The organism is Vibrio xiamenensis (assembly GCF_900100015.1).
Taxonomy (GTDB): domain Bacteria; phylum Pseudomonadota; class Gammaproteobacteria; order Enterobacterales; family Vibrionaceae; genus Vibrio; species Vibrio xiamenensis.
Map to the genome: position 1 here is coordinate 1 of NZ_FNDD01000025.1, position 86,618 is coordinate 86,618.

At 46.8% G+C, this 86,618-nt stretch carries 81 protein-coding genes; 23 read left to right on the plus strand and 58 right to left on the minus strand.

Annotated features, from left to right (window positions below; all coding sequences use genetic code 11):
* Together tnpA and BLS03_RS25715 are read right to left on the minus strand one after the other, a co-directional pair.
* Positions 1-207, minus strand: a 207-nt coding sequence (gene tnpA / locus BLS03_RS17690) for an IS200/IS605 family transposase (protein WP_143015648.1), incomplete at its 3' end; no start/stop codon positions are given.
* A gap of 239 nt (positions 208-446) precedes the next feature.
* A complete protein-coding gene (locus tag BLS03_RS25715; RefSeq protein WP_176765628.1) occupies positions 447-596 on the minus strand; it encodes a hypothetical protein in 150 nt (49 codons plus the stop codon).
* A gap of 2 nt (positions 597-598) precedes the next feature.
* Here BLS03_RS25715 and BLS03_RS17695 point away from each other — a divergent pair, with 2 nt between their 5' ends.
* Complete coding sequence (locus BLS03_RS17695; protein WP_093277008.1) at positions 599-2,158, plus strand: SulP family inorganic anion transporter; 1,560 nt, start codon at positions 599-601, stop codon at positions 2,156-2,158.
* A 73-nt stretch (positions 2,159-2,231) separates the two neighbouring features.
* On the opposite strand, the gene rnd is transcribed toward BLS03_RS17695, so the two are convergent.
* The 7 genes from rnd to yoaA all read right to left on the minus strand — a co-directional run bounded on the left by rnd (position 2,232) and on the right by yoaA (position 9,703).
* Positions 2,232-3,350: a ribonuclease D gene (gene rnd / locus BLS03_RS17700; RefSeq protein WP_093277011.1), complete on the minus strand. Its 1,119-nt coding sequence runs from the start codon at positions 3,348-3,350 to the stop codon at positions 2,232-2,234.
* A gap of 92 nt (positions 3,351-3,442) precedes the next feature.
* On the minus strand, positions 3,443-5,131 hold the full coding sequence (fadD, locus tag BLS03_RS17705; RefSeq protein WP_093277015.1) for a long-chain-fatty-acid--CoA ligase FadD: 1,689 nt from the start codon (positions 5,129-5,131) through the stop codon (positions 3,443-3,445).
* A 117-nt stretch (positions 5,132-5,248) separates the two neighbouring features.
* Positions 5,249-6,106: an alpha/beta fold hydrolase gene (locus BLS03_RS17710; protein ID WP_093277017.1), complete on the minus strand. Its 858-nt coding sequence runs from the start codon at positions 6,104-6,106 to the stop codon at positions 5,249-5,251.
* Entirely contained in the window at positions 6,107-6,667 is a 561-nt protein-coding gene (locus BLS03_RS17715; RefSeq protein ID WP_093277021.1) for a Slp family lipoprotein, read from the minus strand. It lies immediately after the preceding gene.
* A 20-nt stretch (positions 6,668-6,687) separates the two neighbouring features.
* A complete protein-coding gene (locus BLS03_RS17720; RefSeq protein ID WP_093277024.1) occupies positions 6,688-6,984 on the minus strand; it encodes a chromosome partitioning protein ParA in 297 nt (98 codons plus the stop codon).
* Between the two features lie 45 nt (positions 6,985-7,029).
* On the minus strand, positions 7,030-7,731 hold the full coding sequence (gene tsaB, locus BLS03_RS17725) for a tRNA (adenosine(37)-N6)-threonylcarbamoyltransferase complex dimerization subunit type 1 TsaB (RefSeq protein ID WP_093277028.1): 702 nt from the start codon (positions 7,729-7,731) through the stop codon (positions 7,030-7,032).
* 7 nt (positions 7,732-7,738) lie between these two features.
* Positions 7,739-9,703, minus strand: coding sequence for a DNA repair helicase YoaA (yoaA, locus tag BLS03_RS17730; protein WP_093277222.1), 1,965 nt, complete (start codon positions 9,701-9,703; stop codon positions 7,739-7,741).
* A 290-nt stretch (positions 9,704-9,993) separates the two neighbouring features.
* On the opposite strand from yoaA, the gene purU reads away from it, so the two are divergent.
* A complete protein-coding gene (gene purU, locus BLS03_RS17735; protein ID WP_093277031.1) occupies positions 9,994-10,827 on the plus strand; it encodes a formyltetrahydrofolate deformylase in 834 nt (277 codons plus the stop codon).
* Between the two features lie 61 nt (positions 10,828-10,888).
* Here the strand turns inward: purU and BLS03_RS17740 are convergent, their stop codons facing one another.
* Positions 10,889-12,892 carry an NADPH-dependent 2,4-dienoyl-CoA reductase gene (locus BLS03_RS17740; protein WP_093277035.1) on the minus strand — a complete coding sequence of 668 codons (2,004 nt, stop codon included), beginning with the start codon at positions 12,890-12,892 and terminating at the stop codon, positions 10,889-10,891.
* A gap of 208 nt (positions 12,893-13,100) precedes the next feature.
* Between BLS03_RS17740 and sppA the strand changes: the two genes are divergently transcribed.
* Both sppA and ansA read left to right on the plus strand, forming a co-directional pair.
* On the plus strand, positions 13,101-14,954 hold the full coding sequence (gene sppA / locus BLS03_RS17745; protein WP_093277038.1) for a signal peptide peptidase SppA: 1,854 nt from the start codon (positions 13,101-13,103) through the stop codon (positions 14,952-14,954).
* A 146-nt stretch (positions 14,955-15,100) separates the two neighbouring features.
* Positions 15,101-16,114 carry an asparaginase gene (ansA, locus tag BLS03_RS17750; protein ID WP_093277041.1) on the plus strand — a complete coding sequence of 338 codons (1,014 nt, stop codon included), beginning with the start codon at positions 15,101-15,103 and terminating at the stop codon, positions 16,112-16,114.
* 168 nt (positions 16,115-16,282) lie between these two features.
* Here the strand turns inward: ansA and BLS03_RS17755 are convergent, their stop codons facing one another.
* A complete protein-coding gene (locus tag BLS03_RS17755; protein WP_093277045.1) occupies positions 16,283-16,567 on the minus strand; it encodes a YeaC family protein in 285 nt (94 codons plus the stop codon).
* A gap of 101 nt (positions 16,568-16,668) precedes the next feature.
* On the opposite strand from BLS03_RS17755, the gene BLS03_RS17760 reads away from it, so the two are divergent.
* Positions 16,669-17,481 carry a DUF2989 domain-containing protein gene (locus BLS03_RS17760; RefSeq protein ID WP_093277048.1) on the plus strand — a complete coding sequence of 271 codons (813 nt, stop codon included), beginning with the start codon at positions 16,669-16,671 and terminating at the stop codon, positions 17,479-17,481.
* A gap of 41 nt (positions 17,482-17,522) precedes the next feature.
* On the opposite strand, the gene msrB is transcribed toward BLS03_RS17760, so the two are convergent.
* On the minus strand, positions 17,523-17,960 hold the full coding sequence (gene msrB / locus BLS03_RS17765; RefSeq protein WP_245696730.1) for a peptide-methionine (R)-S-oxide reductase MsrB: 438 nt from the start codon (positions 17,958-17,960) through the stop codon (positions 17,523-17,525).
* A gap of 318 nt (positions 17,961-18,278) precedes the next feature.
* On the opposite strand from msrB, the gene gap reads away from it, so the two are divergent.
* From gap to BLS03_RS17795, 6 genes are all read left to right on the plus strand, one after another.
* On the plus strand, positions 18,279-19,274 hold the full coding sequence (gap, locus tag BLS03_RS17770) for a type I glyceraldehyde-3-phosphate dehydrogenase (protein ID WP_093277053.1): 996 nt from the start codon (positions 18,279-18,281) through the stop codon (positions 19,272-19,274).
* 175 nt (positions 19,275-19,449) lie between these two features.
* A complete protein-coding gene (locus BLS03_RS17775; protein WP_093277056.1) occupies positions 19,450-20,334 on the plus strand; it encodes a D-hexose-6-phosphate mutarotase in 885 nt (294 codons plus the stop codon).
* Between the two features lie 174 nt (positions 20,335-20,508).
* Positions 20,509-22,545, plus strand: a complete 2,037-nt coding sequence (locus tag BLS03_RS17780; protein WP_093277059.1) for a methyl-accepting chemotaxis protein — start codon at positions 20,509-20,511, stop codon at positions 22,543-22,545.
* An 82-nt stretch (positions 22,546-22,627) separates the two neighbouring features.
* A complete protein-coding gene (rlmA, locus tag BLS03_RS17785; RefSeq protein WP_093277061.1) occupies positions 22,628-23,452 on the plus strand; it encodes a 23S rRNA (guanine(745)-N(1))-methyltransferase in 825 nt (274 codons plus the stop codon).
* A gap of 296 nt (positions 23,453-23,748) precedes the next feature.
* On the plus strand, positions 23,749-24,111 hold the full coding sequence (locus BLS03_RS17790) for a hypothetical protein (protein WP_093277064.1): 363 nt from the start codon (positions 23,749-23,751) through the stop codon (positions 24,109-24,111).
* 208 nt (positions 24,112-24,319) lie between these two features.
* Positions 24,320-24,823: a hypothetical protein gene (locus BLS03_RS17795; RefSeq protein ID WP_143015650.1), complete on the plus strand. Its 504-nt coding sequence runs from the start codon at positions 24,320-24,322 to the stop codon at positions 24,821-24,823.
* A 56-nt stretch (positions 24,824-24,879) separates the two neighbouring features.
* Here BLS03_RS17795 and BLS03_RS17800 read toward each other — a convergent pair whose 3' ends face one another.
* On the minus strand, positions 24,880-25,314 hold the full coding sequence (locus BLS03_RS17800; RefSeq protein ID WP_093277070.1) for a YcgN family cysteine cluster protein: 435 nt from the start codon (positions 25,312-25,314) through the stop codon (positions 24,880-24,882).
* Between the two features lie 138 nt (positions 25,315-25,452).
* Here BLS03_RS17800 and BLS03_RS17805 point away from each other — a divergent pair, with 138 nt between their 5' ends.
* Both BLS03_RS17805 and aqpZ read left to right on the plus strand, forming a co-directional pair.
* Positions 25,453-25,701 (plus strand): YkgJ family cysteine cluster protein, encoded by a 249-nt coding sequence (locus BLS03_RS17805; protein ID WP_093277225.1) that lies wholly within the window; start codon positions 25,453-25,455, stop codon positions 25,699-25,701.
* A 148-nt stretch (positions 25,702-25,849) separates the two neighbouring features.
* Positions 25,850-26,569: an aquaporin Z gene (aqpZ, locus tag BLS03_RS17810; protein WP_093277073.1), complete on the plus strand. Its 720-nt coding sequence runs from the start codon at positions 25,850-25,852 to the stop codon at positions 26,567-26,569.
* Positions 26,570-26,660: 91 nt separating this feature from the next.
* On the opposite strand, the gene recR is transcribed toward aqpZ, so the two are convergent.
* The 6 genes from recR to BLS03_RS17845 all read right to left on the minus strand — a co-directional run bounded on the left by recR (position 26,661) and on the right by BLS03_RS17845 (position 32,330).
* Positions 26,661-27,260, minus strand: a complete 600-nt coding sequence (gene recR / locus BLS03_RS17815) for a recombination mediator RecR (RefSeq protein WP_093277076.1) — start codon at positions 27,258-27,260, stop codon at positions 26,661-26,663.
* Between the two features lie 18 nt (positions 27,261-27,278).
* Positions 27,279-27,608, minus strand: a complete 330-nt coding sequence (locus tag BLS03_RS17820; protein WP_021703916.1) for a YbaB/EbfC family nucleoid-associated protein — start codon at positions 27,606-27,608, stop codon at positions 27,279-27,281.
* A gap of 74 nt (positions 27,609-27,682) precedes the next feature.
* Positions 27,683-29,806, minus strand: a complete 2,124-nt coding sequence (dnaX, locus tag BLS03_RS17825) for a DNA polymerase III subunit gamma/tau (RefSeq protein ID WP_093277079.1) — start codon at positions 29,804-29,806, stop codon at positions 27,683-27,685.
* Positions 29,807-29,818: 12 nt separating this feature from the next.
* Positions 29,819-30,364 carry an adenine phosphoribosyltransferase gene (gene apt / locus BLS03_RS17830; protein ID WP_093277082.1) on the minus strand — a complete coding sequence of 182 codons (546 nt, stop codon included), beginning with the start codon at positions 30,362-30,364 and terminating at the stop codon, positions 29,819-29,821.
* Between the two features lie 168 nt (positions 30,365-30,532).
* Positions 30,533-30,925 carry a YbaN family protein gene (locus tag BLS03_RS17835; protein ID WP_093277085.1) on the minus strand — a complete coding sequence of 131 codons (393 nt, stop codon included), beginning with the start codon at positions 30,923-30,925 and terminating at the stop codon, positions 30,533-30,535.
* A 304-nt stretch (positions 30,926-31,229) separates the two neighbouring features.
* Positions 31,230-32,330, minus strand: a complete 1,101-nt coding sequence (locus BLS03_RS17845) for a response regulator (protein WP_093277090.1) — start codon at positions 32,328-32,330, stop codon at positions 31,230-31,232.
* 240 nt (positions 32,331-32,570) lie between these two features.
* Here BLS03_RS17845 and BLS03_RS17850 point away from each other — a divergent pair, with 240 nt between their 5' ends.
* Complete coding sequence (locus BLS03_RS17850; protein ID WP_093277094.1) at positions 32,571-33,446, plus strand: LysR family transcriptional regulator; 876 nt, start codon at positions 32,571-32,573, stop codon at positions 33,444-33,446.
* 86 nt (positions 33,447-33,532) lie between these two features.
* On the opposite strand, the gene BLS03_RS17855 is transcribed toward BLS03_RS17850, so the two are convergent.
* The 3 genes from BLS03_RS17855 to fadI form a co-directional block, all read right to left on the minus strand.
* Positions 33,533-34,081, minus strand: coding sequence for an NAD(P)H nitroreductase (locus tag BLS03_RS17855; RefSeq protein WP_093277096.1), 549 nt, complete (start codon positions 34,079-34,081; stop codon positions 33,533-33,535).
* A gap of 135 nt (positions 34,082-34,216) precedes the next feature.
* Positions 34,217-36,334 (minus strand): fatty acid oxidation complex subunit alpha FadJ, encoded by a 2,118-nt coding sequence (gene fadJ, locus BLS03_RS17860; RefSeq protein ID WP_093277099.1) that lies wholly within the window; start codon positions 36,332-36,334, stop codon positions 34,217-34,219.
* Entirely contained in the window at positions 36,334-37,641 is a 1,308-nt protein-coding gene (gene fadI / locus BLS03_RS17865) for an acetyl-CoA C-acyltransferase FadI (protein WP_093277102.1), read from the minus strand. Before fadI ends, fadJ begins: the two co-directional genes overlap by 1 nt.
* 510 nt (positions 37,642-38,151) lie before the next feature.
* Between fadI and BLS03_RS17870 the strand changes: the two genes are divergently transcribed.
* From BLS03_RS17870 to BLS03_RS17885, 4 genes are all read left to right on the plus strand, one after another.
* On the plus strand, positions 38,152-38,715 hold the full coding sequence (locus BLS03_RS17870; protein ID WP_093277105.1) for a sigma-70 family RNA polymerase sigma factor: 564 nt from the start codon (positions 38,152-38,154) through the stop codon (positions 38,713-38,715).
* A complete protein-coding gene (locus tag BLS03_RS17875) occupies positions 38,708-39,430 on the plus strand; it encodes a DUF3379 family protein (RefSeq protein ID WP_093277108.1) in 723 nt (240 codons plus the stop codon). The genes BLS03_RS17870 and BLS03_RS17875 overlap by 8 nt, the downstream gene beginning before the upstream one ends.
* Before the next feature lie 244 nt (positions 39,431-39,674).
* Positions 39,675-40,943: an outer membrane protein transport protein gene (locus tag BLS03_RS17880; protein WP_093277111.1), complete on the plus strand. Its 1,269-nt coding sequence runs from the start codon at positions 39,675-39,677 to the stop codon at positions 40,941-40,943.
* Positions 40,944-41,227: 284 nt separating this feature from the next.
* Positions 41,228-42,505 carry an outer membrane protein transport protein gene (locus tag BLS03_RS17885; protein WP_093277113.1) on the plus strand — a complete coding sequence of 426 codons (1,278 nt, stop codon included), beginning with the start codon at positions 41,228-41,230 and terminating at the stop codon, positions 42,503-42,505.
* 135 nt (positions 42,506-42,640) lie between these two features.
* Here the strand turns inward: BLS03_RS17885 and BLS03_RS17890 are convergent, their stop codons facing one another.
* The 23 genes from BLS03_RS17890 to sixA all read right to left on the minus strand — a co-directional run bounded on the left by BLS03_RS17890 (position 42,641) and on the right by sixA (position 63,925).
* On the minus strand, positions 42,641-43,402 hold the full coding sequence (locus tag BLS03_RS17890) for an MlaA family lipoprotein (RefSeq protein ID WP_143015651.1): 762 nt from the start codon (positions 43,400-43,402) through the stop codon (positions 42,641-42,643).
* Between the two features lie 50 nt (positions 43,403-43,452).
* Positions 43,453-44,673: a c-type cytochrome biogenesis protein CcmI gene (gene ccmI / locus BLS03_RS17895; RefSeq protein WP_093277118.1), complete on the minus strand. Its 1,221-nt coding sequence runs from the start codon at positions 44,671-44,673 to the stop codon at positions 43,453-43,455.
* A complete protein-coding gene (locus BLS03_RS17900) occupies positions 44,670-45,155 on the minus strand; it encodes a cytochrome c-type biogenesis protein (RefSeq protein ID WP_093277121.1) in 486 nt (161 codons plus the stop codon). Before BLS03_RS17900 ends, ccmI begins: the two co-directional genes overlap by 4 nt.
* Positions 45,152-45,706, minus strand: coding sequence for a DsbE family thiol:disulfide interchange protein (locus BLS03_RS17905; RefSeq protein WP_093277123.1), 555 nt, complete (start codon positions 45,704-45,706; stop codon positions 45,152-45,154). Before BLS03_RS17905 ends, BLS03_RS17900 begins: the two co-directional genes overlap by 4 nt.
* Positions 45,703-47,658 (minus strand): heme lyase CcmF/NrfE family subunit, encoded by a 1,956-nt coding sequence (locus BLS03_RS17910; RefSeq protein ID WP_093277126.1) that lies wholly within the window; start codon positions 47,656-47,658, stop codon positions 45,703-45,705. The genes BLS03_RS17905 and BLS03_RS17910 overlap by 4 nt, the downstream gene beginning before the upstream one ends.
* On the minus strand, positions 47,655-48,140 hold the full coding sequence (ccmE, locus tag BLS03_RS17915; RefSeq protein WP_093277129.1) for a cytochrome c maturation protein CcmE: 486 nt from the start codon (positions 48,138-48,140) through the stop codon (positions 47,655-47,657). The genes BLS03_RS17910 and ccmE overlap by 4 nt, the downstream gene beginning before the upstream one ends.
* Positions 48,137-48,343, minus strand: coding sequence for a heme exporter protein CcmD (gene ccmD / locus BLS03_RS17920; protein ID WP_093277132.1), 207 nt, complete (start codon positions 48,341-48,343; stop codon positions 48,137-48,139). Before ccmD ends, ccmE begins: the two co-directional genes overlap by 4 nt.
* On the minus strand, positions 48,343-49,101 hold the full coding sequence (locus tag BLS03_RS17925) for a heme ABC transporter permease (RefSeq protein ID WP_093277135.1): 759 nt from the start codon (positions 49,099-49,101) through the stop codon (positions 48,343-48,345). Before BLS03_RS17925 ends, ccmD begins: the two co-directional genes overlap by 1 nt.
* A gap of 96 nt (positions 49,102-49,197) precedes the next feature.
* Positions 49,198-49,863 (minus strand): heme exporter protein CcmB, encoded by a 666-nt coding sequence (ccmB, locus tag BLS03_RS17930; RefSeq protein ID WP_093277138.1) that lies wholly within the window; start codon positions 49,861-49,863, stop codon positions 49,198-49,200.
* A gap of 2 nt (positions 49,864-49,865) precedes the next feature.
* Positions 49,866-50,486: a cytochrome c biogenesis heme-transporting ATPase CcmA gene (gene ccmA, locus BLS03_RS17935; RefSeq protein ID WP_093277141.1), complete on the minus strand. Its 621-nt coding sequence runs from the start codon at positions 50,484-50,486 to the stop codon at positions 49,866-49,868.
* A 195-nt stretch (positions 50,487-50,681) separates the two neighbouring features.
* Positions 50,682-51,167, minus strand: a complete 486-nt coding sequence (locus BLS03_RS17940) for a DUF2802 domain-containing protein (protein ID WP_093277143.1) — start codon at positions 51,165-51,167, stop codon at positions 50,682-50,684.
* A complete protein-coding gene (locus tag BLS03_RS17945) occupies positions 51,167-51,661 on the minus strand; it encodes a chemotaxis protein CheW (RefSeq protein WP_093277146.1) in 495 nt (164 codons plus the stop codon). Before BLS03_RS17945 ends, BLS03_RS17940 begins: the two co-directional genes overlap by 1 nt.
* A gap of 37 nt (positions 51,662-51,698) precedes the next feature.
* Positions 51,699-52,778 (minus strand): chemotaxis protein CheW, encoded by a 1,080-nt coding sequence (locus tag BLS03_RS17950; protein WP_425445118.1) that lies wholly within the window; start codon positions 52,776-52,778, stop codon positions 51,699-51,701.
* Positions 52,768-53,547 carry a ParA family protein gene (locus tag BLS03_RS17955; RefSeq protein ID WP_093277152.1) on the minus strand — a complete coding sequence of 260 codons (780 nt, stop codon included), beginning with the start codon at positions 53,545-53,547 and terminating at the stop codon, positions 52,768-52,770. Before BLS03_RS17955 ends, BLS03_RS17950 begins: the two co-directional genes overlap by 11 nt.
* 10 nt (positions 53,548-53,557) lie before the next feature.
* Complete coding sequence (locus tag BLS03_RS17960) at positions 53,558-54,679, minus strand: protein-glutamate methylesterase/protein-glutamine glutaminase (RefSeq protein WP_093277154.1); 1,122 nt, start codon at positions 54,677-54,679, stop codon at positions 53,558-53,560.
* A 27-nt stretch (positions 54,680-54,706) separates the two neighbouring features.
* Positions 54,707-56,932 carry a chemotaxis protein CheA gene (locus BLS03_RS17965; RefSeq protein ID WP_093277157.1) on the minus strand — a complete coding sequence of 742 codons (2,226 nt, stop codon included), beginning with the start codon at positions 56,930-56,932 and terminating at the stop codon, positions 54,707-54,709.
* 9 nt (positions 56,933-56,941) lie between these two features.
* Positions 56,942-57,655, minus strand: coding sequence for a protein phosphatase CheZ (locus BLS03_RS17970; RefSeq protein WP_093277160.1), 714 nt, complete (start codon positions 57,653-57,655; stop codon positions 56,942-56,944).
* A gap of 48 nt (positions 57,656-57,703) precedes the next feature.
* A complete protein-coding gene (gene cheY / locus BLS03_RS17975; protein WP_093277163.1) occupies positions 57,704-58,072 on the minus strand; it encodes a chemotaxis response regulator CheY in 369 nt (122 codons plus the stop codon).
* Between the two features lie 45 nt (positions 58,073-58,117).
* Complete coding sequence (locus tag BLS03_RS17980) at positions 58,118-58,852, minus strand: RNA polymerase sigma factor FliA (protein WP_093277166.1); 735 nt, start codon at positions 58,850-58,852, stop codon at positions 58,118-58,120.
* Positions 58,845-59,732 carry a MinD/ParA family protein gene (locus BLS03_RS17985; RefSeq protein ID WP_093277169.1) on the minus strand — a complete coding sequence of 296 codons (888 nt, stop codon included), beginning with the start codon at positions 59,730-59,732 and terminating at the stop codon, positions 58,845-58,847. Before BLS03_RS17985 ends, BLS03_RS17980 begins: the two co-directional genes overlap by 8 nt.
* 13 nt (positions 59,733-59,745) lie before the next feature.
* Positions 59,746-61,218, minus strand: coding sequence for a flagellar biosynthesis GTPase FlhF (gene flhF, locus BLS03_RS17990; RefSeq protein WP_093277172.1), 1,473 nt, complete (start codon positions 61,216-61,218; stop codon positions 59,746-59,748).
* A gap of 31 nt (positions 61,219-61,249) precedes the next feature.
* Entirely contained in the window at positions 61,250-63,343 is a 2,094-nt protein-coding gene (flhA, locus tag BLS03_RS17995) for a flagellar biosynthesis protein FlhA (protein WP_093277175.1), read from the minus strand.
* Positions 63,344-63,460: 117 nt separating this feature from the next.
* Positions 63,461-63,925 carry a phosphohistidine phosphatase SixA gene (gene sixA / locus BLS03_RS18000; protein WP_093277178.1) on the minus strand — a complete coding sequence of 155 codons (465 nt, stop codon included), beginning with the start codon at positions 63,923-63,925 and terminating at the stop codon, positions 63,461-63,463.
* A gap of 253 nt (positions 63,926-64,178) precedes the next feature.
* Between sixA and BLS03_RS18005 the strand changes: the two genes are divergently transcribed.
* Positions 64,179-66,956, plus strand: a complete 2,778-nt coding sequence (locus tag BLS03_RS18005) for an insulinase family protein (protein ID WP_093277181.1) — start codon at positions 64,179-64,181, stop codon at positions 66,954-66,956.
* Here the strand turns inward: BLS03_RS18005 and BLS03_RS18010 are convergent.
* On the minus strand, positions 66,953-67,549 hold the full coding sequence (locus BLS03_RS18010; protein ID WP_093277227.1) for a VOC family protein: 597 nt from the start codon (positions 67,547-67,549) through the stop codon (positions 66,953-66,955). The genes BLS03_RS18005 and BLS03_RS18010 overlap by 4 nt on opposite strands.
* 238 nt (positions 67,550-67,787) lie before the next feature.
* On the opposite strand from BLS03_RS18010, the gene argS reads away from it, so the two are divergent.
* Positions 67,788-69,521: an arginine--tRNA ligase gene (gene argS / locus BLS03_RS18015; protein WP_093277184.1), complete on the plus strand. Its 1,734-nt coding sequence runs from the start codon at positions 67,788-67,790 to the stop codon at positions 69,519-69,521.
* A 78-nt stretch (positions 69,522-69,599) separates the two neighbouring features.
* Positions 69,600-70,028, plus strand: a complete 429-nt coding sequence (locus BLS03_RS18020) for an HIT family protein (protein WP_093277187.1) — start codon at positions 69,600-69,602, stop codon at positions 70,026-70,028.
* 74 nt (positions 70,029-70,102) lie between these two features.
* Here the strand turns inward: BLS03_RS18020 and BLS03_RS18025 are convergent, their stop codons facing one another.
* The 5 genes from BLS03_RS18025 to znuA form a co-directional block, all read right to left on the minus strand.
* The gene (locus BLS03_RS18025; RefSeq protein WP_093277190.1) at positions 70,103-70,333 is read right to left on the minus strand and encodes a FeoC-like transcriptional regulator; all 231 of its coding nucleotides are present in this window, start codon (positions 70,331-70,333) and stop codon (positions 70,103-70,105) included.
* Positions 70,330-72,606, minus strand: a complete 2,277-nt coding sequence (gene feoB, locus BLS03_RS18030; protein WP_093277193.1) for a Fe(2+) transporter permease subunit FeoB — start codon at positions 72,604-72,606, stop codon at positions 70,330-70,332. The genes BLS03_RS18025 and feoB overlap by 4 nt, the downstream gene beginning before the upstream one ends.
* Entirely contained in the window at positions 72,606-72,833 is a 228-nt protein-coding gene (locus BLS03_RS18035; RefSeq protein ID WP_093277196.1) for a FeoA family protein, read from the minus strand. The genes feoB and BLS03_RS18035 overlap by 1 nt, the downstream gene beginning before the upstream one ends.
* A 657-nt stretch (positions 72,834-73,490) precedes the next feature.
* On the minus strand, positions 73,491-76,820 hold the full coding sequence (locus tag BLS03_RS18040) for an AraC family transcriptional regulator (RefSeq protein ID WP_093277198.1): 3,330 nt from the start codon (positions 76,818-76,820) through the stop codon (positions 73,491-73,493).
* A 174-nt stretch (positions 76,821-76,994) separates the two neighbouring features.
* Complete coding sequence (gene znuA / locus BLS03_RS18045) at positions 76,995-77,891, minus strand: zinc ABC transporter substrate-binding protein ZnuA (protein WP_093277201.1); 897 nt, start codon at positions 77,889-77,891, stop codon at positions 76,995-76,997.
* An 84-nt stretch (positions 77,892-77,975) separates the two neighbouring features.
* Between znuA and znuC the strand changes: the two genes are divergently transcribed.
* Together znuC and znuB are read left to right on the plus strand one after the other, a co-directional pair.
* Complete coding sequence (znuC, locus tag BLS03_RS18050; protein WP_093277204.1) at positions 77,976-78,764, plus strand: zinc ABC transporter ATP-binding protein ZnuC; 789 nt, start codon at positions 77,976-77,978, stop codon at positions 78,762-78,764.
* A complete protein-coding gene (gene znuB / locus BLS03_RS18055) occupies positions 78,757-79,542 on the plus strand; it encodes a zinc ABC transporter permease subunit ZnuB (protein WP_093277230.1) in 786 nt (261 codons plus the stop codon). The genes znuC and znuB overlap by 8 nt, the downstream gene beginning before the upstream one ends.
* A 68-nt stretch (positions 79,543-79,610) precedes the next feature.
* On the opposite strand, the gene purF is transcribed toward znuB, so the two are convergent.
* From purF to BLS03_RS18090, 7 genes are all read right to left on the minus strand, one after another.
* Complete coding sequence (gene purF, locus BLS03_RS18060; protein ID WP_093277207.1) at positions 79,611-81,125, minus strand: amidophosphoribosyltransferase; 1,515 nt, start codon at positions 81,123-81,125, stop codon at positions 79,611-79,613.
* Between the two features lie 37 nt (positions 81,126-81,162).
* Positions 81,163-81,654 (minus strand): CvpA family protein, encoded by a 492-nt coding sequence (locus tag BLS03_RS18065; RefSeq protein ID WP_093277210.1) that lies wholly within the window; start codon positions 81,652-81,654, stop codon positions 81,163-81,165.
* A gap of 63 nt (positions 81,655-81,717) precedes the next feature.
* Positions 81,718-82,305: an SPOR domain-containing protein gene (locus BLS03_RS18070; protein WP_093277212.1), complete on the minus strand. Its 588-nt coding sequence runs from the start codon at positions 82,303-82,305 to the stop codon at positions 81,718-81,720.
* Entirely contained in the window at positions 82,306-83,574 is a 1,269-nt protein-coding gene (gene folC, locus BLS03_RS18075) for a bifunctional tetrahydrofolate synthase/dihydrofolate synthase (RefSeq protein WP_093277215.1), read from the minus strand. It abuts the gene before it with no gap.
* A gap of 43 nt (positions 83,575-83,617) precedes the next feature.
* Positions 83,618-84,544, minus strand: a complete 927-nt coding sequence (gene accD / locus BLS03_RS18080) for an acetyl-CoA carboxylase, carboxyltransferase subunit beta (RefSeq protein WP_093277217.1) — start codon at positions 84,542-84,544, stop codon at positions 83,618-83,620.
* A gap of 168 nt (positions 84,545-84,712) precedes the next feature.
* Complete coding sequence (gene truA, locus BLS03_RS18085) at positions 84,713-85,507, minus strand: tRNA pseudouridine(38-40) synthase TruA (protein ID WP_093277220.1); 795 nt, start codon at positions 85,505-85,507, stop codon at positions 84,713-84,715.
* A gap of 87 nt (positions 85,508-85,594) precedes the next feature.
* The coding region (locus BLS03_RS18090) for a FimV/HubP family polar landmark protein (protein ID WP_281241242.1) at positions 85,595-86,618 on the minus strand (1,024 nt) is incomplete at its 5' end.

Consider the following 86,618-nt stretch of genomic DNA (forward strand, 5'->3'; position numbering starts at 1 on the left):
TGGGACTATCACAACCAAGTGAACGTGATCTGGCTGAATATTTAATTCCAAGACTTCACAATCTTTTATATTGCACAAAATGTAGATCGAGCGGTAAAGCTCCTTACCTACATTACCTTTCAAGATCTTAAATCTATACTTCGGCGTCCATACTATGTGGTATTTACAACGCCAATATACATGTGATGAACTTCTGTAGTCGCCCATGTTTTTAGTTTCCTCTTACTTGTGGTGAATAAGAGACTTACTTCTAACATGGGCATTCCTTCGGGCAATAGCCCCAAGGGACAATCACCACCGCCCTAGGCGGTGGTTTAGAGCTGACAATGAAAACAGCTCCTAAGGGAGCTGTTTTTTTATCTCTATGTAACGTTCTGCTCACAAATCTCTGACGTTTTAGAGTTCAACATTGAAGTCAATCACACTTTTCTGTAGCATTCTGCCACTCAATCTGAACACCTGTTTTGTGCTTCATCTTCTTTTTCGTCGTTAAACGGTAATAAAACCCTGTTTTGCTGATAACGGCCTACATTTTTAGCGATGATGAGCCAAACTTTATTCAGTTCTCTAACACTCACTTGGTTGATATTAGACACACATGTTTGAATTTCCTCAGTTCTCTAAGCACTCCGTCAAGAATGACGTTCTGTCCGGGTTAACCGTTGCCCTTGCGCTCGTCCCCGAAGCCGTGGCGTTTGCCTTTGTCGCGGGTGTCGATCCCATGGTGGGTTTGTACGCCGCGTTTATTGTTGGCCTAGTTACCGCGATTTTTGGTGGTCGTCCAGGCATGATTTCCGGTGCAACCGGTGCGATGGCAGTAGTGATGGTCACGCTCGTGGCGCAATATGGCATCCAATACCTATTTGCCACCATACTACTTGCTGGTATTTTGCAAATCACCGCAGGCATCTTTAAGCTAGGAAAGTTCATTCGTATGGTGCCACACCCGGTTATGATCGGATTTGTAAACGGCTTAGCCATCGTGATTTTTCTTGCCCAGCTTGGCCAATTCAAAATGCCTAATGTCGACGGCATTCTTACTTGGCTACCGCAAGACAAAATGGTGCTAATGTTAGGTTTGGTATTGCTGACCATGGCGATCATTCATTTTCTGCCTAAGTTCACCACCGCAGTACCATCGTCATTGGTGGCAATTGTTTCTGTTACCGCACTCGTACAGCTGCTTGACCTTGATACTCGCACCGTGGTGGATTTTCTGCGTACTATGTCTGGCAACGATGATGCGACATTGGCTGGCACCTTGCCGACCTTCGCGATGCCCGATGTTCCACTGAATTGGGATACATTAAAAATCGTTCTGCCATACGCAGTTATCCTTGCAGCGATCGGCTTAATCGAGTCTCTGCTTACCCTTACCGTTCTTGATGAAATGACTAATACTCGCGGCCAATCTAACCGAGAATGTGTCGGCCAAGGTCTGGCAAACATTACTTGTTCGATGTTTGGCGCTATGGGCGGCTGTGCAATGATTGGTCAGTCGATGATCAACGTTAACTCAGGTGGTCGTGGTCGCTTATCCGGCATTGTCGCCGCGGTCATGCTGCTGGTATTCATCCTGTTCGCCGCCAAGTGGATTGAAATGATTCCACTGGCTGCGCTAGTTGGTGTGATGTTTATGGTCGTGATCGGTACGTTTGAGTGGGCAACCTTTAAACTGGCGCGCCGCGTACCGAAACAAGATTTCTTTGTGATTGTATTGGTCACCGTCGTTACGGTAATGACCGATTTGGCGATCGCGGTCGGTGTTGGTGTGATTGCGTCAGCGCTAATGTTTGCCTGGGATCACGCCAAACACATCTACGCCAGCAGTGCTATCGATGAAGATGGAGCGAAAGTCTACAAAATCAATGGCCCGATTTTCTTTGGCTCGGCAGCAAATTTCCTAGAGCTATTTGACGCACAAAACGATCCTCAAGATGTCATTGTGGATTTCGCAAGCTCGCGCGTTGCTGATCACTCGGCGATTGATGCAATTGAAACCTTGGCAGAGCGCTACTCTGCCGTTGGCAAAACGCTGCACCTGCGCCATCTCAGCCAAGATTGCCGCGCATTGCTGCACAAAGCTGGCAGCCTAGTGGAAATCAACCTGAAAGAAGATCCAAGCTATAAAGTCGCCACCGACGTGCTGGCTGGCTAACGCTTTAGCAAATCAACGTAAAAAAGGCTTCCCAGTGGGAAGCCTTTTTAGTGCACTCGTATTCGTGAAAGAATTAATCAATACAAGCCAACAATTTGTCAGCCAGTAAAGAGGCGCGCCAGCCTTGCATCACATCCGGCAGAGCATTGGCGTCGCGATTCAATTTCCACGCCCAGTGGATAAACTGATTGAGCTGCTTTTTCGACGCCAGAAATTCGTTCGCCAATCCAGTTTGCTCCGACACTTTAACCACTTCATCTTTAAGCACCTTAACCAGCTGCTTATAGCCAGGTAAATCCATCAAACGCTCGATTTTGGCTGGGTATTGGTCACTTGGCGTCTGTTTCGCTTCTTTGACTAGGCTAATAATTTTCGCGCTGTGACGATTCACGCCACGAGCATCCATACCCTCTTGATCCATCGCTGGCTTAGTTTGAATCCCTTTGCGCGCAATGGTCAGCAAATCATTCTCTTTGAACACGAAGTTAAGCGCTAAATCGCGGCGTACCGCTTCTGTATAGCGCCATTTGGCTAACGGCTTCAAGATAGCCAGTTGCTGCGGTTTCAGCTGCCAAGCGCCTTTGATGTCCAAATACGCCAATTCAGGATCGGTCGCGTTATCGCGTTTTTCGATCATGCGCTGGCTTTCTTGGCTAGACGCTTCAAGCCAACCGGCATCGCGAACTTGCTTGAACAAGAAACCAAAAATTGGCAGCAAATAATAAACGTCAGCCGCCGCGTATTCGAGCTGCTTCACTGTCAAAGGACGCGCAAGCCAATCGGTACGTGATTCACTTTTATCTAACTCAATATCTAAGTAGCTATGCACTAAGCTGGCAAAGCCCGTTGAGAGCCCTTGGCCGAGAAAAGCCGCCATCAATTGAGTGTCTAACATCGGCTGTGGCATACAACCAAAGCTGTGCTTAAACACTTCTAAATCTTCACCACAGGCATGCAGTACTTTGATAACGCTGTCATCGATAAGTAAATCTGCAAACGCCGTCATGTCATCGATTTCGAGTGGGTCTATCAAAGAAACCGTTTCACCGTCGTAGAGCTGAATAAGCCCAAGCTGCGGATAAAACGTGCGAGTGCGGACAAATTCAGTATCAAGCGCAATGGCATTTTTGCTGCGTGCAGCTTGGCACACCGTTTCTAACTCAGATTTCTGAGTAATAATTTGGTAGTTCACTAATTTCTCTCTGTTTCTGAGTCAGCAAAAACAAAGATGCCGACGGGATATGTCGGCATCTTAACATTATTCAATCAAGCTTTCTCACCTGTTCAGCTTGCCTTTTTTAACTCTGCGTCATTTTCTTCACGCAGTACCCGTCTAAGGATTTTACCGACGTTGGTTTTCGGCAAATCTTCACGAAACTCAATCAGCTTAGGCACTTTGTAACCGGTTAAGTGCTGACGGCAATGCGTGATAAGCTCATCTTTGGTTAAGCTTGGGTCACGCTTGACCACATAAATCTTCACCACTTCACCAGACACATCATGCGGCTGACCAATGGCAGCAACTTCAAGCACCTTACCATGTAGCGCCACCACATCTTCTATTTCATTAGGATAAACGTTAAAACCTGAAACCAAAATCATGTCTTTCTTACGGTCGACAATATGCAGCAAACCTTGCTCGTCAAACTTGACGATGTCTCCCGTCGACAACCATCCTTCATGATCGAGGACTTCACGAGTCGCTTCTGGGCGCTGCCAATAGCCTTGCATCACCTGAGGGCCGCGCACTTGTAATTCACCCACTTCCGTATTGGCAAGCACTTTCCCTTCGTCATCGACAATACGCACGTCGGTTGATGGTACAGGCAGACCAATCGCCCCGGTGTAATCGGTAAGATCATACGGATTGCCGGTAACCAGCGGCGCGCATTCTGTCAAGCCATAGCCTTCAAGCAGATGAATACCGGTGGTCTTTTTCCAAGCATCCGCGACAGCGCGCTGCACCGCCATACCGCCACCGACCGATAATTTTAGCTTACTGAAATCAAGCTCATGAAAATCTTCATTATTGACCAGTGCGTTGAACAGCGTGTTTACCCCGGTAATCGCGGTAAAATCGTTGTTTTGCAGCTCTTTAACAAAACCAGGAATATCGCGCGGGTTGGTAATCAGCAAGTTACGCGCACCCATTTCGATAAACAGTAAACAGTTCACCGTCAGCGCAAACACGTGATAAAGCGGCAGCGCCGTAACCACAGTTTCACGCCCTTCCGCTAACACCGGTCCATACGCCCCTTTGGCCTGCAGGACGTTGGCAATCATATTACGGTGAGTCAGGATGGCGCCTTTTGCAACGCCAGTGGTACCGCCGGTATATTGCAAAAACGCAATGTCTTCACCAGACATAAATGGCTTCACATATTGCAATTTGCGGCCTTTACGAATCGCTTTACGCATCGAAATCGCGCCTGGCAAATCGTATTTCGGCACCATGCCTTTGATGTACTTGACTACGAAATCGACAATCGTGCCTTTTGCACGTGGTAGCATTTGCCCCAAACTGGTTAGCACGACGTGTTTAACCGTCGTGTTTTCAACAACTTGCTCAAGGGTGTTGGCAAAGTTAGAGACGATGACGATAGCTTTAGCACTGGCATCATTAAGTTGATGTTCGAGCTCGCGAGGCGTGTATAACGGGTTGACGTTCACCGCAATAAGACCGGCACGCAGCACACCAAAAAGCGCCACCGGGTATTGCAGTAAGTTTGGCATCATCAGAGCAACGCGATCGCCTTTCTCCAATTTCAACTCGTTTTGTAAATACGCAGCAAAGGCGCGACTGCGCTCTTCGAGCTTACGATAGGTCATGACCGTGCCCATGTTCGTAAAAGCGGGTTGATCAGCAAACTTATGCACGGATTGCTCAAACATCTCAACCAAAGAAGGATACTGATCTGGGTTGATCATTTCAGGTACGTCACTTGGATAACGCGATAACCAAGGTTTCTCCACAATAATACTCCTCGTCATGGGCAACCGGGTCGCCACATTGCACTTTGCGTGCTTATTATTAATCGGCTCATTACACCACAGCCCGAATGCTTGAGCACGAAACACTCAAACACTTGTTTAAATTTTGTTAACCCAGCCAAATATTAACTCACAAACTTCCTCTGGCTGCTGCAGATGGCAATGATGGCCACCCGCAATCGTCACCAGTTGGCAGTCAGTCGCAAGCGGTTGCGAAGCGCTGGTGCGTAGATACTCAAACCCCTTGTCACCCAAAATAGTGAGCATTGGACATTCGATGGCTTGATTAATTTGCATCGCCTGTTGCTCTGACATGCGATACAAAGAATCACTTTGCAGCGCAACATCATGACGCCAGCACCAGCCATTTTCACGCTGCATCGCGGCACGTTCGACAATTGGTAATATCTCAGCTGCAGTCAGACCATTGGTTTGTGCTCGGCGCGCGACCATCTCTTCAAGTGAGCTAAAATGTCGCTGTGGTTTGCGTCGAATACGCTGGCGGCTCATCACGCCTTTGCGTAATCTTGCCACTGTGTGAGAGGGGGATTCGGCAAGCGGTCCCACTCCTTCAATTTGCACTAAACCGGCAACCTGTTCTGGAAAGGCGGCACTATAGCAACTTGCAACTAAAGCACCAAGCGAATGCCCCACTAAAATCAATCTATTTGGCGATAAAACCGTCAAAAACTGGAAAACATCGTCAATATAGTCGTGAAATGGGTAATAACTGAAAGGTCGCTTATGCGAAGAGAGCCCATGACCAGGAAAATCAATCGCACAACCATGTAAGGTTGCACTCTGGTGGCTTAACACGTTCATTAGCGGTTGAAAGCTGGCTGCATTGTCTAACCAACCATGCAAAAAAACGACCGAGAGATCGGCCGTTTTCTGTTCACCAAATTCCAATGCGGCAATGTTAAGTGCGCCGACTTGATAGTTTGACTCTCGAAGCATCTATTTCACTTCTTGAATCACTTGCCCGCTACTGTTGCCCATTGGGTGGCGCCAGAGCCGACAATTTAAACCGTAACATGGGTAGAATGGGTCGATATCATTGATGATGACCCGCTCTTCAACGCGCCATAAGTGGTAACCCGTCGCTTGCATCACCGGGAACTGATACTGATATTGATCCACCTTACCCTGCTCAGTACCTTGGCTATCGCCAAGCACCGTCACCAAACGGCCTTCACTGAAGGTTACCGGATCGACGAAACCTTTTACGTACGCGACAAATCGCCCTTCGGGTTCATGGTTAAGGTCGGGCTTGCCCGCGCTGTTGATCGGTAAATTGACAATTTCTAGGCGAGTTTTGTCACTAAGATTGGTGATTTTGGCGATAACACCGCCTAGACGAACTTGCTGGTCTTGACCGGGAGCAGCTTGCCATTGATTGAAATCCGTTATCACGTTCGGATTGGTGGTTGTTAATGTTTCAGGTAAGGATGCGCATGCTGCAGTTAACATTAAAGAGCCAACTACCAGCATTACACGCAGTGTAGAACGAACTGTCATATCCCCTCTCAAGCCATGAGCTATATATAAATATCGACGCCAAGAAGCTGAGTAAGTTCCTCTCTCCGCGCTTGATTCATCACATCCATGTACTTTTCCATCGCTTTGCGACCGCTACCTTCAGGTAAGTCGTACTCAATTTGCGCACGATGAATATCGCTTTCTTGCACGTGGCGAATCGTATTCGCCACCGCATTGGCCACTTTGGTTGGCTCGCCGACAGACGAGCCATTTTGTGACTTACGCTTGCGGTCAGACTTCTTCGCTTTTGACGCATTGGATATCTGCGCCGGTGGCAAACCATTAATTGAGACCATGATGCTCCTAATTCAACTGTTGCCAAATCGCGAATGTTGTCGCCGCTATTCGCGCCCTGGCAATTTTTTCCAAGTCACATTATCACGTAGATATACCGGGCTGGACTCTTCAACAGGCACAGTATGACCTTGTTCCCATTCCAGTTTAGCTAACTGGACAATATCCTGCGCATCGGGAAATTCCACCTCGCCCGCTTGCTGTGGGTAAGGCAAGGCATCTAAATCTTGTTTATAAGCCGCCCAACCGGTGCCGGCTGTCGTCCAAGTGGCATCATCCGCTTGGCTATTTTCGACTAGCAGCTGCGGAGCAACCACACATTCCGCATCGACTTCACGCCATTCGCCGTTAGCTTCGCGAGAAAAACGTCCCCAATATACTTCGCTCATACGAGCATCAATCGCACTGGCAACCGACGTTGCGCCATGCAGGCGATGGCTCGCTTCGGCCATCGCTTTAAGGGTCGATATCCCAATCATCGGTAAATCCGCGCCGAATGCTAAACCTTGTGCAATACCGATGCCAATTCGAACTCCGGTAAAACTGCCCGGACCGCGACCAAATGCCAAGGCGTCGAGCTGTTTAAGTTCAACGCCGGCTTCTTTGAGCACTTCATCCACCATAGGTAACACTTTTTTGGTGTGATCGCGCGGCGCCACTTCACTGCGACTGTAGATGCGGTCATCAATTAGCAAGGCGACAGAACAGTTTTCTGTCGAAGTATCTAAGGCTAGGATCTTTACGCTCATGCCATTCTCATTGTTCTTGGGTTGTGGAAATTTCTTGAGTAGTCGAAATTTCTTGAGTGGTAGAAATTGTGTGCAGGAAATCTTTAATGCTTTCCAAGTCTCGAGTACGCGGTATTGGTGGCAAACTGGCAAGGAATACGCCGCCGTAATCGCGGGTCACCAAGCGATTGTCACAAATAATCAGTGCGCCAAAGTCCTTTTTATCTCGAATCAGGCGTCCTACGCCCTGCTTTAACGTAATCACTGCATCCGGCAATTGTACTTGAGCAAACGGATCGCCGCCGCGCAAGCGACAATCTTCAATACGCGCTTTGAGCAGCGGATCATCGGGTGCGGTAAATGGTAATTTGTCGATAATAACACAGCTCAGGGCGTCACCTCTAACGTCGATGCCTTCCCAAAACGCCCCGGTCGCCACCAGCAGCGCATTGCCAAGCTCCATAAATTCCGTCAAGGTGCGCTGTTTACTGGTTTCACCTTGCAACAGCACCGGAATATCCAGCACTTGGCGAAAACGCTCGCCAAGGTCACGCATCATGGCGTGGGAAGTGCAAAGGAAAAAACAGCGCCCTTGGTTTTGTTCGATAATCGGCGCCAACATACGCACCAATTTATCGGCTAAACCTTGGCTGTTTGGCTCTGGCAAGTAGCGTGGAACACACAAACGCGCCTGATTTTGGTAATCAAATGGACTTGGCAGCGACATTTGGCTGGCAGGCTTGATGCCAAGGCGCGAGGTAAAGTGGCCAAAATCGCCATTCACCGCCAAGGTTGCCGAAGTGAATATCCAGGCGCCCTGCTTAAGCTCCATCTGCTCGTTAAATTTATCCGACACCGACAGCGGCGTGATATGCAGACTAAAGTGGCGCGGCGTGGTGTCAAACCAATACGAGTAACCGGTAATCGATACATCGCATACACGGTCAATTCGCGATTTGAGCAGCGTTGCGCGCTCAAATGCCGCATCGAGCAATTGACTGCGCCCGAGCGCTAATTTGAGTACATCAATCGCAAACTCAAGGCTCTCTTGTAGCCGTTCGATTTCACGCGCAATCGCTGGCGATGCCATCGCATCTCGCCAGTTGCCGCGAAAACCGCTTTCGCCGAGCAAAATCCGCAAATCCATCGCCGATTGCACCAGTTTTTCCGCCACTTTTTGTAACTGGCGCATGTCTTTCGCTTCGGTGCGATAACTGATTTCAATGTCTTTAGACAGCTCTTGAATTTGGCGACTCGACACCGATTGACCAAAATATTGACTGGCGATATCTGGAAGCTGATGGGCTTCGTCAAAGATAAATACATCGGCTTCAGGAATCAGCTCGCCAAAGCCAGTTTCTTTGATCGCCAAATCGGCCAAAAACAGATGATGGTTGACCACCACCACATCGGCATCCAAGGCTTTTTTACGCGCTTTTAGTACGTAGCAATCGGTGTAACTGGGGCAGTCTTTGCCTAAACAGTTGTCATTGGTCGAGGTAATGGTTGGAATGATTGGGCTGTCTTCGGCGATGGCGTCGCAATCGCCTAAGTCGCCGGTTTTGGTCTCTGATGTCCAAGCGCGGACTTTAACCAATTGGCTCAGCAGCGTTGGATCAGCCTGTTGATTATGACTCTCGACCATTTGTCGTGACAACCGGTCCAGACACAGGTAGTTCGAACGCCCTTTTAGCAGTGAGACTTTGCCGTAAAAACCCAGTGCATCGGTCATCAAAGGCAAGTCACGATGATAAAGCTGCTCTTGCAGGTTTTTTGAACCAGTACTGATGATCACTTTCTGCCCGCTAAGCAAGGCCGGAACCAAATAGGCGAACGTTTTGCCGGTTCCCGTACCAGCTTCAACCACCACTTGGCCTTGGTTTTTTATCGCGTCGGCGACCGCTTTCGCCATATCGATTTGTGCCTGGCGTGGCTGAAAACCAGGAATAGCTTTTCCAAGTGCCCCTTGAGCAGAAAACGTTTTTTCGATCATGGTGTTCGTACTGGTAAAAATCAAAGCAGCGATTATGGCAGGTTTCTGCATAACTCGCGATGCCTTTAGTTGGATTCGACTCGCAAGCCTTTCTATGCGTCTATTCAACGTATCTGCGTGTATTTAACGTATCAAAGCGGTGAAACCTCATCGCGAAAACGATTAACTCAGATTAGCGGTTGCAAGATTTTCGATATTAGTTTAATTGTTAGGGTCATTTAAAAATAAAGCCCATTATCCTAACAAGCCGATTTATATAACAGCTATTGCCGCACGGAAGTTTCGTATCCATGGAAAAGAAAACACTACTCACCCACTGCACTGATGCACCTGGACTGATCGCAAAAATCACCAGCATCTGTTACCAGCACAAACTCAACATCATTCATAACAACGAATTCGTTGATAACCCGACCGGGCAATTTTTTATGCGTACGGAGCTGGAAGGGCAATTTGATGATCCAGCGTTTCTTGCTGATCTCGATGCCGCTCTGCCGCCTTGCACCACTCGCCGCCTAGTCGATTCAACACGTAAGAAAATCGTGATTCTGGTGACCAAAGAAGCGCACTGCCTTGGCGATATTTTGATGAAAACCTACGATGGTAGCTTGGATGTGGAAGTCGCCGCTGTGGTCGGTAACTATGACAATTTACGTCAGTTAACTGAACGTTTTGATATTCCTTATCACTTTGTTTCTCATGAAGGTCTAAACCGCCAAGAGCATGAGCAAAAAATGTTAGAGGTGATCAATCAATACCAAGCCGACTATCTGGTACTGGCCAAATACATGCGTGTGTTGACTGCCGATTTCGTTGGCCAATATCCGCATAAAATCATCAACATCCATCATAGCTTTTTACCTGCGTTTATCGGTGCACGCCCATACCAGCAAGCCTATGATCGCGGCGTAAAGATCATTGGTGCAACGGCGCACTTTGTAACCAATGACCTCGATGAAGGTCCAATCATCAAGCAGGATGTGATTCCGGTAGACCATAACTTTAGCGCTTCAGATATGGCGCAAGCAGGCCGTGACGTTGAGAAAAACGTCCTGAGCAAAGCGCTAAGTAAAGTGGTTGATGACCATGTGTTTGTGTCTGGAAACAAAACTGTGATTTTGTAATCCACCACTCAATCAGTGAATTGAAGAGGCCGTTAAGGTGTTGCTTTAACGGCCTTTTTTATTACAGCTTCAGCGCTAATTCCGTTCCTTGACGAATGGCGCGCACCGCATCCAGTTCGCCTGCGAAATCCGCGCCGCCGATAACATGTAACTTGTCGCCAAATTGTGCCCACTGCTGTTCAAATGGGCGCACCGACTCTTGACCCGCGCAGATGATCACTTTGTCCACATCCAGATGCGCATCTTGACCATCAAGTTTAAGATTCAGCCCTTGGTCATCAATGCTCTGATACTCAACACCACCGACTAAATGCACACCACGCTTTTCAAGGGTACGTTTGTGAATCCAGCCTGTGGTTTTGCCTGGCCCTTTACCCACGCGACCTTTACGTCGCTGCAGTAACCACACTTGTTTGTCGCTGATGGCATCGGGGTAAGGATACAAGCCGCCGGGATGGGACAAAGATTTATCAATCCCCCATTCATACAACCAATCATCCAGCTGCTGATGGCTCGGCTCAGTAAGCATGCTCGCGACATCGACGCCAATTCCACCCGCACCAATGATCGCCACTTTCTCGCCAACAGGGGTTTTATCTTTAATCAGGGTTTGGTAATCCACCACTTTATCTGGATTATCAATACCCTCAATCTTGATTTGACGTGGTTTCACCCCTGATGCCATCACCACCTCGTCATATTCGCTGAGCATTGACGCATCAACCGGCGTATCAAGATGCAGCCGTACACCCGTTTGCTCTATGCGATTGGCGAAGTAGCGAATGGTTTCGCGAAACTCTTCCTTGCCCGGAATCTGCATCGCCAAGCGAAACTGACCGCCAATTCGGTCGGACTTTTCAAACAGATCAACCTGATGACCACGCTCGGCAAGCGTAGTCGCGCAGGCAAGGCCAGCAGGCCCAGCGCCGACCACCGCAACGGTTTTTGTGGCCTGGACCGGCTCTATGGTCAGCTCAGTTTCATAACAAGCGTACGGATTGACCAAGCAGGTCGCGCGCTTACCTTTGAATACGTTATCAAGACAGGCTTGATTACAGCCAATACAAGTATTGATAAGTTTTGATTGCTGCTGCTCGGCTTTGAGCACAAACGCCGGATCGGCAAGCAGCGGACGCGCCATCGACACCATATCCGCTTGGCCGCTGGCCAAAATTCGCTCGGCTTCTTCGGGCGTATTAATGCGATTACAAGTCACAATAGGTACATTAACGTGCGGTTTGACTTGCTCACTCACCCAACTGAACGCGGCGCGCGGCACTTGAGTTGCAATCGTCGGAATGCGCGCCTCGTGCCAACCGATACCAGTATTGATGATGGTGACTCCCGCTGCCTCAAGCGCTTTAGCAAGTTCAATCACTTCCTCAAACGTACTGCCTTCTTCGACCAGATCCAGCATCGACAGACGGAAAATGATGATGAACTCTTCACCTACGGCGGCGCGAATCGCTTTGACAATTTCCAACGGAAAACGAATGCGGTTTTGGTACTCCCCACCCCACTCGTCATAACGCACGTTGGTGCGTTTACAGATAAATTGGTTGATCAGGTAGCCTTCCGATCCCATCACTTCCACGCCGTCATAACCGGCTAATTGCGCTAAAGCGGCGCTGTTGGCAAAGTCAGCGATGGTGCTTTTGATTTGACGAGGGCTCATTTCGCTCGGCGCAAAACGGGCGATCGGCGCTTTGATACTGGAAGCACTCTGCGAAAATGGATGCATGGCATAACGGCCCGCATGGAGCAATTGCAGCGCAATTTTGCCACCGTGGCGATGCACCGCATCGGTCACGACTTTATGGGCTTTGGCATGCTTGATTTTACTGAATTCGGCACTGAAAGGATGCAAACGCCCGCGCAGGTTCGGCGAAAAACCGCCGGTGACAATCAAACCAACGCCGCCTTTGACACGTTGCTCATAAAACGCCGCCAGTTTATGTAGGCCAGATTTGTCTTCTTCCAGCCCGGTATGCATCGAGCCCATCAAGACTCGATTTTTAAGCTGAGTAAACCCCAGGTCGAGAGGTTTCAGTAGGTTTGGATACATGGCAGATACCACTATTGTTATATTTATGGTCTGACCAGAATATTGTCGGGTTAAACAAAAATCAAACAAGTGTTTACATTTCTGTAACAGCGATCAACTCCCTATTGTTCGAATATACTTGTTTAAGTAGGATATCAGTTACTAACGAATTGAAGCGGTTAGCTTTATTGCTAAAATTCAATACCGTATTCGCCAACGCGGAGCTAGAATGAAAAAAATATTTAAGATTATCGGCCTGATATTTAAAGGCATTTGGAAGATCATTTCGTTTATACGAATCACCTTGGTCAACTTGATTTTCCTTGCCAGTATCGCGGCAATTTACTTCGTGTATAGCTCGGCAGACTCCCCTGCTCCTGAGGTCGCGAAAACCGCCTCAGCACTGGTACTCGACCTCTCCGGCCCGATTGTTGAACAATCCACTTACGTCAACCCGCTCGATTCGGTGACCGGTTCTCTGTTTGGTCGCGAACTGCCTAAAGAAAATGTCTTGTTTGATATTGTCGATGTGATTCGCCAAGCCAAAACCGATGACAACATCACAGGCTTAGTGCTCACGCTGCAAGACATGCCCGAAACCAGCTTAACCAAGCTGCGTTATATCGCCAAAGCAATCAATGAATTTAAAGCCTCTGGAAAGCCCGTGTTTGCTGCTGGCGATTTCTACAATCAAAGCCAGTATTACCTAGCCAGTTACGCCGATAAAATTTTCCTCTCCCCAGATGGCGCTGTACTGCTTAAAGGCTACAAAGCTTATTCGATGTACTACAAAACGCTGCTTGAGAAGCTGGATGTCAGCACCCACGTATTTCGTGTCGGCACCTATAAATCCGCTGTCGAGCCATTTTTGCGCGATGACATGTCCGATGCTGCGAAACAATCGGCTTCTCGCTGGGTTGGGCAGTTGTGGGGAGCATACAGTGACGATGTGGCGACCAACCGCCAAATTGATGTCAAAGTGCTCAACCCGAGCATGGAAGAGTTTCTTGCCGAGCTGAAATCAGTCAAAGGTGATGTGGGTGCGTTGTCTCTGAAGTTGGGTTTAGTCGATGAACTCGCGACGCGTCAACAAGTACGCCAAGCGTTAGTCAACGCATTTGGTAGTGATGGCGAAGATGGCTATAAGGGAGTGGATTACTATCAATACCTCTCCAAACTTAAACCTCAATTTAACGCCAATAACGATGATATTGCGGTAATCGTTGCCAGCGGCGCCATTATGGACGGCGAACAGCCACGCGGTCGTATTGGCGGTGACACACTTGCAAATTTACTGCGCCAAGCGCGCACAGACGACAAAGTGAAAGCCGTAGTGCTGCGTGTCGATAGCCCAGGCGGCAGCGCATTTGCTTCAGAAGTGATTCGTAACGAAATAGACGCATTGAAAGCGTCAGGCAAACCTGTGGTGGTTTCAATGTCGAGCCTCGCGGCATCCGGCGGCTACTGGATCTCAATGGGCGCCGACCGCATCATTGCTCAGCCAACCACCCTCACCGGTTCCATCGGTATCTTTAGCGTTATCACTACGTTTGAAAAAGGTCTCAACAAACTCGGCGTCAATACCGATGGCGTCGGCACGTCACCTTTTGCCAATGTTGGTATCACCCAAGGATTCACCGACGGCGCTTCGCAAGCGATGCAGATGGCGATTGAACATGGCTACTACCGATTCATTAGCCTTGTCGGTCAAAACCGCGGCATGGATGTGGACCAAGTCGATAAAGTCGCTCAAGGCCGCGTATGGACAGGTCAAGATGCACTTGAACACGGGCTAGTCGACCAAATCGGCGATTTTGATGACGCGATAGATACGGCAGCGCAGCTGTCTAATTTGGAAAACTACAATCTGTATTGGGTTGAAGAGCCACTTTCACCAGCCGAACAGTTCTTCAAAGACGTATTTACTGAGGCAAAAGTTCACTTAGGCTTAGACGTATCATCGATGCTACCTGACGCTTGGCAACCTGCGGCCAAACAATTAGTCAGTGATGCCAATCTGCTCAGTTCGTTTAACGATCCAAAAGGACAATATGCATTCTGCTTGCCGTGCCAAGTTGAGTAAATGTTCTATAATTCATTAGCTTAACTAGGCTCATTTGAATAACTGGTACGATATCGGGGCTTGCTATTGGCGAGCCCCTTTTTCTTAGCAAAGAATTAGTTATAATCGCCGCTTCTGTTCCCCCCTACTAATTATGGCTAGCAACAATGGCAAAAAAACACATCTACATCGCCTACACTGGCGGCACGATCGGCATGCAAAAGTCGAATCATGGCTATATCCCAGTCGCCGGCTTTATGGACAAACAATTGGCTGGCATGCCTGAATTCCACCGTCCAGAAATGCCAGACTACACCATCCATGAATACGACCCATTGATCGATTCCTCCGACATGACCCCTGCCGATTGGCAGCAGATTGCCGATGATATTCGTGATAACTACGATAAATACGATGGTTTTGTTATTTTGCACGGCACCGATACCATGGCATACACAGCCTCGGCGTTATCGTTTATGCTTGAGAACCTTGGCAAACCAGTTATCGTCACTGGCTCGCAAATCCCACTCGCAGAGCTACGCTCTGACGGCCAAGCCAATTTGCTTAACGCACTACACATTGCTGCCAACTATCCGATTAACGAAGTGACCCTGTTTTTCAACAATAAGCTGATGCGTGGGAATCGCAGTACCAAATCGCACGCTGATGGTTTTAATGCGTTCACCTCCCCCAACTTGCCACCTTTGCTTGAAGCTGGGATTCACATTCAAGTCAGTAAAGATATTGAAGTGGACAAAAAGCCGGATGGCGAATTTAAAGTTCATACCATTACACCGCAGCCAATCGGGGTGATCACCATGTACCCAGGCATCTCGCACGAAGTGATTCGCAACACACTGCGCCAGCCTGTCAACGCGATGATTCTCCTGACTTTCGGGGTGGGTAATGCGCCGCAAAATCCAGAACTGCTTGGTCATCTGCAAGAAGCGTCGGAGCGAGGCGTGATTGTGGTCAACCTGACCCAATGCCTAGCGGGTAAAGTCAATATGGGCGGTTACGCAACAGGCTGTGCACTGGCAGAAGCCGGCGTTATCAGCGGTTATGATATGACTCATGAAGCCGCGCTGGCCAAACTGCACTATCTGCTGAGCCAAAACTTAAGTTATGAAGAAATAAAAGTGCAGATGCAGCAAGTACTGCGCGGTGAAATGAGCTTATAAATCAATAATAAACTGATAAAGTAATAGTGAACTGATAAACAAATCATGCACTAATAAAGAAATAAACAGCTACACTGCAAAACTTAAAATCCTACAGATTTTCGCGGCGCACTAAGTTAAAAAACCCCAGCCAAGTCGCTGGGGTTTTGTTTATCTATCAAACTAAAGCTAATCCAAATTAGGATTCACTCGCATGATGTCGCCTTGATCTTGTTGGAACTGTTTTTTGAGTTCGGACTTGGACTTAAAGACCATTTCTCCGCCTTGACCAATTGTCATATGTTGAGCTTGTGAATTATGCTTAGATTGATACAACATCACAGCTTGCATACAGGAATCTCGCTGCTGCTGGGAAAGTGGAGTACCCTCAGGCCACTTACCTGTTTCAACAGCGTAAACTAGACGCTCATAAACTTCTGGTGTAATAGAGTTAATTAGCTGCTCGGCATCCATGATGTTTTCCTTGTTTTCTGCTTTGGCTCAAACATAACCAGCCACAGCATGGAGTCAAGGTAAGCAAAAAGAATAAGTGTAACTGATCACAAGCATTCAATATGAACTACATAAAAATCTTGTTACTTGCCACTTCGACACTCCTCGTCAGTGGCTGCTTTGAAAGCAGAAAAAATACCGAACAGCTTTGCCAAGACAACCCGGCACTGCGCTGTGAAAAGCTCAATATGGATGACGGTCAATGTCGCGTCCCACGGACGGATTTGATTTGGCACCGCTTTGATGTGATGAAAAACCCAAGCGAAGCCAATAAAGTGGTCGAATATAAGCTGCTGATGGAATATCGCAAATGTCTTGAGCTTGCCTCGCAGATTCAAACCATCGACCAAAGCGAATTGAGACAAAAACGCTTTAATGCCCTAGTCCATGCGGGTAATGAACAGGAGCGGATCGTTATGGAACTGAGAAGTTCTCAACAACCGCAAACGCTGTATTTCCTATGGAGTCAACTGGGTGACACTCATGCCCAGCGAGCGTTCTTGCAAATGGAAGGTTCGCCAAAACTCGATACACCCGAGATGCAATACGCGCTCGCAACCTTTTACACCAATCGAGATAAAGCCAAGACGATTAAGCTACTGATTCGCTCACTGGAGTTATCCGATGGCAAGCAGGTCAATGTCGAAGCGGTGAAATCGCTGGCCAGTATCTATTACAACGTCCAAAACAAAGAAGCGGCTTACATCTGGACACAAGTTGCGGCGGAGTATGGCGTGCAGTTGGCGCCCAAACAGCAGCTACAACTGCTGTATGGGTTTAACGACACCAAATACGAAGAGCTTGATGATATGGCAAGCCAAGTCGAAAGTGCCTTAAAATCCGGCACCTTTAAGGCGAGCTTAGTTCCCTACTAACTCATACCTACGGATGAAAGGAACTAACAACAGACGGCGAATTATTCGCCGTTTTTTGTTGGATTGTTGAAAGTTAACGACACAGAGTTAACACAGAAACGTTCGCCCGTAGTCGGCGGTCCGTCTGGAAAAACGTGGCCAAGATGGCTGTCGCAAACTGCGCACCGGATCTCAATTCTCACCATTCCGTGACTTTGGTCTTCTAAGTAACGAATCGCTTGCGCTGTGATCGGCTTATCAAAACTTGGCCACCCACAACCTGAGTCATATTTGTCTTGTGAAGAGAAAAGTGGCGTATGACAGCAAGTGCATGAGTACACGCCCGTTTCTTTATTGTGCAACAAAGTCCCACTATAGGGCGCTTCGGTTCCTTGTTGTCGACAGACTCGATATTGTTCCTCGGATAACTGCTCACGCCAGTCTTTATCTGACTTTACTACTTTATGCTCGTGACCTTCCACCGCGGGCATTCTCCTCATTCTCACTTTTTATATTCACTTTTTTAGGGAAAAACTTGCTAACATCACCCGATGTAGCACATACTTTCTCCCCATAACAGGGCGGGTAGATTCTACTCTATTTTTAGAGCTAACTCGCCCCTTATATTAGACTGGCGTACAGTTTATCTTGCATTGAGCTCAAAAGATAACCACTTACTTATGAATGTGAAGAAAAAGCGTCGCTTTTTTTTGACTTTAAACAAGTTAAGTCAGATTATCGGTTGCAGATTTTTGCTGGGTTCTGTAATTTTACTACCAGTTATCTTTAATCAGAAATTAAGTTGTGGAGCAACTATAATGACTATCAAAGTAGGTATTAACGGTTTTGGCCGTATCGGCCGTTTCGTATTCCGTGCAGCACAAGAACGTAACGACATCGAAGTTGTAGGTATTAACGATCTTATCGACGTAGACTACATGGCTTACATGCTTAAGTACGACTCAACTCACGGCCGTTTCAACGGTACTGTTGAAGTTGAAGGCGGTAACCTAATCGTTAACGGTAAAACTGTACGTGTTACTGCAGAGCGCAACCCTGAAGACCTTAAATGGGACGCAATCGGTGTTGACGTTGTTGCTGAAGCAACTGGTATCTTCCTAACTGACGAGACTGCACGTAAGCACATCACTGCTGGTGCGAAAAAAGTTGTTCTAACTGGTCCTTCTAAAGACGCAACTCCAATGTTCGTTAACGGCGTAAACTTCGACACTTACGCTGGTCAAGACATCGTTTCTAACGCTTCTTGTACTACTAACTGTCTAGCGCCTATCGCTAAAGTTCTTAACGACAACTTCGGTATCGAATCTGGTCTTATGACTACAGTTCACGCAACTACAGCAACTCAAAAAACTGTAGATGGTCCTTCTGCTAAAGACTGGCGCGGTGGTCGTGGTGCTTCTCAAAACATCATCCCATCATCAACTGGTGCTGCTAAAGCTGTAGGCGTTGTACTTCCAGAAGTAAACGGCAAACTAACTGGTATGGCTTTCCGCGTACCAACTGCTAACGTTTCTGTTGTTGACCTAACTGTTAACCTAGTAAACGGTGCTTCTTACGAAGCTATCTGTGCAGCGATGAAAGAAGCTTCTGAAGGTGCTCTAAAAGGCGTTCTAGGCTACACTGAAGACGCAGTTGTTTCTCAAGACTTCATCGGCGAAACTTGCACTTCAGTATTCGATGCTAAAGCTGGTATCGCACTAACTGACAAATTCGTTAAAGTTGTATCTTGGTACGACAACGAAATCGGTTACTCAAACAAAGTTCTAGACCTAATTGCTCACATCTCTAAATAATGTAAGCTTTTAGCGAAGATATTTGTCAAAAAGGCGGCTCTTGAGTCGCCTTTTTTGTATCTGTTTCCCTGTCATTTAAGTCGTTCGGCGGTCCTGACACATGTCATGCGCGGCACACGTCGCGAGCCCAATGTTGGTGATATATGTGCCTAGGTCCTGCCCCTAGGAGAACTCCATGGATCTTTACTCTCTTCCCGCTGTAACTGCACTATCCGATTGCGTGACTATCGTTGAGCATCAAGCCCTTAAAATAGTGCGTATCATTAGCCCTAAAGCTCGCGCGGCCATTGCCTTGCACGGCGCCCACCTACTCTCTTATCAACCACAGAAACAATCCGAAATGATTTGGATGAGCGAAGCGGCGATTTTTGATGGCAAAGCAGCACTGCGTGGTGGCGTGCCGATTTGTTGGCCTTGGTTTGGCGGTCTCGCAGCGCCATCACACGGATTTGCCCGTACCAGTGAATGGCAGCTGGTTGAACATCGGGAAAACGAAAACGGCGTAATTGTATGTTTAGGCCTGAAAGACAGCGAAGCCACTCGCGCTATTTGGCCACACGCGTTCGCGCTGCGCCTCTGGGTAGAAATTGGTGACGAGCTGAAAATGACTTTAGAGATGGAAAACACCGATACGACACCATGGCAGTTCTCCGCCGCGTTACATACTTACTTGAATATCGCCGACATTCACACCACCAGCGTCACTGGCATAGGCCCAAGCTACATTGACAAACTGCAAAGTAATCAAGTGTGTCAAGGTGGCGAGACTCTAACGCTCACGGCGGGAATTGATCGTATTTATACTCAACCAGAAGCCGTGATTCACGTTGAGGATCATAATCATCAGCGCACTTTGCAGATTAGCAATCAAGGCCATAACAGCGCGGTATTGTGGAATCCTTGGGCTAATGGCGCAGCCGCAATGAGTGACATGACAGACGATGGTTATCAAACCATGTTGTGCGTTGAATCGACCGTATTCAGCCCAAGTTTGCAAGAGGGTCAAACCCTAGCACCTGGCGAGAAACATCAACTGGTCACGTGTATTGCACATTCATAATTTGACGTTAACTTGAGTGGCCATACTCGCCACTCAAGTTAAAACTAAAGTTTATTTTATAAAATCAAATATTCATTAATAAGAATCAAATTTTAGTTTTATAAACCTTTGTAATATCTGGCATTCCAATCATAGATCCACTTGATAACCTCAAGTGTCTACTTAGGAATGAAAATGATAAAAAAATATAATAATCAAAGCATCGCCTTTCAGCTCAAACTCGTTATTACACTGTGTTTGCTGATCGCGTTCACTTGTATTGCCACATTCGTCTATCGCAGCGCCTCACAACAAATGCTGCAAGCCACATTTAGTGAGCACCAATCAAAAATCAATGCGCTAGCGAAAACCATTTCCGGCCAATTTGATGCCTATTTAAAAAATGCCCAAGAACTCGAGTCAACCTTCAGTCACAGTTATTTAGAAGGTATTGAACAAAGCGATTCCTCTCTTAGCTTTCAAGGTGTTTCTCTTCGCGATCTCACCCTGGCGGGCAAAAGCCTAATTGGTGACACCAGTGTTGTAGATAAATTTACTCATGATACCGGCGCTGTCGCTACCTTATTCGCAAAGCAGGGCAACCGCTATATTCGCGTTTCGACATCATTGAAAGATCCCAATGGTCAGCGAGTGGTCGGCACTTATTTAGGTCACGATCATCCCGGTTTTTCTAAACTCAGCAACGGACAAGCGTTTTACGCGCAAGTTAAACTGTTTGGTAAGCGCTACATCACTTATTATTCGCCAATTAAGAACGCTCAAGGCGAAGTCTTTGCTCTCGCTTTTATTGGCTTACCAGTGCAACAAGCCACCGAAGATCTGTTCGCATCACTGGCGAGCATTCATTGGGGCGAAACGGGTTACACCATTGTGGTGGATAACGCCACTGATAATTTAGGCCACTATCTACTGCATCCCACCAATAAAGAAACCGATCCTTCCATTCTGGAATTCACCGATGATCAAGGACGCAAACCATTTAACGCGGTATTTGAACAACATTCAGGCATGATCGAGTATTCGTTTGAATACCAAGGTCATCACGGCGAGAAATACCTGATTTTTGCCGACGTACCGGGCTGGAACTGGAAATTGCTCGGCGGCACCTTTATCTCTGAAGTCACCCAAAGCAGCCAACAGCTGCTCAAATTGATTACCCTGATCGCCGTCTCAATTGGCGTGGCGACCTTTGTAGTGCTAACGGTTTACCTGAGTAAAACGTTACAACCACTGACTCGACTGAACCACGACATGCAGCGTCTAAGTGAAGGAGAAGTGAGCCTAGAGCTTGTTTCTTATTCACAAAAAACCAATAACGAAATCATTAACTTGCAAAACGGCGTCGCCCACATGGCGAGTCGCTTAAATCAGTTGGTTTCAGAGATCCGCGCCACTAGCGATGAAGTCGACGTCGATTCAACCGCCATGGCTGAAGATGCGGAAACCAACCTACTCCAAGCCCAAAAACAGCAAGCGCAAGTGGAACAAGTTGTCACCGCGATTGAAGAGATGGCAACCTCCGCCCAGTCTGTTGCCCAGCAAGTTGAAACGATTGCTGATAACGTGCGCCAAACTAATGAGGAAACCCAAACCGGTTTGAGTGTGGTTGAAGATGTGTGCGTGGATATTGCCGAGCTTAATTCACAACTGGATCACTCAGCACTCGCCATCAACCAAGTCAGCATTGATAGCCAAAGTATTCAAACCGTCACAGAGATGATCAATGAAGTGGCTGAGCAAACCAATTTATTAGCCCTGAATGCGGCCATTGAAGCGGCGCGCGCAGGTGAGCAAGGGCGCGGTTTTGCCGTGGTTGCCGATGAAGTAAGAACTTTAGCGCATCGCACCCAGACCTCGGTTCAGGACGTGGTAAACATCATCAACAAGCTGAAAGCCTCAACCGGTAATGCGGTCGATATGATGGAGCAAAGCCAACAACGCGCTAACCATGTTCTCGATAAAGCCCATCAAGCAGGCGGTGTTTTAGAGTCGATAACCGACAACGTGCAGGCCATCGCTTTGCAAGCGGAAACCATTGCCGCAACCTGTGAGCAGCAAGCGCAAGTATCACAAGACATCGCAGCAAGCACGGCGGCAATTAGCGAGTTAAATAAAGAGAGCCGTGATATTAGCGCGCAAACCTCAGCCAGCGCGACCGGATTACAGCTTAAGGCCAAAGCGCTCAAAGCCCAGGTCGATTTCTTCCATTGATGCCCAGTTACTGTCACCAGTGACGTAGCATCCATAAGCCATTCTTGATAGACTCTCGACCTGATTTTGGGTCGAGGTCTATATCGTGTATCAATGTCCACTCTGTCACCAAGCGTTAGTGCGCCAGCAGCAAACTTACCGCTGTGAAAACAACCATCAATTTGATGTTGCTAAAGAAGGCTACGTCAATCTGATGCCAGTGCATCACAAGCGCTCTAAAGACCCTGGTGATAATAAAGAGATGATGCAAGCACGGCGTCGATTCCTTGAAGGTCAGCATTATCAGCCTATGCAACAACGCGTTGCAGAACTGGCCGCAGAAAAGCTCGCCGGTAGTGCACATCGTTTGCTCGATATTGGTTGTGGTGAAGGCTATTACACCGATCAAATTCAACGCAGTTTAGCGGCGCAAAATCCACACACTCAAGTGTATGGATTGGATATCTCAAAAGTCGCTATCCGCTATGCCGCTAAACGCTACTTAAATTGTGAGTTCTTTGTCGCATCCAGCCATCGAGTGCCCTTAAGTGACGCCAGTTTAGACGCCATTGTACGTATTTACGCGCCCTGTAAGGCGCCTGAGCTGCAGCGCTGTTTAGATGAGAATGGTGTAGTTATTACGGTGACGCCCGCCGGTCGCCACCTCTACCAGTTGCGTGAAGAGATATACGACACAGTACGTCTACACGATGAAACCCCTGAATCGCTAGATGGCTTTGTCCTAGAGCACCAAGAGCGCCTGCACTATCCAATGCAACTATCTGATGGCGCTGCATTTGATCTTCTGCAAATGACGCCATTTGCGTGGAAAGCCAGTGATGAGTTGCGTGAAAAACTGCAATCGGCGCAAAGCTATGCCTGCGAAGCCGATTTTATGCTGCGCGTTTACCGTAAAGTGGCGCAGTAGTTCGCCTGATTTCATCTCCTCGACGCAAAAACGCAAGTGGCAATCACTGCCGCTTGCTACCTTCGTATCAAATTTCTCCATTCAGCCAGTCAATCATTGATCTTCTATTCAAAAATACGCAAAACAAAACAAGCGCTTAAACTATAACCAGCTCACAAAAATACCTCTCATCTCAGGCCTCACCTGCTTTGGGCGCAGTTCTTGCTTACTCAATTTTTGAACAAACGTGTGATTTTTTATCCAAGTTTCGACCCAAACTGCCGATACAGAATTTGTGATGTTAAAAGGAGATGAGTATGAACCCTGTAGGTATGGATTCGACTTCCGTGCTTTCACCACAGAAGGTCAAAGCTCAAACGCCCGAAAAAGCCGAATTGCAATCATCAGCCGCTCCGCTAAAACTGGAGCAAAACAAGGTAACCCTGTCTGCTGAAGGCAAAGCGCTACTCGCCGCGCTACAAGAAATCGAAAAAGAGAGCCAAGCCGCTGAGCCCAAAAAAGAGCGCAGTGTCGGTGACAAAGTAGAGTCATTTGCTCATGGTGCGCTCGGTATGGAGCACCCAGACAAGTTTAAAGAAGAGGAAGACACCTCTTATTCAGCGGGGCAATTTGTGTCCGCAGCGGCAACCATAGGCGGCATTTTGCTGGCAATCGCCTAATATCGAACGTAAAGTCATCACCCGTCTCAGCGCGCCCTTTTGATTAATTTTTTTTATGCTGAGAACAACAGTTTTGATTTGAGTCGTGAATTTGCCGCGCACATAATGACCCACAGTTCAATACTGCTGGGTCTTGTACTTGAAATATCCAAATCTTTCGCGACTAAAAAATTCTGCGTCAAAACGAATCTTCATCACAGGTGTGATTTTGCTATTCGTGACGACTGCACCGCTACTGCGATTACACAATGTCATGCCGTGGCCGAAAATGCCGCAATTCGCCCCACTGCTCATTGCGGTTGTCACTTTGCTGATCATTTCCTGGCGGCTCAAACACCATCAGCCTAATCGCTCGACTTCCCCAGCTACCTATAACGACACCACTAAGCCAAATCTTAATGCGCCTTGTCATGACACGCTTCGTTTACAGCGACTGCAAGCACGCCAGCAACAAGCAGAAAACCATCTCCAAGACGCACGTCGCCAGGTGTTTCGCATTAGAGCGCAAATAAGTCAGGTCGAACAACACAAGACCAATAGCCAACCAGATCACAGTCAGCTGATTAATTTAAAACAATCGTTATCAGAGGCATTAGAGCAGCTTGAACTTGCCCACCAACAACAATTAAAAACCATGCAAAAAGTGCAAGATGCCAAACTGAAAAACCAAGCAACTAAACACTACAGCCACTGTTCAGTTCGGCGTAAATAGATGCGAAACACTCAACCCATTAAGCATTAAAAAAGCGCCTAATTAGGCGCTTTTTATCATTGTGGAAGATTGAGAATATGATCTTCCCAGTCAATCACGTCGATCTCGTACACGACTTTATTACGCACACTTTGCTGAGCTTCATGCATCGCATGTTTCGAGCCTGTGATCAACGGGTGCCATTCTGGCAGTGGTTCGCCTTCTGACAACAAGCGATAAGCGCAAGTATCCGGTAGCCAGTTGAACTCATCGATTTTGTCGCGCGTGAGTTTAAGGCACTCCTCGTCAGATTCGAAGCGATTCGCGTAATCTTTACACGAACAAGTTTGGTCGTCTAACAAGCTACACGCGACATTGGTGTAGTAGACTTCGTCACTATCTTCATCCATCAGCTTGTGTAAACAGCATTTCCCGCAGCCATCACATAGTGATTCCCACTCTTGCTCTGTCATCTGCTCTAATGTTTTACTTTGCCAAAATGGAATGCTCATGGTCCGGCGCCTTTGTTAAACTCTGGGCAGCGTTTATACCCTGCTCAAACTCAAAGTTCAAGGGCAAAATTTGAGCTGTATCACAGCTTAATTTTTGATACTATCGCCACCCTTTCGTTGAATGTAGAAGCTGTTGTTATGGATTGTCGCCTAGGCTGCGGAGCTTGCTGTATCGCCCCGAGCATTTCTTCCGCCATTCCTGGTATGCCAAATGGCAAGCCTGCTGGCGTGCGCTGCGTACAACTCGATGACAACAATCTATGCAAACTCTTTGGTCAAACTTCACGCCCTAAAGTGTGCCATCAATTCAAAGCATGCCCAGATATCTGCGGCTCAACCAACCAGCAAGCGTTGATTAACATCACCGAGTTAGAACAAGTAACGTAAGTTTTTTCCTATATTCACGCCACAAAAACAAGACGCTATTTCGTTTAATTTATCCATAGCTTAGTGTTGCATTTTTGAACCACGCAAAGCGACTCAATATCCTCTATTGTTCAGCCAATCGTGATTGATCAAAGTAGGTAATTGGGCGATGAATAAATATTTAGCAGAAGCTTTTGGCACGTTTTGGTTAGTGTTGGGTGGTTGTGGTAGCGCGGTGTTGGCCGCGGGTTTTCCTGAAGTAGGTATTGGTCTACTTGGTGTTTCTTTAGCTTTTGGCTTAACCGTGTTAACGATGGCCTTTGCGATTGGTCATGTCTCTGGCTGTCACTTAAACCCTGCCGTGACGATGGGCTTATGGGCTGGCGGTCGTTTCGAAAGTAAATATGTTCTGCCTTACATCGTAGCTCAGGTGATTGGCGGCATTATTGCTGGCGGCGTCCTTTATCTTATCGCATCGGGTCAGGTTGGATTTGATGTAATGGGTTCAGGATTTGCAGCCAACGGCTATGGCATGCACTCACCGGGTCAATACTCTTTATCCGCTGTCGTGATCACCGAAGTTGTCATGACCATGATGTTCTTGATTGTGATTATGGGCGCAACCGATGAACGCGCACCTCAAGGTTTCGCGCCTATCGCGATCGGTTTGTGCTTAACACTGATTCACCTGATTAGCATTCCAGTGAGTAATACGTCAGTGAATCCAGCGCGTAGCACCGCTGTCGCTGTCTACGTGGGTGACTGGGCAGTATCACAACTGTGGCTATTTTGGGTAGCGCCAATTGTTGGAGGTATTCTTGGTGGCATCATCTATCGCAGTTTATTAGGTAAACGCGCCACTGAGCACAAGTCTCTCAACTTAGCGTAATCCGATAACACTCGATCCATTGGGAACATTCGGTCCGCTGAGAGCACTAGATTTATAGAGAAAAGAAAACCGCGCATCGGCGCGGTTTTTTTTAGAACTTTTGTCGCCCAAGCAAGGAGTGAGACAACGTGGTGCCGTCCACCAATTCCAGCTCGCCGCCAACAGGAACACCGTGAGCAATACGGCTGGCGTCAACATGATGCTCGCGGCAAAGCTCACCGATGTAATGAGCAGTCGCCTCACCTTCAACGGTCGGGTTAGTCGCCAAAATCACTTCTTTAATATCGCCACGGCGCAAGCGGTAATCAAGCACATCAAGGCCGATATCACTGGGTCCAATACCATCAAGTGGAGAAAGGTGCCCCATCAGCACGAAATAACGCCCTGAGTATTGCCCTGTCGCTTCAACAGCGGCAATGTCTGCTGGGCTTTCAACCACACAGAGCTGACCATTCTCTTGGCGCTTAGGGTTGGAGCAAATATGACAAACATCTTGCTCAGTGAAAGTTCGACATTCTTGGCAGTGGCCGATTTCGGTCATTGCCTGACTGAGAGCTTCCGCAAGAAGCAATCCGCCTTTTCTGTCGCGCTGTAACAAATGAAAGGCCATACGCTGAGCCGACTTGGGACCAACCCCAGGTAGACAACGTAAGGCCTCCATCAAATGCTCCAGCATATGACTGGTACGCATTAAAAATTTTCCAGTGGTTTAGAATGGCATTTTCATGCCTGGTGGAAGTTGCATTCCGCCAGTGACACCAGCCATTTTTTCTTTTTGAGTTTCCTCAACACGACGCGCTGCATCGTTAAAAGCGGCTGCGATAAGATCTTCAAGCATCTCTTTATCGTCTTCCATCAAGCTTTCATCGATATCTACTCGACGTACGCTGTGGCTACCAGTGATGGTCACTTTTACTAGTCCAGCGCCTGACTCGCCTGTCACTTCCATATTCGCGATTTCTTCTTGAAGCTTTTGCATACGCTCTTGCATTTGCTGGGCTTGCTTCATCAAGTTGCCCATACCGCCTTTACCAAACATGTTTATCTCTCTGGTGTTGTTCGCTAATGAAAACTTAATGGGGCCGAATCAGCATAATTTCAACCCCGTTGTGGTTAGACAGGTCTAACGCTATTTCTATCCAATTCGGCGGCAAAACGCTGCTCAATGAATTGGACAATTCTATCTTGCTCTAAACTGTCAAACGCTTGTTCAAGCTTAGCTTGATAGAGCTTATCTCGCAGCTCTAACGGCGTTTCACCCTGCTCGCTTATCTCAACCGATAAGTGACACTCTTCACCCAGCTCAAGATTGAGGGCGCTCAGTAACTCACTTTGAGCGCGTTCGGTATTCAAATGCGCCTGATTGGCACGCAAATTCAGCACGATTGAAGAACCGTTTTTTGTATATGAAGAATTGAGAGCAAGTTGCTCAACCAGTTTAGGGATCGACAACTTATGAATCAGCGCCGCCCAGTCATTGAGCTCGATTGATTCATCGATCAACTTTTGCGTCATTTCCGGTGTTTTTTCATGCTCTAAAGCACTTTTCAACATCGTTGGCGTCAACTCTTTACGCTTCTCTACCGCAGCTTGAGGTTGTGACGGTTTCCATTGATACGGTTCGTTAGCATCGCTAAGGGTGGCTGTCGCCTGATCCATTGGTTGCGGCGACATCCGCTCCGCTCGGCCGTGCTTTTTGGCTACACGTTCGAGAACAGACTCGGGTTTGGCAGATGCCGCTTTAGGCTTTTTTGGATCGGCTCCAGGTTTGGTTTGCAAACCTTGGCGTTGCGAGCGCAGCTGATGACGCAATCCTGCAGCGCCAGTTCGTGGTGCTGGTGCTGGCTGAGCAGCACTTTGACGCGCTTGAGGCTCGTGCTCTTCGACCGCGCCTAGCATTGAATCTTGCTCTTCATAGGCATCCATCGGAATCGATTCATACGTCTGCATGTGCTGTTCTACCGGCTCCGAGACTGAAGATGTCTGAGTCATCGGTGCTTGAGTCGTAGGCGCTGCAGAAACTTGCGGCTGAGGCGCAACAGGTGCAGAAGCTACCGCAGATGGCTGCGCACTTGGTTGTGGCATAGAGCTTGGTTGTGGTGTCGCTGGCGCGACTGACGCTTGGGTGCTAATAGTGTTGGCAACGTTAGCCTGCACAGGAGCAAAGGCTAGCATTCTCAGCAGGCACATCTCAAGCCCAACACGCTCAGTCGGTGCGAACGGTAAATCTTCACGACCTTTGAGTGCAATTTGATAATAGAGCTGAACGTTTTGCGGTGATATCGCATTCGCCAGCAGCGCGATTCGTTCACTGTCGGGTTGAGATTTATCTAATGTGGCGGGCAGCGCTTGGCACATCGCAATACGATGGAGCTGCATCGCAAGTTGCTCAAGTAATCCATCCCACTCGACACCATTTTGCGCCAAACCTTCAATGCACTGAATCACCGAAGCTGGCTGCTTAGTGCTGATCGCTTCGAGAAGGTAAATCGCTTGATCCGTATCTAAGGTACCCAACATATGGGAGACGGTATCTTTAACCACCTGACCATTGCCAAGTGCAATCGCTTGGTCTGTTAAGCTCAACGCATCTCGCATACTGCCATCAGCTGCATGAGCCAGCATAGCCAGTGCTTTGCCGTCTGCGCTCACAGCCTCTTGCTCAAGAATATACTGCAGTTGCTGCTGAATGGCATCAACACCAATCGGTTTGAGGTGGAACTGCAAGCAACGCGAAAGAATGGTGACCGGCAGCTTCTGTGGATCGGTGGTAGCCAACAAGAATTTTACGTATTCCGGTGGCTCTTCCAATGTTTTAAGCAACGCGTTAAAACTGTGGCGCGACAACATGTGCACTTCGTCGATGAGATAGACTTTAAAACGACCACGCGCAGGTTTGTATTGTACGTTATCAAGCAGTTCACGAGTGTCTTCAACCTTAGTCCGTGAAGCCGCATCAATTTCTAACAGGTCAACAAAACGACCTTGGTCGATCTCACGGCAGGTATCACATACGCCACAAGGCGTGGATGTAATGCCCGTTTCACAGTTGAGGCCTTTGGCAAACAGCCGCCCAATCGTCGTCTTACCGACACCGCGCGTACCACTAAATAGATACGCGTGATGAAGACGATTCTGAGCGAGCGCATTTTCCAAAGCCGTTAAAACATGACTTTGACCCACCACTTCATTAAATTTGGTCGGTCGCCATTTTCGCGCTAAGGCTAAATAACTCATGAAGATATCCGATTAATGTCCTTCAAATTCACAGATACTGTAAACGTTAAGGCCTAAAGCTTCCAGACGTTTGTCGCCGCCAATTTCTGGCAAATTGATAACAAATGCTGCGTGTTCCACTTCTCCGCCCAATTGACGAATCAGTTTAGTGGTCGCTTCAATCGTACCGCCAGTCGCCAGCAAATCGTCAACCATCAAGACTTTATCGCCAGGTTGAATCGCATCAGTGTGGATCTCAAGCGTATCGGTACCGTACTCAAGGTCGTAGGTTTGCGCCACAGTTTCACGTGGCAATTTGCCCGGTTTACGAACGGGAACAAAACCTAAGCCAAGTTCTAAAGCCAGCGGCGCGCCAAATAGGAAACCACGAGCCTCGGTACCAACGACTTTGGTAAAGCCCATGTCTTTATATTTATCGACCAACAAATCGATGGTGGCTTTATAGGCTTGAGCGTCTTCCATTAAGCTGGTGACATCACGAAATAGAATGCCAGCTTTTGGATAGTCAGGAATACTTTTGATGCTTGATTTGATCAAAGAGATGGTTTCAGTCGTCATAGTTTTTACTTCAATTTTCTGTCTCTGGCGCTTTTTGGCAGAAAAGGCTCAGCGACAGATTTCATTCGGTCATGCGTTGGCCATGATCATCAAAAACAATCAATACGGCATTTTGGCATGATACAAAAACAAACGCCCACTCGAGAGTGGGCACACTTCCCTGCAATCTTAGTGATTTTCTTCTCGGTCAGCAAGGTGCTCAATCACAGGTAATCGATTAAACCAAAGTAGTAAAACGATTGCGAAAACCAACAGCGCAATTTTTAACCACTCCATTGGTACGCAGTAAATAGAAAACGCGAAGCTTACGATGATCATCACCATCGCCTTACGTTTCACTGAGCGACGTAATGCCCGTTTCTGCTGCCAATCCGTCAGTAAAGGTCCAAACGTTGGGTGGCGATGTATCCAATGATGAAACCGCTCGCTACCGCGCATAAAACATGCACTCGCGAGCAGAATAAATGGTGTGGTTGGCAATAAAGGGACAATGATGCCCACAATACCTAAGGCTAAACTGAGCCCACCAGCAATATTGAAAAAATAACGGCGAATATTGATGTAGAGCTCCGAAGGGGTAGTTAGAAGCTTGCGTAACCGTTAAACACTCGAATCCAAGTCAAAGTCGCTGGAAGTGTTGGTATCAGTAAAGCAAGGATGAATCCTAGAAAGTACATCACATTATAAGGTTCTTTAAATTCTTTGTCTGCCATGATTGTCTCTTCGCTCGGTCATCAAAAGGAATAAAAGTTAACAAAAGGTAATGCATATTGATTACTTTTGTTTAATGTTAACTATACGGTAAAACCAACTGAGCAAATACATACAATTAATAAGGTTAAGTAATTTTGCGAATCTACGCTCGCTAATGCACGTCTTTATATAGATCAAACGAAAAACTCGACGATCCTAAACGGCTCAATGACAATCGGCAGCCACTATCAATGGGTAAGTCTTTGGTGATGAAATTTTTCACGCAATTTTCGCCAAGTGGTACACCAGCAGCAATATGCTGGGTAATAACGCTGTTAGACCATTGGGAATCCATGCCGGCAGGTAAAATCGACATGCTGCCCGCAGACAAATCGACCAAACCAAACAGAGCATTCACTGGACTGGCGGGCTCAGAGCAAGATAAGCCTTTCTCGACCAGATAAGCGATGTCTTTCAAATCGGCATTAAAATTTTTCAAGTGACGAAGATAATCATGGAAAAGCGCTCTCACCAACAAGGTGGTCGGCGCACCATCACTGGCGTGGCTATTGGAGTCAACCAAGTAAAATGCCAATTGACCGTTAATCAACCACGCATAATCAAATACCATCGGCATCATATCGATGGATTGCAACAGGCGATAATTGAATCTCCACGCCCCTTGAGACGCATCGGTTTCCGGCAATAAAGCGTGAAGCAGTTCTTTGGCGGCATTGGGATTTTTTTGTAGATATCTAAGATGCCAATGCAATTCTTGCTCTTCTGGTACATCGCCATTCTCAACCCGAAACCACTGGGTGGCAAAGTCGCGTTGATCTGACAGGTGATCAAACGAATCCAGCAACGTGTTTTCAATTGAGTTAGTCAGATGACGGTGATTACTGATTGGCTTAGGCAAAAAGTCTTTGATACCAAAACGCAAGGCTTTGGCTACATCGGAGATGTCTTCCGTCGCCGAAACAACAATTAAAGGCAGCGACGGGTACTCTAAGCTTACCTCTTCGACAAACTCTAAACCATCGAGCACAGGCATGGATAGATCGCACAACACCAGATCGGGCACCGATTCACGCAGCCGTTTTAATCCTTCCAGACCATCTTCGGCTTCGACGACTTGATAACCTTGAGCTAATAATAAATTCTTAGTTATATTACGAAAAACGGGGTCATCATCGACCAACATAATGAGCTTTTGCTCGGCTGCAGAGGCAAGAGGCTCCTCTTCAGGAAATTTGCATACTTTATTATGCATCACTATGTCCTCACTAACTTCAGGGATTATTGTTATTATTGTCGTTAACGGTTCATTTTATAAACTCAACTAAAAATAGTCGTGAAAACGGGTTTATACAAATATTCCACTTAAGTTCGATGATACGCACAAGATATGCGAATTGTCCTAAATCAGAGAACTTGTTGATGTGACTCAAGCTTCAACATTTGATATACATATAAATTACTCAGAATTAATAAAACAACGCGCCCCCAACTAATGAAATTAGACGATCTCAATTTGTTCAGACTTGTCGTGGAAAACGGTAGCTACACAGCAACATCCCGTAAAACACTGATCCCTGTGGCAACTATTACGCGCCGAATCCAAGCGTTAGAGGATTCACTTAACCTTCGTTTATTAAACCGCCATGCACGCAAGCTCTCGCTTACTGAAGCTGGCGAGCGCTTTTTCAAGGAGTGTTCACCTCTACTGCAACGCCTCTCGGTCACCGCTGAAGAGATTACCGATGAATGCCGCGGAGCCGCTGGTAAAATTCGTATATCTGCACCATCAAACTTAACCAAACGTATGATGATGCCGATGTTTAACGCTTTCATGCACCAGTTTCCTGACATCAACATCGAACTCACCACCAGTGATCACGCAGACCAGCTTGATCCAACCGAATGGGACGTCATCTTTCGCGTCGGCCCACAACGCGATTCAAGCTTAATTGCACGTAAAATCAGCTCAGTAAAAGATATTCTGGTTTCAAGCCCAGCGTATTTGAAAAACAGCCCAGCACCAAAACACGCCGAAGAGCTGCACCACCATTCATTGCTGAAGGGTCGCCCACTTCTCAAATGGCAACTGACTAACAGTAATGGTGAAACTGTGGTCAACAATGACCAAGGCCGTTTTCAAGCCAACACCTTGAACGTGGTGCGCCGTGCTTGTTCTGATGGCCTAGGTATTACGCTGATGCCTGATGTGATGATTCAAGAATTCATCAAAGATGGAAGCTTAGTTCAAGTTCTGGCCGATTGGAGTGCGAACCCTAGAGACATCTACATGCTCTACAACCACAAAGATCATTTGCCGGAGAAAGTCCGTCTTTTCATCGATTTTGTTATTGGTTATCACATTCACTAAGCGTTAATCGATGCTGCGCATCAACCACAAAAAAGGGGCTGATAAGCCCCCTTTTTTTACCTGAAAATCAATCGTTAATTAAGCGCTTATAAATACTCAACAAAATCGCTCAAATGACGCTGTGGCACTTTCATTGGTTCAATCTCTGGCATACCCAGATACAAGAATCCAACGATTTCGTCTTCACCACTCAAACCGAAGGCTTGATGGACGAGCGGATGAAACATCAAATTGCCCGAACGCCAAAAGCCTTGAAAACCTTGTGCGAGTGCTGCCATCTGCATGGCTTGAGCGGCACAGCCCGCAGATAAATACTGCTCAAGCGCCGGCACTTTAGGATGCGGAGTCACCTTGGCGATAACCGTAATCACCATCGGGGCGCGAAACGGCGCATGACGCATTTTATCGACCACTGCGGGATCGCTATTTTCGGCAATCGCCGCGTCGGACAAAATCTTGCCTAATTTATCGAGCCCTTTGCCCTGAGAAATCACAAATCGCCATGGAGTCAGCCCGCCATGATCCGGTGCTCTCAAACCGGCGCGAATGATATTTTCTAATACCTTGCCCTCTGGAGCTGGCGCGCACAGCTTACCTACCGAACGGCGATTGAGCAGTAAATCCAATGCATCCATGATTTGTCCCTCTATTAATCGTTGTTTTTACTACGAAATGATATGTCCAATCATACTGCTAGCCAATAAAAAAGGCGAACCGCAAGTTCGCCTTTAACGCACTTTTATGACTTTGGTTTCAAACCACTACAGCCATCAGTCATAGAAGCGCTGCTCTAGGCCTGCGCGAGTTAGCAAGCCATCACATGGAGCGAAACGATCGCCGTATTTAAGCGCATGTTCGTTCATGATCTCGACAATTTTTACGATACCGACTTTGTCCATATAGCGGAAAGGACCGCCCAAAAATGGCGGAAAACCGATACCAAAAATCGCGCCTATGTCACCATCTCGTGGACTTTGAATGATTCCATCATCTAAGCAACGTACCGCTTCGTTGAGCATCGGCAATAAGCAGCGCAGTGCAATCGCTTTACCGTCCAAGTTGGATTGCGGATTTAAGCTCAGCAGCTTGTAGACACTTTTATCGACCTGTTTTTTCTTGCCTTTATAAACATAAAAGCCTTTACCACTTTTACGTCCTTTGCGGTTATCCCCTAGCAGCTTGTCAAACACATTTGGCCCTTGGAAACGCGCGCCAAGTTCTTTGACCAAGATCGGCATAATTTTCGAGCCGATATCGATACCCACTTCATCAAGCAAGCTAATCGGTCCAACCGGGAAACCAAAATCAACTAAAGCGCCATCAACATGTTCGATTGGCTCGCCCGCCATCAGCACCTGCGCTGCTTCATTCATGTACGGAGCCAAAATTCGATTCACATAAAAGCCTGCACAATCTTTTACTACGATAGGAGTTTTACCCTGCTTCTTCGCCAGCGCGACCACGGTCGAAATCGTTGCTGAGGATGTATTGTCATGGGGAATCACTTCAACCAGTGGCATTTTTTCAACCGGACTAAAGTAATGCAGACCAATCACGTTTTCTGGTCGCGTCGCCTTGGCCGCAATTTGGCCTATCGGCAGCGAAGATGTATTGGTTGCAAAGATAGTGCTCGCTTTCGCATGCTGTTCAACGTCCGCCACCATTTGCTGTTTAAGTTCAAGATCCTCAAACACCGCTTCAACCACAACATCCAAGTGCTGAAAACGGCTGAAATCCGTGCCGCCCGACAATTGCAACATTTTGGCTTGTTGCTGCGCTTTGGTAATAATTCGACGTTTGCGCTGTTTTTCAAATAGCTGATAGTTATAGCGAAGTGCGCTGAGTGCCCCATCGTTACTGACATCTTTTATTTTGACGGGCAATTTCGCTTTCGCCACGCTCACATGACTGATTCCTGCGCCCATCAATCCGCCGCCGAGGACACCAACCTGAGCGATAGAATTTGGCTTAGCATCGCTACCATGCTCTTTTTTCATTTCAGTGGTGGCAAAGAAGATTGAACGCAGCGCTTTAGATTCGCTAGTCATCACGAGCTCACCAAATCGCTCCGCTTCAATATTCAACCCTTTGGTCATACCGTGCTCTAAACCATGGCGTATCACGTCCAAAATGGCATCGATCGCTGGGTAATTACCGCGCGCTTTTTGAAACGCTTTCTTGCTTGCTTGGTCAAAAATAACCTTACGCCCTAGCCCAGTTCCGGACAGCAATTTTTCTTTGGTCGATGACTTAGCACTACGCGCTTTTTTGCCTTTTTCAACCCAGCTTTTAGCCACATCGAAAAGAATACTTTCTGGGACACAGTCGTTCACCACGCCTAGCTTATAAGCCTTCTTCGCCCGTAACTGTTTACCAGTTAGAATCATGTCCAATGCCGGTAAAAGACCAATAAGACGTGGCAAACGCTGTGTGCCTCCAGAGCCCGGTAGTAATCCTAGTTGCACTTCTGGCAGACCGATACGAGTGCTATCGGCATCCGAGCAAACACGATAGTCACAGGCAAGAGCCAGTTCCAATCCACCGCCTAAGCACGGACCATGAATGGCAGCGACAACCGGATATGGTAAGTCGGCCAGTGCTTGAAACAGGCTTTGCCCTTGGCGCGCTAATTCGCTCGCTTCCGCTGCACTTTGGCATTTATCTAGCATTCGAACATCAGCGCCAGCAACAAAGTTATCTGGCTTGCCAGAGCGAATAATCAGCCCTTTCACTGCGCTTGCCGATTGTTTTAGCTCCGCCAAAATCTGTGTCATTTGCTCAGCAAAAGCGGCCTGAAGCGTGTTCATTTTTTCGCCTGGGACATCGATAGTCAGCCAAGCAACTTGGTTATCATCAATGGTGAGTGTGAAAGCGGTATTCGTTGTCATTATTCTACCTCCAGTACCATTGCAGCGCCCAATCCACCAGCAGCGCAGGCTGTGTTCAATGCCAAACCACCACCACGACGTTTAAGTTCATAAAGTGTCTGAGTGATCATTCGAGCCCCAGTCGCCGCAAAAGGATGACCGTAGGCAATCGAGCCGCCCTGAACATTAAATTTATCCATATCGATTTCGCCAATCGCTGTACTGCGGCCAAGATGCGTCTGAGCAAACTGGTCGCTGGCGAACATTTTAATGTTGGCAAGAGTTTGCGCTGCAAACGCTTCATGCATATCAATCAGGGTTAAATCACTGAGTTCGATACCTGCGCGCTCAAGCGCGATTGGCGTCGAATAAGAAGGCCCCATCAGCATATCTTTTTCAACGCCAATCGCGCTGAACGCATAAGAGCGAATATAACCAAGCACATCTAAACCCAGTTCCTTGGCACGATTTTCACGCATTAGCAGAATAGCTGCTGCGCCATCGGTTAGCGGCGTACTGTTGGCGGCGGTGACGGTGCCATATTTGCGGTCAAACGCTGGACGCAGCTTAGCGTATCCTTCCAGCGTTGAATCTTGGCGAACATTATTGTCTTGATCGATCCACTGTTTATAAGGCGCAGGAAAAGCCGTCATGACTTCTTGAGCGAGGTGCCCTTGCTGCCAAGCTTTAGCCGCGAGAGAGTGGGAACGGTGGGCAAGTTCGTCTTGCGCTTGACGAGTAATGGCGTAGCTTTTGGCCATCTGCTCTGCCGTCTGCCCCATAGATAAACCCGTTGAGTATTCCGCGACAGCCGGAGGCACAGGCATAAGGTCTTTCAAGCGCAACGTTTTTAAAATCGCCAGTTTTTGGCCAAGAGTTTTGGTTTTGCTTAGCGCCAGTAAGTTCGCCGCGAGTTTTTTTGACACTCCGATTGGCAATACCGAAGAAGAATCCGCGCCACCCGCGATACCAATATCGATAGTGCCCGCCATGATACTTTCCGCCACATTCACCGCAGACTGGAAACTGGTCGCACAGGCTCGCGTCACGCTATACGCATCGGTGTGAATGTTCATACCCGTTCCCAATACAATTTCTCGCGCGATATTCGGCGCTTCTGGCATTTGTACCACTTGGCCAAACACCACTTGCTCGATCAACTGGGGATCAATGTCTGCGCGAGCCAGCAGCTCACTCACGACCATTTTTCCCAGATCAACGGCGGGAACATCACGAAATGCAGTACTTTGACGCGCGAACGGGGTACGTAACCCAGCAACGATGGCAATGCGTTCACCAGAGCGGGTTTTGACTTCCTGCTTACCCATTTTTTCTCCTTAAACCAACAGGTCTGACCTCAAGCTATTGTAACGAAGTTGTTAAAGCAATCAAACGACCGTTTAAATAAACGTGATTTCAAATACAAACGTAGTCAAAAAGGAGAAAAATACAGGCAAAAAAAAACCACACGAGCTCGTGTGGTTGGAATGTGTATAAAGCAATTAACTTACGCCAATTGAAAATAATCAGTTTCCTGATTAGGAGAAAGTAAAGTCAGCCTTCAAAAGGAAGTGTCATCTTGCTCAACATGTTGGTAAAACCAACGAGATGACATGTGTACTATAACTGACCTGAGAGGCCACTTTTTGAATTAGATCAAGTTTGAGTGGAATTATCGTACCCTGCGCAGTCAATCTAGTGCATAAGGTGTAACAAGATTGTTAAAGGCGAACCCTGGTTAGACTAAAGTGTAACATTTGATCAGTTTATGCAGCATCACTGCCGCGTGATAAGCCCAACCATTACAGTCGGCAACCAACATACTCACGGAGCCTTATGTGGCCATCACAACATTTTTTCGAAAGAAAAAAACCGTCAATCCGGTCAACTCGGATATGAAAAAACAAAATAAATATGAAGCGTTAGTACGCGCTTATCATAGAGACCTTTATCGCTATGCCTATTGGCTATGCCGAGATAACCATATCGCAGAAGATTTGGTCCAAGAAACGTGCCTGCGAGCTTGGAAATCGTTAGACAGCTTAGTGGATGAAAAATCGGCAAAAGCTTGGCTGATTACGATTCTACGGCGAGAAAATGCGCGGCGCTTTGAACGGAAACAACTCGAACTGGTCGATATCGACGATTTTGGCCATGAGGCTAGGGTCAATGACGACGCACATCACCAGTCTGAGTGGATTCATCACCAGATCATGCGCCTCGAACTCGATTATCGTGAACCGTTGCTCCTCCAGATCGTGGGCGGTTTTAATGGTGAGGAAATTGGTGAGATTCTTGGCCTAAACAAAAACACGGTTATGACGCGCCTATTTCGCGCCCGCAACCAACTCAAAGAACTTATCGACGCCACCCAACCACAGAGAGGACAGCAAAATGGATGATCTTGAATTTCGTCGCCGCATTATGGCTGATCCTAAAGCGCGCGATGCTGAAATATTGGCGGCTCTGCAAAGCAGTGAATCAAACGCACAATTTGCCGAAGAGGTACTAGAACTCGATGCTCAGCTTGAGAAAGCCCTAAAAATCGATGTGCCTGAAGACTTGGCAGACCGGATTCTATTTACCCAAACCACGCATTCGTTGCCCATCACAAACCGGTTTTCACGCAAAATGTTTGCATTGGCGGCATCGATTGCATTTATCGCCGGATTACTGATTGGTCAATTGCAATGGCATAACATCTTGATTCCACCCGCTTATGCAAGCTTGCCTGATATGGCTATCGCTCACGTACAAAACGAGAAAGCTTTTGTACAAGGTATTGATGAGCAAGCCAGTAATGTGCAAATTAACGCCAAAATGCAACCATTGGCAGCAAAATTGACCGCCCAATTCCCATATCACGTGTATTACCTAAATCACTGTGGATTTGGTAAAGCCAATGCTGTTCATTTGGTATTTGCAGGGGAGAAAGGTAAGGTCACCCTGTTTTTGGTTCCTCTTCCAAGCGATAAAGTCACGCAATTTGACCAACAAGGCATGCGGGGCGTCGTTGAACCGCTTAAGCAATCAAGCTTGATTATTGTTGGTCAGCAAAATGAAGATATATCCAAAATCACCGCCAAAATCCTACCTATCATTCAGCCTATGAATTAAATGAATACAGCTCACTATTTCGGTGAGCTGCTTTTCATACTCGCCACTAGAGCTTTAACTCTAAAAAACTAATTTTTGCTACCGTTTCGTGCTAGTTGTGCGTCATTTCGGTAATTTTGCCAGCAAATTAGACGATGGTCGGATTTCTATCCTTTATATTAAGCACTAGGATCAGCCCCTAACTGAGTTTTTACTCAGATATATCGTCCATTAGAGACGGAACAATAAAAAAGGAAAAAGCAAAATGAACAAGACGCGTCTGTTTAAAAAAACGTTGCTAGCAGCAACGGTAGCGCTCTCCGCGCAACAAGCTATGGCGGCAGGCTTCCAGCTAAACGCACAGTCAGCAACAGGTTTAGGCCGTGCATTTGCTGGTGATGCAGTTATTGCTGATAACGCTTCTGTCATGGCACGTAACCCTGCCGCGATGGCATTATTTGATAAAATGTCGCTATCGTTGGGTTTTGAAAGTATTACGACATTAATCGATGTCAAAGATGCGACATATAGCACAGCACTTGGATCTTCTACTGCTGTAGATGATTACGATGATGTAGGTGGCACATCTGTTGCGCCAAACATCCATTTAATCGTTCCAGTCAACGATAAATTTGCTTGGGGCGTTACTGCTTACAGTAACTTCGGCACCAAAACTGAGTTCTCAGATAGTTATACAGCTACTGAATACGGCGGTCTTACCGATGTAAAAAGCTTTAACTTTGGGCTAGCAGGCTCTTACCGCGCCAATGAACACCTAAGCATAGGTTTTGGTCTTGATGCTATCTATGGTCAAGGCAGCTTGAAACGTTCTCCAAGCGCAACCATCTCAACACTAACAGGTTTATCTGGTGATCTTATTAACGTTAACGATGCTGATGGCTGGGGCTTTGGCTTCAACGTTGGTGCAGTCTATGAACTGGATGCGAATAACCGTTTTGGTCTTTCCTACCGCCATAGCCCAGATTTTGAAGCCAAAGATGACGATGGACAAAAAATCACGCTTCCATTACCAGACATCGCAGAATTCTCTGGCTTTCATAAAATCGATAACACCCAGTTTGCCGTTCACTATAGTATCCAGTGGATCGGTTGGAGCGACTTTAACCAAATCGATTTCGATGATCTAAATTCAAGTAAGTCAGCATTAGCTGCCCTAGGGACTAGCTATGACAAGCAATACCAATGGCAAGATGGTTGGCACTACGCTATCGGTGGTACTTACTACTTAAACAGCGACTGGACTCTACGTGCCGGTTATATGTACGACACCAGTGCCCAAGACAGTGTGAAGTCAATTTCAGTACCTGACTCGGACCGTCAATGGCTATCAGCTGGTTTCACATACAACATCAACGCTGTGTCTAATGTCGACTTTGGCTTTACTTACCTAATTGGTAAAGATGTTGATGTTGAAGAGAGCACTACAATTTCAGGAACAGAGCTTTCTTCAGTAACGGCTACAACACACGCTGATGCGATCCTAGTTGGTCTGCAATACAGCCGCACATTCTAATTTCTACTCGCTAGAAAGCGCATATTAAGGGGCCATTGGCCCCTTTTTTGTATTTAAAATTACTCAATTGAGCATACATCTGTACTCTCATCGCCTTAATTCACACTACAAGTGTTCACTTAAATTCTTTACGCCACAGCATAAAGGCAGAATATACGTTTTTAAAATCACAATATTTAGATGATAACTCTAAATAAAGGCGAGTTTGTGTTTTTCACTTTCTAAAGTAAATATTCAAGATTTACACTTTCATACTTTGTAACTGCCTATTTCATAAATAAATAATGACAAAATCCACAACGATTTTCGCTATTTCTACATCTTTAGGACTAACCTTGGGTTCGTCGTTGGTTCACGCTTCAGGGTTTCAACTTGCCGAATATTCTGCGACCGGTCTTGGCCGTGCTTACGCAGGTGAAGCCGCGATTGCGGATAATGCCAGTGCACAGTGGCGAAACCCAGCTTTGCTCACCTACCTGCAAGGTACGCAAATCTCTGCAGGCGCTGTGTATGTCAACCCAAACGTCGATGTGCAAGGAACTGTCGCGGGCGCGATTAGCACCCGTTCAAACGACTATGCCAATGATGCTGTCGTGCCAAACCTGTATGTTTCACATCAATTTAATGATCAACTTTTTCTCGGTGCAGCGTTTGGTACTAACTACGGTATGATAACAGAACTTGGCAGTGGCTTTGCCGCCAGTCACTTTGGTGACCAAGCAAGCGTCGAAACCATGGAAGCCAACCTAAACTTAGGTTACAAACTCACTGAGCAGTGGCGTTTTGGCGCTGGTGTGCGTTACATCTTAGGTGAAGGTAAATTTGGCGCCACTTCTGCGTCGCAAACCGAACCAACTCTCGCGACAGGCACCACGCTAAAATACATGCAAGGTGATGACACCGCGTGGGGATGGCAACTCGGCGCCACTTGGCAACCAACGCCACAAACACGCTTTGGATTGGCTTACAAGTCGGCGGTGGATTTAACGCTTGCTGGCTACGCTGAAGGCGTAGCGTTTGGACTGAGTACCACAGGGCGTGATTCTGGCTCAATGGATTTGACTCTACCTGCGACAGCCGAAATCGCTGGATATCACCAAATCAGCCAACGCTGGGCGATTCACTCTAGCCTCAATTGGACCGATTGGAGTTCATTTGACAAGTTGGTGGCTGACCTCGACACTCTCGGCTCGCAAACGGTAAAAATCGAAAACTGGCGCGACAGTTACCGCCTAGCCGTCGGTACCACTTACCAGTGGAATAAAGCACTGACGCTGCGCTCCGGCGTCGCATACGATACGTCAGCGGTCAGCGATAAAAATCGGACGATTACCATTCCAGAAATTGACCGTACTTGGTTTAGCTTTGGTGCAACCTACGCGCTCACCGATCAATTTAGCCTTGATGCCGGCGCGACCTATGTCTACACCAAAGACGCAGATATTACTGAGTCTCGTGGTTATGCCTCAGACGATACGGCAGAAGCTATCGGCGGCCAATTTGTCGGCACAGTATCAGGCAATATCGTGATTTTCGGTGTTCAGGCTAACTACCGCTTTTAATCGTCTGCGGGTTTGCAATCATTCAAATTCGCAATAACTTAAATACACGATAAATTAGGCCTGCAATGGTAAAAAAGCCACCGAGATAGCGGTGGCTTTTTATTGGCTGAACGCCATAACAATCAGGCGGCTTTATTAATATTCATCAAGATATGAATCCAGCTCTTCTTCTGCTTGTTGGTTATACGTGTCGTGTTTGACTCCAGCTTTGTAGTCTTGACGCTGAAAATACACATCTCGAGTCAGGGAGTAAGGATCAGGAGAGTTCTCTAGCATCGCTTCTTGAGAAACAAGCTGCGCCCGGGTTTCCATTCCTTCAATTGCCCACTTACCAAGCCCTGCCCAGAAGTTCAAATATGAGAGTGGGACGTACATATCATCAACCAAGTCCGCACTTTCACGTACTGTCCAAGGACCATAGCCTGGTACCATCAAATAAGGACCATCACCCACTCCATAGTGCCCAACCACATCGCCAAAGGTTTTTTCGTCGTGCTTGTTGATTCCTGCCTCTGACGCGATATCGATCAAACCCAGCAAACCAAAGGTCGAGTTAATCCAAAAACGGTTAAAGTGGTCTAACGCTTTACGGCCATTGCCCATAACCAAGTTATTGATAATGCTCGCTGGCTCATCGAGGTTACTTAGAAAGTTCGCAATACCGATTCTCACCGGACTTGGCGTGTAATCGACATAAGCAAGAGAGACCGGCCTAACAAGATAAGGATCCAAGTAGTCGTAGTTGATATCCCACATCACCCGGTTGAAACCTTCAAACGGGTCATTCACGTCGGAAGTATTTCCATCATCTGGATTTGAAGCACACCCAAAAATAAAAAGGCATAGCAATAGCGCCACCCATGCCCGAGGCTGATATTTCATTGTTTTACTTTCCATAAAAAAGGCTGGACGAAACCAGCCTTTGTTTCCAATACAATCTACAACCATTAAGGATATTGCTGATTTATTATTATATTAACAGCTTGGTCAATTTTAACGACTTTGCTCTCACCAAACCAGTCTCCATGTTTGGTCGCGACATTACCGTCGCTGTCCAGTCGAACTCGAACCATTAAGGTATCGAGGTCAGAAAGCTTACTGCTCTCTAACATGCTGTTTCTGTCATCCAGTTCCACAGTCATCGGGAACGAGGATAACGGGTAACGCGCCGCTGCAACTGGCATTGGTGAACCATCTGCGCGATGTACCGAAACAATCACCACAGCATTTGGGTCAACGTTAACGGCTTTGTCTAACGCTATGGTTACTTTAACAGATGCCGATGGCGCACCCGCTTGTTTCATTTGTTTCTTTGCGCTGTCTATACTTCGCGACAACATTTCATAGCGCTCATCATCAGGGCCTATCATTTGCTGCATGACACCCCAGTATTTCACTGCCGCGGCGAAATCTTGACGTTCATACGCATCAAATGCAAGCAGAGAAAAGACGCGAATATCGACGTAATCTTTCTTCGCCAAGCGTTGCAGCAATTGACGTGACAGGTCTTGGTCTGCAGGGTCTTGAGACAGCATTAACGCCTGTGCGTACCCAAGCTGAATATCTTCATCTTGCGGCTTTAACTGATAAGACTTTTGCATCGCACCGACCGCCGTATTAGCGTCGCGATTAGCTAATGCGATGCGACCAAGCAGCATCCAACCCGTGGCATCTTTAGGCTGGTAATACAGCCGCGTGCGTAGGCCTAATGTCAACGCTTGCATCTCTTGATCGGTTAACACAGCGCCATCTTTGGTCATCAATTTCTGTGAAAGCTCAGGCAATTGTGACGTGATGCCTTGCCAATTGGCGACTTGTTTTGCCGCGCCAAAATGTGCATATAAGCCATACGAAAGCAGCGTCATTAACAGTAGCGATGGAATCAAAATAAGCCAAGGCGACAAACTTTTGCCTTCACTGACTTGTGGCTGAGTTGGAATATCATCCAGCAGCGATTGTTTGAGATCGGTAATCAAATCTTGCTGATCGTTAACCAAACCTTCTGTGGTTTCGAGTTCTAGCTCGCCCAAACGGTCTTTGTAGAAAGCTTTATTTAACTCATCACGCAATAACTGATCATTGTTCTCTCGCTGCTTTAACGCTGGCAAGAAAACAAACACTGCACAAATCGCAATCAACACCACAGAAGCTAACCAAAAATAACTCATTTCTTGGTCTCCTGTTGCTGATTATTCGACTCAAGAAGCGCTTTCAAACGGGCTTCTTTATCTCCGTCCCATTGTTCTGATTCTGGATGAGCAACCTTTGACTTACGGCTGCGTATCACAATAAAACCAAAGCCAAACACGACAACGAAAAGTGGTCCAAGCCACAAAATCGCCGTCGATAGCGTGAATGGCGGATTATAGGTAATGAAATCGCCGTAGCGTGCTGTCATATAATCAACAATGTCTTGCTTGGATTTGCCCTGCTTAGTCATTTCATACACTTTATGACGTAAGTCTTGCGCCAGCGCGGCGTTCGAGTCGGCAATGCTATTGTTTTGGCACTTAGGACAGCGCAAGGTATTGCTCAGTTCTTGAAACTGGGTTTCTTGTTCAGGCGTCTCGAAATCATATACTTCGATCGCCGCATGGGCAGCGACGGACAATAATAGCGCACACACTAAGCTGAATAATCGCATTCTCATCCTTTCGCCTCCTTAAGCAATTGCTCATACAGCGGCTGCAGCTTGGCTTGCCAATTGGTGGCATTCACATCCCCTACGTGGCGATAGCGAATCACGCCGTTGGCATCGATAAGAAACGTTTCTGGCGCGCCATATACACCAAGATCGAGCCCCAACATACCATCGCCATCAAACAAACTGATCAGATACGGATTACCCAAACTGTTTAGCCAATTGATCGCTTTATCGCGCTGGTCTTTATAGTTAAGACCAATGATCTTCACCCCTTGCCCTGCAAGTTGATTAAGGTATTGGTGCTCAGCATGACAAGTCGGACACCAAGTCGCCCAAACGTTGAGCAATAAAGGTTCGCCTTTAAAAATCGACTGATCGTACTCTTTACCTGGCTCGGCCAAATCTTCTAATTTAAAGGTCGGTACACTTTTACCAACCAATACGGATTCGAGCTTAGTAGGGTCGTCCCCTTCTGAGTTGCGATTAAGCTGAGTAACAAATACAGCGACCAAAGCAACAAATGCGATCAGAGGGATAAATAAGATTTTTTTGTTCATAACGCCTCCTTCGCGGTTTTTCTAAAGCGGTAGCGCTTGTCACTGATCGCCAACGCGCCACCGATTGCCATAAAGATGCCGCCCATCCAGATCCAACGAACAAAAGGTTTGTAGTACACGCGCACAGCCCAAGCATGGCCGTCTTCCAACTGTTCACCCATCGCAACATAAAAATCTCGTGTGATAGAACGGTCAATCGCCGCTTCAGTCATCATCGAGCGCGCAGTGCGATAAAAACGCTTTTCTGCATGTAGAGTGTTCACCAATTGACCCGCACGATTTAATTCAAAATCAGCGATGTAACCGTCATAGTTCGGGCCATCTTTATCACGTAGCCCAGCAAAATAAAGGTCGTAACCTTGTAGCTCAAAATGCTCACCAGGCGCTAAACGCACATCACGTTCAATGCTGTAGTTTTGCACCATCGCAATACCAATAATGGTAACCGCAAGCCCAAAGTGGCCGAGTACCATTGACCAATGACTACGGGGTAATTTTTGCAATCCTTGCCATAAAGGGTGACGATGAGTGGCGCGAAGATAAATTTCGTAACCCAGTAGCAGCGTTATCCACCAAGCCATCACCCAGCCCATGTATGCCATAGCGCGAAATTGCTCCGCCAGTGCAAACAGCGTCGCAGCGCCGAGTCCAAACGCCAGAACGCCGGTGACTAGCATTGGCTTGATTAGGGTTGATAACTGTTCACGCTTCCAGCGAATCAATGGACCGACACCAAGTAAAAACGCGAAAGGAATCATTAACCAAGCAAATAGGCTATTAAAGAACGGCGCACCAATCGAAACGCTGCCAAGCCCGAGCTGTTTATGAACTAATGGCAACAAGGTACCAACGAGCACAACCACCAGCGCCGCGATCAGCAGGATGTTGTTAGCCAGCAGCGCATTTTCGCGTGACAACAGGTCAAAATTACCACGCACACGTACGGCTGCGCCTTTGAGGGCGAACAACAATAAAGAACCGCCGATCACGACCACCAAAAACGCGAGAATAAACATACCGCGAGCCGGATCCGACGCAAACGCATGCACCGAAACTAAAATCCCAGAACGGACCAAGAAGGTCCCAAGCAGACTCAGCGAAAAAGCGGAAATGGCCAGCAGAACAGTCCAGGCTTTAAATGTGCCGCGTTTTTCCGTGACGGCTAATGAGTGCATCAACGCCGTACCCGCAAGCCATGGCATAAACGAAGCGTTTTCGACTGGATCCCAGAACCACCATCCGCCCCAACCTAACTCATAGTAAGCCCACCACGAACCAAGCACGATACCAACAGTGAGAAACATCCATGCGGCGGTCGTCCATGGTCTTGACCATCTTGCCCATGCGGTATCAAGTCGACCCGTCATTAACGAGGCGATCGCAAACGAAAACGCCACCGAGAACCCAACATAGCCCATATACAGCATCGGCGGGTGGATGATTAAACCAGGATCTTGAAGCAGTGGATTGAGGTCTCGACCATCAACTGGGAAAAACGGCAACGTGCGTAAAAACGGGTTTGAAGTAATAATGATAAACAGCAAAAAGCCGACACTTATCATCCCCATGATACTGAGTACACGAGCCACTGACTCTTGCGGCATTCCGCGACTAAATGTGGCAACGGCCACGGTCCACGCGGACTGAATCAACACCCAAAGCAGTAACGAGCCCTCATGAGCCCCCCATACCGCTGTCAGTCGATAATACCAAGGTAGTGCACTGTTTGAGTTAGCCGCAACATATTGAACAGTAAAGTCATTGGTGTAAAACGCCCAGAGCAAAACCGCAAATGACAACACCAATAGCGAAAACATGCCCCAAGCCAGAGGACGAGCACTGTTCATCAGCATGACATTATTACGGCTGGCCCCCCAAAGCGGTAAAATACTCAATAACAGCGCTAATGAAAGCGAGAGAATCAGAGCAAAATGGCCTATCTCAACGATCATTGCGCCTCTCCTTGAGTTTGTTGCTGACTGTAGGTCATTGGCTGATGGTTTTTGTCCATCGCTTCTGCAATCTCTGGTGGCATGTAATTTTCATCGTGCTTAGCAAGCACTTCAAACGCTTCTACTGTGGTTGCATCTTTCAGCACACCTTGCGCTACAATCCCCTGCCCTTCGCGAAACAAGTCAGGCAAGATACCGTCATACGTCACGGTGACTTGAGGCCCACGGTCTTTCAACTTGAAAGAGACTTTTAGTGATTTTGGATCGCGTTTGACTGACCCTTCAACCACCATACCACCAATACGTAAACGCTGACCGACTTCAGGCTTGCTGCCATCGGGTTTGCCATTGACGATTTCAGATGGCGTATAGAAGAGATCCATATTTTGGCTCAGGGCATAGAGCATTAAACCGACACTGATACCAATGCCCAATAAAATGGCGAGTACGATAGTGAGTCGCTTTTTACGTCTAGGATTCATAGCGTATTCTCCATTTTTTTAGCTGCGTCGATGCGAACTTGGCGCTCAACTCGGTTTTTAACATCTTTTAATAACTGCTTGCCGGCACGTAAGCTATTCAAAAGTAACACCAGCATCGAAATGAAGGTGATGCCAAACGCACTCCAAACATACGCAGCGTAACCACCCATATTGAGAAACTGTTCGAACGAGTCAAAATACATTACTTAACTCCCTTTTCGGCATGCGATTGAGTCGCGAGGCTCACAACCCAAGGTCGATGAATCTCTTTACGAATAATTTCGTTACGTAGACGAATCATCGCGACTGCAGCAAAGAAAAGCGCGAAGCCGATGATTTCGATGAGTAGTGGCCAAAGCATGTCTGAAGAAATGGATGGTTTAGCAAACTTGGTGATGGTTGCCCCTTGATGAAGAGTATTCCACCACTCAACAGAGAAGTGGATGATAGGAAGGTTCACGACCCCAACAATTGCCAGAATACCAGCGGCTTTTTCCGCGGTTTTGGCGTCATCAAATGCGTGATACAGGGCAATCACACCGAGGTATAGAAACAGTAAAATCAGCTCAGACGTTAAACGCGCATCCCAAACCCACCACGCACCCCACATAGGTTTGCCCCACACAGAGCCGGTAATTAAAGCGATAAAAGTGTAAACCGCGCCAATTGGAGCCATGGCTAATGCTGCCATATTTGACAGTTTCACCTGCCAAACTAATCCGATAAATGCGGCGATGGCCATTGATAAATAGATACCCATTGACCAAATCGCAGCGGGAACGTGGATATATATAATTCGAAAGCTATCGCCTTGTTGGTAATCTGCAGGCGCGTATGCCAGCCCCCAAACTGTGCCTACCGCTAAAAAGGCGATAGCCAGTATCGAAAACCAAGGAAGAAACCGCCCACATAACTGATAGGTGGTTTCAGGCTTAGCATAGGGATGAAGCCATTTCCACATTGTTGATCTCACTCTACTTCAATTGCTCACTCTTCAAAATGATTGAAAAGCTTATAATTTATTTAAAAATCGGGGAATAATTATTATCAGAATTTCCTAATTTACACTGACTCTTAATGCCGCTGCAATTGCAAACGGTGTTAATGTTATCGCACCGACTAACATTGCGCCCAGAATAGCGAGTTGGCCACTGTAAGACATACTTAGTGAAGCCGCATCAATTGCGGACGTCGCAAAAATTAAAATCGGAATATACAAAGGCAGTACCAAAAGGCTGAGTAATACACCACCTTTTTGCAAACCAACCGTGAGAGCCACGCCTATAGCACCGATAAAACTCAGCGTTGGCGTTCCTATCAATAAAGTACAAACAACCGCTAGCCAAGTGTTGAAGTCCAAAGACAATAAAATCGCCAAAAGCGGGCTGATTAAAATCAAAGGTAATCCGGTAAGAAGCCAGTGTGCGACCACTTTAGAAATGACCACCAACGAAAGTGGGACAGGCATTAGCATCATTTGTTCCAATGATCCGTCTTGAAAATCATCTCTAAATAGCCGTTCCAACGACAATAGTGCAGCGAGCAGCGCTGCAACCCAAACAATCCCAGCAGAAATGCGAGTTAAAAGATTAGGATCAGGTCCAATACTTAACGGAAATAAGGTGATAACGATAATAAAGAACCACAGCGGGTTGAACACATCCGCTTGACGACGGAATGCGATGAGCAACTCACGGCGAATGATACACAGCATACTCGACATGGTTAATCACCTAGCTTAATTTTGCGCAGAACGGAATCATTGGTGAACATATCTTGGTGTGTGGTTAGTAACACCATACCTCCTTGTTTGGCATGTGCTAAGAACAGTGCTTCAAGGACTTTGACGCCTTGCTTATCAATCGCTGTCAACGGCTCGTCGAGAATCCATAACGTCTGGTGACTGAGCCAAAGCCTTGCCAGCGCAACCCGACGCTGCTGCCCAGCAGATAGCTGCGCAACGGGCACATCCTCTCTGCCAGCTAAGCCAACTTTCAGTAAAGCCTCAAACAATTGCTCTCGGGAAGGCTCACCATGTTGATGCATTAACAGGTAAAAGCGTAGATTTTCATAAGCGGTAAGTTCTTTCTTAATACCAGTATGATGGCCGAGATACAGAAGGTCGCGGTGAAAATCTTCACGTTGACGCTGGATTGAATGTTGGTGCCAGAGCACTTCACCAGCGTCTTGATCACCCAATCCCGTGATGATACGAAGTAACGTTGTTTTTCCCGTCCCGTTACGCCCTTCGATTTGCACAATCTCTCCAGCACTGACTGTAAAAGATAGATCTTCAAATAAGATTCGCTCATCACGTATCGCGGTTAGGTTATTTACTTGTAACATCAGTATTCTTATAGGAAAAACAATCTGGTTATAGTAACACAGCGTTATTGATACGAAATACTAGTAAGGGATTTTCCCCACCGAAAGTCAGTAACATTATGTGAGCTAAAAGAAAAGCTTAGCAATTTACCCCTTTAGAGTCATAGCCAACGCACACAAAAAAAGGATGCTAATGCATCCTTTTTCTATCACGAGTCATCGCTTCTTAGTACGCGTCGCTCGACTGTTTTCTGGTCGCCCAGAGAGCGGTGGAATTTTTTCATGACCCGCCAGTTTTTTCTGCAATGACAGCATTAGCTCGGCTTCGGCTTTGGGTAATTCACACTCTTGGATCAACTCATCAATATCGGCGCCAAGCTGGACCATTTTGCTGGCTCGCGAATATAAACGACCATCACCATCGGCCTGTTCCAGCTCTGTAATACGATCATTAAGATGTTGAATGATGTCCTGCTGCTCACTGATTTGCTGACCTAAGCCAACGAGTACGGAACGTAATTCGAGCAACTGCTTAGTGGATTTCTGCAACTCTTTATCTAACGCGCGGTTTTGCTGACGAAACTGTTCGTTTGATAAGCGTTGAGAGCGTTTAACTCGTAAAACCCAGATGGCAAACAAAAGCCAAACTAATAACAAGCCACCTGCTATTACAGGAGGCGACATCAATACATCAATACTCATTACAGATGAGCCATTTCATCCCATTCTTCGTCGGTAAGCAGCTTATTGAGATCAACAAGAATCAATAACTGTCCATCGCGATTACTTACGCCTTGAATAAATTTGGCACTTTCATCGGTTCCGACACTTGGTGTGGTGTCAATTTCAGACGAGCGAAGGTATACCACTTCTGCAACACTATCAACCAGAATACCAATCACTTGATGTTCTGACTCAATAACGATAATTCGTGTATTGTCGGTAATTTCACCTTCCATCAAGCCAAAGCGAGAACGGGTATCAATGACAGTCACAACGTTGCCGCGCAAGTTAATGATCCCTAAAACATAATCAGGAGCACCGGGCACTGGGGCAATTTCGGTATAACGCAGAACTTCGCGAACTTGCATTACGTTAATACCATAAGTTTCTTCTTCTAGTTGGAACGTCACCCACTGAAGCACTTCGTCGTTGGACGTGTCTTTTCTTACTTCCACTTCATTCGCTTGAGACATACCTATTCCTCTCTAAGCCTATTTAGGCATAAACGTATCATTTATCTAATGCTTTTACATCAAGCCCAGCTTTAAGCATAGCTACTAATGCTTCAACATGTATCAAAGCGCACATTTTTTCTTTCACCATGCCGGCCAACCAAGGACGTTTGCCCGCCGTCTTGCGCCAGCGAACTTTTTCTGGGTCAAGCGTTTCTGTGCCCAATAACTTGGAACTTGCCAGTCCCCACGAACTATCACCAAGCATGACAATATATTGGTAATTTTCTTTGTACGCGTCATCGGTTAATTTCTCTGCCATCACCCATCGTGCGGTATCTACAACATCAATTTGAGATTCTCGGCTGCTTTGCAAACCGAGATACCACTTAGGACGGCCGATGAGATGGCTCAATTCAGCGACCTGATGTATTCCGCCAAGTTCATCTAACGGAACCGCAAACGTAACTGAATTAACGTCAAAATAAAGCACTTGGAATGCATGAACTCGCTCAGTCGAATGCCACACTTGCAGTGGACTATCCGATTGTGTTTGAAGCTCTACCTCAGACTCAGTGCTTATCTCTGGTTCGATTTCAACCTCGACTGACGTGGTCACTTCCGGTTCGACATAACGCTGCGTTTCGAAATCAAGATCTGGCTGAGTATAAACGCGCTCTACCGGCTCAGAAACACTTACAAGCTCTTCTTCTATCGGCTCAGTAATCGTTGCTACTGGCTCTTCTCTTACCGGTTCAGGAGCGACCTCGACTGAACTTGGTGGTAATTCATGGTCTAATTCTTCGATATCCCAATCTTGAATTTCTTCAACAACTGGGGCGATTTCAGTTGGCTGTTCAACCGCAATTTGAGCCGTATTTTGCTCAAGAACTTCTTCTAACTGCAGTTCCTCAACCGGATTGGATTGCTCCAACTGTTTGAGTAAGCGTTCTACGTCGTTTAGATTAGGAAGTTCGAGTTCTTCTTCCGGTTCAGAGTAATAACTTCTTTCCGCGACCGGCTGTAACAATGGCTCGGGCTGTGGAGCCAGTTGAACTTCGCTTTCAAATTCATCATCCAGCAGCGCGGAGAAATAATCATCAAGAGCTTGTTCGCTCGATAACAGGCTACGACTCATCAAACGCTAACCTCTCGAGATACAGAAGCAATTGCTTGTAGGCAAATACGCCTCGGCTTCCAGGAGCAAAATGAGAAACAGGCAAATGCTTTAAACTCGCGTCACGAAACTTAGTATCGACGGGCACCGCTGAAGTCCAAACCTTGTTCGGATAATCTTTTTTCAGTTGCTGCAGCGTTTGAAGCGAAGCTCGCGTACGCTTATCGTACATAGTTGGAACGATAGTGACTTTAAACGACTTATTGCGTGATTTTTGCATGATGACTAAGGTGCGCACCATGCGTTCTAAACCTTTCATCGCTAGGAACTCAGTCTGAACTGGAATCAGAATTCGATCGCTCGCCGCTAATGCATTGACCATCATAACGCCGAGAATTGGCGGACAATCGATCAATACATAATCGTATTTATCACGAATCGCCAATAGAGCACGTTTGAGAATCAATCCCATGCCACTTCGATTTCCCATGACACGGTCTAGGGTCGCCAATGACATATGGGCTGGAATCAGATCGATACCTTCAATATCCGTGTCCATGATCAACGGCGTTACAGAAGATGCGTCAAATTCCTTTAGCTGGAATAAGTCAAAAAGACTGGAAGGGACGCCGTCAGAGTCATAACCCAGATACGTTGTTAGTGAGGCATGTGGGTCAGTATCGACTAAAAGCACACGCTTCCCCTGCTGGCTTAAAAGCCCGGCAAGAGTAATTGTCGTTGTGGTCTTCCCCACACCACCTTTTTGGTTTGCAACACTCCAAACAATCATTTATTTCCCTCTACGCGAGACCAACTTCAACGAGAATACGCTCAGCAATACGGTCTAGAGGTAAGTCTTCCGTAGAAATGCCTGCTTTTGCGACAGCTTGAGGCATACCATAAACAACGCAGCTTTCTTCATCTTGTGCCCAAATTGTGGCACCTGCGCTTTTCAGCATTCTTGCACCTTCACGTCCATCGGCTCCCATTCCGGTCAGCACCATGGACAGAACTTTGTCAGCATAAATTTTTGCTGCGCTGCCAAAAGTGACATCCACACATGGCTTATAGTTCATGCGCTCTCCCCCATCAATAACTCGTAGCTTAGCTGATCCAGGGCGACCATCGAGCATCATTTGTTTACCGCCAGGTGCCAGGTAAGCGACACCCGGGCGCAAAATATCACCATCTTGCGCTTCTTTGACTTCAATCTTGCACAAGCTGTTTAAACGGCTCGCAAAAGCAGCGGTGAACGTTGCAGGCATATGCTGAATGAGAACAATGGGATGAGGGTAATTAGCCGGAAGCTTAGTTAATATCTTTTGTAACGCGACAGGTCCTCCGGTTGAGGTACCTATAGCGGTAAGCTGATACTTTTTACCTGTCGGCTTAAAACGTGCAGTGGACGCAGATGATACAGGCGCAGGACGCGCTGTTCGACTCAACGGCGAACTCGTACGCAAGCCCGTTGTTGGCTGAGAAGTAGTGGTTCGCGGCGTAGAAATCGGGCGGCGCATGATTCCACGTTTAGATGCTATCTGAATCACGCGCTGCTGAAGCGTAGCAACCGCTTCATCACGGTTTCTCGCAATGTCTTCAAATTTCTTAGGTAGAAAATCCAACGCTCCCGCTTCTAACGCATCCAGTGTAGCTTTCGCACCTTCATGGGTTAGAGATGAGAACATCAAAATCGGAATCGGACTTTTCGCCATAATTTCGCGAACGGCAGTAATACCGTCCATGACTGGCATTTCTATATCCATGGTGATGACATCAGGCTTGAGCGTTAAAGCCTTTTCGACCGCTTCTTTACCATTCGTTGCCACATCCATGACTTCAAGACGTGGCTCTGAATTGATAATTTCACTGACCCTTCTACGGAAAAAGCTTGAATCGTCTACAACTAATACTCTGATCGCCATAGGTGTCCTTGTTAATCTCCGAAAAAGTTAAATACGCGAAGCTGAGGCATAACGTTTCAATAAATCTGGCACGTCCAGAATTAGAGCGATATGACCATCACTGGTAATCGTTGCACCTGCCATACCCGGTGTACCTTGTAGCAAGTTATCCAATGGCTTGATGACCACTTCTTCTTGGCCAATTAGGGTATCAACAACAAAACCCACACGTTGGCTACCCAATTGAACAATAACAACATGACCGTGGCCTTTGCGCTGCTCGCTACGGGCTTTGCGTGGCGCAAGCCAATCTTGCAGATAGAACAATGGAATGGATTTTTTACGCACTATGATGGTCAGCTGACCATCCACAATGTTGGTCTTACTTAAATCAAGGTGGAAAATCTCATTCACACTCGCCAATGGCAGCGCAAATGGATAATCAGCAACCCCAACCATCAAAGTAGGAAGAATTGCCAATGTCAGAGGCACTTTGATCGTAATCTTAGTCCCTTTACCCATTTCAGAGTCAATATCGATTGAACCGTTTAGGGTATTGATTGCGGTCTTAACCACATCCATACCTACACCGCGGCCGGAGATGTCAGAAATTTTTTCTTTGCTTGAGAAGCCCGGCATGAAAATAAGATTAAAGCACTCTTTATCGGTTAGACGCTCTGCTGCGTCTTCATCCATCATGCCACGCTTAACTGCGATACTACGCAGCTTATCGGGATCCATGCCACTACCATCATCAACAATCGCCAGTTGAATATGGTCGCCTTCTTGAGCGGCAGAGAGAATAACTTTACCTTGTCTTGGCTTACCTGAGGCAGCGCGATCATCTGGCATTTCGATACCATGGTCGACCGAGTTACGCACCAAGTGAATCAATGGGTCAGCAAGTGCTTCAACCAAGTTTTTGTCCAAGTCGGTTTCTTCACCGCGCATTTCTAACGCGATGTCTTTGTTTAAGCTGCGTGCTAAATCGCGTACGACGCGAGGAAAACGACCAAATACTTTTTTGATTGGTTGCATGCGCGTTTTCATTACCGCGCCTTGCAAGTCAGCGGTCACGACATCAAGATTTGAAACCGCTTTAGACATCTCTTCGTCATTGCTGTTTAAGCCTAAACTGAGCAGTCGGTTACGCACTAAAACCAGCTCACCAACCATATTCATAATGGTATCAAGAGTCGATGTATCAACGCGGACTGTGGCTTCGGCTGCTTGCGCTTTCTTAGCTGTTGCTGGAGGCGCCGCTTCTTGTTTTGCTGGCACTGGGGCTTCAGCCTTAACTGCTGGCGCAGGTGCCGGAGCTGGTTTTGGCGCGGCTGAACTTGCAGGTGCAGAGGTAACCGATGCTGGGCGAGTTGCCGCTTCCAGTTCCTCTACCGATGGTCCTTTACCGGAGCCATGAAGTTCATCGAGCAGCTTTTCAAACTCTTCATCCGTCATAAGATCGGCGTCGCCAGCCCCTGATGACGGTGATTTTGGTGCACTTTGCTTAGGAGAATCGGCTTTTGGCGGCGGTGGTGTCGATGCAGCTGGCGCCGCTGAGGATTGACCTGGTGCACCACCAGAGCCGTGCAATTCGTCAAGCAGCTTTTCAAACTCATCATCAGTGATGTCATCAGACGACGCTGCAGAGGCAGAAGGCGGAGGCGTCGCAGCTTTAGGTGCAGCCTTTCCAGGAGCACCACCGGAACCATGAAGCTCATCAAGCAGCTTTTCAAATTCGTCTTCGGTGATATCGTCGATCGATTCTGCTGAAGTCGTAACAGGCTCAGAAGGGGTAACTGGCGTTTCGATAACAGGTTCTTCGATGACGGGTTCTTCAACCACATCTTCGACAACGGGAGCCGCGGTATCTTCATCGGCAGATTGAGGGGAACTTAGACGATGCAATTCTTCAAGTAGCGCAGGATCGGCGGGTTCTAGAGGTTCGCGCTCCTGTACCGCTCGAAACTGTTCGTTGACAGTATCAAGCGCACGAAGCATGGTATCCATCAGATTTGCCGTCACATGGCGTTGACCATTACGTAAAATATCGAATACGTTTTCAGCACCATGACATGTATCAACCAGCTCACCTAAAGATAAAAAGCCAGCACCACCTTTAACGGTATGGAAACCACGGAAAATCGCGTTGAGAAGATCTCTATCTTCCGGATTATTTTCCAGTTCAACTAATTGTTCTGATAGAAGCTCAAGAATTTCCCCTGCTTCTACCAAAAAGTCCTGCAGAATATCTTCGTCTAAATCGTAGCTCATACGTTACCCCTAAAACCCAAGACTTGAAAGTAAGTCATCGACTTCGTCTTGTGATGAAACCGCATCTTCTCTTTCGTGAGGGTTTAAAATCGGTCCCTCAGGGTCGATGGATGCTTTGTTATTATTCGCACCGTCTCGTTTACCAGCTGTAAACACCGTCAATATTTCGACAAGCCTTGTTTCAACCTCATTAACAAGTGTAATTACCCTTTGGATAATCTGACCTGTAAGATCTTGAAAGTCTTGCGCCATCAAAATTTCGGTTAGCTGACCACGAAGTTCTGAACTGTTACCTTCAACTTGGCCAAGTAAGTCATCAATGCGATGGCATAATGCTTTAAATTCGGACAAATCAATCTTGCCGCGCATTAACTCATTCCATTGCGGACGGACTAAAAGTAGGCTCTCGTGAAGGTTATCGGCCATCGGCATACAACGGTCCACTGCGTCCATTGTTTTGCTTGCCGCGACTTCGGTTTTGTCAATGACGTACTGAAGGCGATCCTTAGCATCAGGAATCTCATCATTGGCAATGACGCTCATTCTGTCGTCGAGGCTAAATTGTTTAATAGACTCATGGAGATCACGAGTCAGCTCACCAATTTCCTGAAGCATTCGTTCTGAAGTCTGCTCATGGATGGTGTTAAAAAGAATATTAGCTTCTTGCTGCTTTTCCTTCTCTAGCAGCTCAACAAGTTGTTTTGCTTGTTCTAATGAAATCATCCTGACTCAGCCTTATTGACGTCTCATATTTAAAGTAAAACCAAAGAATTATAAACGTTCAAAAATTTTATCTAGTTTTTCTTTAAGCGTAGCTGCTGTGAAAGGCTTAACAATGTAACCGTTTACGCCTGCTTGAGCGGCTTCAATAATTTGCTCACGCTTAGCTTCAGCGGTAATCATCAACACTGGAAGGTGTTTTAACTGCTCGTCCGCACGAATATGCTTCAGCAAATCAATACCTTGCATTCCTGGCATGTTCCAGTCAGTCACTACAAAGTCAAAATCGCCTTTCTTAAGCATAGGCAGTGCCGTTAAACCGTCGTCTGCTTCTTGGGTATTATTGAAGCCCAAATCACGCAGTAGATTTTTAACGATACGACGCATTGTTGAAAAATCGTCAACAATAAGGATCTTCATGTTTGTATTCAAAATTGCCTCCACTGAGTACGGGATATCAGTGCATTAATCATTATTAGTCCACGCACTTAACTTTGTGCGTAGACGCTGCATTGATTGGCTTAGTATTTGGCTGACACGAGATTCGCTCACTCCAATCACTTCACCGATTTCTTTTAAGTTTAACTCTTCATCATAATAGAGCGAAAGTACCAAAGCTTCACGTTCTGGCAAGGATTTTATCGAATTTATCAAGGCTTTGCGGAAATATTCATCAGCAACGCCATTGAAAGGACTGTTTTCATCTTCATCATCTGGGGAGGAAATCACATCATCGGAAACCCCGAGATCTTCAATTCCAACCAAACGCGAACAATTAATGTCCGATAACACCGTATGATATTCGCCAATCTCCATGCCTAAAAAATTCGCAACTTCTGCATCGGTTGGATCACGATTAAGCTCGTTTTCCAATGCAGTAATGGCTTGGCTTATTTCACGGTTATGACGATGCACAGAACGAGGAACCCAGTCGCCTTTGCGGATATCATCGAGCATAGCGCCACGAATACGAATCCCCGCATAGGTTTCAAAACTGGCGCCTTTACTACCATCGTAGTTTTTCTGAGCCTCAAGTAGGCCAATCATTCCCGCTTGTATGAGGTCTTCCACCTGAACACTTGGCGGTAGTCGACCAAGTAGATGGTGAGCAATTCGCTTAACCAGAGTCGAGTATTTCTCTAGGAAGGCTCGTTGACTATTCTGGTTGGCATATTGGTCATAGGTCAGGGCCTTATTCACCAAACGGTTCCTCTACAATCACGGATCGGTTTAATAAACGTTCAACAAAAAACTCTAAATGTCCACTCGGCGTTTTAGGAATTGGCCAAGTCAACGCTTTATTTGCTAACGAACTTAATGCTAAAGCAGCAGGAGAGCGCGGAAAAGCATCCACGACAATCTTTTGCTTCTTAACTGCTTGTCTAACTTTATCATCTAAAGGTATACAGGCGACGAGCTCAAGGCTCACATTCAAGAACCGCTCTGTGACTAAGGTCAACTTTGCAAACAATTCTCGCCCTTCACGGTAACTTCTTACCATGTTAGCAACAATTTTAAACCTTTGTACTTGGTGATCCTTACTCAAAAGTTTAATTAAAGCGTAAGCATCTGTAATCGACGTCGGTTCATCGCAAACCACCACCACCACATCTTGAGCGGCACGTGAAAAACTGATCACCATATCAGAGATACCCGCAGCGGTATCAACGATCAAAACGTCCATTTCTTCTTCTAAGCTACCAAACGCGCGAATCAAACCAACATGTTGAGCATGGCTGAGCTCGGTCATCGCTTGGGTACCCGAAGTTGCTGGAATAATGCGAATTCCGTGCGGACCTTCAACAATCGCGTCTTTGAGCTCACACTCACCCGCGAGCACATGGCCTAGGTTGCGTTTCGGTCGAATGCCGAGCATTACGTCGACATTAGCGAGTCCTAAGTCGGCATCCAACACCATGACTTTTTTACCCTGGCGGGCCATACAAATCGCTAAGCCTAATGCAACATTAGATTTGCCCACACCACCCTTACCTCCGGTTACCGCAATAACTTTAGTCAAAGATGGCTGTGTTAAACGACGTAAGCCGCTTGCTTGGTCTTGTATCATATTCTCTGTCATAATTGTTTGCCGCCTAGAATCCATCCGATTCACTACTCCAGTAGTGAGGTTCGTTTTCTGTCGACTTCTCCAGCAGTTCATTAGCTTTTGCAACCATGTATTTCGGCTGCGCAATCACGATATCTTCAGGGACTCGCTGTCCATTTGCGATATAGGCCACCGGAAGCGCATTCTGTACTACAACACTTAAAAATTCGCCCAGGCTAAGTGACTCATCGAGCTTAGTCATAATGCAGCCTGACAGTGGAATTCGCTTAAAGTGATCGATGGTTTCCTGCAACACTTGACGTTGCGCTGTCGCAGGTAAAACAAGGTAGCTGTGAATCATTTCACCGCTCTCTTGCATTAAAGTATCCAGTTGCTCTGAGAGCCGCACGTCGCGCTGCCCCATTCCCGCCGTATCGACCAAAACTAATCGACGATTACGTAATTGATATATTACATCGGCTAACTCTTTGGAATCTTTAGCAACTCTTACAGGACAACCCATAATTCGGCCATAAATCGCCAACTGTTCATGGGCACCAATTCGGTAAGTATCTGTGGTCACAAGTGCCACATTGTCTGAACCAAACTCCATCGCAGCACGCGCCGCAAGTTTGGCGATAGTCGTGGTTTTTCCAACGCCGGTTGGGCCAAGAAGGGCAACCACGCCGCCACGTTTTAAAATATCTTGGCGAGAAATCGGGATTTGGTCAGAAACCAAGCCGAGTAGAGCTTTCCACGCTTTGGCCGGTACGGTATCTTCAGGGATATAGCACGCCAATTGGTCAGCGAGGTCCTCTGACACACCCATACGTTGCAAACGTTTGATTAACATGGCTCGAAGCGGCTCTCTACGCTCGACTTCCTGCCACATTAAACCGGAAACTTGATGCTCGAGCAGACGACGAATCGACGTCATCTCTTCTTTCATTTCGTCCAATTCATGACTGTCATAGCGCGGTTCGTCATTACGTTGACGCTCATAGCGGCTCGGGTCCAGACGAGCAGGCTGTTTCTCCACTCGACGGTCTTCTGCAATCAATTTGGCTAGTGGCGAATCTTGTTTTAGCTGAATCTGGCTAGATTTTTGACTACGTTGCTCCGCCTGACGACGTAATAAGGCAGTTAAAGAATCTTCTTGTTGCTCTCTCTCGCTCACCTCTGGTTCACTCGCATGACTATATTGCTTAAGCATGTTGGCAAAGCGTTTGGTCATCGATGAACCTGAATCATGATTTGAAGATGACTGAAGGCTGACTCTATCTTCGGCGAGTTGTCTTTGAGAGTGTGCATTTGAGGCTTGATGGCTCGAATTGTGACGTGGCTGAGAACTATAACCACCACTGCGAGCGGTAGACGTATCACCATCTACCGCGGCGACGATCTCAACACCACCTGCCACTTTTTTATTTGACATGATGACAGCATCAGCCCCAAGTTCTTCTTTAACTTGAAGAAGAGCTCCTCGCATGTCTTTGGCAAAAAATCGTTTAATCTTCAAATTCGATATCCGTTATACAAAGTGGTCAGAATCAGTTACCTACAGCTTGAACAATGCGTATCTGTTTTTCGTCGGGAATCTCTTGGTAAGACAAGACTCGAAGTGACGGAATCGTATTCTTCACAAACTTAGCAAGTGTTGAGCGAAGAACACCAGATGTCAGCAATACTGCAGGCTCCCCTTTCAGCTCTTGTTCCTGTGTCGCTTGGCTAAGGGACATCTGTAGTCGCTCAGCAAGACCAGGTTCAATCCCTGCGGATTCTCCGCCTGACGCTTGCATTGTTTGATGCAATATCTGTTCCAGCTCAGGAATTAATGTAATAACTGGAAGCTCTGGTTCTATACCATTGATTTCTTGGACAATTAAACGCTTCAATGAAATGCGCACAGCAGCCGTTAAGATGTCAGGTTCTTGACTCTTACTCGAGTACTCTGCAAGTGTTTGAATAATGGTTCGAATGTCTCGAATCGGCACACTCTCGTTAAGCAGGTTCTGCAACACTTTCACCACCACCCCAAGGGCAAGTTGGTCAGGTACAAAGCCTTCCACCAATTTTGGAGCCGAGCGACTGAGCATTTCGAGCAGATTCTGGACTTCTTCGTGACCAATCAGTTGGGATGCGTTGTTGGTCAAAAGTTGACTTAAGTGAGTAGCAAGTACCGTTGCGGAATCAACCACCGTATAACCTAATGCTTGAGCATGTTCACGCTGCTCTTCACGTATCCAAATCGCTTCAAGTCCAAACGCCGGGTCTATGGTAGGTTCACCATCAATCACGCCATAAACTTGACCCGGATTGATCGCCAACTCCTGATCTGGGCGAATTTCTGCTTCGCCAACCGCCACGCCCATTAAAGTAATGCGATAGCTGTTTGGCGTAAGCTCTAGGTTATCCCGAATATGTACCGCTGGAATAAGGAAGCCGAAATCTTGAGAAAGCTTTTTGCGCACCCCTTTTACGCGTTCAAGGAGCTCACCACCTTGGTCTCGATCGACCAGAGGAATCAAGCGATAGCCCACCTCTAGTCCGATGATATCGACAGGCTGAACGTCATCCCAAGACAGCTCTCTTGGCGCAGTGACTTCACCTTCAGGAGCCGCAGGTAATTTGGCTTCTTCAGCCACTTTTTTCTGCTTACGCTGAATTAAGTAAGCACCACCACCAGCCAAAATTGCCAGCAACAAAAACGCAAAATGTGGCATTCCTGGCACTAAGCCCATTACCGCTAAAATCGCGGAAGTGATCATAAGTGCTTTGGGGTTATCAAACAGCTGAAACACCAACTGCTGCCCCATATCCTCATCGGTATTTTGGCGCGTAACCATAATCGCAGCGCCAATCGAAAGTAACAGCGAAGGAATTTGGGCAACCAAGCCATCACCGATGGTCAGTAATGTATAGATTTCAATCGCTTCGCTAAAACCAAGTCCGTATTGCCCCATACCGATGGACAAACCGCCGATAATGTTGATAAACAGGATTAAAATACCCGCGATGGCATCCCCTTTTACGAATTTGGAGGCACCATCCATTGAACCGTAGAAATCTGCTTCTTTGGTGACTTCCTGGCGGCGAGTTCGCGCCTGTTCTTGGTCGATAAGCCCAGCGTTTAAATCCGCATCAATCGCCATTTGCTTACCGGGTAATGCATCTAGGGTAAAGCGAGCACTTACCTCGGAAATACGCCCTGCACCTTTGGTCACCACCATGAAGTTGATGATCATTAGGATCAAGAACACCACTAAACCGACCGCATAGTTGCCGCCGATAACGACGTTACCAAACGCTTCAATCACGTTACCTGCCGCGCCGCCACCTTCATGGCCGTAAAGTAACACCACGCGAGTCGACGCAACGTTCAATGCAAGACGCAATAAGGTCGCAATCAAAAGTACCGTCGGAAATGCAGCAAAATCCAGAGGACGACGGGTGTAAACCGTGACCAGTAGTACTACCATCGCTAACGCGATGTTAAAGGTGAAGAATAAGTCGAGCAGAAATGCCGGAATCGGCAAAATCACCATCGCCAGTGTGGCTAACACCATCACTGGAGCCCCTACCGCTGGCATCGCCCGCTGAGGAATCGGTGGAAGTTTGTCGACAAATGGGAGAGAGAACTTCATACGTAGTACTAGTTATTTCAATATTAATGAAAGACTTAGTACTAGTATGCAAATTTTAGTCCAAAATAAATGTCAAAACTTTGGCTGAGGCGTCAGACATACGCTAGCTCGATAAGATTAAGGATGCAGGCTCCAGACAATATTGCCTTGTTCGCCAATAGCATCAAATTCAATATAGGTAAGGCCGGAAGTTGGGAACATTGGTGGCGCCAAATCGGCAACAAATTCTGCCGTTAGATAGCCGACTAAAGGCAAGTGAGACACCACAAGAATCGAGTCAATATCATCGATTTCCGACACCGCTTTCAGAAACTCATACACTTGTTCTGAATCACCATAAGGCGTAATGTCGTCACTGGTATCAACTTGTTTTGCATCGAAATATGGCGCTATCGCTTGCCAAGTTTGCTGGGCTCTAAGGTAGGAGCTCACAAACACACGGTCAAACGATTTAGTGCCTTGTTCGTTACATGCTCTTGCGACCGCGATAGAGTCAGATTGGCCACGCTCAGTCAAAGCTCTTTGCGCATCACTTAAGGCAAAATGTTCCGCTTCTCCGTGACGCATTATAAAGATCTTCATATTCATTCCTAAATTTGTCTATGTGCAGTCGATGACATTGTCATTATGTCAGCTTATAGCGTTAGAAGAGCGACTATTAACAATAATTATATCAAGAACCTTGCTAAAGACGTCGACTTTCTTAACAATCTACTGATATCGCGAGGAAAATAAAACAGTGTCGTAACAGAGTCACTTTTGTGACTAAACTGCCTTTGCAGTCGTCGATATCCAAGGTCATACTTACATTATAAAATCCAAGCGGAGATCCCCTGTGCATCTAAGTCCAAATGATTCAAATCATTATCGCTATGTCACCCTTGCAAATGGGTTACGCGCTCTGATTATTCAAAATGTAGACGCACAGAAGTCTGCGGCCGCGCTTGCCGTCAATGTTGGGCACTTTGATGACCCCATGGAAAGACAAGGTTTAGCCCACTACTTGGAACACATGTTGTTCTTGGGGACGGGAAAATACCCTAAAGTGGGCGATTTTCAAAGCTTCATTACACAACATGGCGGCTCGAATAACGCTTGGACTGGTACTGAACACACCTGTTTCTTCTTTGATATCAGTCCTTCCGCGTTTGAAAAAGGCTTAGATCGCTTTAGTCAATTTTTTACCGATCCGCTATTTAATGAAGAAGCGTTGGACAAAGAACGTCAAGCGGTTGAATCGGAGTACAAGCTCAAGCTTAAAGACGATTCTCGCCGCCTGTACCAAGTGCATAAACAAACCGTCAACCCAGATCACCCCTTTGCCAAATTTTCGGTAGGTAACCTTGATACCCTCGGCGATCGAGACGGTAAGTCGATTCGTGATGAAATCGTCGCGTTTCATGCCAACTGTTACTCTGCTGATTTAATGACGCTGACCGTGCTTGGACCACAAGAATTGGATGAGCTTGAACAATGGGTTAGCGACAAGTTTTCTCAGATTCAGAATAATCACCTGCATGGCAAACAAATCGATACTGTGTTCAAACGAGCGGATGCCTGCGGCGAATTTGTGTATGTCGAGCCAAGCAAAGACATTCGCAAACTCATCATGACGTTTACTTTTCCAGGCATGGATAAGTTTTATCAGACTAAGCCTCTGTCCTACTTCGCTCATCTGCTGGGCTATGAAGGCGAAAACAGCTTAATGCTGCTGCTCAAGAAACAGGGCTGGATTGTCTCACTATCAGCAGGCGGTGGTGTGAGTGGCAGCAACTATCGAGAATTCACGGTAAGTTGCACCCTAACCCCGCAAGGGCTAGAACATACCGAACAAATTATTCAAGCCGTGTTTCAATATCTCAATCTGATTGAAGAACATGGCTTTGATGAGTGGCGTTACACTGAAAAACAAGCGGTACTTGAATCGGCATTTCGTTACCAAGAACCCACTCGACCGCTCGATTTAGTCAGTCATTTGGTCGTCAACATGCAGCACTACGCGCCTCAAGATATCATCTATGGCGACTACATGATGGCTGGCTATCAAGAAGCGCAGCTTCGTGAACTGCTCGGTTATTTTACGCCGAGCAACCTACGCGCTACCGTCGTTGCAAAAGGCTTTGAGTATGATCAGCAAGCGCAATGGTATTTTACGCCCTACTCGATTAAACCGTTTAGCGCAGAGCAAAAGTCACTGTTTTTGACGCCAACGGATAATTTTGCTTTTGAACTACCGCCGCAAAATCCGTATATCAGCTACCAATTGGATCCTAAACCGATTGAACAAACACACCAGACACCACAGATTATCGAGCAATTACCCGGTTTCACCTTGTGGCACATGCAAGATAGTGAGTTTCGCGTGCCGAAAGGCGTGGTTTATGTCGCCATAGACAGCCCGCAAGCGGTCGCCAATGTCGAAAACATAGTCAAGACTCGTTTGTGCGTTGAGATGTTTCTTGATTCTCTCGCCAAAGAAACCTATCAAGCGGAAATTGCCGGCATGGGTTACAACATGTACGCCCACCAAGGCGGCGTAACGTTAACTCTTTCTGGGTTTAGTGAAAAACAATCAGAGCTGATGAAAATGATTCTGGCCCGTTTCGCCAAACGCGAATTTAGCCAAGAACGCTTTGATAGCATCAAAAACCAGTTATTAAGAAATTGGCGAAATTCCGCCAAAGATCGTCCAATTTCACAACTTTTCAATGCTATGACCGGCATTTTACAACCTAACAATCCACCGTATATTGATTTAGTTGCCGCACTGGAGAAAATCCAAGTTGAGCAATTGCCTGACTTTGTCACCCATATTTTGTCTGAGCTGCATGTGGAAATGTTTGTCTACGGTGACTGGACACAAAGCGATGCAGTGGCGTTGGGAGATACCTTAAAAGATGCATTGCGGATGGAAAACCAAACTTACGAAGAGTCGCTAAGACCGCTTATCATGTTGGGTGAAAGTGGCACATTCCAAAAAGAGATCGACTGCCAACAGGAAGACTCTGCGATTGTGGTGTATTACCAGTGTGAAACCACACAGCCTCGCGATATCGCTTTGTATTCCCTCGCCAATCACTTGATGTCAGCGACATTTTTCCATGAAATTCGAACCAAGCAGCAACTTGGTTATATGGTAGGAACGGGGAATCTTCCACTCAACCGCCATCCTGGTATGGTGTTGTATGTGCAATCTCCAAATGCCGCGCCAACGGAGCTTATCAGTTCGATCGATGAATTCCTGAATGCATTTTATATGGTGCTGCTTGAACTCAATGAATACCAGTGGCACAGCAGTAAGCGTGGCTTATGGAATCAAATCGCCACACCGGACACCACGTTAAGAGGTCGAGCTCAACGTTTATGGGTCGCAATTGGTAATAAAGATAGCGACTTTGACCAACGTGAAAAAGTGCTTCAAGAACTCAAATCACTGACACGTACCGATATGATTCGCTTTGTGGTCAACGAGTTAAAACCTCGCACCGCGAACCGACTAATTATGCATACGCAAGGTAAGGCACATCAGGATGTCGAGAAACTCTCCCTTGGCCATGAAATTGGCTCAATAGAAGAGTTTCAATTGCGCCCGAAAGATACGGAACTTGGCTAACTTTGTTCTGACGCGACTATCGTCTTGAGTGAATGGGGGTGAAACTTAATGCACACGCCTTGGTATTTAAACGCCACGGTCGGGTTAGCTAAGCGCTCCCCTTCTCCTTTCGGGCTAGACAGTTTCACCTTCACGCCAAGTTCACCAAGCTGAGACCAACGCTGGGCAAGTTCTGGGAATTGACCAAGCACATCTTGCAAATACGCCTCGGCGCTTTGCGCTGACGACGGCACAACAAATTCGACATGTTCCCAGCCTTGCTCTGGATAGGTTTTACCCTGTGCAGGATATGGCAGTTCCAAGCATTCAACCGTCCAACGGCCAAAAACCAGCGGCTTAGAAAAATCGAGCACAATAATCGGTCGACCATTGATCTCTGCGCTAGAAATGATTTTCCCATATTCTAACCACGCATGATGCGCCTTTTCAGCCAATTCAAATTGGTTAATTCGCATCGCAATATGATCGGCAACATAAGCGCTTAAATCCACGCCTAATACATCGCAAAGCGCGCTAATTCTTATCTCAAATTCGGCAAGATTAGTGATCATTTGCAAAGGGGAAAGCTGAGTATCACGAAGGCTTTGGGTCATCATTTACTATCCAATACACTGATTTAGCCGCAATACTAACAAGTTAATAAACAAAAGTAGAAAATTTCCTTTTTTCCACCCTGTATACCCGCTGCAAATATTGATATTATGAGCGCCATTTTACGAACATAATCAAAATATACATGCACATTAAGCAGATGAATATTCTGTAATCCGCATAGCGAAACCAATGTCCAATGTATAAAGATACAATTCCCAAGAATTGAAGGATGCACGTGTGAATATCCAAGCACTTATTAACGATAAAGTATCTCAGGCTCTTGAAGCCGCTGGCGCACCACAAGGTAGCCCTGCCGCCGTTCGCCAATCGGCCAAAGCTCAATTTGGTGATTACCAAGCCAACGGCATCATGGGCGTGGCTAAAAAATTGGGTACTAACCCTCGAGAATTTGCGCAAAAAGTATTGGACGTTCTCGATCTTGATGGCATCGCTAGCAAAACTGAAATCGCAGGCCCTGGTTTTATCAACATCTTTCTAAGTGAAGAGTTTCTCGCCAAACAAGCGGAAGCAGCGTTAGCAGACTCACGTTTGGGCGTTGCTCAAGAAGCCCCAAAAACCATCGTTGCTGATTACTCTGCGCCAAACGTTGCCAAAGAGATGCACGTCGGTCACCTGCGTTCAACCATCATCGGTGACGCGGTCGTTCGCACTTTGGAATTTCTAGGTCACAAAGTAGTACGTGCTAACCATATCGGTGACTGGGGTACTCAGTTTGGTATGTTGATCGCCAACTTAGAACGTGTACAACAAGAATCTGGCGAAGTTTCGATGGAACTCTCCGATCTTGAAGCGTTTTACCGCGAATCGAAAAAGCTGTATGACGAAGATGAAGCGTTTGCTGAAAAAGCACGTAACTACGTAGTAAAACTGCAGGGCGGCGATCAATACTGCGCTGAAATGTGGAAAAAACTGGTTGATATTACGATGGTACAAAACCAACGTAACTACGATCGTCTCAACGTATCCCTCACCCGTGACAACGTGATGGGTGAAAGCATGTACAACAGCATGCTACCTGGCATCGTAGCAGACCTTAAAGAAAAAGGCCTTGCCGTTGAAGATGATGGCGCGCAAGTGGTATTCCTTGATGAATACAAAAATAAAGATGGCGAACCAATGGGCGTTATCATTCAAAAACGCGATGGCGGCTTCCTTTACACCACGACAGATATTGCCTGTGCGAAATACCGTTACGAAACCTTGGGTGCCGAGCGCGTATTGTACTTTATCGACTCTCGTCAGCATCAACACCTAATGCAAGCTTGGACTATCGTTCGCAAAGCCGGTTACGTACCAGAAAGCGTATCGCTTGAGCACCACGCTTTTGGCATGATGCTCGGCAAAGATGGTCGTCCATTCAAGACCCGTGCTGGCGGCACCGTACGCTTGGTTGATTTGCTTGATGAAGCCGAAGAGCGCGCAATTAAGCTGATCGAATCGAAAAACCCAGATCTAGAGCAAAGCGAAAAGCATAACATCGCGAAAACCGTTGCGATGGCGGCAGTAAAATACGCTGACTTATCGAAAAACCGTACCACAGACTACGTGTTCGACTGGGACAACATGCTAGCGTTTGAAGGCAACACCGCGCCATACATGCAATACGCCTATACTCGCGTTGCTTCTATTTTCGCCAAAGCAGGCATTGAGATGGACTCACTTAGCGGTGACATCGCTATCTCAGAAGAGAAAGAGAAAGCGCTAATCGCGAAACTGCTGCAATTCGAAGAAGCGGTTCAATCTGTGGCGCGCGAAGGCCAACCTCACATCATGTGTTCTTACTTGTTTGAACTGGCTGGTCAATTCTCAAGTTTCTATGAAGCTTGCCCAATTCTTAACGCTGATAACGATGAAACCAAAAATAGCCGCCTTAAACTTGCTGCACTAACAGCAAAAACCATTAAGCAAGGCTTATCTCTACTCGGTATCAATACCCTAGAGCGTATGTAATAAGCGTTGTAAGATAAAAAAGGTTGGCTTAATGCCAACCTTTTTACCATTTGCGCATCCATTCGAGGAAGCATCATTATGAGTTTTGAACTTCACCCCCAGCTGGCCTTTGACACCAGCGTGATTGGACATTTTCCTTTGTGCATTGCACTGCTGCATAAAGATAATTCCGTACCTTGGGTTATTCTGGTTCCCAAAAAAGCCGATTTGAAAGAGCTTCATCACTTACCGATGCAAGAGCAGCAGCAATTTTTGCTTGAATCTCAAGCCGTCAGCCAAGCGCTCGAAGCAACGTTCGCACCGGACAAACTAAACTTGGGCGCATTGGGCAACATGGTACCCCAACTGCATATTCACCATATCGCGCGCTTTAAAAATGACATCGCGTGGCCGGGACCGCTATGGGGAAATACTGCGGGTAGCTTTCGCGAACCGAGTGTTCAACAAGCTTTAGTGGAACAAATTCGGCAAGCTCTTGCTGATAACGCCCAATTTCGTATTGAGTAAAGCGCAGTTTCTCTGCAAACAGTGTCGATTAAAAAAGCAGCCATTGGCTGCTTTTTTTTGTGGTACTGATAATTTTACATCGTGACCGTCAAAGACAGGCCTTGCTCTTGATTGGTGACATAGCGAACCTGGCGTACTTGTGAGTCGCGGTTAGTATCCACCATCTTTGAAATCAAGCCTTTGCGAATCAAAATCGCCAGCATCGCATCGACACCATCTTCACTAAGCGCAAACTTACGCGCCAACTCTTTGGCGCTCGCGCCATGGTTCTGCTCTAAATAATGTTTAAGCTCGGAAACAATCATGCAACGTTGACCTCCAATACTTGACTGGCTCGGCGCCCTTTGCGCTTCATCAAGTGATAGGTCATCAAGCTCAAAGCGATAATCACCGCAATCCAAATCGCGCTCGATAAAGGATGATCACCAAAATGCGCCACTTGGTAGTAGAGAGTTGCGCCAGCATAGGCAAGTCCCATGGTCCACAGCGCGATAAACTGCGCATACTTAGCGCCAAATTCTCGAACGTAAGCCCCCATCGCGGCCACACACGGTGTATACAGCAACACAAACAGCAAATAGGCAAACGCAGCGTGACTGCTCGAGAAATAGTGCTGCAAATTACCAAAGATAGACTCATTCACGTCTTGATCGGCCGCTGCCACCTGTGAATCACTCAAATCGCCGACTTCAATACCCAATGGGTCAGAAAAGCTCAGCGCAGCAAGATTATCCGGAATCGACATAACTGCTTCTTTCAAGCTGCCCAATAAGTCATATTCACCGCTCTCACCATCGTCTGCTGGTGCGTAGAGATTATTCAAGGTTCCCACCACCGCTTCTTTGGCAAAAATACCAGTGATAATGCCCACCGTTGCCGGCCAGTTATCTTGCTCAACACCAATTGGCGATAATACCGGCGTCACGACTTGTGCCGCGCGTGATAACACTGAATTGTTGCTGTCTTCGTTACCAAAGCTGCCATCCATGCCTAACGAGTTAAAGAAGCTCAAAATAGTCACGACAATAACGATGGTACGCCCAGCGCCTAAAGCAAAGCGCTTAAGTTTTTGCCAAGTTTTAATCAACACATTTTGCAGTGTTGGAAATTCGTAATTCGGCATCTCCATAATCAAACTGTCGCTTGAACCCGGGTACAGAGTTTTCTTAAGTACAAACCCCGTCAGTACCGCCGCTAAAATGCCGATGATATACAGAGCAAAAACCACATTTTGACCGCTGCTTGGGAAGAACGCCGCGGCAAATAACGCGTACACAGGCAGACGCGCGCCACAAGACATAAATGGCGCCATCGACGCTGCCAACTTACGCTCACGCTCTTGATCGAGAGTACGCGTTGCCATAATCGCTGGCACATTACAGCCAAAACCCAGCACGAGAGGCACAAAAGCTTTACCCGGCAAGCCGATTTTCTGCATCACTTTGTCGAGCACAAACGCTGCCCGCGACATATAACCGGAACTTTCTAAAACCGCTAAGAACAAGTACAAGCAAGCAATCACCGGAACGAATGTCGCTACCGTTTGAATACCGCCACCAATACCATCAGCAATCAGTGTTACTAACCAAACTGGAAGATGATCATCGAGAAGGTAATGTCCGCCATCCACCAGCAACGCACCGACACCGATGTCAAAGAAATCAATAAACGCACTACCAATGTTGATGGCAAACATGAACATCAGGTACATGATTAGGAAGAAGAATGGGACGCCAAACCACTTATTCAATACCACGCGGTCAACCCGCTCAGTAAAGCTATGGCTGGTTTTACCTTGCACGCGACGCACGCTTTTCAACACTTGGTGAATAAAGGTAAATTTGACGTCGGCGACATGTAGATCTAAATCTAAATTCAGATTGGCTTGAGCTTGCTGGACGGTTTGACGATCCGCTTGATTCAACGGATTCAACACTAAGCTGTCATTTTCCAATGCGCGAATCGCCAGCGAGCGAGCGCTCGATACTTGTCCTTTAAAAAGCGCAGCCAAATTAGTGACCGCATACTCGAACTCATCATGGTAATCAAGAGCCAATTCGTCCAGAGCGACGCCCTGCACTATAGTTTTGTGCAGTTTTTCTTTAAAACGTTTTACCTGAGCTCGGTCATTGGCCGATAGGCTCAATACTGGGCAACCTAAGGCTTTTTCTAAGCCTGAAACATCCAAAATCTGGCGATCGCGCTTAAGCGCATCCATCTTGTTTAGTACCACGATCATCGGACGGCCCAATTCTCGTAGTTGAAGGGTCATATATAAACTGCGTTCTAAACAAGTTGCGTCAACCACATTGATGACGAGATCCGCGGGGTGTGTTAGCACCGCACGTGAGGCAATGGATTCATCGATACTGTTCGCATCATTGCCGCTGTCTAATGCATAAATCCCCGGCAAATCAGTAATAAAGAACTCGTCACCAGAGTGACTATAGCGACCAGTTTTTTTCTCAACCGTCACCCCTGCCCAGTTACCAACTTGCTGTTTAGCGCCAGTTAAGCCGTTAAATAAGGTGGTTTTACCGCTGTTTGGGTTACCGACGGTCAATAATTGATAGCGCATTACACCACCTCAACGTCAATTTGATTAGCAATAGCACAACGTAGCGCTAACGAAACGCCACGCACTTCTACTTGCAGTGGATCTCCAAATGGCGCTTTACGTAGCACGGTTACATTGGTGTCAGGCAGCATTCCCATGATCATGAGCTTTTTGCGCACATCGCTGGTCATTTGTGAAAAGCCACTGATGACAGCGGATTGGCCCGGTGCCAATTGAGATAGCTTCATTTGAAGAACTCCGAGAGTTAATGAGAAGGATTCGTATTAATAATAAAACCCTCAGCAGTATGAGGTCTTGTTTGAAATCAAACTTTGCAAAAATAGCCCGTCATTTACGTCAAAAGCCGCAACGTCAAATTTGTTAATTTCACTTTACGGTCATAAATGCTTCAAACTAGACATTCCATTCCAGCCATAAAAATCAAAATAAAACAATAAATATCAGTAAGTTAAAAATATGTCGGTTTTCTCATGTAACAGTGGCGTTAAATTTATACATCCTTTCAACATCGATTCGTATAGTCAATTTCGTGGAGACGACATTCCCTGTTTTCACGATTTAATTCCAGATGTGGTGCTTTCGCATCACTCCGGCAGCAAGCGAAGGTGTCATTGGCGCCCGTGGTATAGTCCCCCGGCTATACCACGATTTTTTCTTTCAGCTAGAATCCATTCCCTTTTTTCTCCTGCTTAAACAGTTAATCCTTAGAGCCTTAGTCCTTAAACTCTCTGTATCCAGATTCAGCGACGTTTAAACATCAAACTAGGAATGGCACAAAGGCACGGCACGCATTGAGCTCTGGACTTGTGCTTATGATTAAATGAGCGATTTTTCGCTAGGTACAACACGGCTTGATGCGAAATACTGGTCTTCGACACCCAGCGTTAGAGGACTTCTTGACTCTCGATAAACTGGGTTGGAGAAGCGCCAAATTGAGCTTTGAAGCGCTGGCTAAAATAAGAAGGGTCGTTAAAGCCGCATGCAAAAGCGACATCGGAGACTTTATCTCCCTCAAGTAGCTGGCGGCAGGCGTGTTCAAGGCGAACTTCATTGAGATAATCTTTAAATGTACGCCCGGTTAGTTGCTTAAAGCGACGTTGTAAGCTGCGCTCAGAGACAAACATCAGCTTGGCCGCACTGGTTGTACCAAATTCCGGGTCAGAAAACTGCTCTTGAACGAGTTGTTCAAGCTTTTGCAGCCACGGCTCAAACTGTAACTGGGAGCCCGAGTCATCAAGCGGCAACTCGCCGGATTCATTGACGTCAAATTCGTCAAAAACGTGATGACTCGACCAACTGAGTTCAACCAAATTGCGCTCTGAGGAACTGAAAATAGCAAGCTGCCCACCGCTTTGCGTCACCTGCTTTTTGACTGCGCTCCAATCGGTGATACTCAAATCCGCTTCAACCAGCGCTTTCCCTTGGTCACAGCAAACCAGCACCACCCGTTGCTCTCTAAGTTCCACATTCAGTGAAATGTGCTGCTTACGGTAGCTACGCCGTAGCAAGTTATTGAATAAAGCGCTTAACACTTCGTCTAAATTGAATTCAAACACCTCAATAAGTGCAGCCTGAGGGGACGGTTTTTCAAGCGACACACTCACGTCTCGACGCTCAAACTCCTCTCGCCATACCTCCAGTGCCGACTCAACTACGACCTCTAAATCAAATACCGCCTGTGAACCGGTTTTATCACTACGCACGTTTTCTAATAAATCCAACTCTGCGTAGATTTGTTCCACTAAGTATTGCTGATCTTTTAGTGAGGAAGCCGACAGCACTTGTCGATGAAGACGCTTTTTCATGCCATCCAAGACATGAGAAAACACTAACCTTCTGAGCTGTAACTGTTTACGCAGCTGATGATTATTGGCGATCAACACTCGTCCTTGATGACGAAGCTGCTCCGTTTTCAACCCAACTTGCGCTTGCAAAAAACGATGGTTGCGTTTGCTAAGGCGCGATCGCCACCAGAGCAACAAGGCCGCACCGAACATTAAGCACACAACATAAATTGTGATGGCATAACGCCCCAAATACCAAGGCTTCGCAACCGTGAACGCCATATTCATCGCATAAATAGTCAAGTTGTTTGGCATCTGTTGACGAACCATTAATTCGTACTCACCCACCTCAAGGTGACTTAGTGTCAACTGTTGGCTAACGACAGGCCGCCAAGGTTGCTCGTCATTGAAACGATACTCAAATTTAGGCTTGGAAAACATTGGAATTCCCCCAAAGCGAACGCTAAGTACATCGTCATACTCAAGCTCAATCGGTAATCCAGTTTTTCCACCAACACTGTGCAGCGCTTGGTTAACTCTCACTTGGCTCACTATGATTTTTTCTGACGGCAAAAGATTGGTCGTCAGAGAATAGCTATTAACACTGACCAACCCATATTTAGAACCGAGTAACAGCCCGTGTTTATTGTTGGCTAAAGACGTACAAGACGAGGGTAAAAATTCGTTATACAGCACTCCAAATGGCGGCGAATAATGGTCAACAATCGAACCATCATTTTGGTAACGGCTCAGCCCAGCCGATGAGGTCAACCAAATACCATCTTGGTTGCGCACTAAACATTTGGGCGAAACGCCCTCCGCTGGCAAAGGTAAATTTCGAAATAAACGCTGTTTAATATCGTAAGCAAACACACCATAAGCGCTACTCCCCCACACCACGTTGGGCTCGACTTCTATAAAGTCAAAAATCCGTCCAGCATGCTGGGCGTGACTCACTAAATGAACGGCTTCACCATCAATGACATACAGATGACTGCCTGTACTAAGTAATAATGTGCCACTTTGCATCGCAAACAAATGCCAATGGCTTTGCGGCATAGTGCTGCTATTCAGCCAATGGTTGGAAAAACGTTTCAGCTCTCCGGAGCGCAAATCATAGCGCCAAAGTTCCCCCTGGCTAATTCCCCACAACTGTTGCCGTTTTGCATTGAACTCAAGCTGGCTTACTGATTCGGTCGTCATAAAGCGTGGTAAATCTTTTGATTCCGGTTTGCCACTTTGTGCATTGATCACCACAATCCCTTTCGGTGTGGCAATCCAGAGGCTCTGGTTAATCTCGACAAAATCCAATACGCTACCTAGGTATACACGCTCAGCATCAGTCTGGTTGTTATCCGCCAAGCGGTATAGCCCACCTTGAGCGTGAAGCCAATAGCCATTTTGAGCCTGAGTCAAATGTAAATTTCGGATTTGAAGACGCTGTTTGTTCACATCATCAATAGGCTGAGGCCGCCGCTCAAATTGCGCACTGTAGGGTGAGTAATACTGAATGCCATTTTCGGTCGAGACCCACACACCGCCTCGCGAGTCAGCGAGCAAGGCGTGAATACTTTGGCCCTGAAGTTCAAAGGGCTCGGTACCTAATCCGTTAATGTATTCTTGGCTATTGGGGAAAAAATGCTGAATGTATAGACCGTTATCGGTACCAATCCAATAACTGTCTTGCGTTTCGGCCAGCGCACTAATGTTTCCATGGGCTAACAACGTAACGGGTTGATAAGTTGGGTCGTCCACATTAACAAGCAGCGCTCCGTCATCGCTACCAATGAGTAACTCACGCCGCTTAGTTGAATAGTGGAGCAAAGAGACATTATCTTTATTTGAAGCATCAATATGACTAAAGCCATTTTGCGCCGACAAATACACGCCTGCGTTGGTCGCCACCACCCAACGAGAATCGATAAACTGCGCCGCTTGAATTTTAATCGACGCTAACTGGCTGTATTGATACAGCCGCGTTAGAGCAAAACGAGTGAGCTTACCGCTGTTGATTTGATAGGCATAAAACCCATCTTGGTCGGTGACCCAAATATAACCTTGCGAGGCACCGATTTGATTGATGTCGCTGCCTGGCGTTAGGCCAAATACACGCTCTCGCTCTTGCGCAGGCTGAAGTCGATACACTTCATTACCGGCAAAACTCCAAAAAGCGCTTTGATGATAAGTCAGTTGCGCGAGTGAATAGTTAAGCGCAGAGCCAACTTTAGGAAGTACCTCAACACCATCAAAAAACTTTACTCGGTGCTGCATATCTTGTATCCACAAACCACCATCTTGGCTTGGGTACAATTGATTTCCCACCAGAATATTGCCACTGGCTTGAGTCGGTAACGGATAGAAAACTGCTTGCGACGCTGCGCTAGTTCCAGTCAATAACGCGCCACACAACAGCAAAACGATTTGAAACACCAATGCAAACCTCAAGCGCTTGATAACAAAAATAACAAACAGAATGAAATACTTAAAAAAGTAAACACCTCATTTGTACTTGATTAACAAGTCCTTGTCAGCTAGTACGCTGACTTTTTAAGCATTGGTCACATAGAAAAGCTCGGGCAGCAACACGCTACCCGAGTAAAGAGATTATTGCGCAAGGCAAGCAGTGAAATTGTCGGCCATGTTATTGAGGAACACAAAGTAGCTACCAGGGACCAATGCCACTTCGGTGCCGAGCGGATCTAAGGTGCCGATCTTGGCTTGAGTTCCGCGCACGACAGATTCAACGATCGCTGGTGTAAACTGAGGCTCGGCAAACACACATTTAGCGTTACTGCTGGTTAATTGTTGGCGAATCGAAACTAAGGTTTTAGCGCCTGGCTTACGCTCAGGGGAAACAGTAAAGTGGCCAAGGTGATTTAGCTGATGGTCTTTTTCAAAATACTCATAAGCATCGTGGAACACATAATAACCTTGGCTACGTACTGGCTCGATTTTTTGCTCAATATCGTCAAAAGACTGATTTAAATGGGCGGTAAAATCGCTCAGATTGTGCTGATATTGGCTTTGGTGATCAGGGTCAATCTCAATAAGCTTTGCAGTTAATGCTTTTGCAACCGTCAACGTCTGCTCGTGTCCCATCCAAAAATGCGGATTAAAGCGACCATGATCATGATGATGCTCGTCTTCGTGCTCGTCACCATGATGCTCATCGTGGTCAAACTCCAACAAATCCAACCCAGCAATATCGCTGATAGTGAAAACATTGGTCTTTTTCTCGAGCACCTTAGTCAAAAATGGCTCGAGCGTTGGACCAAACCAAACAATCAGATCAGCACGATTAAGACGTTTAATATCTGATGGACGTAGCGCGTAATCGTGCGGTGAAGTATTGGCACCAAGTAGAACTTCGGGTTGAGAAACACCTCGAGTGAGCTCCAATGTAATCATCTGGATAGGCTTAAAACTGGTAAGTACTTGCTGGGCAAATACGCTCGGAGCGGCCAATAATCCGCCAATCAATAGAAAAATCAAATGTCTCATGAAGGTTCTCATTCTGATGGTGTAGCTTTGTTGTGGCGCGAATGTTATATTATAACATCATCGATTGGCAAGTGAGTTTTATACATGTCGACCTTAGTCGAGCTTCACGACATTCAAGTCAAATTCGCGGATAAGACCGTTTTAGACCATGTGAGTTTGCAACTCAAACGCGGCAAAATCACCACGTTAATTGGCCCAAATGGCGCGGGTAAATCGACCCTAGTCAAAGTGCTGCTGGGGCTCCAACGTCAATACCAAGGTAAAGTTTCGAAACACAAAGGACTGCGTATCGGCTACGTGCCGCAAAAACTCAAGCTCAACGAAACCCTGCCATTAAACGTAAGCCGTTTTTTGCGCCTAGCTGGCAAATATAGCTCACAAGAATTAACCTCAGCATTGAAACTGGTGGGGGCCGAGCATCTTCAAAAAGCCAATATGCACAGCCTGTCCGGCGGTGAAAACCAGCGTGTATTGCTGGCGCGCGCACTACTGCAACGCCCGGATTTATTGGTGTTAGATGAACCAGCACAAGGGGTTGATATTCAAGGGCAAATCGATTTGTATGACTTGATTGACACCATTCGCCGCCGCTTTAACTGTGCGGTGTTTATGGTGTCTCACGACTTGCATTTAGTGATGGCAAAAACCGACTATGTGATCTGTTTGCATCATCATATTTGTTGCTCTGGCTCGCCAGAGGATATTACCAAGCATCCGCAATACATCGCACTGTTTGGTCAAGCTCGTAACGAAACGTTAGCTTTCTATCATCATCAGCACGATCACCATCATCACGATCTTGCCGGACAACCCGTCCAAGGCGATGCGCAAGCTTGTTCTCACCACCTGCACGGTCACCATCATCATGATTGAATTTTTACTTCCTTCCCTGCTCGCAGGTATTGGAATCGCTATCATCGCCGGTCCGCTTGGCTCTTTTGTGGTGTGGCGTAAAATGGCCTACTTTGGCGATACCCTCGCTCACGCCTCACTACTTGGTATTTCGCTCGGTTTTCTCCTAGACGTCAATCTCTACTTGGCGCTTTTGGTATGCTGTCTGGGGTTAGCCTTACTGCTGGTTGGCCTACAAAAGCAATTTGTGGTCGCCACCGATACACTACTGGGTATTTTGGCCCACAGCGCGTTATCGCTTGGTTTGGTCGCGGTCAGCTTTCTTGACGATGTTCGAATCGATTTGATGAGTTATCTGTTTGGCGATCTGCTTGCTGTCTCAACCAGTGACTTGAGCTTTATTTATCTCGGCGTGTTGGTCGTGGGTATCATTTTATTCCTATTCTGGCGCCCACTGCTGTCCACCACCGTCAACGAAGAACTGGCGGCGATCGAAGGACACAACATCGATTTAATGCGTTTGATTCTGATGCTACTGATGGGGCTAGTCATTGCGGTGGGTATGAAATTCGTCGGCGCGTTAATTATGACCTCTTTACTGATTATTCCCGCCGCGACGGCACGGCGCTTTGCCACCAGCCCTGAGCATATGGCAATGCTTGCATCGCTTATTGGTGTGATTGCGGTTCTGGCCGGTATTGCGATGTCATGGCATTGGGATACCCCAGCAGGCCCTTCCGTTGTGCTGTCTGCAGCAGCGATGTTTATGCTTAGTCAGTTTAGGCGACCTGCATTGTAATTTTCAGTATGCTTGAAATAACAAAGGCTTCCCCAAGGGAAGCCTTTTTCGTTGCCATCGAACTTGAATTAAGCGCCTTCGTTGTAAAGCTCTAAGTTCGCCAGTTCTTGCTGAATCTCACGTTGCACTTTCGAATCATCGTTACGCAGCGACTCAAGGAAATCGAGGTATTTCTGGTCGATATCGCCCGTTACGTATTCCCCGTTGAAAACCGAGGTTTCAAACTTGCTGATGTCGGTATTGCCCATACCTACGGCTTCAACCAAATCATCTAACGTTTGGAAAATCAGCTCGTCAGCACCAATTTGATCACAAATCGCTTGGCTATCGCGGCCATGTGCAATCAACTCATTGGCACTTGGCATATCAATACCGTACACGTTCGGGAAGCGAATTTCTGGTGCTGCTGACACCATAAACACTTTCTTCGCGCCAGAGTCACGAGCCATCTCAATGATCTGCTCAGACGTGGTGCCACGAACAATCGAATCATCCACAAGCAACACGTTCTTATCTTTAAACTCAGAGCGAATAGCGTTGAGTTTACGACGTACCGACTTCTTACGCTGCTGTTGACCCGGCATGATAAATGTACGGCCAACATAACGGTTTTTCACGAAACCTTGGCGATACGGTTTATCAATGGCTTGAGCGATCTGCAGAGCGATATCACATGACGTTTCTGGAATTGGGATAACCACGTCGATATCCAGATGAGAAAATTCGTTGCAGATACGTTCGCCAAGCTTTTTACCCATTTCAACGCGCGCGCTGTATACCGAAATCTTGTCGATGAACGAGTCTGGACGAGCAAAATAAACGAATTCAAAAATACATGGGTTTAGAGATGGTTTATCCGCACACTGCTGAGTAAACAACTCACCATCAAAAGTCACATAAATCGCTTCGCCCGGCGCAACATCACGCATGAAATCAAAACCAACGGCATCCAACGCAACCGATTCTGATGCCACCATGTATTCGGTGAAGCCGTTGACTTCACGCTTGCCCAAACACAGTGGACGAATTCCGTTTGGATCGCGAAACGCGACCATGCCGTGACCAATGATCATCGCACTTACAGCATAAGCGCCGCGAATGGTGCGATGCACGTTAGTCACTGCGCGAAACACATCTTCAGCGGTCACGTTGCCCTTAACGGTGTCAATTTCATGGGCCAAAACGTTAAGCAATACTTCAGAGTCCGACGTAGTGTTGATGTGACGACGGTCTTTATCAAACAACTTTTGACGAATGTCTTGAGCGTTGGTCAGGTTGCCGTTATGAGCGAGGGTGATACCGAAAGGTGAGTTTACGTAGAAAGGTTGAGCTTCTGAGGCACTTGAACTGCCTGCGGTAGGGTAACGAACGTGACCGATGCCGACCGTTCCTTGCAAGCGTTGCATATGTTTAGCCTCGAATACATCTTTGACTAAACCATTCGCCTTACGCAGACGAAAACGATTGCTTTCTATGGTACAAATACCCGCAGCATCTTGGCCACGATGCTGCAACACAGTCAACGCATCATAGATAGATTGGTTTACAGGCGTTGTGCCCACGATTCCGACAATACCACACATGTCCTAACCCTCGATTTGCGACATTTTTTCTGGCGCGCTAAATCGCGCCAGATAGGAAACTAGATGTTGCTTGCAAGTGTTCAAAGAATGGCGCAATGATTCGGCTAAACTCCGGAACCAACTGCGATCCTTTCCACCACTCAGTGTCTGGAAACGAAGTAAACGCATCCATAAAAAACAAAGCCGCAGAGACAATTAGAATGCCTCTTAGAGCGCCAAAGACAATTCCCAGCACTCTGTCTGTTCCAGACAAGCCCGTTTTCTGAACAAGCTGAGCTATCACGTAATTGACAATAGCTCCTACGATTAACGTAGCAACAAATAATGCTGCTATTGCGGCTCCGTTGCGAACCATGTCATCTTGAATATTGGAAAAGTACACCGCAAGTTTAGCGTAGTACTGGCTGGCAATAAAAAATGCCCCAAACCAAATAACTAATGACAGGGCTTCTTTAGCAAAGCCGCGAACTAAACTGATCAAAGCCGATAGGCCGACCACGCTCAAAATGACAATATCTAACCAATTCATGTTTATCTGCACATTCTAAGTTGCGCGCATTTTAACAGAAAAAATGCTGACGCAAACGTTTTCTTATGGGTTTAGAGGTTTAAATTTGAGCAATCGACCTTGAGCACCGGTGATTTTCTCTAATTCAGTAATCTGGCGTTCAAGCTTACTCTTTGAAATATCTGGACCAATAATCACTCGAGTAAAGCCATTCTCCAATTTTGTGTGCGCTTGATAACCGCGCTTTTGTAAGTCTTCAACCAAGGTCTTGGCGTTGTCAGCATTTTTCAGTGCCATCAATTGAATGATCCATCCAGAATCTTGGTAATCATTTCGTTCTGGCACCTCTTTGACTTCAACCGGCAAAGGTTTAGGCGCTTCCTGAGGTTGCTTTGTCACGCTCTTGGTAGGCGTTTTAGGCTCGACCGGTGGCTCAGGTTGAGAGTCAACAGTCACTTGCACCGGAGAATCCGGCAGCGCACTGGTGTCCTCTTCAGGCTCTAAAACTTCAAACGAAGCTTGATCTTGTTTGAGTTCAGGCTTGATCGGAATGCTGGCCAAGTCTTCTTGAAAATGTTTTTTCTGACCATCTAAAATATCCGGTAGCACGATCACACCGATCGCGACCAAAACAATCGTCCCAACCAAACGATTTTGAAACTTACTCGCCATTTATTCTCCTTGTTGCTGCCAGTATTCGAGAATTTCACCGACAGTGTGGAATGAACCGGCGACGATTATGACGTCGTCTTTGGCTGCATTTGTCAAAGCGGCTTTAAATGCCGTCACAGGCTTAGCAAACGCGATAAAATTATCGGTCAAATGTTCACACAACTCGCTGGCTTTGGCTGCTCGCGGACCGGTAAGTGACGCCACGTACCAAAACGAGGTAATCGGCTCAAGCTCAGCGAGCGTCGACTTGATGTCTTTATCATGCAACATGGCAATCACCATATGCACGGTCCGGTTTGGATATTGCTGAGCAATTTTTTCCGCCAAATAGTGCGCCGAATGCGGGTTGTGCGCGACATCAAATAGCACCACAGGGTCACGCTGAATCACTTGCATTCGCCCTGCAAGCCGAGCGTTTTTCAATCCATTAACGATATTAATATCGCTGATGTCGAGATCTGAACTGCCCAGCGCCATTAAAGCGGTCGCTGCATTCGGTAGTGGTAATTGAGGAATCGGTAAATCATCAAGGTTATAAGGGCCACTGTTCCATTGCCAAGTGGTCTCATTGACGATCTTGTAGTTGTATTGAATACCGACTTGATGAAGATCGGCGCCAATATCATCTGCGTGCGCGGCGACCGTACCCGGCGCCTGAGGCTGACCACAAATAGCCGGTTTACCGGAACGGAAAATCCCTGCTTTCTCATAGCCAATCACATTAATGTCGCTACCTAACCAATCAACATGATCAATTGCCAAGCTGGTAATAATTGAAACATCATGCTGCACGACATTGGTGGCATCAAGGCGCCCGCCTAGACCCACTTCCAGCAGTACCACATCAACCTTTTCGGTTTGAAAAATACGTAGCGCTGCCAAAGTGCCAAACTCAAACAAACTTAATGTGGTTTCGCCGCGCGCGCGCTCAACAAAATCAAATGCTTCAACATGTAGCTGATCCGCCGCGTCGACACCATTGATTCGCACACGCTCGTTATAACGGATTAAATGAGGCGAACTGTAAACACCGACTTTATAACCAGCATCGAGCAAGATAGCTTCCATTAAAGCGCAGGTTGAACCTTTACCGTTGGTTCCCGCAACCGTTATCGTAAAAGGTGCTGGTTTGGTTAAATTGGCTTGCTTAGCAACACGTTCGACGCGCTCTAAACCGAGATCAATGGAGGTGGAATGAATGGTATTTAAATAATCAAGCCACACCGCTAAAGAGGATGTGGCTTGGGGAGGTATAACGTTTTGACTCATCTAACTAGTAACCGAAATCTGCGGGCTGTCGTTAGTGTCTACTTTAACCTTTTTCGTCCGCTTCTGGTACAGTGTAGTTCTCTTCATTTGGAGAACTGTTCACAGAATCGACGACCGGTGAATCGTGATTGGTCATTTTCGCTAACAGGCCAGCAACGCGTTGACGCATTTCGCGGCGATCAACGATCATATCGATGGCACCGTGTTCTAATAAGAACTCACTACGTTGGAAACCTTGCGGCAAATCTTCACGCACAGTTTGCTCGATAACGCGACGTCCGGCAAAGCCGATCAAGGCTTTAGGTTCACCGATATTGATGTCACCTAGCATCGCCAAACTTGCCGATACACCACCCATGGTTGGGTCGGTCATGACCGAAATAAATGGTAGACCTTGAGCCGATAGGCGTTCAAGCGCAGCACTGGTTTTCGCCATTTGCATCAGCGACATAAGCGCTTCTTGCATACGCGCACCACCACTGGCTGAGAAACAAACCAGACCACATTTTTGCTCGATTGCTGCTTCAACAGCACGCACAAAACGCGCACCAACAACAGAGCCCATCGAACCGCCCATGAATGAGAATTCAAACGCACAAGCAACCACAGGCAAGCCGATAAGTTCGCCTTTCATTACGATCAGTGCATCTTTCTCACCACTGCTCTTTTGTGCAGCAGAGATACGATCTTTGTAACGCTTTGAATCTTTGAACTTAAGCTTATCTTGTGGCTCGAGTTCGTCGGCTAACTCGACACGATTTGCTTCATCTAGAAACGCTTCTAAACGACGACGGGCTTTCATTCGCATGTGGTGGCCACATTTAGGGCACACTTCTAAATTACGTTCTAGCTCCGCATAGTAAAGCACCTGTTCACAAGAGGTACATTTAGTCCATACACCTTCAGGAATGGACGCTTTACGTGAACTAACAATGTTGCTTTTCTCTAAAATCTTTTCAAGCCAACTCATGGAAGACCTTTTCTCTTAATTCTCTCTCGATTATCGAGAGATAAAAATTCTGAATTTACGCGTGGAGAATTAAAGCATATAAAATGCCAAGTGTAGACAAAAAACTGGTTGTACCTATTTCCTGTATTGATATCTCACACACTGGTTACTCAGACATTCAAACCCGAATTAGTTCAAATCGTCTGGTAAAAATAGTGGGCCCATCGCAACTTGAGGCAAACCAAATTCTTTCGGATAATCCACGTCCACTAAATATAGACCACCAGCTTTCGCCGTTGCACCAGCCAGTTTTCTATCTTTGGCGTGAAGTAACCAGTCTATCCACTCGGGCTCTTGCTCACCACGCCCGACGACTATAAGACTACCTACGATGTTTCGCACCATGTGATGAACAAAAGCGTTCGCTTTGATGTCCACCACAACATAATCCCCATGACGAGTCACATTTAAATGCATCACATTTCGCCAAGGACTTCGAGACTGACAGTGTACTGCACGAAATGAGGTAAAGTCATTTTCGCCCAGCAAATATTGTCCAGCTTGATGCATGCGTTCCACATTAAGATCACCGTGATAATGGCTCACGCCATTCGCCAGAATACCGGGTCTTAATGAGCTGTTAAAAATGATGTAACGATAGCGACGAGCAGTGGCAGAAAAACGCGCGTGGAATTCATCATCCACTTCTGTTGCCCAGCGAACGGCGATGTCATCTGGCATGTTGGCATTAACGCCCATCGTCCAGGCCACCATTTTTCTGGTTGCAGTCGTGTCAAAATGAACAACTTGCCCCGAGCCATGTACACCTGCATCGGTGCGTCCAGCACACTGCACTTCAACCTGATGATTGGCAACGATGCTCAGCGCTTTCTCAAGCTCTTCCTGAACACTTTTTACATCTCTTTGGCGTTGCCAACCAAAATACTGCGCGCCGTTATATTCAATGCCTAACGCTATTCTCATCTGTTACATCTCATTGAAAATGGGGCCAGAAGTATATACGTTATCAAACCTAATGATAAGGGGGCCTAAGCCCCCTTTTATTCTGGTTTATCGACCATAAATAGCATCAATTAAATTTTTAGCTTCGCGGCGAATCTCATCACTGCCATCGACAATCGCTTCTTCAAGCAGCTTAATTGCCCCTTTCGAATCGTTCATCTCGATGTAAATCTTGGCTAAATCAAGCTTACCCGCGGCTTCAGAATTGGCATCGATATCTTCGAAATTGCCAATATCACCAATAACATCAGGGAAGTCGGTAAGTCCTACATCAAGCTTGAGTTCATCATCGTCTAAAGCCCCTTGCTCATCTTGCTCAACTTCGGCCATCAATTCATCAATGGTTCGATAAGCAGGTTGAGCCGGTTCTTCGCTCGGTAGATTGTCTTGCTCACCCCAATCTTCATCTTGGACTTCTGGTTGCTCTAACTCAGCATCGCTCCAGATGTTTTGCTCTTCTTCCGGAATATCGTCAGAAATTTCAGCTTGTTGTTCTGGTGATAGATTGAAACCATTCCAATCCTCGCCACCCACTTCCAGCATCGCATCGAGATTCATCCCGGCGCTATCTGAAACTTCATCATCCATTGGGCGATTAAAATCAAACGAATGCTTAGACGGTGTTTCGTCGTGTAGCAGCTCGTTAAAGGTTTGTTCATCGTAGTTCTCAACAGGTTGAGGACCACTGCGAACCGGAGCTTCGCTCTGCGTTGAACTGGCTTCAAGTTGTTGCTCGATTTCTGGCTCAGCGCTGAGCTCTGGCTCTTCAGCTTCTTGGCTATCTTCCAGCGCTTGCTCTTCGCCGTACTCTGGAAGCTCAGTTTCATCAAGTGCAAAGCTTGGCTCGTCTTCAACCTTTGGCTCAGAACTGACTTCTGGCTCTGCAGCTTCTTGGCTATCTTCCAGAGCTTGCTCTTCGCCGTACTCTGGCAGCTCAGTGTCATCAAGTTCAAAGCTTGGTTCGTCTTCAACCTCTGGCTCAGAATTTAGTTCTAGCTCTCCAGTGCCTTGGCTATCTTCCAGCGCTTGCTCTTCTCCGTACTCTGGAAGCTCAGTTTCATCAAGCTCAAAG

What these genes read in the sequence shown, in the direction of transcription:
- cheY (WP_093277163.1), bottom strand. Translation starts at nt 58,072, where the DNA reads ATGAAGATCCTTATTGTTGACGATTTTTCAACAATGCGTCGTATCGTT.
- BLS03_RS17940 (WP_093277143.1), bottom strand. Translation starts at nt 51,167, where the DNA reads ATGAGTATTGATGTATTGATGTCGCCTCCTGTAATAGCAGGTGGCTTG.
- znuB (WP_093277230.1), top strand. Translation starts at nt 78,757, where the DNA reads ATGATTGAATTTTTACTTCCTTCCCTGCTCGCAGGTATTGGAATCGCT.
- ansA (WP_093277041.1), top strand. Translation starts at nt 15,101, where the DNA reads ATGGCAAAAAAACACATCTACATCGCCTACACTGGCGGCACGATCGGC.
- gap (WP_093277053.1), top strand. Translation starts at nt 18,279, where the DNA reads ATGACTATCAAAGTAGGTATTAACGGTTTTGGCCGTATCGGCCGTTTC.
- aqpZ (WP_093277073.1), top strand. Translation starts at nt 25,850, where the DNA reads ATGAATAAATATTTAGCAGAAGCTTTTGGCACGTTTTGGTTAGTGTTG.
- BLS03_RS18010 (WP_093277227.1), bottom strand. Translation starts at nt 67,549, where the DNA reads ATGACCCAAAGCCTTCGTGATACTCAGCTTTCCCCTTTGCAAATGATC.
- BLS03_RS17970 (WP_093277160.1), bottom strand. Translation starts at nt 57,655, where the DNA reads ATGATTTCATTAGAACAAGCAAAACAACTTGTTGAGCTGCTAGAGAAG.
- sixA (WP_093277178.1), bottom strand. Translation starts at nt 63,925, where the DNA reads ATGAAGATCTTTATAATGCGTCACGGAGAAGCGGAACATTTTGCCTTA.
- BLS03_RS17845 (WP_093277090.1), bottom strand. Translation starts at nt 32,330, where the DNA reads ATGCATAATAAAGTATGCAAATTTCCTGAAGAGGAGCCTCTTGCCTCT.
- tsaB (WP_093277028.1), bottom strand. Translation starts at nt 7,731, where the DNA reads ATGAGCGTAAAGATCCTAGCCTTAGATACTTCGACAGAAAACTGTTCT.
- BLS03_RS17850 (WP_093277094.1), top strand. Translation starts at nt 32,571, where the DNA reads ATGAAATTAGACGATCTCAATTTGTTCAGACTTGTCGTGGAAAACGGT.
- ccmE (WP_093277129.1), bottom strand. Translation starts at nt 48,140, where the DNA reads ATGAATCCTAGACGTAAAAAGCGACTCACTATCGTACTCGCCATTTTA.
- BLS03_RS17880 (WP_093277111.1), top strand. Translation starts at nt 39,675, where the DNA reads ATGAACAAGACGCGTCTGTTTAAAAAAACGTTGCTAGCAGCAACGGTA.
- BLS03_RS17890 (WP_143015651.1), bottom strand. Translation starts at nt 43,402, where the DNA reads ATGGAAAGTAAAACAATGAAATATCAGCCTCGGGCATGGGTGGCGCTA.
- BLS03_RS17710 (WP_093277017.1), bottom strand. Translation starts at nt 6,106, where the DNA reads ATGCTTCGAGAGTCAAACTATCAAGTCGGCGCACTTAACATTGCCGCA.
- accD (WP_093277217.1), bottom strand. Translation starts at nt 84,544, where the DNA reads ATGAGTTGGCTTGAAAAGATTTTAGAGAAAAGCAACATTGTTAGTTCA.
- apt (WP_093277082.1), bottom strand. Translation starts at nt 30,364, where the DNA reads ATGACGACTGAAACCATCTCTTTGATCAAATCAAGCATCAAAAGTATT.
- BLS03_RS17945 (WP_093277146.1), bottom strand. Translation starts at nt 51,661, where the DNA reads ATGTCTCAAGCGAATGAAGTGGAAGTAAGAAAAGACACGTCCAACGAC.
- truA (WP_093277220.1), bottom strand. Translation starts at nt 85,507, where the DNA reads ATGAGAATAGCGTTAGGCATTGAATATAACGGCGCGCAGTATTTTGGT.
- BLS03_RS17720 (WP_093277024.1), bottom strand. Translation starts at nt 6,984, where the DNA reads ATGGTCTCAATTAATGGTTTGCCACCGGCGCAGATATCCAATGCGTCA.
- recR (WP_093277076.1), bottom strand. Translation starts at nt 27,260, where the DNA reads ATGCGTACCAGTCATATGCTGGAGCATTTGATGGAGGCCTTACGTTGT.
- BLS03_RS17740 (WP_093277035.1), bottom strand. Translation starts at nt 12,892, where the DNA reads ATGTATCCAAACCTACTGAAACCTCTCGACCTGGGGTTTACTCAGCTT.
- BLS03_RS17885 (WP_093277113.1), top strand. Translation starts at nt 41,228, where the DNA reads ATGACAAAATCCACAACGATTTTCGCTATTTCTACATCTTTAGGACTA.
- BLS03_RS17790 (WP_093277064.1), top strand. Translation starts at nt 23,749, where the DNA reads ATGAACCCTGTAGGTATGGATTCGACTTCCGTGCTTTCACCACAGAAG.
- purU (WP_093277031.1), top strand. Translation starts at nt 9,994, where the DNA reads ATGGAAAAGAAAACACTACTCACCCACTGCACTGATGCACCTGGACTG.
- BLS03_RS17900 (WP_093277121.1), bottom strand. Translation starts at nt 45,155, where the DNA reads ATGAGAATGCGATTATTCAGCTTAGTGTGTGCGCTATTATTGTCCGTC.
- znuA (WP_093277201.1), bottom strand. Translation starts at nt 77,891, where the DNA reads ATGAGACATTTGATTTTTCTATTGATTGGCGGATTATTGGCCGCTCCG.
- dnaX (WP_093277079.1), bottom strand. Translation starts at nt 29,806, where the DNA reads ATGAGTTATTTAGCCTTAGCGCGAAAATGGCGACCGACCAAATTTAAT.
- fadJ (WP_093277099.1), bottom strand. Translation starts at nt 36,334, where the DNA reads ATGACAACGAATACCGCTTTCACACTCACCATTGATGATAACCAAGTT.
- BLS03_RS17960 (WP_093277154.1), bottom strand. Translation starts at nt 54,679, where the DNA reads ATGGCGATCAGAGTATTAGTTGTAGACGATTCAAGCTTTTTCCGTAGA.
- ccmI (WP_093277118.1), bottom strand. Translation starts at nt 44,673, where the DNA reads ATGAGTTATTTTTGGTTAGCTTCTGTGGTGTTGATTGCGATTTGTGCA.
- BLS03_RS17910 (WP_093277126.1), bottom strand. Translation starts at nt 47,658, where the DNA reads ATGATCGTTGAGATAGGCCATTTTGCTCTGATTCTCTCGCTTTCATTA.
- BLS03_RS17965 (WP_093277157.1), bottom strand. Translation starts at nt 56,932, where the DNA reads ATGAGCTACGATTTAGACGAAGATATTCTGCAGGACTTTTTGGTAGAA.
- msrB (WP_245696730.1), bottom strand. Translation starts at nt 17,960, where the DNA reads ATGAGGAGAATGCCCGCGGTGGAAGGTCACGAGCATAAAGTAGTAAAG.
- BLS03_RS17820 (WP_021703916.1), bottom strand. Translation starts at nt 27,608, where the DNA reads ATGTTTGGTAAAGGCGGTATGGGCAACTTGATGAAGCAAGCCCAGCAA.
- znuC (WP_093277204.1), top strand. Translation starts at nt 77,976, where the DNA reads ATGTCGACCTTAGTCGAGCTTCACGACATTCAAGTCAAATTCGCGGAT.
- fadI (WP_093277102.1), bottom strand. Translation starts at nt 37,641, where the DNA reads ATGGGTAAGCAGGAAGTCAAAACCCGCTCTGGTGAACGCATTGCCATC.
- BLS03_RS18025 (WP_093277190.1), bottom strand. Translation starts at nt 70,333, where the DNA reads ATGATTGTTTCCGAGCTTAAACATTATTTAGAGCAGAACCATGGCGCG.
- feoB (WP_093277193.1), bottom strand. Translation starts at nt 72,606, where the DNA reads ATGCGCTATCAATTATTGACCGTCGGTAACCCAAACAGCGGTAAAACC.
- sppA (WP_093277038.1), top strand. Translation starts at nt 13,101, where the DNA reads ATGAAAAAAATATTTAAGATTATCGGCCTGATATTTAAAGGCATTTGG.
- yoaA (WP_093277222.1), bottom strand. Translation starts at nt 9,703, where the DNA reads ATGATCGAAAAAACGTTTTCTGCTCAAGGGGCACTTGGAAAAGCTATT.
- ccmB (WP_093277138.1), bottom strand. Translation starts at nt 49,863, where the DNA reads ATGTCGAGTATGCTGTGTATCATTCGCCGTGAGTTGCTCATCGCATTC.
- BLS03_RS17905 (WP_093277123.1), bottom strand. Translation starts at nt 45,706, where the DNA reads ATGAACAAAAAAATCTTATTTATCCCTCTGATCGCATTTGTTGCTTTG.
- BLS03_RS17955 (WP_093277152.1), bottom strand. Translation starts at nt 53,547, where the DNA reads ATGATTGTTTGGAGTGTTGCAAACCAAAAAGGTGGTGTGGGGAAGACC.
- BLS03_RS18035 (WP_093277196.1), bottom strand. Translation starts at nt 72,833, where the DNA reads ATGAAGCTATCTCAATTGGCACCGGGCCAATCCGCTGTCATCAGTGGC.
- BLS03_RS17695 (WP_093277008.1), top strand. Translation starts at nt 599, where the DNA reads ATGTTTGAATTTCCTCAGTTCTCTAAGCACTCCGTCAAGAATGACGTT.
- ccmA (WP_093277141.1), bottom strand. Translation starts at nt 50,486, where the DNA reads ATGTTACAAGTAAATAACCTAACCGCGATACGTGATGAGCGAATCTTA.
- BLS03_RS17805 (WP_093277225.1), top strand. Translation starts at nt 25,453, where the DNA reads ATGGATTGTCGCCTAGGCTGCGGAGCTTGCTGTATCGCCCCGAGCATT.
- BLS03_RS17760 (WP_093277048.1), top strand. Translation starts at nt 16,669, where the DNA reads ATGAACTACATAAAAATCTTGTTACTTGCCACTTCGACACTCCTCGTC.
- ccmD (WP_093277132.1), bottom strand. Translation starts at nt 48,343, where the DNA reads ATGTATTTTGACTCGTTCGAACAGTTTCTCAATATGGGTGGTTACGCT.
- BLS03_RS17925 (WP_093277135.1), bottom strand. Translation starts at nt 49,101, where the DNA reads ATGTGGAAATGGCTTCATCCCTATGCTAAGCCTGAAACCACCTATCAG.
- BLS03_RS18020 (WP_093277187.1), top strand. Translation starts at nt 69,600, where the DNA reads ATGAGTTTTGAACTTCACCCCCAGCTGGCCTTTGACACCAGCGTGATT.
- BLS03_RS17715 (WP_093277021.1), bottom strand. Translation starts at nt 6,667, where the DNA reads ATGACAGTTCGTTCTACACTGCGTGTAATGCTGGTAGTTGGCTCTTTA.
- BLS03_RS17985 (WP_093277169.1), bottom strand. Translation starts at nt 59,732, where the DNA reads ATGACAGAGAATATGATACAAGACCAAGCAAGCGGCTTACGTCGTTTA.
- BLS03_RS17855 (WP_093277096.1), bottom strand. Translation starts at nt 34,081, where the DNA reads ATGGATGCATTGGATTTACTGCTCAATCGCCGTTCGGTAGGTAAGCTG.
- folC (WP_093277215.1), bottom strand. Translation starts at nt 83,574, where the DNA reads ATGAGTCAAAACGTTATACCTCCCCAAGCCACATCCTCTTTAGCGGTG.
- BLS03_RS18070 (WP_093277212.1), bottom strand. Translation starts at nt 82,305, where the DNA reads ATGGCGAGTAAGTTTCAAAATCGTTTGGTTGGGACGATTGTTTTGGTC.
- BLS03_RS17775 (WP_093277056.1), top strand. Translation starts at nt 19,450, where the DNA reads ATGGATCTTTACTCTCTTCCCGCTGTAACTGCACTATCCGATTGCGTG.
- BLS03_RS17800 (WP_093277070.1), bottom strand. Translation starts at nt 25,314, where the DNA reads ATGAGCATTCCATTTTGGCAAAGTAAAACATTAGAGCAGATGACAGAG.
- BLS03_RS17755 (WP_093277045.1), bottom strand. Translation starts at nt 16,567, where the DNA reads ATGGATGCCGAGCAGCTAATTAACTCTATTACACCAGAAGTTTATGAG.
- BLS03_RS18065 (WP_093277210.1), bottom strand. Translation starts at nt 81,654, where the DNA reads ATGAATTGGTTAGATATTGTCATTTTGAGCGTGGTCGGCCTATCGGCT.
- BLS03_RS17950 (WP_425445118.1), bottom strand. Translation starts at nt 52,778, where the DNA reads ATGAGTCGTAGCCTGTTATCGAGCGAACAAGCTCTTGATGATTATTTC.
- purF (WP_093277207.1), bottom strand. Translation starts at nt 81,125, where the DNA reads ATGTGTGGTATTGTCGGAATCGTGGGCACAACGCCTGTAAACCAATCT.
- BLS03_RS17875 (WP_093277108.1), top strand. Translation starts at nt 38,708, where the DNA reads ATGGATGATCTTGAATTTCGTCGCCGCATTATGGCTGATCCTAAAGCG.
- flhA (WP_093277175.1), bottom strand. Translation starts at nt 63,343, where the DNA reads ATGAAGTTCTCTCTCCCATTTGTCGACAAACTTCCACCGATTCCTCAG.
- BLS03_RS17780 (WP_093277059.1), top strand. Translation starts at nt 20,509, where the DNA reads ATGATAAAAAAATATAATAATCAAAGCATCGCCTTTCAGCTCAAACTC.